A 115343-nucleotide genomic window follows, 5' to 3' on the forward strand; every position below is an offset into this window, starting at 1 on the left:
CCAAAGTATGAGTGTAATCCGGTATCGAAGAACAATTCATTACTCTGAACCAGTGGCAAAGTTAAACATTTATTTTCTTCTTTTCGCAGAGGTCGCTTTACTTTTCCTTTCTGGGAACACGAAAACCGTGTTATAGTCCCCGTCAAAGGCGACTACGGCATCAAAACTCTTGCCCTGCTTGCTCTTGAATCCTTTGAGCAGTTTCGTGTGTCCGTCGGTGAGCAGGTTTTTGATTTCATCATCAGAGAGGGTGCGGTTTGCTTTCAGGCGGAACACGGGCAGACCGCACTCCGCGTTGTCGCAGCGGACGACCTTGCCGTAAAACTGCATCGTCCCCGCTCCGCACTTGGGACACTTGCAGCCGGAATCCCTGCGGGCGAACAGCTTGTCGCACGACAGCAGTTCGGAGGTAATTTCCCGTGTATATGCCTCAATCTTCCTGCGGAAGTCATCGGCGGGCAGTTCCCCACGCTCGATGCGTGCCAATTCCTTTTCCCATTCGCCCGTCATGGCGACATCGGCAATACGCATCGCCTTCACGACCGAGTAGAGGGCAAGCCCTTTTTCGGTGGGGACAAGCGACTTCTTGCAGCGTTCCATATAGCCGCGCTTGAAAAGCGTTTCGATGATGGACGCACGGGTGGCGGGCGTGCCGATGCCGCAATCCTTCATAGCCTGCCGCAATGCGTCGTCCTCTATCTCCTTGCCAGTCGTTTCCATCGCGGACAGCAGGGTGGCTTCGGTATGCAGCGGCTTGGGTTTGGTCTTTCCCTCCGTGATGGAGGCGGCTTTCAGTGCCAGCGTGTCGCCTTCCTGCCAACAGGGAATGGCGGCGGTTTCCTCTTGGCTGTTGTTCTCTTCTCCATTCTCCTTGCCATAGACGGCACGCCATCCGGCTTGCCTGATGATGCTGCCTTTTGCCACGAACTCCACTCCGGCACACTCTGCCGTGACGGTGGCAGTGTCCTTGACGCATTTTTCGGAGAAAGCCTCAAGCATGCGCCCGGCTATCATGTGATAGACGGTGCTGTCCTCTTTGGAGAGGAACAGCGGCTTCTCGCCCGTGACGAGCAGGGCATGGTGGTCTGTCACCTTGCCGCCGTCCAGGCTGCGGCGTGTCGGCACGGCTTTCGGCTGCAACTTGCCCTTCCATTCGGGCAGGCTGCCGATGAAGGCAAGCAGCTTGGGGATTTCCGCGAACACGTCTTCGGGAATGTAGCGGCTTCCGGTTCGCGGATAGGTGATGAGCTTCTTCTCGTAGAGCTTCTGCGCGATTTCAAGCGTCTGTTCCGCCGTGAAGCCATGCTTGGCGTTGGCTTCCTTCTGGAGCGTGGTCAGGTCGTACAGGAGCGGTGTTTCCTCCGTCTTCTCCTTGCGTTCGGCTTTCGTGACGGTGGCTGTGCCTGCCGACTTCACCTTATTATACAGTTCCGTCGCGGACTCTTTCTCTTTCCATTTTTCGGAAGAGGAAAACTTCACCGTTCCTTCATCGCAGCCGTCCGTTGCGATATGGAGCTGCCAGAAGGCTTCGGGGGTAAAGCGGCGGTTCTCCCAATAGCGTGCGCACACCATCGCCAACGTGGGTGTCTGCACCCGCCCGACGGAATACGTGCCGTGTCCGGCGGCGATGGAGAGAGCCTGCGTGCCATTGATGCCCACGAGCCAGTCGGATTCGCTCCGCGCTTTGGCGGCGAGGTAGAGGTTGTCATACTTGCTCCCCGCTTCGAGGTTGCGCAGTCCATCGCGGATGGCCTTGTCGGTAAGCGAGCTTATCCAGAGGCGCACGAAAGGGGTGGCGCATCCTATGTAATGGTAGAGGTATCGGAAGATAAGTTCGCCCTCGCGACCGGCATCGGTCGCCACGATGATTTGCTCACTGTCATTGAACAGGCGGGTTATGGTTTTTATTTGTGCCACTACGCCGCTGTCGGGTTTGTAGCCCTTCTCAGCCTTTACCTGACGGGGTATGAGCGTGAAGGAGTCGGGGATGACGGGCAGGTTGTCACGGACAAAGCCGCGTATGCCGTAACCGTCGGGCATGGCAAGCTGGACGAGGTGCCCGAATGCCCATGTCACGGCGTAGCCGCCTCCCTCGAAATATCCTTCCTCTCTCTTTGTCGCGCCCACGATACGGGCGATCTCACGTGCCACAGACGGCTTTTCTGCAATGATTGTCTTCATATTTTTCTGTCGTTTTGAATTTTACAAATGTTACTTCGGATTTAGTGGCGGACACCGGATTACATCTTCATGCCCTTATTGTTTTTCTTTTGCGGCTTCTCCTGCTGCTGTTGCTGTGCGGTGTCCTTCGGGGCGGTCTGTCCCTTCCGCAACGGCTCCTTCAGGTTCTTGGTAGCCTCGTTGGTCTTGCCCTCGCTGTTCACCGCCACCTGCGTGCGGCTCTCGTTGGAAGGCGCGATCTTCTGCGCGTTGTCGGGGTTGGTGTCGTAGCGGTACGGGCGTCCCTTCTCCGGGTTGAACCTGATGTACATCGTGGCGTGGAAGCCCTGCTTGTCGGTCACGTTCTCCAGTTTCACGGCTTTGCCAGCCACGTAGTCGGCTTTCTGCTGCTCGGTGAAGTCCACGCCGCTCCATTTGCTGATGGGGCGGATGCTGCCGTCGGCGTTCGTCCACGTGTTGCGGCGTTGCTCCTTGTTCGTGTTGGCTGTATTTTCCGTACCCTGCGCCTGTCCCTGTGCGGGGTTGTTCTTGGCTTCCTGTGCTTGTGCGGCACGTGGCGACCTGCCGGTTCCCGGCACGAACTCCACGCCGCGCTGCTCCACGTTCACTTGCAGGGTGGTGACGAACTTCCTGCCGTCCTTGCGTTCGATGAGTTTGTCGCGCACAGGCAGCCCGGCACGCAGCATGTCCTGCTCCTGCTTGGTGATTTCCGTCTTGCCGATGCGCTCCGGTATGCGCACCTTGTTTGCCGGGACATCCGTGATTTCGTTCGTCTTGCGGTCGATGCTGACGAACGAGGGGATGATCTCGCCCGTTTCCCTGTCCACGAGGTCCACAACCCTGCCGAGGTTGCCCGTTTCGCGCAGGTTCTTCCGGTCGTCGTCGGAGAACTTGTGTTCCTTGTACTCGTCGAGTTTCTGCTCCTTGCGGATGAAGTGCGGCACAAGGCTGACGTTGCCCTCGCCGTCCTTCTTGAAGGAGAGGCGGGCATCCAGCTCGAAAGCTTCTCCGCCGAAATTGGGCGACACCCTCACCAAGTCGGACTTGCCGTAGTTGAGCATCCTGTCAAGGTTGCCCGACTTTTCAAGGTCGTCGCGCTTCACGCCCCATTTCTCCTCCAACTCCTTCCAGTTGATCTTGCTCTCGTCGATGGGTTGGTAGCCCCGGTTGCTCTGCGCCTGCTGCGGGTTTTCCTGATTCTGTTCGTTTTTCTGTTCCATTTCTTCCTGTTTTTTAGGTTCGTCATCTTGTTTCTGTCCCGGTTGTTCCTGCTTTTCGGCGGACTGCTCCTCCTGTACTTTCTTTTCGTAGCCGGAGGTGTCCACCTTGTGGGGCGCAAGCATCTCCTTGTTGCCCTCGGGGTCTTTCAGCAAGTCCTTGATAACTTCCAGCAGCTTGTCGGCTTGGTCCGCCGCGACACGGTAGAAACCGAAGCGGCTGGGTTCCTTGCACTGCCGGAAGAAGTTTTTAAAGAAGTTGTCCAGCACGTCTCCGTGCCTGTCGAATTGCAGGAAACTCTGCGCGTTCTCCGCCTTTGCGGGGGTACGCTTGGGTGAGCCGTCGGCGTTAAGCCCGGCTACCACGCTAATCTCGCCCGTCTTCTCGTCGCGGACTATCAGCACGTCTTTTTCTGTTGTTTTCTTTGCCATTTGAAAAATGTTTTAATGGGTTATTTATTAAAGAAATTATGGATACGCGCCTTGTAGAAGGCTATATCTTCCTTGCGGAAATCCTTTACGTGTTCGGAGAGGAATGTCAGTACGTCCTCCTCGCTGTAATAGGTCTTTTTGCCGAGCGTCTTGTACGGCAATGCACCGATGCTGCGGTAGCGCTGCAGGGTACGCTTGCTTATCTGGAGCAGCATGCAGAGGTCTTGGTTGTCGAACATCCTGATACTTTCCATCGGGTTTGGGGCTTTGCCGGACGGTCGCAGGGAGAGCAGCAGCTCGTCCTGACGGTCGAGCCGTTCCATCAGCTTCTGCATCCAGTCCTCAAAATTGTTTCGTGTAAGCAGTTCCATATCTTATGTCCTCCTTCCTTTGGGTTTGCCGCCGCCCGTGCGCAGCGTGTGGTTGCGTTTCAGTTCCGTCAGTGTCGCTGCATCTTCTGCCACGGTGCAGTCTGCGAGCAGGCGGTCTATTTCCGACCGGCGGTAGCGGCATTTGCCGCGCAGCACGATATAGCCGATGCGCTGTTCGCTGCGCATACGTTGGAGGGTACGGGTACTCACGTTCAGCAGGTGCGCCGCCTCGCGGGTGGTGAGCAGCATGTCGGAAGACTCTCCCTTCCTCTCACCGGAAACGGCACGCACATAGACCGCTATCTCGGCTATCTGTTCCGTCAGGGCGGTGAAGGCGGAACTTTCAATCGTTATCACTTTCATATTTTGTCCTTTCTTTTGTTTCTCTGCGGCAAAATTCGGCAATAAACAAAAGGGGCTTTAACAACTCATTACGTGACTCACGTAAGATTTTCTTTGAAAGTGACTCCGTAACCCGGACAACCGGCGCAACAAGCTGCCGTATAGCGGAAAACGGCACGCATTCAAGGCGGCTGCGTTACCTTTGCGGTAAATCATTAAATGTTTTGGTATATGGAAATCGTATCTATCGAGAAAAAGACCTTCGAGATGATGCTGGCGTCATTCAACGCCCTCTCGGAGAAAGTCGCCGCCCTCAGGCGCAAAAGCGACGGCGGGCGGCTGGAAAGGTGGCTCACGGGCGAGGAGGTCTGCGGGCAGTTGAGAATCAGCCCGCGCACGTTGCAGTCATTGCGTGACAGGCGGCTTATCGGCTACTCGCAGATGAACCGCAGGTTCTATTACAGGCCGGAGGAGGTCAGGCGGCTTATTCCGCTTATCGGCACGATCTATCCCGATGGAAAATGACTCTGTTTTTATTAACCACTTAATCCGATGTTATGATGAACGAGAACAACGAGGTTTTCTCAATGGAGGACGAGCCGGTTGCCACCGCGATACAGAATATGCTCAAAGGCTCCAAATGGCTCTCCGCATTTTTGGAAAGTTACCGTCCGCCACTGGACGGGGAACATTACCTGACGGACAGGGAGGTGGCGGAAATGCTCCGGGTAAGCCGCCGCACCTTGCAGGAGTATCGCAACAACAGGATGCTGCCCTTTATCCTTCTGGCAGGTAAGGTGCTTTATCCCGAATCGGGACTGCGTGAACTGTTGGAGGCGAATTACCTCAAGCCGCTGGAATAAGGCGGTTGCATGAAAAAAAAGGAAACGGACAGCACCCGATGGTGTTGTCCGTTTCCTTTTTCGTTGTCTGTATGCGTGTTCAGCAATATCCGGTTTTCCCGTTCTGTATGAACATCACGTATGCCTGCCTCTTTTCCTTTGAGAGTGCCTTCTCCACCAGCCACATGCGGAACACGTGTGTATAGTAGGTGTTCAGCCGGAAGGCTACTGGAATGATGATTTCAAGCGAGTAAACATCCGCGTACAGGCCGTTTTCAAGCTGTATGTAGCGGCATACCTCGTAGTCGTTCAGCACGTCCGACTTGCGGACGGCTTTGATGGCGGCGTTCACTGCCGGGACGGTGGCATGGAACTCTTCGGCGATTTCCCCGGCGGTCATCCATACCTCGTTACCGGTTACGCTGACCGTCTTGTCCTCTATAATGATTATGTCACGTTTCATGGCGTCTCTGTTTTAGATGGTACATCCTGCAAATTCCTCGATTTGGTTCAATCTTGCGGCAAGGTTCTCCATGTCTTGGTTGAGCTTCTCTTTGGTTATCTTCGCGTATATCTGCGTTGTCTTTATACTCTTGTGTCCCAGCATGGAACTGACTGTTTCGATGGGTACACCGTTGGAGAGGAACACCGTCGTGGCTGCCGTATGGCGGCTCTGATGCCACGTGATATGCTTGGTGATGCCGCAACGCTTGGCGACGGCACGGATCCCGGCGAGGCACGTGTTGTAGTGGGGAACAGGGAAAATCCTGCCGTTTTCGCACAGCCCGCGGTATTTGTCGATGATTTGTTTCGCAATGTCAAGCAGGCGGATGTTAGACACCACGCCCGTCTTCTGGCGGTTGATGTTTATCCACTCGTGTTCATCGAAGTAGGTGCGGATGTTCTCTTCCGTCAAATTGCGCATATCGGCGAATGACAAGCCCGTGAAGGCGCAGAACAGGTAGAGGTCGCGGTATAGTTCCTGTTTGGCGTTCTTCAGTTTACCTTCCATCAGCAGGCGGATTTCGTCTTTGGTCAGGAAACTGCGTGTCGTTTCCTCCTTCTTGATTTCATACTCCCTGAACGGGTCGCGTGTGAGCCATTCGTTGTTGATGGCGATGAACACCATCGTCCGAAGTGGGCATACATACAGCCACACGGTATTGGTGCAGCAGTGTTTGTCCGTGCGCAGAAACATCTCGAAGTCGGAAATGAAAGCGGGGGTAAGCTCTTTCAACGCGATGTCCTTCACGTGGTAACGGATGTTGAGAAACTCTTGCAGGTGCTTGTAAACGGTCTTGTACTTCAAGAGTGTGCCTTTGGCTTTCATGCCTGCTTCCACCTGCTTGGCATAGTCCTCGTTGTGTTGCTGGAACACCTGCATCAGCGTGTGATAGCGGTGTTCCAGTCCGAGAAAGGCGTTCTTCACCTTCTCTGCCGTGACGAAGTTGTCACGCTCCATGATTTCCTGATAGTGCTTGTTGATGCGCACCCGCATCTTGTCAAGCATGCGGTTCGTTTCGAGTGCCGCCGTGCTTCTGCCCGTGACACGTCCCCCTTTGGTGTCCCACAACTTGGGATCGATGGTCAGTTTGCAACTGAATTGCGTCTGGCTGCCGTCCACCGTGATGCGTCCCATGACGGGAACCGTCCCGTCTTTTTTCACTACCTGACGTTTGAGGTAGTAAATAACTGAAAATGTACTCTTCATCGTCCTTAATTTTTTTTGTTCAAAATTAGTTGGTGAAGAGCCCTCCTCTGATACGCAAATCGCGGAAGAACGGCGCAATCTTTTTTTGTTACCGGATTTTTTGCGTGAGTTGTCAGTAACTCACTAATCCTTAAGGCCTTGTTTCGTTATTCGTGTCCATTTCGTCACCTATTGGGCGTGGTTACGAACAAGTAACGTAGCTCCGTCTTGATTTGGCTTCGGCGTGGATTGTAATGGCTCTCAGAATAATTGGCAGCGTTAATGAAACCCCTGTAAATCAAATCCATTACCATATTCTTCCGCATTTCACTTTTTTGTAGTAACTTTGCAGAAAACAATCTACAAGTAATGACCAGTTATATTTTCCTTGACACGCTTCGCTTCTTCGCCCATCACGGCGTGGGCGAACAAGAAACCGTGGTAGGCAATGAGTTTACCGTCAGCCTGCGCCTGCAAGTTGATATCCGGCGTGCGGCAGAAACGGACGACGTAGCCGACACCGTGAGCTATGCCGATGTACATACAGCTGTGAAGGCAGAGATGGACATTCCTTCCAAACTATTGGAACATGTATGCGGGCGAATTATAAACCGATTGTTCCACGACTTCCCACAGATAGAAGAAATAACCCTCAAGCTGGCAAAGCGCAATCCACCGATGGGCGCGGATATAGAGGCTGCAGGAGTGGAAATATGCCAACGCCGCGGAGAATGACAGATTGCCGAATCACCCCATTCACTATTGATACACAGACACTTCCCACTGCAAAGACACTGCATGCTTTTTGCAGTGGCGCTGCAAACGGTTTGCAGTAACACTGCACATATATTTGCAGTAGTACTGCAACAGCTTTGCAGTAACGCTGCAACAGATATGCAGTAGCACTGCAAAATGTATACAGAAGTTCTGCAGTGAGCATGCAGCAACTTTTCTGCCGTAGAATACAACCATTGATACCAATATTCCGTACCTTTGCCCCATCAGCAACAAAAAGTCAATGAGAAACGCTATACAACGACTGGCATTACTCCCCATCGTCACTTTCTTCCTGCTACCGGCCGCTTGCTATCAAATACAGCTCCGAGTTTCATTGGAGAAATGCCCTCTACCTGCCCACCCCTTACGACTTTACAAACCCATACAACTATGCAGACTTCAGAAGGAATGAACTATTGAAAATAAACCTCACAGAGTTCCGCTTCCCCTACCAATACCTCAACGACATAGAATGGGCAGATTCACCAACACCATTATTGTGCAACTCTATGACTTCAAACGGCAAGGGTGGGCTATCGCACCAGTGTGGGCTGTCCATGAACGAAGGGTAGCGATAGATTAAGAATGCCCAGTAGAACCGAGTTTCATCCTTATTTTTGCCGTTTCCGCTTCTTTGCCGATTCCACCGCTTCGGCCACCACCGGCTTATTTGCAAACCGCTTGGTGTAGTTGCTGTAATCGGGAACAGTGCGTTCATACGTCGGGTCGACAAACAACGGGCTGGAAATGATATGGTCTGCCGTACTGCGGTTGCAGCAGAACACGATGTTCTCCACACCGGCAAGGCGGGTCAACGCCTTCACATCCGTATCGTGCGGCTGAAGGGTCATCGGGTCGGTGAAAAAGAAAAGATAGTCAATCTCTCCGTCCACAATGCGCGAGCCCATCTGCTGGTCACCGCCCAAAGGACCGGATTTAAGGATAGTGAAATCCCACTCCACATCAGGATGTTTCTCCCGGAGGGCTTCGAGGATAAGGGTACCCGTGGTGCCCGTACAATAGAATTTATGCCCCATCAGCAATTCCGAGTTCCACAGTACCCACTCGATGAGGTCTTTCTTCATGGCGTCGTGTGCCACTAATCCGATTTTTCTAACTAGTTTTTCCATAATTCAAAACCTTTAATAGATTGAACAATTATAAAAGGCAACAGTTCCTACAATTGGGAAAAGAATTTCTTTCCATGCAGATAAAACTGCGCCAATATACTGTTTTTTGTCCGTTCCGGTATTACGGCAAGCGTAGTTTTTTTCAGATTCTCTTTGCGGGACGCTGCTAATGAAGTGCGGAGGGAGTGGTAGGCACGGCGCGCACGGAATACGGCCAAAGCATTGGGTAACTGGCCTTTCAGCATGAAACTGAACGCAGCCACATAATCGAGCACCGCACGTACACGCATCACGGACGCCAAGTCCTCCTGCGGCAGATTCTTATAAAGCATGACAAGGTTATTACGAAAATTGAGGAAGGTCTTGCGCGGATTCTCCTTCTTCAAAGTGGCCCCTCCCACATGAAATACCACACTCTGCGGTATACATGCCAACTGTCTGCCACGGGCACGAAGCCGCCAACATAAATCTATCTCCTCCATGTGGGCAAAAAAACGTCCGTCCAGCCCACCCGCTTCCCGGTAGTCTGCCAGACGGATGAACAGAGCCGCCCCCGTAGCCCAGAAAATGGGTATCACCGTGTCGTATTGCCCCTTGTCCTCTTCTACCACGCCCATAATACGGCCGCGGCAGAAGGGATAGCCATAGCGGTCGATGAAACCTCCCGCAGCTCCGGCATACTCAAACTGCCCCTTGTTACGCCAACTGCGTATCTTCGGCTGGCAAGCGGCCGTCTCCGGATAGGCATCCATATACTCTGCCAACGGGACAAGCCAGTGCTCGGTGACCTCTACATCGGAATTGAGCAGCACTACATATTCTGCCTCCACTTGCTTCAATGCTAGATTGTATCCGTCGGCAAAACCGTGGTTCTCTTCCAGCAGAATCAAGTGCACAGAAGGAAACTCGCGACGGAGCATTGCCACAGAAGCATCCGTAGAGCCATTGTCCGCCACATACACCACAGCACCATCCGCCTCCGAAAAACGCACAACAGAGGGAAGGAAGGAACGGAGCATATCACATCCGTTCCAATTCAATATGACAACAGCAATCTTATCCATGTTGCACAGCTTCTTTTCGTTTCTTTTTCCAGCGTTTATGAGACCAGAACCAATAAGCCGGTTCGCGCCGGATGGTCTGCTCCAGACGACGGGCGAAGCACTCGGTTATCTCGCCATCCGCCGTCTGCTTGGGAGTTTCGGTAACCAAGTCGAAGAGCACTTTGCAATATCCTCTGGATGTCCGTTCCAATTCACAATAAAAGACGGGGAAGTCCATCAGCTTGGCAATGCGCTCGGCGCCATCCATGAACACGGTGTCCTGATTCAAGAAAGTGGTCCAATAATGGGCCTCGCTGCGGTTGGGCGACTGGTCCGTAATCAGGCCGATGGCTATCCGCCTGCCTTCACGGCGAAGCTTTATCACTTCGCGTGCCGTGGAATGTTTCGCCACATTGTATCCTCCGAACCGGGCACGGATATGCTTAAACATCTCGTCCAGATACTTATTGCTTAGCGGTTTGTACACCTGCACCGGGATGTCGCCCGGATGCATGATGGCCCCCATGCCTATAATCCACTCAAAATTGGCATAATGGGGAATCAACAGTACAATGCCTCCATGCTTCTCTATCATGGCAAGGTATTCTTCCTTATTATCATACTTCATCCGGCGGCAGAGCTCCTCGAAAGACATGCGCAGCATCTTCACCTCTTCCAGCATATAGTCGCAGATATAATGGTAGAACTTGCGCTCTATCTCCATCAATTCGGTTTCCGACTTCTCCGGAAAGGAATTGCGAAGGTTGCGGCGAACGACTTTCTTCCGATAATGCACGACGTGGCGCATCAGAAAGTACAGCCCGTCGGACAACGCATAAAGCGCCCGGAAAGGCAGAAGTGCCACAAGCCACATGCCCGCATAAGTCAGCCAATAGACAATTTTTGATTTCACTTCGTCAGTTATGAGTTATAAGTTATGAGTTATTTGTTGCAAAGGCGGCATTCCTCATTCCATTACTCCCAAGAGTGCGGTGCCGTCGGCATTGAAATCGCCCAGGCGCACAGACACGAGCTGGTTGTCCAAGGCAGCATCATGAGGGACTTCCACACGGATATAATTGGGAGTGAAGCCGTGCATCGGCAGTCCGGGTTTGGGACGTTCCAGCAACACCGGCATCGTCTGCCCGATATGGCGCGCATAAAAAGCACGGGTCTTTTCGTCCGAAAGCTCCAGCAATTGCTGGCTCCTGCGGTGCTTTTCTTCGGGTGCCACCACGTGGTCTATCTTCAAGGCTTGCGTGCCGGGACGCTCCGAATAGCTGAAGACATGGAGCTGCGTCACGTCCAGGCTCTTGATAAACTCATAAGCCTGCCCGAAATACTCCTCCGTCTCTCCACGGGTACCCACAATCACGTCTACCCCTATAAAGGAATCGGGCATCACTTCCTTTATCTTCTTTATCTTCGAGGCAAACAAGGCGGTATCGTAACGGCGTCGCATCAGCTTCAGCACCTCGTCACTGCCCGACTGCAGCGGTATATGGAAATGAGGCATGAAACGCCGGGAACGGGACACGTATTCTATGATTTCATCTGTCAGCAGATTCGGCTCGATGGAGGATATGCGGTAACGCTCAATGCCTTCCACCTCGTCCAGCGCCTTCACCAAGTCGAAGAAAGTCTCACCGGTAGACTTGCCGAAGTCTCCGATATTGACGCCGGTCAATACAATTTCCTTTCCACCTTCGGCAGCCGCCTGGCTGGCCTGCTCCACCATAGAAGCAATGCTGCCGTTACGGCTACGTCCGCGGGCAAAGGGAATGGTGCAATAGGAACAATAATAATCGCAGCCGTCCTGCACTTTCAGGAAGAAGCGTGTCCGGTCGCCACGCGAACAAGACGGGGCAAACGAACGTATATCCTTCAAAGCGGAAGTGTAGGCCTCGCCGGTCTCGTGCTTCTGCAGATTGCCCAGGTAGTGGAGCAGGTCCTTCTTCTGCTCGGCTCCCAGCACGACGTCCACACCTTCTATCTTTGCCACCGTCTCCGGTTTCAGCTGGGCATAGCAACCGGTCACCACGACAAATGCACCCGGATGTTGCTTCACCAGTTTGTGGATGGCCTGGCGGCACTTCTTGTCTGCCACTTCCGTCACCGAGCAGGTATTCACTACACAAATATCCGCTTTCTCACCCTTGCGCGCCGTACGTACGCCCGCTTCCCGCAAAATTTTACCGATAGTAGAGGTCTCCGAGAAGTTCAGTTTGCACCCCAACGTATAGTAAACCGCCGTCTTATCTTGAAATATATTGGTATCTATCATGAGCTTATAAACACATTTATGCTGCAAATATATACATTATTAATCTATTTTTCCTACTTTTGCACACTCAACTAAAATTTGTGCAATGATACAAGAGAACTTTATCAAACTATACGAGCATAGTTTCCGCGAGAATTGGGACCTCCCCTGCTATACCAACTATGGAGAAAACGAGAGCTATACTTATGGCGAAGTGGCACAAGAAATAGCCAGACTGCATCTTATTTTCAAGTACTGCCAACTGCGCCGCGGCGACAAGATAGCCGTCATCGGCAAGAACAATGCCCGCTGGTGCATCGCCTATATGGCCACCATCACCTACGGTGGTATCGTAGTCCCCATTCTGCAAGACTTCAACCCCAATGATGTCCATCATATCGTAAACCACTCCGAATCAACGTTCCTCTTCACCAGCGATGCCATTTGGGAACATCTGGAAGAAGAACGGCTTACTGGACTTCGCGGTGTGTTCTCGCTGAGCGACTTCCGCTGTCTGTATCAGCGGGACGGCGAAACCATCCAGCGTTTCCTCAAGCATCTGGGCGATGAGATGGAAGCGACCTACCCGAACGGGTTCCGTAAGGAAGACATCGTTTACACGGACCTTTCCAACGACAAGGTCATGCTGCTGAATTATACCTCGGGCACCACCGGATTCAGTAAGGGCGTCATGCTGACGGGAAACAACCTGGCCGGCAACGTCACCTTCGGCATACGTACCGAGCTGCTGAAGAAAGGGGACAAAGTGCTCTCTTTCCTGCCTTTGGCACATGCATACGGCTGCGCATTCGATTTCCTTACCGCCACGGCCGTCGGCACACACGTCACACTGTTGGGAAAAGTGCCTTCCCCAAAGATTCTGATGAAAGCTTTCGAGGAAGTGAAACCCAACCTGATTATCACCGTCCCCCTTGTCATTGAAAAGATATACAAGAATGTCATACAGCCCATCATCAACAAAAAGACCATGAAATGGGCGCTCAGCATTCCCTTGCTCGACGGACAGATATACGGGCAAATCCGCAAGAAACTGATTGACGCACTGGGCGGACGTTTCAAGGAAGTCATCATAGGAGGCGCAGCCATGAACCCGGAAGTGGAAGAATTCTTCCACCGCATCAAGTTCCCCTTCACCATCGGCTACGGCATGACCGAATGTGCCCCTCTCATCAGCTATGCTCCCTGGAATGAATTCGTCCCGACTTCCTCCGGACGGGTACTCGACATCATGGAAGCCCGTATCTGCAAGGAAAACCCGGACGACAAACTCGGCGAAATACAAGTACGTGGCGAGAACGTGATGACGGGTTATTACAAAAACCCCGAAGCCACCAAAGAAGTCTTCACCGAAGACGGATGGCTTCGCACCGGCGACTTGGGTACACTGGACGACGACAACAACCTATACATACGCGGACGCAGCAAGACCATGATTCTCAGTTCCAGTGGACAGAATATCTTCCCCGAAGAGATAGAAGCACGGCTCAACAACATGCCTTTCGTCCTGGAAAGTCTTGTCATCGAACGGAATAAAAGACTGGTAGCACTGGTTTATGCCGACTATGAAGCCCTGGATTCCTTGGGACTAAACCAGCCGGATAACCTTAAAACCATCATGGATGAGAATCTCAAAAATCTGAATAACAGCGTGGCAGCCTACGAAAAAGTAAGCCAAATCCAACTTTATCCGACTGAATTTGAGAAAACGCCCAAAAGAAGTATCAAGAGATACTTATACAACAGCATTGCCGAAGATTAATATGTTGTAAAACATATAGATAGGGATAAAAACAGCCGAAGCTCCAAAAAAAATATAAAAAAAGTTGGGGTTTCGAGAACAACATATTCAAAAAGTACATACCTTTGCAACGTTTTAATAAAGCAATTGATTGTATTACGTTTTAAAAGTAAAGAAAATGAAAAAATTAGTTTTGATGGCTGCAGCTATCGTAGCAGTATCTTTCGCATCTTGTGGCAACAAAGCAGCTAACGCTGAACAAGCAACTGCAGATTCTATCCGTATCGCTGACTCAATCGCAGCTGTAGAAGCAGCAGCAGCTGAAGCCGCAGCAGCAGCCGCAGCAGCTGACACTGTAGCAGTAGATAGCGCAGCTGTTGTAGCTGAATAATTTCAGTACAACACTCGAGAGAATTGAAAGTCTGACGTGCATACAAGCACACCAGACTTTTTTTATGTCTTATCCTCTCCTTCTGTTCCCTTCCAATTGTTAAGTCTTGGTCTTATTTCACAAAAAAGGGTATTATATGGCAGATAAATGATAAAGTATAGTGCATATACCAAATAAAAGCCGTTACTTTGCATCAACAAAACAATAAGAGGTTTATTACGATCTACGTTTCACTATGTTTCTCCTCGATTAGCCACATTGAGAATTTTCATTTCTGACTACAACTTCCTAAGACTCCTTTATTGAATTATTAATTTTTTATTTTTGTATTTTATGAATATGTACATTGGAAACCTTAGCTACAACGTTAGGGAATCAGATTTGAGACAAGTAATGGAAGAGTATGGAACAGTAGAATCAGTAAAACTGATTATGGACCGTAATACAAACAGATCAAAAGGTTTTGCCTTCGTAGAGATGCCCGAAGCTGCTGAAGCCCAACAAGCAATCAACAAACTGAATGGAGCAGAATATGTAGGCCGCCAAATGGTAGTGAAAGAAGCATTGCCAAGAAACTAAAAGAATTATTGGCTGACAATAAGGCAAAGAGCATACCCCTGAGTGGATATGCTCTTTTTTTTGCATTAGTAACCTCGTAAAGAGACACAAGAGTATTCTTGCCAAACCTCTATACCGCGCGCGTAAACCTCTACTTCAGATTCGTAAACCTCTATAACCGCAGCTTTACGTATCCCTCAATAAGCTCACACACATACGCTCCGAACATAGAAAAGCCCGGTCCTTTATCAGAACCGGGCTTCCTTATCATTATGAAGTCTTTTCTTATGCTTCTTCAGCAACTACTTCGAAAGGAATTTCTACAGAAACTTCCTTGTGCAGCTTAACGATAGCCTTGTAGTTACCAACTTCTTTCACTGCGTCCTTAACAACGATAATCTTACGATCGATGTTGTGACCCAATTTAGCCAACTCTTCAGCAATCTGGATGTTACCAACAGAACCGAAGATAGTACCAGTAGAGCTAACCTTAGTAGCAATCTTCAATGATACGCCTTCCAGCTTAGCAGCCAGTTCTTCAGCATCCTTTTTGATTTTCTCCAGCTTGTGAGCACGTTGTTTCAGCTCTTCAGCCAACATTTTCTTTGCAGCCGGTGAAGCGATGACAGCTTTACCAGTCGGGATGAGGTAGTTACGACCGTAACCAGACTTTACTGTTACGATGTCGTTCTTATAACCCAAGTTTACAATGTCTTCTTTCAATATAATTTCCATACTTTCCTCCTCCTATTATTTCATCATGTCAGTTACATAGGGCAGCAACGCCAAGTGACGTGCTCTCTTCACAGCTTGAGCTACACGACGTTGGAACTTCAAAGAAGTACCGGTAATACGACGCGGAAGGATTTTACCTTGCTCATTCAAGAATTTCTTCAAGAATTCGGGATCTTTGTAGTCGATGTACTTAATACCGCTCTTTTTGAAACGGCAGTATTTTTTCTTCTTAACGTCTACTGAGGGCGGAGTTAAATATCTGATTTCTGATTGAACTTGTTGTGCCATGATTAATCCTCCTTTTTAGTTGATTTAACACTTCTTCTCTTCGCAGCATATTCAGCAGCGTACTTGTCTTGCTTGAAAGTCAAGAAACGGATAACGCGCTCGTCACGACGGAAGTTTATTTCCAGTTTCTCAATGACAGTAGGTTCTGCATTGAACTCAATCAGCTGATAGAAACCGGTTGACTTCTTCTGGATAGGATATGCCAGCTTCTTCAGTCCCCAGTTTTCTTCATTTACAATCTCAGCACCTTCAGCAGTAAGGATGCCTTTGAATTTTTCTACCGCTTCCTTCATCTGAACATCAGACAAAACGGGAGTCAAAATGAAAACGGTTTCGTATTGATTCATACTCGTTTAATTAAATAAATAAATTATTCGTTTTAAAAATGCGGTGCAAAGGTAGACATTTTATTTTGAACTACAAACATTTAATGTTTTTTTGTGTAGGGATATAGGAATTGTCTTCGGCTTGCACTATCTTTGCAAAGTTGTTTAAACAATAATTTCATGATAGAGCAATTCAACTTTGATATCCGCCTTATCTTTGCCATACTGAACGGTAAAGTGTCGGCTGCCATTAACCGAAAGCTGTCCCGCAACTTCCGCCAGAACGGTTTGGAGATTACTCCGGAACAGTGGACCGTCCTCATCTTCTTATGGGAAAAGGACGGGGTGACGCAACAAGAGTTGTGTAATGCAACTTTCAAAGACAAGCCCAGCATGACGCGCTTGATAGACAATATGGAGCGTCAGCATCTCGTCGTGCGCATATCGGACAAGAAAGACCGCCGAACCAATCTGATACATCTGACCAAGGACGGCAAGGAGCTGGAAGAACGCGCGCGCGTCATTGCCAACCAGACCCTCAAAGAAGCCTTGAAAGGCATCACCATTGAAGAGCTCAGTGTGAGCCAGGAGGTACTGAGGAAGATTTTCTTCAATACGAAGGACTAAGATATAGGGATTAGGGGTTAAGGATTAGAGATTAAGGGAGGAGAAAACAAGGGGATGAAGCGTCATTTTTCATTCCTCATCTTCCATTCTTTATTAAAATATGGATTTTTTGCAAAAATAATTTCGCTTGTTAAAGAATTATGCTTTTCTTTGTGACAAGAATACGAAAGAATATAATAATCTAATTAAAATACACACACATGAAAGGCTTATTAAAAAATCTGGGATTGATATTAGTCGTAATAGGAGCTGTAATCCTGGTTGCATGTTCTTTTACCGGCAATGTTAACAACAATGCCATCTTGGGCAGTTCTGCCGTTTTGGTTGTAGTGGGATTGATTTCCTACATTGTCATCAACAAGAGAATTGTCGACTAATATCAAAAGAAAAGAAATAAAGAAGGCGGTTAGCATATACATGCAGACCGCCTTTTTTATTTTCTCTCCCCCAGAGGAGCCGAGTCTCATCAAGACTCAGCTTCCGGAGTAATCAGTTTATATCCTTTTCCGTGAATGTTGATGATTTCAATCGAATCATCTTCTTTCAGGTGCTTACGAAGCTTTGTGATATATACATCCATACTACGTGCATTGAAATAGTTGTCATCAATCCAAATAGTCTTCAACGCAAAGTCACGCTGCAGAATTTCGTTGGCATGTGCACAAAGCAAGCCCAGCAGTTCGGATTCTTTGGTGGTCAGTTTAGTCTGCTTCTCGGCAGTCGCCAGAATCTGTTTCTGCGTGTCGAATGTAAACTTACCAATCTTATAGATGTTGCTCTCCTTGTTCTTCTTTCCGCGAACACGTCTCAGGATAGCTTCAATTCTGAAAGTCAGCTCTTCCATACTGAAGGGCTTGGTGATGTAGTCATCGGCACCAATCTTGAAACCTTCCAGAATATCTTCCTTCAATGTTTTTGCCGTCAAGAAGATAATAGGTATTTCGGCATTGGCCGCACGCACTTCTTGTGCCAGTGTGAATCCGTCTTTCTTCGGCATCATCACATCAAACACACACAAGTCATATTTATTCTTCAGGAAAGCCTTGTATCCTGCTTCTCCATCGGGATATAACTCGGCAGCGTAACCTTTTGCCTGTAAATATTCTCTTAAAAGCATGCCAAGATTTTCATCATCTTCGCACAATAAAATACGCAGTTTCTCGTCCATATCAATCAATTTTTTAATAAAGGTAATGCAATAATAAATTTAGTTCCTACGTTCAGTTCACTTTCTGCCCGGATAGTTCCCTTATGATCCATGATAATCTTCTTCACATAAGCCAGTCCCAAGCCGAAGCCTTTCACATCGTGCAGATTACCTGTATGCACGCGATAGAACTTCTCGAATATCTTTTTCAAATTCTCCTTCTTGATGCCGATGCCGTTATCTTGGATGGAAATCATCAGTTTGCCAGGCTCATTCCAAGTCTTCACCGTCAGTTGCAGATCCGCATCCGGACGTTTATACTTCACTGCATTATCCATGAGATTGAAAATCACATTGGTGATATGCATCTCATCGGCAAAAATGGCAGAGTTGGTAGCTTTAAGCTCCGATTCAATCTTTCCATTATAACGCTCCACTTTCAGTGTAAACGTGTTGATAACACCCGCTATCAGCTCGTTGGCATCCAGTTCCTTATTCTTCAAAGTAGCCTTCTGACGGTCAAACATCGACATCTGAAGCACTTTTTCTACCTGGAACCTCAAGCGCTTCGTTTCATCGTTGATGACACCCGATATATGCTGGAACATAGTCGGAGACTTGCCCACAGCCGGGTCTTTCAACATCTGTGCCGCCAGAGAAATCGTCGATATCGGCGTCTTGAACTCGTGCGTCATATTGTTGATGAAATCATTCTTCATCTCCGTCAGCTTCTTCTGGCGGAATACGATGTAAATCGTAAAGATGAACGTCACCAGCAGTACAAAAGTAAATATCATCGACGGTATCATAAACCTGACCGAATCGAAGATATAATCCTTCTTTCCCGGAAAATGTATCTTGACGATACTCATACGGGCTGGTGGGTCATTCAAAAACAATGGCTGCGAATAAGAGCTTTCACTCCCTGCATCGCTATAATCCGCACAACGGTATACCTCCCGACCTTCCCGGTCTATCACCTTGAAGTGATAATCCATATCACCGAGACCATTCTCTATCAGACCTGCTTTTAGATACTGGTCCAGACTTTTGAAATTAACACGCTCCTCAATCGGCTTGTCGCTGGCATTGTATACCATCTGCAACACCACCTCGTCTACCAATGCACGCTGGTAAAGATAGCGGTTTTTAAGCATCTCTATCTGCGAGCGTGAAGTCTGAGGAATGGTTTTTGCTCCGTGTTTGCGTGAAATCATTGCTCTTGGCAATTCAGAAGGCTCGTTACTGAAAGTTTTCAATTCCACCGAAGAACGGACACTGCCATCCGGAGCTGTCATCACAAACCGCTGGGTACGCATCACTCCGCTACTGCTTTGCGATTGTTCCCACGCCTTCTTTTCTGCCTCGGAGATATCCTCATTCAGCCAACGCACAACCTCTGCGGACTCTGCCTCTTTCGAAGCAGCCATCAACGCACGCTTCACCGATTCATCAAATTGTCCGTTACGCATCTTCACCATTTCCTCAATATAGCTTATCTGCAGATACAGCAAACTAAGGAAGGAAAGCCCCATAACAACACCTAATATCCATATAGTTGACTTTTTCATAGTCACAAAATTAACACTCCCTAATTAACACTCCTAACCAATTAACCTGATTTAACCGGACGTTCTCGTAAATTAACCGAAGACCATTTTTTAGGTTGTATTATGAGCATTATAACAAAAACACAAGCCTTTGGTTTGCAAATTTAATAAAAAATTAATCATTCAATTCACAATTCTGCATGTTCTTAATCTACGTTAATGAAAAAAGCCGTTATTACTTGCCATGAAGTAACAACGGCTTTAACAATTGTTATATTAGCAGCCGGTAGTTACAACAGCCAAACTACCAACCCCTGAAAATCATTCTTCAGCTTGCTTTGCCTCAAATTCCTTAATCAGTTTATCCTGCACATCACTCGGAACGAGTTCATAGCTGGCAAACTTCATGATGAACGAAGCACGTCCACCGGTCAGTGAGCTAAGTGCCGTAGAGTAGGATGACATTTCCTTCAAAGGCACCTTAGCACTCAGTTTTTCGTAACCGGCCTCGCTGCTCATACCCATAATCATGGCACGGCGTCCCTGCAAGTCCCCCATCACATCACCCATCTTGTCCGACGGAACAAATACTTCCACGTCATAAATGGGTTCTAGAATCTTCGGGCCTGCATTCTTGAACGCTTCGCTGAACGCATTCCGTCCCGCCAGCATAAAGGAGATTTCATTGGAGTCAACCGGATGCATTTTTCCGTCATATACGATGACACGTACATCGCGAGCATACGAACCAGTCAACGGTCCCTGCTCCATACGTGACATGATACCCTTCAAGATGGCCGGCATGAAACGTGCATCAATGGAACCACCCACAATACTATTGACGAATACCAGCTTGCCACCCCATTCCAATGGAACTTCTTCGGTACCCTTGACGTTCATCTTGAACTCCTGACCATTGAATTTATAGGTTTCGGGCAACGGCATGCCTTCGTAGTAAGGCTCAACAATCAGATGAACTTCACCGAACTGGCCTGCACCACCCGACTGCTTCTTATGGCGATAATCCGCACGGGCAGCTTTGGTAATCGTTTCGCGATACGGTATTCTCGGTTCTTCAAACTTGATTTGCAGTTTTTCATTGTTTTCCAGACGCCACTTCAAGGTACGCAAATGGAATTCACCTTGTCCGTGTACAATAGTCTGACGCAATTCTTTAGACTGGTCTATCACCCACGTCGGGTCTTCCTCTCGCATACGGTTCAAAGCAACCATCATCTTTTCTGTATCCGACTCGTTCAACGGCTTGATAGCACGTGAGTATTTGGAGTTCGGATATTTAATGAAGTTGAAACGGTTTTCAGAGCCCTTACCGTTCAATGTATTGCCGGTATGTACATCCTTCAGTTTCACTGTACAGCCGATGTCACCGGCTACCATTTCCTCTACCTTGATACGGTTGGCACCGGCACAAGCATAAATCTGCGCGATGCGTTCCTTGGAACCGCGGTCTGCATTGGTAAAATCATCACCTTCGTGCACTTTACCACTCATAACCTTGAAGTATTGAACATCACCGATATGCGGCTCAACGGCAGTCTTGAAGAAATACAAGGAAGTCGGTCCGTTAGAATCCGGCTTCACCACCTCACCGCGTGTATTGTGCACCGGTGGCATTTCGTCCACAAACGGCACCACATTACCCAGGAACTCCATCAGACGGCGTACACCCATATCCTTGCCGGCACAGACGCAGAATACCGGGAACATACCTCGTGAAGCCAGTCCCTTGCGGATACCTTCGCGCATTTCGTCTTCTGTCAAAGAGTCCTGCTCAAAGAATTTTTCCATCAGGCCTTCGTCATGTTCGGCTGCAGCTTCTACCAAAGCCTTGTGCAGTTCTGTAGCCTTTTCCATTTCTTCGGCCGGAATCTCTTCAATAATGGGAGCGCCACCTTCGGGTCCCCACGAATATTTTTTCATCAAAAGTACATCGATCAACGAATTGAAGTTCGGTCCGGTAGCCAGCGGATATTGCACGGGCACCACCTTCGGACCGTATATGGTTTGCAACTGCTCAAGCACCATATCATAATCGCACTTTTCATTATCGAGCTGGTTTACCAGGAAAATAACCGGTTTGCCCAGTTTCTCGGTGTAGCGGAAATGGTTCTGCGTACCTACCTCGGGACCGTATTGCCCGTTCAGCAGCAGAATGGCAGTATCTGTAACGTTGAGCGCCGTCATGGCAGCCCCTACAAAGTCATCACTACCCGGGCAGTCAATGATATTCAGTTTCTTGCCGTTCCACTCCACATGGAAAACGGTGGAAAACACAGAATAGCCGTATTCCTGCTCCACCGGGAAGTAATCGCTGACTGTATTCTTGGCAGTAATCCTGCCGCGACGTTTTATAATACCACTCTCAAAGAGCAGCGCTTCCGTGAGAGTGGTTTTACCCGAGCCGTCATTGCCAAGGAGGGCAATGTTCTTAATTTCATTCGTCTGATATACTTTCATGATATATTAAGATTTTAAGTGAATAACCTGACATACGATGATGCCGTTAACTTTTTGTGAGGCGCAAATTAGGCATTAATTCAAAGAAAAGCAACATCGGGAAGCATGTTATATAACACACTTCCTCCGCCAACAAAGAATATAATGTTCTTCTGCCAATAAACTGCCCGAATTCACAAGTCATCCAACTTCTTGGACGGCTTAAATATTTCTTATAACTTTGCAGGAAAAAGAATCCCCCCCGAAAACCATGAACAAACTACTGTTAACAACACTGCTCGTTCTATGTCCATATTTGGCAATGGGACAGTCCAACCAAAAAACAACCAGGAAAGCCCCTCTCATCGGCATTTCCTGCTCACATCCGGGCCGAAGCTCATCCACACAGATGACGTATACCGAGTCTGTAATCCAGGCAGGTGGAACACCTATACTGATTTCCATCACTACCGATAGCCTTGTCTTGACAGACATTGCCAACCGGCTGGACGGTATCATTCTGATAGGAGGAGGAGACATCCACCCTTCCTATTTCAATGAATCGCCCATCGAACAGCTGGGAGAGGTGGACTCCCTGCGTGATGTATACGACATGGCACTCATCCGCCTGGCTACCCGGCGTAACATTCCGATGTTTGGCATCTGCCGGGGAGAACAGTTAATCAATGTAGCTTTCGGCGGAACCCTTTATCAGGATATCCCTACCCAGCATCCCGACACCACTGTCTGCCACCAGCAGCAGGAACCGAGCAGTATACCAACTCATACCGTCCACCTCACTCCCGGTTCTGCCATGGCATCCATAACCGGACAGACACAACTTTTCACCAATACTCACCATCACCAGGCGGTCAAGCAAGTTGCCCCGGGATTCAGCGTAACGGGTTGGTCGTCAGACAGTATTCCCGAAGCTATAGAGTCTTCCCACGAATATCCGATATGGGGTGTGCAATTCCATCCCGAAGCTCTGGCTACGGCAGGCGACAGCATCTCTGCCAGATTCTTCTATTTTCTGGTTCAAAAGGCAGCTACCTACCGGCATGCCAAAGAGATTCACCGCCGCATCCTCTCCCTCGACACGCATACAGACACCCCACTTGATTTTGACGTTTCCTATAATATAGGTACGCGCGAAAAAACGCAGGTTTGCCTGCCCAAGATGCGAGAAGGAAAATTGGATGGACAATACCTGGCATGCTGGGTGCGCCAAGGCCTGTGCGATGAAGAGAACAGTCTGAAAGCCATTGACCGAGTGGATGAGTTGATACGCCACATCTACCGACAAGTGGAGATGAACGGGGAGCAATGTGCCATAGCCCGCACGCCCGATGATTTGTCCAGGCTCAAGACCGAAGGAAAGAAAGCTTTTTATATTGGCATCGAAAACGGATACGGCATCGGCAAGGATTTGAAGAATATCACCCGTTTCCATGATGCAGGCGTTACCTACATCACCCTTTGCCACACCCGCAACAATGACATCTGCGACAGTTCTTCGGACACGACTGCCCGTTGGAACGGCTTAAGTCCTTACGGTAGAAAAGTGGTGAAAGAAATGAACCGGCTGGGAATAATGATAGACCTTTCCCATGCAGCCGAAAGCACCTTCTGGGATGTACTGAAATATTCAAAAGCACCGGTCATAGTCTCCCACTCCTCTGCAAGCGCCATCTACAGACACGACCGCAATCTGACCGACGAACAGCTACGCGCCCTTGCCGCACATGGCGGTGTGGCTCAAGCCTGCCTGGTAGACGAGTTCCTGAACCCGGATGCCAAGAAAACCAACCTTACGGACTTCATGAAACACCTGCTGCACATGGTTGAAGTGGCAGGCATAGACCACGTGGGCATTGGCTCGGACTTCGACGGTGGAGGCGGGGTCAAAGGATGCAATGGGGACAATGATTTCATCAATATCACCGTCCGTCTGCTGGAACATGGATTTACAGAAACAGACATCGCCAAGATATGGGGTGGAAATTTCCTCCGGGTGATGAAACAAGTACAAACCAAATAGAAAAGACCGAAAAACATCACAAAAAGGAGAGATTAGAGCTATAATCTCTCCTTTTTGACACATTTACATACCCTCCATTTCTCAACTTTCGCATATCTTTGCCCAAAACATAAACGATTTATTAATTATCTAATACCGAATTCTTAAATGAAAAGGAAAATTATTTGGAGTTTTGCATTGCTGGCCTGCCTTTGCTGCCTGCCATCTGCAAAAACAAAAGCACAAACGAAAAATGCCGCAATCATACCCGGGGAAGTATGGAAAGACACCGACGGCAATCCCATCAACGCCCATGGCGGCGGCCTTCTTTACCACGAAGGGACCTACTATTGGTATGGCGAATACAAAAAAGGGGAAACCATCCTGCCCGAATGGGCTACGTGGGAATGCTACCGCACCGACGTAACCGGTGTCAGCTGCTACTCTTCAAAAGACCTGCTGAACTGGAAGTTCGAGGGTATTGTACTTCCTGCCGTGAAAGATGACGAGAAACACGACCTGCACCCCAGCAAGGTGTTGGAACGTCCCAAAGTGATTTACAACGAAAAGACAAAGAAATTCGTCATGTGGGCGCATGTGGAAAGCGCCGACTACAGTAAGGCATGTGCCGGCGTAGCGGTCAGCGATTCTCCTACCGGGACATTCACCTATGTAGGCAGCTTCCGTCCCAACGGTGCGATGAGCCGCGACCAAACAGTGTTCGTTGATGATAACGGCAAGGCATATCAGTTCTACTCGTCGGAAAACAACGCTACCTTATATATAAGCGAACTAACGGATGACTACCTGAAGCCCACTGGTCGCTATACACGCAATTTCGTGAAGCAAAGCCGCGAAGCACCCGCCGTATTCAAGTATAACGGCAAGTACTATATGCTCTCTTCCGGTTGTACCGGCTGGGATCCCAATGTTGCCGAACTGGCTGTGGCCGACTCCATCATGGGGCAATGGACTACCATCGGCAATCCGTGTACCGGTCCTGATGCAGATAAGACCTTCTATGCACAAAGCACTTACGTGCAGCAAGTATACGGAAAAGGAAATGCCTACATTGCCATGTTCGACCGCTGGAAAAAGAAAAACCTTGAGGACTCACGCTACGTATGGCTCCCGCTTGAATTCGGCAAGGACGGCACAATCACGATACCCTGGCGCGACAGCTGGGACCTGCGTACCCAATGGGAAGGACAAGGCGACTTCTCTGCCGGCAAAGGAACATTCCTATTGAATGGCAAGCCGTTTGTCATCAAAGCCGCAGAGCTGCACTATCCACGTATCCCCAAAGCCTATTGGGACCAACGCATCAAGCTATGCAAGGCACTGGGCATGAACACCATCTGCCTTTATGTATTCTGGAACTCCCACGAGTCTCAGCCGGGAGTGTTCGACTTCACCGGACAGAATGACCTGGCGGAATTCTGCCGCCTATGCCAGCAGAATGACATGTATGTCATCCTGCGCCCGGGACCGTATGTCTGTGCCGAATGGGAAATGGGCGGACTGCCCTGGTGGTTACTCAAGAAAAAAGATATCCGCCTGCGCGAATCCGACCCCTACTTTATGGAGCGTGTAGGTATCTTCGAAAAAGCCGTTGCCGAGCAGGTAGCTGGTATGACCATACAGAACGGAGGTCCCATCATCATGGTACAAGTAGAGAACGAATACGGCTCCTACGGGGAAGACAAAGGCTACGTATCGCAAATCCGCGACATCGTACGCGCCAACTACCCCGGCGTAGCACTGTTCCAATGCGACTGGGCGTCCAACTTCACCAAGAACGGACTCCACGACCTGGTATGGACCATGAACTTCGGTACAGGAGCCAACATCGACCAACAGTTTGCACCGCTGAAGAAACTCCGTCCTGATAGCCCGCTGATGTGCTCCGAATTCTGGAGCGGCTGGTTCGACAAGTGGGGAGCCAACCACGAAACCCGTCCGGCTGCCGACATGATTGCCGGCATTGACGAGATGTTGTCCAAAGGCATCTCCTTCAGCCTCTACATGACCCACGGAGGGACCAACTGGGGACACTGGGCAGGAGCCAACTCACCCGGATTCGCCCCTGACGTAACCTCTTACGACTACGACGCCCCCATCAGCGAATCGGGACAGACCACTCCCAAATACTGGGAATTGCGAAAAGCATTGTCCAAATACATGAACGGCGAGAAGCAGGCTAAAGTTCCCGCTTTAATCAAGCCCATCCGTATTCCGTCTTTCCAATTTACAGAGATGGCTCCTTTGTTCGACAATCTTCCTGCTGCCAAGAAAGACCGCAATATCCGTACCATGGAGGAATATAACCAGGGATTCGGAAGTATTCTCTACCGCACCACACTGCCCGAGATGAAAACCCCGTCCCTGCTCACTGTGAACGATGCGCACGATTATGCCCAAGTTTTCCTGGATGGCAAATACATCGGCAAACTGGACCGCCGCAACGGTGAAAAGCAACTGGAATTCCCCGCCTGCCCCAAAGGTGCACGCCTCGACATTCTGGTAGAAGCCATGGGCCGCATCAACTTTGGACGTGCCATCAAGGACTTCAAGGGTATCACCCAAAGCGTAGAACTTACCGTAGACATCGACGGCCGTCCTTTCACCTGCAACCTGAAGGATTGGGAAGTCTATAATCTCGAAGATACATACGATTTCTATAAGAACATGAAGTTCCAGCCCATCGGCTCACTGAAAGATGAGTTAGGACAACGCATTCCGGGTTGCTACCGTGCCACCTTTAAGGTGAACAAGCCCAGCGACACATTCCTAAACTTCGAGACTTGGGGCAAGGGACTTGTCTACGTCAACGGGCACGCCATGGGACGCATTTGGGAAATCGGCCCGCAACAGACCCTCTACATCCCGGGATGCTGGTTGAAGAAAGGTGAGAATGAAGTGATTGTCTTCGACATCATCGGTCCCAAAGAAGTTAAGTCCGAAGGACTGAGCGAGCCATTACTGGACCAGTTGCTCGTCACCAAACCGCTGACGCACCGCAATGAGGGTGAAAATCTCGACTTGTCCGGTGAGCAGCCCGTCCTCTCCGGCAGCTTCAATCCCGGCAACGGTTGGCAGGAACGCAAATTCGACCAACCCGTCACCGGACGTTATGTCTGCCTGGAAGCCTTGAGTGCACAAGATGGAAAAGACCTGGCTTGCATTGCCGAAATGTATCTGCTGGATGAGAATGGGGAACGTCTGTCACGCGAACCCTGGATTGTCAATTATGCCGACAGCGAAGACGTATCCCACGTCAACTGTTCTGCGGACAAAATCTTCGACCTCCAGGAATCAACCTATTGGAGCACAACAAAAGACACTCCATACCCGCATTCTGTCGTGATTGACTTGGGTAGTACCCGCACCCTGACCGGCATACAATATCTACCCAGAATGGAAAGCGAGGTACCGGGTGGAATCAAAGACTTCAAGGTTTACGTAAAATCCAAGGCTTTCAACTATTAGGCCGGATTTACAACACTAATAGATTCTTTAGACACGGATTACATGAAAAATCATGGATAATAAATGAAGAATATCCATGATTTTTCGCGTAATCCATGCCTAACTTAAAATCAATCAAACAGATTTTCCGTACAATTCATCGTCTACCACAGCCAGCATTCCCTCCACTTGAGCCAATGCCAGCATACGGCCATGAAAAGAATAACCTGCATTGTACCCTTTATCCTCGTCGCCCAACATCATGCGACCGTGGTCCACACGCATCGGCAATCCCGGATTTTCTTTCTCAAAGATACGAATCAAATCAATGAGGTGTCCCCTTCCCTCCAGATGGGAACTTTCGATAAAGTTTCCACCCGGTATTGCCTTCGTACTGCGCAAATGCACAAAGTGGGTACGCCTGGCAAACTTCCTTGCCAGTTCACGGGTATCATTCTGTTCACCCGCACTCAATGAACCGGCGCAAAAAGTCAGGCCATTATGGGGATTGTCCACTGCACTCAGTATCCAGGCAATATCTGCCTCGTCTGTCACAATGCGCGGCAACCCCAATACCTGAAAAGGAGGGTCATCGGGGTGTACACACATATTCACCCCATATTCCTCGCATACCGGCATGATGGCAGACAAGAAATAACGCATATTCTCGCGCAGAGCCTCTCGGTCTATCCCTTTGTATAGCGCCAGCAAACGTTTGAACAGGGTTACCGGCTCCTTGTCACCTTCCTTGATGTTGCCATTTACGAATCCTTGTGTCTTTACGATAATCGTATCTACCAGCTCTGCCTTTTCAGACTCCGTAATCACCTTATCCAGTTCTGCCACCTTGTCCAGCTCTTCCGGAGAATAATCGGCTTCCGCATTCTCCCGTTCCAATATCTTCAGGTCGAAGTAGGCAAAACGGATTCTGTCGAAATAAAGAGAAGATGTCCCGTCTTCCCAGGGATGTTGTAAGTCCGTGCGAATCCAGTCAATCACCGGCATGAAGTTGTAGCATACCGTCCGGATGCCTGCCTTGCCGAGATTGGCAAGGCTTATCTTGTAGTTCTCTATCAATCGGTCACGCTCACTCCCCGCATATTTGACAGCCTCGCACACCGGCAGACTTTCTACTACAGACCAGCGCAATCCGAAGGATTCAATATAATCCCTCAAATCTTCAATGGCTTCCAACGTCCATATTTCACCGTTGGGAACTTCATGCAAGGCAGTGACAACGCCTTCCACTCCTATCTGTTGCAACATGGCAAGGGTTATCTTGTCTTTCTTGCCAAACCATCTCCAAGTCTTTTCCATTCTTTATTATTAATTTTCTTGTTTTTCAGGCGTTCAAACCACCCGTTACCTTTTTGCAAAAGTAAGAAAGAATATGAGAACTGTCCATTCTGAATGGATAGATTTGTTTGTTCGCAATGAAAACAATATCTTAGCACTTCATTACATATATTAATTACGCTTATGCAAGACTTTATAAACGGACGTTGCGGCTGGTGCGGAACCGACGAGCTGTATGTGAAATACCACGATGAAGAGTGGGGAAAAACGGTAACAGACGACAAGACACTATTCGAGTTTCTTGTATTGGAAAGTGCCCAGGCGGGACTGAGCTGGATAACCATCCTCAAAAAGCGGGAAGGCTACCGCAAAGCCTTTTGCAATTTCGATGCCGCGCAAGTGGCGCAAATGACCGACGAAGACGTGGAACGGCTGATGCACTTTGACGGCATCGTGAAAAACCGTCTGAAAATCAAATCGACCATCACCAATGCAAGGCAGTTTCTTGCCATACAGAAAGAATTCGGCAGCTTTTACAACTATACGCTATCCTTCTTCCCCGACCGGAACCCCATTATCAATCATTTTCAGTCATTGAGTGAGATTCCGGTATCATCTCCCGAATCAGATGCCATGAGCAAAGACATGAAAAAACGGGGATTCAAGTTCTTCGGCTCTACCATTTGCTATGCCCATCTGCAAGCTTCCGGGTTTATCAACGACCATCTGACAGATTGCATTTGCCGGAAAGGGTAAGATAAGGCATCCCCTCTTCATCAAACCGGACCGGAATCCAAAGATATTCCGAATACATCAGGCTCTTGGGCCGCCAAATATCGGCCATGAAAAGGTAGCGGTTACCGGGAAGCTGCAATACGTAAGTGCTTTGACCGCCGAAAGTCTTATCACTTCCCTCACCCCGACAAGGGTTGGGATGCTGTGTCCACGGTCCCCAGATGAAAGGAGCCGAGAACAGACGCGCCGCATTGGGTGCCCAACCGGTACATCCGGAGGTTATCATCCAGTAAGTGCCGTCTTTCTTGAAGATGGCCGGTGCCTCATTGTGTCCCCCCGGAAAGAGACGGACATATTTTCCGGAATGTCCTTGATAGTCATCTGTCAGTTCGGCTATTTGCAAGGTCAGATTCTCTTCCGAAGAGTAGATATGATAAGCTATCCCATCATCGTCAACATACAATGTCATGTCACGGGACATCTGTCCGCCCTCCAAGTCACGCTTCACGAACAACCCCTTATTTACAGCCTCTCTCCACTCGGGTGTCCACCATTCTTCAAACTGTTCCATATTCCACTGCATGTCCCGTTCTTCCTCCGTCATATTCAGCGGAAATATTCCAGGGCAGACACGACTCGAAGAAACAAAACAATAAGGTCCCGTCGGAGAATCACTGACAGCCACTCCCGCACGGGCAGCCTCATAGCCTTTACCCTTCAGCTCCAAATGAAACCACATGACAAATTTCTTCGTCCTTTTGTTGTAAATCACCTTGGGACGTTCCATAATACAGCCTTTCTCTATTTCATTGCCCGCTTCTTCCGATACAGACAAGGCCACCCCCTCGTATCTCCAGTTACATAAATCGGTAGAAGAGTAGCAAGTTACTCCCACTTCCGTAGAGAATCCCTTTGCCGGACGGTGTTCACCGAACCAATAATATTTACTGCCAAATAACAGTATACCACCACCGTGTGCATTAATATACTCCCCGTTTACATCGTTCCACACTCCGGCCGGAACCATTTCGTCCTTTCCCTTTAAGGTGGAATCATTTTGTGCCTGCAGACCGGTGATTGACGCTACGATAACCAACCATGCCCCTAAAAACTTGAAATTAAAATTAGTCATACTCTGTCTTGTTTCTATTTATAAAGAAGGGAGCAGGACGCCTTCTCACCGGAAAGTGTATCCTACCCCCTAAATCAAATACCTATTGAAAAATGCCTTTATTTCTCAGCCGGCTGGTCAGCTACCACCGGCCAATAAGGATTCTGGTAAAGAATGGAAGTCGATACATCCGCTCCCGAAGTGGCTGTCAACTGGAACTGCTTGATCATGATAGGATTCAAATAGTGTGCCATCTTCCAAGTACAGCCGTTATAGGCAGACTGGTTGCTGCTTCTCTCGAACGGACGGAGATACTCACTCTTGTCTTTCGATGAGACATTAGCTTTGTCTGTCCCGTCAGCAACCAAAATGGATTTTCCATTATCATCCAAATACCAGTCCTCCATCGGAGTATTCCACAAATGCATACCTTCCAGATGGCTGGGAGCAGTCATCAGTTGGTCCATAGAACGCCAACGGCACAAGTCCATGTAGCGAAGACCTTCAGCCAGGAACTCGCAACGACGTTCACGACGGATATTATACAGAGTCTTGTCAGAGATGACACTTCCACCCGTATAGGCTCCCCAATCATTTTCAGCCTCCTTGCTCATGTCCGTTGCAGCGATAGTCTTGTCAAAATCAGTACTGATGCCGGCACGTTGACGAAGTACAGTCCAATATTCACGAGCCGTAGCATCCAGCGTTCCATTGAGCAGATAACTTGCTTCCATATAATTCAGCAGAGCCTCAGCTGCACGGAAACATACAGCTGCCGTATAACCACCGCCATTGGCATAATACTTACGGTTGAATGAACCACCCTTGCGCAATGCATAGCCGGTAGCATAGCCACGCTCACCGTCACCACTCGTAATGGCCGGATAGGGCTCTTCCATCACAACCTCCGTACCTTCATTATTATCAACTTCAAAAAGGATGTTCTTCTGTCCCGGTTCTTTCAGGAAGATACTGAGACGCGGGTCACGGTTTACACGTACATCAGCAACCGTCTTGTCGCCCATATAATAGCCGTCACCATCCGCATAAGAACCGTGAGCATAAACCGGAGTACCATCCTTCATCAGGAAATTCTGTACGAATCCACGGGTCAGACCGATACGGTAATTACCACGTCCGGCAGCGGCATTGATGTTATGAGTAGAGAGTCCGCGGGCATACTGGCGCCACAACAGTACTTCCTTCACATCCGAAAGGTCTTCTTGTGCAAACATATCAAAGTAAGGATTTGACGGGTCATCAGCTGATTGTTGCAACACACCGGTATTCTCCGTCAAATTCCCTTTGTATTTATCTGCTACAAGTTTGGAAGCTTCTACGGCCTGTTCCAAGAAGTACTTCACTTCATTATCAAGGTTTCCGCTCGGATACTGGTAATTGTTGTGAAGAGATGCCCCCGGCCAGCCTTCTCCACCAGGTACGAATGCCGTACCCTTGAAATTCTGCAACCAAGTAGCCTCGAACAGTGCCACACGTGACTTAACCAGCATCGCAGCATCCTTATTGATACGGGTCGTCGCCATATCGACATCACTCATATAGGCATAAGCCTTGTCAAGATCGGAAATGATGAAACGTGCCACTTCATTACGCGGAAAACGTTTGCTGGCTTCACGGAGAGCTTCCATCTCATCGGCAAGCGGTTGGTTGATAATCGGGAAGTCGCCGAACAACTGAAGCTTCTTAAAGTACTCGTAAGCACGCAGGAAGTACATTTCTCCGATATAGTGCTTGATGGTGGCTACACTCCCGGAAATTGTATTTTGTGAACCGCTCATGTCCTCACCGAATTTGGGAAGTGCTTCAGACAAAAAGAAATTAATACGATAGATGCGTTCGAACTTCCAATTGTCACTTTCGCTATGAGGTACTTTCCAGCGATCCTGGGTATAGCGGTCATTGGCATTCACCTCTATCTGGTTATCGGTTCCTTTGTCTTCACCGAAGATGCCATAAGTCCACTGGCCGAATGACGGAAGGACATTGGGATATTCATCATTCAGATTGGCTTCCAACTGGGCCGCAGTGGAGTAATAGGTTTCGGGAGAAATGCTTGACATCGGCTCTCTGTCCAGAAAATCATCGCAGGAAGTCGTTCCGGCAATCACTGCCATTGCCATGAACGCTTTTACAATATATCTATAATTCGATTTCATAATATTCTTCATTATTTATGGGATTAAAGTGATACGCTAAGTCCAAAAGACCAAGTTCTTGAAAGCGGGTATGCATTACCGGCACTCTTGATAGGTGCAGAAGCATTGCTGTCCGTGTTACCACCGCTGATGGTTTCGGGATCGAACAACTTGCTCAGTTTGGTTCCCGTCCACAGATTCTCGCCCGATACGAAGATGCGGCAGTTGGTGATACCGATTTTGCGAATCATGGAAGCAGGCAATGTGTAGCCAAGCTGGAAGTTCTTCAAACGGATATAAGACGCATCCTGCAGATAGCGGGTTTGGGTTTCCTGGTTCTGGGTACTGTCAAATCTCGGACGCGCATAGTATGAATTGACATTGGCGGCAATCTCATGACCGGCCAGCCCGACGGGTTCATCACGGAAGTAATCTTCGTGTTCCTTCAAACCGGTTGACCACCACATACCCCATTGGCCAACGCCCCAGAAGATATTGGAACCCTGCCAGTAGTCACGCTTCATCACTCCCTGGAAGAAGAGGCGAACATCAAATCCCTTGTAATTGGCATTCAAGTCAAGACCGAAATGATAACGGGGAGTATTGTTGCCTATCACCTTCAAGTCACCGTGGTCCTCCAAAGTCTGTGCACCTTTGGTGATGCCCGGTTTGCCATCCTGGTCGGCATACATGATGTCACCGGCAGTCCAAACGCCGGAACCGATGGCACTTTGTCCGCCCACTTTATTCAGATGCGCCTGCATCTCATCATCTGTCTTGGCAATTCCCACGGTTTCAAAGCCCCAGATTTCACCAATCTCGCGGCCTGCGATATAAGTATTGATTGAGTTTGTCGGGTTACCCGGGTATCTGTCTATATAAGTACGTGCATCAGAAACATTGAACTTAATGCCATAGCCCATACCGAAGTTGGTGCGGTCCTGCCATCCGATGGTAAGTTCCCAACCCTTCGTCTTCAAGTCACAGTTATTGGTCTTGGGAGTCGCAATACCCAATGTAGCGGGCAACTCTACAGACGGACCTACCATATTGTCCGTATAACGGATATAAGCATCGAATGACCCGGTCAGACGGTTGTTGAACAGCCCCCAGTCAAGACCGATATTCCAGGTACGCACTTTCTCCCAAGTCAAGGCTGTACTGATAAGGTCGCCTACATAAGCAGTGTTTGGTTTCAGTCCATTCTGCAGCCAGCTTCCGTTTGCCTGCTTCAATGTCATGGCACGATAAGTAGGATACCAGCCGTTTGTATTCATATTCCCCAGTTCACCATAAGAGAAACGGAACTTCAACTGATTGCAAACATCCGCAAAATCTTCCCAGAAGTTTTCCTGGGCAATGTTCCAACCCAAAGAGAAGGAGGGAGACAACTGCCAACGATTGCCACGGCGGAAGCGGGAGGTACCATCATAGCGCAGATTGGCCTCTGCCAGATAACGACCTTTATAATCATAGTTCAAGCGGCCAAAGAAACCCGCTGTGGCCCACTCATTACGATAGCCACCCACCTCGGGCACCTTATCCTTACCGGCGCCGTCAATATTCGAAATCAAGTCCAGTTCCGGAAGGTCTTCCACCTGCAAGCCATATCCTTTGGCACTAAAAAACTTCTGGCGCATTTCTTCGGACTGAAAACCACCCATTACCTTAAAATTATGATCATCATTGATAGCAAGAGAATAAGTGGAGTAAATATTCCAGTTCATGTAGCTCTCTTTCTTGTAGTCTTGATAGAGACTTGAGGTTCCTTGCGTATCCACAATATTTCCACTCACATCGTGGTTATAGTAAGGAAGTCCGGTTTCACGTGTATCTATAGAATTGGTACTATAGTTGAACTCAACATTGGTAATCCAATTCTTCACGGGTTCGAATACCAAGCTTGCCTGATGATAAACCTTATCTGTCTGCACATCGCGCTCACCACCCAATGCAAGTGACATCGCCGGCGTATCGGCATTACCATTAAAATAATAGCCGTTTTCATCATAAACCGGAAGATTAGGCCAAGTCTGACGGCCAATTCTCTCATACAAACCGCCACCAAAATTGGTAGGACGGCCAAGGTCTTGACGGACATAACGCAAGCTGTAATTGAACTTCAACCATTTGGTCAGCTCGGCACCAAATTTGGCAGTAGCATTATAGCGCTTCAAGTCATCGGAACCATGACGGAGCAAACCATTCTGATCCAGATAGCCCAATGAAGCATAATAATTGAACTTGTCACCACCACCGCTTACACTGAAATTATGTTCTTGCGAGAAGGAAGAACCCTTGTAGATTTCGGAAAACCAGTCAGTATTGGCATACGCCGTAGTAAACGGGTCGCCTGCCGGTTTACCCCATACATTGCCATCAGTAGGCAAACCGCCACGATTAGTACCTCCCGCAGCCTGGAAGTCAAGCATCTGCTGCATCACTGTATCAGAGAACTGGGCATTGTCCTGACCGTTGCGTGCAGCCTCATTGAAGTAGTTGGCAAAGGTATAGGAGTCCATCATCTCCGGCAGATTCACCGGACTGTTGAAGCGGAAGCTGTTGTTGTAGTTGATAGTCGGCTTGCCCGATTTGCCTTTCTTGGTAATCACCAAGATAACACCGAACGGTGCACGCGACCCATAAATAGAGGAAGCGGCAGCATCCTTCAATACAGAAATATTCTCGATGTCCTGCGGATTCACCGTATTGATGTCACCTTCCATACCGTCAATCAAAATCAGCGGACTTCCGCTTGAGCCGTCACCGATGGTACCGTTGCCACGGATATTGATGGACATGTTCTTGTCCAGTTCACCGGTATTGGTCGTAATCTGCAAGCCCGGTACCAAGCCCTGCAATGCCTGCGTGGCATTCGCTACCGGACGTGCTTCAATTTCCTTCGCCGTAGCCAGCCCCACAGAACCTGTCAGGTTCACCTTCTTCTGCGTGCCGAAACCTACCACTACCACCTCGTCCAGTATTTCGCTGTCTTCTTTCAGAGTCACAGTAAAGGATGTTTTTCCAGCCACCGGCAGCTCTACCGTCTTATAACCGATAAAGCTGATTGTCAAAGTGGCATCCGAAGGGACTTTCAAGGAGAAATTACCGTCAATGTCGGTAATTGTTCCATTCGTCGCATTCCCTTTCTCCACTACACTGGCACCAATCACCGGTCCCATCGCATCATTAACCACACCTTTTACATTGATTGTCGAACTCTGTGCGTTCAAGAACTGAACATTCAACAGAAGGGCCATGCAAATGGCCAAAGTGACATACACTTTCAGCCCGAGTCCTTCAAAGAATCTCTGTCTTTTCATTGTATAAACTTTAAGATTAAACATTAATTGTTTCACTTTCACTCTTCATTTTAACCGTGAAAACAATGGCAAATGTAGGCGAATGCTGATAGGAAGACCTCCAATAATGCTTCTACGAGGTAGAATTTTAGTTATTCGACCTAATTGAAGCATAATTTGACTTGATCTATGACTGTATGAAGCGTTCCTGATATTCCGTTGGCAACATGCCGAATTCCTTTTTGAAACAAGAGCTAAAATATTTTGGGTCATTAAAACCGACGGCATACGCCAGATCGGAAATACGCACGGAACTCCCCTTCTCCTCCATAATGCGGCAGGCCGCTTTCAGACGGATGTTACGGATAAAGGCAGAAGTATTCAGTCCCGTCAGGGATTTCAGTTTCTTGTAAAGGGTGGACTTGCTGGTGCCCATCTCCTCCACAAACTGGGGCTGGTCGAAATCTGAATCTTCCAGATGGCGGTTTACGCAGTCAATGGCACGCTGCATGAAGTCCTCATCAATGCTGGTATAGTCCAGTTCCTTGATTTCGAACACCAGTTGGTTCTTAAAGTCATGCGCCTTGCGTTCTTTGTATTTCAGCAGATTGCGGATGCGTGCATGCAGCACGGCCAGGTTGAACGGTTTACTGATAAAGGCATCCGCCCCCACTTCATAAGCTTCGGCACGGTCTTCCTCCTTGTTCTTGGCTGTCAGAAGAATCACGGGAATATGACTGAGTTCCAACTTGTTCTTCACACACCTGCAAAACTCGATGCCGTCCATTACGGGCATCATCACGTCCGAAACAATCAGGTCAATATCCTCATTGTCAAGCACAGTCACAGCCTCCTGACCGTTTTCGGCCGTATGGACATTGTATTCACGTTTCAGCAGCCGGACCATTAACTGCAAAAGCTCCTCATTGTCCTCCACCACCAGTATGGTATGAGCTTTGGGCTTTTCAGCAACCACATTCTCCGCATTCTCCTCTTCAAGATAGGTAACGGTTTTCTGTACCGGAAGTACAGCTTCCTCATCAATCTGTTCTTCCTTAAAGTAAGAGCGGTCTACGGGCAAGGTCACGATGAATTCCGTTCCCCGGCCTTCCTCGCTCTCCACTTCAATGCTTCCTCCATGCAGCTCCACCAAGTCCTTTACCAAAGAAAGGCCGATGCCCGTACCAATGGTGTTGAACTTCCGGTAATCCCCCTCGTAGAACCGCTTGAAGAGGCTCTTCTGCTTGTCCTTTGAAATGCCACTGCCATTATCCTTTACATGCAACCGGACGAAGTCCCTGTCTTCGGCATACATCAGCGTGACTTGTATATAGCCACCCTCCTTATTATATTTGGCGGCATTGGAAAGCAGGTTGTAGAGAATCTTGTCCAGCTTGTCCGTATCAAAATAACCGATAATCGACTCCGGATTACAGAGTACGGAGAAATGTATCTTGCGCTTTTTGACAAGCGGCAGGAAAGATTCGGCTTCATTTTTCACAAACGCCGCCACATCTCCTGGAGAGACACGCAACTTCAGATTGCCGGTTTCTGCTTTACGAAATTCAAGAATCTGCTGCAACAGACGGATGAGCCTGCTGATATTGCTACCCATTACCGTATAAAGGTCGTCATGCCCGGGAAACCGCATCTTCAACTCATCGACGGTAGCCGAGATAATGGTCAGCGGAGTCAGCAGTTCATGCGTGATATTTGTAAAGAACTGCAATTTGGCATGATTCAGTTCTTCCAGTTTGGACTTCTCCATCTCCCGAAGATGCAGCTCATTACGCAGCTGCATCCTGTTCTTTGCTGTCCGGAGAATGAAGCAGACAATAGCTGCCCCTATCAGTGCATAAATGATATAAGCCCACCATGTAGCCCAGAACGGTGGTAATACCACCACCTCAAGTTCACGGATTTCCTGACTCCAAATGCCATTTTCATTGGTGGCTTTCAGACGGAACCGATAAGTGCCGCTCTTCAAATTATTATAATAGGCAAAACGGCGGTTGGCATCCGTATATTGCCAATCCTTGTCAAAACCTACAAGCTGATAGGCATACCGATTTAAACCGGGATTCTTATAAGTAAGGGATGCGAATTCAATACTGAAATTATTATATCCGTAAGGCAGATCTAACTTCCGTGTAAACGAAGGCATGACAGAAGAAATCCGTTCTCTGACCTCCGGTTCCAATACCGCAAAAGAACGGTTGAAGATTTTTATATCCGTAATCAGATAAGGCACGGCTTCATTGTCTTTCTCCAGAGATGCAGGAAAGAAACTGTTATAACCCTTATTTCCTCCAAAGAATAACTCGCCCTCCCTACTACAAGAAGACTGTGATATGAAGAAGTTATCCTGCAGACCGTCTGCTGTCGTATAGACACGGACCGTAGCCAAATCCTCGTCCATCGGTACAAAAAGCTGTACCAGCCCCATATTGGTCCCCATCCATAGACACCCTTGCCTGTCTTCCTCTATAGACCCTATCATGTCAGCGGACAGCTGATATTCCTGATTCTTTTCCGTAAATACATTTTCCTTATAATCATATAGATACAACCCTCCTCCCTCAGTTCCGGCCCATAGCCTTCCCGATTTATCCACATGCAAACACAACACCGAGTTCGTTGCCAGCTGGCCGTTGTTATAACTATAGTTACTATATTTCAGCGTTTCGGGATGCTGCACATCCCCCATAATATGTATAATTCCATAGTTGGCTGTCGCAATCCAGAAGCTGCCATCCGCATCCTCCACAATGTCCTTCACATGATACCAATCTGCCAACCCGCCTCCGGCAAAAGAAAGTGTTCCGAACCTATAATGCCCTCCATCGGCCAAACTGATTCCCATACCGCCGCGACAGCCTACCCAACAATTCCCCTTACTGTCCTCACACAAGGCCGAAACGCAATCCGAATAGAGATAAGGCGTGTCGGATTCAGTCAGCACCTTCACTTTCTCTCCTTTCTCATAAATCAAGATACCACCGTCATAGGTAGCGAACCATACTTCTCCATTCTTACGCTGAATAATGTAATTGACCGTGGGTACACTGGGAATATCCGAGAATTCCGGGATATGGGAAAAGAACGACAACACACCGGTTTCATAATCCTTGCGTGCCAGCCCATAACTTCCGGTACCCAGCCAAAGGTCTTTATCTGCATCGGCAAACAAAGCGCGGACGGCAGTAGTAGGCACGTCATCCTCTGCCAGATTCAAAGAATAGAAAGTAAATGGAGATTGTTTCGTGTCTATCATCAGGACACCGCCGCCAATGGAACCCAGCCAGATATTATTGAAGCGGTCGCGCAACAGTGAATTTATTTCATCACAAGGTATATGATATGCCGAATGCAACGACTTGTAATTAATGAATGTACCGGGATTCTCCTGCTTCATAATGCTCAGCCCCACCCGGGTCCCTATCCACAAGGTATGGGTGTGTACATCCTCCACAATATCATAAACAATATTGTCCGACAAGCTGGCATCATCCCCTATCCGATGCGAATAATGTGTATAAAACACGTTTGCCATATCCTTGGGATGATTCAAGAGAAATAATCCGCAATCCCAACCACCGACCCACATTTTCCGGTTGGAATCCTGATAGATAACATGTGCCGAGTTCCGTTCATTGATTTTGGGATATGCATAGAATTTATCCTCCTTCCGGGAATAACGAAAAAGACCACTGGACCAGGTACCGACCCACAAATCCCCATCCGAGTCCTCGAACAACGATTTGATGGAAGCTGCGGGAAATATACCATCGGTGGACTTGCCGTCATACATCACGAAGGAGTCCTTCTCTGCCACATACCGGCATAAGCCGGAATCCGTACCAATCCATACCTCATTTTCCCGGGTGACCAACAGGCATGAGACCGCATTGTTTGGAATGGCAGGCGCAGTATATTGACGGATTTCTCCGGTTTTCTTATTGAGTGTGTTCAACCCCTCTTGTGTACCAATCCACAAGAAGCCGTCATTGTCATCGGCAAAACAATAAATGTTGTTACTGGTCAACAAACCGGGAGTATTCAAGCTCGATTTATAGACAGTAATCTGGTAACCGTCGTATTTACAGAAACCATACCGGGTAGCAAACCACAAAAACCCTTCCTTATCCTGATATATTTTCTGGACCTCATCCGTCGGTAATCCGTCTAATGTAGAAATCTGCTTGAACTTCAAACGGGAAATAACATCCCCATCAGCCGCATGCCCCAAGGCAGGATACATTGTCCAAAAGCTGAACAGGAGAAGACACGTATGCAGACAAAAAAAACTTACTCTATTTTTCATATACCAGATATTAGGAATTATGACAAATATAGCAAGTTCAGCTCACTTTAAAGAAGAATTATACTCTTTTTTTGTCTGCAAATACTTCAAACGAGGCTTTATTCCTTACCTTTACAGCCGTGTTCTACACCCTAACCGTAGACAAGCAAACAACATATGGAAAATAAATTCGACTACCAGTCTGTGCCTTATGGCTTTGCACATTGCTTCAACAGCCAGTGCGTCCATAAGGAAGAATGCCTGCACCACTTGGCTGCTACCAATTGCACCTCGCAATGTCCTACTTTAAGCATCATCAATCCGAACTGTATCCCTGCCGATACCACCAACTGCCCTCATTTCCGGAAAGCCCTGAAGTGCCGGGTTGCATGGGGCATCCGGCACCTGCTGGACAACGTACCCCACAAATGTGCAGCCCCGATGAGGAACCAGCTTGTAGGACACTTTGGCAAGACCACCTATTATCGCTTTTACCGCCAGGAACAAGGCTTGTTTCCAAAGGCACAAGCATATATCCGTCAGGTTTTCAAACAATACGGAATTGCCGAAGAACCGAAATTCGAGAGATACAGCGAAGAATACAGCTACAACGATTGAAGCATCCGGACAGCTCAGCTTCTACAAAGTTTATTTTTGAAAAACATCTGTCATGCTATCACGCAGAGGGGGATATCCTTTTGATTATAAACCGATTAAAGCGTGAAAGATACCCGTGATAGATAAAAATCTTCACAACCATCCATCACGCCATAACAAAAGCAGTATCCGATACTTACTTCATTCACCACAGAATAGTGATATATGCTTAGTTCTCAGTATGAAACTTTTAGTTTCTTAAACAAATACCAAAAGTTTCAACAACAAATACCATTGGTTTAAACCTTCTAAAATAAAAGTTTCAACAAGAGAAACTGAGAGTTTTCCTTAGGAAAACTATTGATTTCAACAAGCAAAACCTTTTGTTTCAACAAGCAAAAACCAGCGTGGAAGTCTGCACAAAGCATCCCAAATCACCTGCTTTTTCGACTCAAAACATCAGATTTTCCACAGAAAAACGCTGGAATAGACCTAAAAAAGCATGGAATCACTTGCAAAAAGAGCCTGATTGTCGTACCTTAGTACACTGTAAGCAAACCATTTTGCCTGCATGTGACAAAACAAAAAATAGAAATGAAAATCACCCAACTGAGAGAAAAAGACGGGAATCTGACACTGAGCACGACAGACTTAGACACCTTCCTACAGAAAATCAAAACGGAGACCAAAACCCAGCCCGTATCCACTTTCCGCCAGCAACTGCGATACTGCTTGCCCGGCAAGCGCTGCAACGAGGCAGACCGACTGCCCAAAGTACTCCCGGCAGCCGAATTCCGCAAGACGAACGGTGTCTGCCAGATGAAAACCTACAACGGCATCGTGGAACTGACCGTAGGCCCGCTTTCCGGCAAGTCCGAAATAGCCCTTGTGAAACGTCTTGCCTGGGAACAGCCCCAGACGCGGCTCGTATTCACCGGTTCCAGCGGACGGACTGTAAAGATTTGGACTACCTTCACCCGTCCGAACAATTCGCTGCCGGGCAAACGGGAAGAAGCCGAAGTATTCCACGCCCATGCCTACCGCCTTGCCGTGAAATGCTACCAGCCCCAACTGCCTTTCGACATTCTGCTGAAAGAGCCCAAGCTGGAACAGTACTCCCGCCTCTCCTTCGACCCCGAAGCCATGTACCGCCCGGACTCCATACAGTTCTATCTTGCACAGCCCGCCTCCATGCCCGACGAAACCACCTATCGGGAAGCCCTGCAAGACGAGAAGTCACCCCTGACGCGCGCCGTGCCGGGATATGAAGCCGAAGAAGCCATCATCATGCTGTTTGAAGCCGCCTTGCAGAAGACTTTCGCCGAAGCGACGGGTGCCGGTGCCGACAACAGCCTGCACTCCCTGACCGTACGCCTTGCCGAGAACTGTTTCCGTTCGGGCATCCCCGAAGAAGAGACCGTGAAGCGTACCTATTTCCATTATTATCTGCGCCAAAAAGAGACTGTCATCCGGCAGATTGTAAGAAGCGTTTACCAAGAGAACAAAGGCTTCAATACCCAAAGCAGCCTCAGCAAAGAGCAAAGACTTGCCATACAGACGGACGAGTTCATGAAACGCCGCTACGACTTCCGCTACAACACCCAAGTGGGTGAGGTGGAATACCGTGAACGCCACTCGTTCCGTTTCCGCTTCTCCCCCATCGACAAGCGCACGCTGAACAGCATTGCCCTCGACGCACAGAGCGAAGGCATTCCCCTGTGGGATAGGGACATCAGCCGATATATCTACTCCAACCGCATCCCGGTATTCAATCCGCTGGAAGATTATCTGTACGACCTTCCGCACTGGGACGGGAAAGACCGTATCCTGGCACTCGCCCAGACAGTACCCTGCAACAACCCGTACTGGGCCGAACTGTTCCACCGCTGGTTTCTCAACATGGTGGCACACTGGCGCGGCAATACCGACAAGAAATATGCCAACAGCGTCTCCCCCTTATTGGTAGGTGCACAAGGCACCCGCAAAAGCACCTTTTGCCGAAGCATCGTCCCGCCCGAGCTGCGTGCCTATTATACGGACAGCATCGACTTCTCGCGCAAGCGCGACGCCGAACTTTACCTCAACCGTTTTGCGCTCATCAACATCGATGAATTCGACCAAATAAGCAGCACCCAGCAAGGATTCCTGAAACATATCCTCCAGAAGCCGGTGGTCAACGTGCGCAAGCCATACGCCAATGCCGTGCTCGAGATGCGCCGATACGCCTCGTTCATCGCCACCAGCAACCAGAAGGACTTGCTGACCGACCCCAGCGGCAGTCGCCGGTTCATCTGCATAGAAGTGACGGAAGCAATAGACACCAACCGCCCGATAGACTACAACCAGCTTTATACCCAGGCCATGCACGAACTGGACCACGGCGAACGCTATTGGTTCGACCAGTCGGACGAACGGATTATGACGGAAAACAACCACGATTTCGAACAGATACCGCCCGAAGAGCAACTGTTCTACCACTATTTCCGCGTTGCCGGAAATGACGAGGAGGGAGAATGGCTGTCGTCTGCCGAAATACTGAACCGCCTGCGCCGGTACAGCGCCATCCCGCTGTCCACCAAGAGAGTGAATGTATTCGGAAGGATACTGCAGAAACATGAAGTGCCATCCCGCAGAACACGGTTCGGCACGCTGTATCATGTGGTGGAGTGCAAGAGACAAGAAGATTAGTCTTTAAAATATTCAGACACCGGCAATGCTTCTATCGTTTTATCTCCTACGGAAAATTTGTCATGTTGGTTATAAGTGAGTATCAGTCCATGCCCCATCTTGAAGAAAGACAAGGCATCCAGTAAGCCATCTACTTCCCTTTTCCGGTTTTCTGCGGTCAAGGCATAGCATACCTGGATGGCAAGCTGGGGCACAGAATTGCGTACAACTATAAAGTCGCATTCCTTCCGGTTCTCATTATAATAGAATATCTCAGAATAACGGCGACGCAATTCCGCAAAAACCATGTTCTCCAGCCTCCGACCCTCATCACGGGTGAAAGATGGAGAGGTGACAAATACAACACCATTGTCCACACAATACACTTTCTTCGGGTTCAACAGTTGCGCTTTATATGAATATGAAAATTTCGGAACAAAGTTTATCAAGTAAGTCTGTTCGAAATAAGAGAAATAATCAGACACAGTAGAAGTACTTTTCATTCCCAGTATCTGTTTCAGTTTTGTAGCAGACACCAGATTGCCCACATTCCCCATCAAATAGGCCAAGAGACTTTTCAAAGAGTGGTCATCACGTATATTATATCTCACGGCAATATCACGATATACTATATCATTGACTAAATCCGTCAGAACATCCTGATCATCCAGTTGCAAGTATTGAGGGAAGCCACCCTGATGCAGATAGTCGTACAAGGAACTGTCACCGATAGTCTTACCCGTAAAACCGCAATATTCAGCATACGAAAAAGGGAACAGTTCTTTCGTAATATGTCTTCCTGTCAACTTCGTGCCCAATTCACGACTCAACATCGAAGCATTGGAGCCGGTGATTCCCACATAAAACCCTTCATCCAACTTGCCCCGAATATACACCTCCCAACCATCAACAATCTGTATTTCGTCAAAAAGAAGAGCGATACACCCTTCATGTTCCTTAATAACTTCATCCACTATACGGAAATCACTGAATTCAAATCCATACAGTAAAGGGGTATCAAAATTCAAGGAGAGCACCTCTTCCGGCTTGTATCTATCCACCGATAATTGTGCCAGCAATGTACTCTTACCACAACGGCGAATACCAGATATAATCAGTGCATAGTCTGCTACCAAGGGAGGTAAAGACAACAATAGGTCACGTCGGAAACTTTGAAATTTCCTCAACCGTTCACGTTGCACACGTATGGCTTCTACTATATCCGATTTGCTTATCATAGGGCTATGTCATTTATATTCAGATACAAATATAAACATTCCATTCTGAATAAACAAATCTATCCATTTAGAATAGATAGATTTGTTTATTCGGAATGAAAGCACTACCTTAGCACCTCATTACAAAAATAACGCTTATGCAAGACATTATAAACGGACGTTGCGGCTGGTGCGGAACCGACGAGCTGTATGTGAAATACCACGATGAAGAGTGGGGAAAAACGGTAACAGACGACAAGACACTATTCGAGTTTCTTGTATTGGAAAGTGCCCAGGCGGGACTGAGCTGGATAACCATCCTCAAAAAGCGGGAAGGCTACCGCAAAGCCTTTTGCAATTTCGATGCCGCGCAAGTGGCGCAAATGACCGACGAAGACGTGGAACGGCTGATGCACTTTGACGGCATCGTGAAAAACCGTCTGAAAATCAAGTCGACCATCACCAATGCAAAGCAGTTTCTTGTCATACAGAAAGAATTCGGCAGCTTTTACAACTATACGCTATCCTTCTTCCCCGACCGGAACCCCATTATCAATCATTTTCAGTCATTGAGTGAGATTCCGGTATCATCTCCCGAATCAGATGCCATGAGCAAAGACATGAAAAAACGGGGATTCAAGTTCTTCGGCTCTACCATTTGCTATGCCCATCTGCAAGCTTCGGGGTTTATCAACGACCATCTGACGGATTGCATTTGCCGAAATCAGAAACAATAAAACAAAGAAATATACAGAAGCAAGCAAAACATCAACACAAAGCGGTCACCCTCCCCCATCGGAAAGGCGACCGCTTCAGTGTTATAAAATCTGTTTCTCAGTATGTAATACACTGAGAAGAAATGTTATTCTATTCCGATACTATGGCATACGGGAAAAAGGATGAACGTAAACTCATAATCAGCGTATGGCACCAGGTATTCCGGACGGGCTATACGTCCCCAACTGTCTTCGCAACCCAGACCGGCTTGCACCTTGTCGATACAGAGATTAGTCAAATCAGCTTCATCCACCTCTTGCGAGTGTCCTTGCTCTTTGCTCCAGCCTTCATCTAAAGACTCGATGGTATAGTGCAAGGCAGATGCGGAGAAGGGAGCGGCTGCCACAATCTTGATGCCATTACCAGACTGATCCAACATCTTCCACCAACGAATATCGGTCTTTGTTCCATTTTCCTGCGGACGGATGTAGGGATAGAACTGCTCGGCCACACTTTGGCGATAAATGCCTAAGTCGGCGCAATGATTACGGTCAATATAGTTTTCAACCGGACCGCGTCCATAGTATTCAACGGTTTCAAAGCTGCGCGGCATAGGCATCTGCAGACCGAAACGGAACATGTTCGATACTTTGGCATTCTTGTCGGCAGTCAGCTTCTGGGTCACCTTGACGGCACCGGCATTGTTGATGACATAAACAAGGTTCAGCTTAGCTGAAACACCCGGCATGTCGTAAGCAGATTCTACAATCACCAGATTGTTCTCCGTGCGCTGTTTGAAAGAGGTCAGTTTGATTTCCGGATTCTTCCAAGCGATATATTTGCGTTGCAGATTGGCACCGTAGTCGTTGTCAACAGGCGCACGCCAGAAGTTTGGTTTTAAAGCCTCGCCGTCTTTAATCATATCCCGGCCATTCACTTCGTACTTGGTCAGATAACCGTTGTGCTTGTTGATTTCTACACGGAAAGCATCACCGGAGACGATGAGGTAGTTCCAATCGTTATCCTGTACTTGGGGAGCCGTCATCTCGATATTGCTCTGTTCGCAGTTCTTCAATTCCATGGAAGGAGCTTGGTAAGGATTGAGCGTCAACTGGTCTTTTGCCACTACATGTCCGGCGGAAAGCAATCCTTCACGGTTCTTCAGCTTATAGGAAACATTCAGCAACCACTCGGTGCATTGGCAAGTCTTGCCCAAGTCCAACTTGATTTTGGCTGTCTGTTGGGGAGCTACATTCAGATTATCCACACGACCGGTCCGTATCACCTTACCGCCTTTCAGTACCTCCCACTCCATATAATAGGCAGAAAGATCACGGAAGAAGTATTCATTGAACACATTGATTTCGCCGTTCTTCAAGTCGGCCGGAGTAGTCCAGATGTCCTGATAGATACGGCCTACCTCATACATGTGGGGATTGGGCACACGGTCGGGGCTGATAAGACCGTTATCGCAGAAGTTACCGTCGCTGGCATCAAAACGGTTAAAGTCACCGCCGTAGGCATAAATCATCTTACCGTTTTTTCCTGTCCAACGTACAGACTGATCAACAAAATCCCAAATAAAGCCACCTTGGAATTTGGAATATTTACGCACCAAATCCCAATATTCTTTAAAACCTCCTTGCGAGTTTCCCATCGCATGAGCATATTCGCACTGAATCAGGGGCTTTGTCATAGAATCATCCTCACTGTATTTCTTACATCCGTCATAGCCATAATACATCGGGCAATAGATGTCTGTCTTGCCTGTTTTACCGGCTTGTTCATATTGTACGGCACGGCTCGGGTCTTCAGCCTTTATCCAATCGTAGGCAGCTTCGAAATTAGCGCCATAGCCGGCTTCGTTGCCCAAAGACCAGAAAATGACGCTGGGATGATTGAAGCTACGCTGCACATTGCGCTGGTTACGCTCCATATGTGCTTTCCTATAGTCCTCACGTTTGGCAAGTGTCTCTTCCCCATAACCCATTCCGTGGGATTCGATATTGGCTTCGGCCACTACGTAAATACCATATTGGTCGCAGAGGTCGTACCAGAGATTATTGTCGGGATAGTGGCAGGTGCGCACGGCATTCAGGTTGAACTGCTTCATCACCTGAATATCCTGAATCATGCGTTCGCGAGAAATGACGTAACCACCGTCCGGATCCATCTCGTGGCGGTTGGCTCCCTTGAAGAGAACGGGCTGGCCGTTGACAAGTATCTGACTTCCTTTCAGCTCTATCTTTCGGAAGCCCACCTTTACGGGAATCACTTCACTGCTGCCTTGCAAAGTGGCACGCAGGGTATACAAGTAAGGCGTTTCCGCCGTCCACTTATGAGGATTCTCCACATTTATCAAGGCAGTAGCGCTACCTTTGGCGACAGCTGTAGCCACCTGTTTTCCGGCAGCGTCCAGCAGTTCAAGACTGACATTGCCGCCACCCTTCACATCAAGCTGTACTTTCAGGGAACCGTTCTTATAAGCAGTATCCAAATCGGGAGTGACACGGATGTCCTGAATGCGCTTCTTGTCACGGGCATACAAGTAGCAATCGCGCCCTACACCGCTATAACGGAAGAAGTCCTGGTCTTCCAGATACGTCCCGTCACACCAGCGGAATACCTGAAAGGCTATCAGATTCTTTTGTCCCGGCTTCAAGTAGGGTGTCAGGTTGAATTCAGCCTCCAGTTTGCTGTCCTCACTATAACCTACGTACTTGCCGTTTACCCACAAATACATATTGGAAGTCACGGAACCGAAATGAGCAATGATGTCCTTACTCTTCCAGTCGGCAGGTATTACAATCTCACGACGGTAGGAACCTACATTGTTATTCTCCGTTGGCACCTGCGGTGGATTGTTCTTGAACTGATTGCGCCAGGCATATCCGGTATTCACGTAGATAGGGTCGCCGAAACCGTTCAGTTCCCACATACCGGGAACGGCCATATCGCTCCATCCCTTGTCGTTGAACCCCACTTTCCAGAAATCCGTGGGACGGGCATCGGCATTCTTCACCCAGAAGAATTTCCAGATACCGTTCAGAGTCATGTAATTGGAAGAATGTTCTTTTGCTCCACGAGCCGCAGCATCTGCCGACTCATAGGCAAAATAGTTGGTGTGCATCGGAGCACGGTTCACGGCATTTACTTCAGGGTTTTGCCATTCAGTGAAGGACTGTGCGCTTGCGGCAATGGCAAAAGTCGCAAGCAGTCCGGTAATGAAATGTTTCTTCATGGTAAATAGTTTATAAAAATTAGCAACGGCATACAAGCAGAACCGGTATGCCGTCACAAAGATACGCCTATCCTATAATTAAAAGGAAGAATAATCGTTCAAAAAAGGCTGAATTTAATTCTTTAAATAAGTGTTCATAACTAGTTCACATAATTAAATAGGTGACTAAATGGGAATTTATTTTGATTGAGTACTTATCCGCAAACGATAGACTCCGAACGAACGGGGCTGAAGCTCCAGGCTCAGAGAACGGGAAGCCACCTCCACCGGACGAATACGTGGAACAATAGCCTCCTGCTCCAGTGTATTCTTGGCTTTCCAGTCATCACTTTGCAAATAGGTGCAGGAACCCGAGACAAGCTGCCGCTTCTTCAATCCGCTGAACTCTATCTGTACCTTCTCCGATCTGCTGCCCGCATTGACAAGCTTCAGAATTACTTCTCCCGTAGGAGCATCCAGCACTGCCGATGCATAAAGGCTGTCCTGCCCCGTCACGGGTTTTCCGTCCATTTGCAGGTTCAGCACATCTGTTCCGGCATTCATACCGTACATCTGCTGTACGTAATAGTTGGGAGTCCGCATCATACGGAGATTGTCGAACCAAATCAAATCGGGATTCCACTGCCAGGCATCCACATGGGCAAACAACGGAGCATAGGTAGCCAGGCGCACCACATCGGCATTACGTTCCAGTCCCGTCATAAAAGCTGCTTCGGACAGTGCCGCCAAGAAATTATTGGCTTTCCCGGTGGGGTGGTCATGCGATGCATATTCACCGGCAAAGACTTTCGGTCCTTTACGGTCATAGTCATCATAGCGGGCAGCATTGGCAAAGAACCAGTCGGGAGCCATATAATAATGCTCGTCCACCAAATCCACCCCGATGCGTTTCATTTCGGGCCAGAGGTAATCGAACTTGTCCCCATCTGCACTCGGACCGGAAGAACCTACAATCTGCATATCGGGATATTCCGCACGGATGGCTTTCGTGAACACTTCCAGACGCTCGGGATAGACTTCCCCCCACTGTTCATTGCCGATGGCAATCATTTTCAGACCGAACGGTTCGGGATGTCCCATATCGGCACGCACCTTTCCCCACTTGGAGGTTGCAGCACCGTTGGCAAACTCGATGAGGTCGAGGGCATCCTGCACGTACGGGCCGAGTTCTCCAAGGGGAACCACTTCGTTGCTTTCGTATTGGCAGGACAGCCCGCAGCTCAGTACCGGCAGAGGCTCTGCACCGAGGTCTTCACTCAGCAGGAAATATTCGTAAAAGCCAAGTCCGTAACTCTGGAAATAATCCGGGAAAGCTTTATGCTTGAATGTATAGTTCCAGCGATTTTCGTTCAAAGGACGGTTCTCTACCGGACCCACGGAATTCTTCCATTGATAACGGGTGGCAAGGCTGTTGCCTTCGATGATGCAGCCACCGGGAAAACGGAATACTCCGGGATTGAGGTCATAGAGGGCTTGTACCAAGTCGGCACGCAATCCATTCTCACGCTTCTTCCAAGTGTTCACCGGGAAGAGAGAGATGTGGTCCATATCTACCGTACCCTCCGTCTGCAACACAACACGCAGACGCGAGCGAACATCGGTAAAAGGAGCTTTCAGCACAGCCGTCAGCTTCTGCCATTCACTGCCTTTCACTTCCAGTTCCTTCTTCAGGAGATTCTCTCCGTTGGAATTCACCAGTTCGACGGAAAGCTTCATTGGTTTGGTATCCGGCGTACGGACATAGGCGGAGAAACGGTAATCTTCTCCTTTTTTCAGGCCGATGCCACGATAACCTTCATTATCCAGTCCGGCACGCAAAAGACAGCCGTCATTGGTAATGCGCACATAATGCGGATTGCGGTCGAAGCAGGGCCGCTCGTCCTGTACCGTCACCTCGCCGAAAGGTATCCACCCCACCAGCGGCTGCGGGAACTCAAAAGAGCGGTTCTTTACCAGTTCGGCATACAAACCACCGTCCGCACCGAAATTAATGTCTTCGAAGAAGATTCCATACATGGCAGGATTTATCCGAGCCGTCGGTTTTGATACATCAACAGTCATCACATGCTGTTGCGCCTGCATGCCAAGAACAACGAACAATGTCAATAGAAATAAAAGTCTTTTCATGGTTTTAATCTGTTTATAACGATAGCATAAGCTAAATTATGACGACATACTTACCTATTCTACATCAATCCTATTTACCGGCAACCATACATCCATCTTGCCCTCACCCCGGTGTGCCCATGCATAATAAGGTATCAGGGTCAGCGTCACATCTCTGGTTGCCAACTTTCCGGCAGCATCAAAACCAAGAGCCTGCACTTCTGTGGTAATTTCGTTGATGCCATACAGCAGTTCGGGCTTCTCCGTCACCTGGAATTTCGGATGACGGTTCAGGATGATATTCTGTATATTAAAATCATTATCGGCCCACTCGGCACAATAAACGATAGGACCACGCTCAACGGCCACCCGTCCACGGTCGGCAACCACTTTTTCATTGGCTTTCACCACACGGGGGTGCATGTCGAAATGCACCTCTACCACATCCCCTTTCTTCCACTTCCGGTCTATCCGGAGATAGCCTTTACGAAGTTCACCGGTCACCTCCTCGCCATTCACCAATACACGATAGCCCAACTTCAGGTCGTCGGCATACGAATAAAGGTCACTCGGAAGTACACTGCCGCGCACCCAACCCGGAATACGGATATTCATCGTAAACGGCAGGTTGCCCTGAGCCACCTTCACACGAATATCTCCGTTCCAGGGGTATCCGGTTTCCTGCTCCAGCACCACTTTCTTTTCATTCAACTTCAGCTCGGCACGGTTGGACAAGAAAAGGTTGACGTACACCTGATTGTCTTTCACGGCATACACATATCCCGGCAAAGAAGGAATGAACCGGCTGATGTTGCTAGGACAGCAGGCACAACCAAACCACGGCTGGCGTGTAATCGTATGGTCGGCATTAAAGTGATACTTACCATCGCAAGACAACGGATTGGGATAGAAGAACTTGCCTCCGTCCAATGAAACGCCGGAGATTAATCCGTTGTAAAGCGTACGTTCCAGCACGTCGAAATACTTGGAATCGCCATGCAGCAGAAAGAGGCGGTAATTCATGTAAACATTGCCGATGGCGGCACAGGTCTCATTGTAGGCAGTCAGATTCGGCAATTCATAGTTATCACCGAAAGCTTCGCCCGTGTGACGCGCACCGATACCGCCGGTAATATATATCTTCTTGCCGACGATATTCTCCCATATCTTGTCGATAGCCTTGATGTAGGAGCTGTCACCCGTAATGGCAGCCACATCAGCCATACCGGAATACATGTAACCGGCACGTACGGCATGTCCCACTGCCTCTTCCTGCTCCAGTACAGGCTTGTGCGACTGCAAATAGATGTCCTTGCGTGCCGTAGTGCCGCGCGCGTCGAGGAAGAACTTGGCCTGGTCGAGATATTTCTTATCTCCTGTCACGGTATAGAGGCGTACCAATGCCATTTCGGCAATCTGATGTCCGGGAATCACACGCTTCTGTCCGGGGCCTTCACCGATATTCTTGCATACGCAGTCGGCATAACGGATAGCTATATCCAGGAAGTTCCGCTTGCCTGTAGCTTGATAATAAGCCACAGCCCCTTCCACCATGTGACCCAGATTATAGAACTCGTGGCTCAAATTCTCCACCTCCGACCAGCGTTCCGGCCCCGACCAATCGTGCGGATGCTTGGGGTTCATGGTACGTGCGGTGTAAAGATACCCGTCCGGTTCTTGGGCGGCGGCCACTATGACCAATACGCTGTCGATATATTCTTCCAGTTTCTTGTCCGGGTAAGTCTGCAAGGAGTAACTTGCACCTTCAATCGTCTTATAGACATCCGTATCGTCAAAGGAGAAGCCTCCCACCTTATACTCATCACTGGGATGAGTAGCTTTCACAAAGTTTTCATAACGTCCCGTTTCCTCACACTTACTGAAAGCCAACGGGATGGTTACCTCGCGGCTTGCCTTCAAGCGTTGTCCCCAGAAACTGTCCGTCACCTTCACTGAAGTGAAAGGAACCGGGTCGATGGGATAACCGGAATGCAAAGTCTGTTGCTTTTGTGCCGACACACTGCCGGTCATGGCTGCAACAAGTGCCAAAGTCAATAATCGTATCATATCTTTTAAGTTTTTAAGTTCTTAAGTTCCCACGCACGGAATTACACGGATTTATCCTTATTTCCCCTTATTCTCATGGATACGTATCACCGTAAACGAATAGGCAGGCAAGGTATAAGGAAACTCCGTACCGCCGATGTCGACGAAGGCGGAAGTCACGGAACGTGCCTGCTTGTCTTTCGGGTCACCCGTCAGGAGCGTCTTCACTGCCGAGGGATTCTGCAAGTCGATGCCCTTCAGCTTCACTGTAGAGGAAACCTCCACCGGAAGCAGGTTCACCAGCTTTACGATATGGTCACCCGTGGCCTCATCCTTTACCACCGAAACGCCGACGCGCTTGCGGACAGCCTCTTGCCCATTACTCAGTGTGATGTGCGAGGTGATGTACTGCGTACCCGCATTCTGTCCGTACATCTGCTGTGTGTAGTAGCCCACGGTAGGCTTCACCTCCGTGTTATTGAAATAAATCAAGTCGGGATTCCACTGCGTATGCCCTTCCTTTGCCAGCAACGGAGCGTATGAGGTCATTTCCACCACATCGGCATTACGTTCCACAGAAGTCAGATAGAGGGCTTCTGCCAACGCTGTCTCTATGTTGTTGGGACGTCCGGGCAGGTGGGCGGCATATTCGCCCAGATAGACCTTGGACTTGGTACGGTCATAACGGTCGTAGTAGTCCTGGTTGTGAATCATCCAGCCCGGATCCACGTAATAGTGTTCGTCCACCATGGGCACGCCCATTTCCGTGGCAAGGCGCCAGCCCTCCGCATAGTCCGTGCCTTCGTAGAAGGGACCTACGGTGCCGACAACCGTAATCTCGGGATGCTTCTCCCTGACAGCCTTGTATATCATGGCAAAGCGCTCCTCAAACACTTCGGTAATCATATCCTCGTTGCCGATGCCGATATACTTCAGATTGAAAGGCTTGGGATGGCCTGCCTCAGCACGCTTCCTGCCCCACACGGTGCGGCGTGCATCGCCGTTGGCATACTCTATCAGGTCGAGCACATCCTGGATATAGGCAGGCATCTCTTCCATCGGGATGCCACCCTGCTGGCCGTAGCGCATCAGTTCCTTGTTGGCCCCCTGCGGACAGTTGTCGGCATAGTGCGAGTGTGTGCCCGAGTTCTGGCACGGCACGCCCGCTGCCAATACCGGCAGAGGTTCGGCACCTATATCTTCGCAGAAGCGGAAGTACTCGAAGTAGCCCAGTCCGCGTGTCTGATGATACCCCCACAGATTGCGCAACGGCTTACGCGCTTCAAGCGGTCCGATAGAGCCTTTCCAGTCATAGATATTATCAATGCCGTCGCCATGAGCCACGCAGCCGCCGGGGAAGCGGACGAAGCGTGGATGCAGGTCGGCAAGCGTCTGCGCCAGGTCGGCACGCAAGCCGTTCTTATGGCCCTTGAATGTATTTTGCGGAAAAAGGGAAATCATATCGAGATGCAGTGTCCCCACCGTCTGCGGCTGGAGCGAGAGGACGGCGGCACGCACGTCGGCATTCGCCGTCAGCACCGTCTGCTGTTTCTTCCACTCTTTGGAGGACACATTGACGGAAGAGCGGGCAATCTCACGGCCCGTCTGGTCGAGCAGGCAAACAACCACCTTGCCTCCCTTGCTGCCCGGTGCCACGCGGGCGAAGAGAGAGAAATCGTACTTCTCCCCTTTCTTCAAGCTGATGCCGTCGAAACCGTCGTTCTGCAATGTCACTCCGGGACGCGCCTCCAATACGGCATAATGAGGGTTATTGGGATGAATGGGGTCGGCAGCGGCAATGGTAACGGCAGCCGAAGTATTCCCCTCTTTCACCGCCCAGGCATATGTGCCGTCCCAACCTTGGTGTGAACCGTCCTTAGACGAATACTCGAAGTCGCGGTTCTGTACCAGCTCGGCATACAGTCCTCCATCCGCAGCATAGTTGATGTCTTCGAAGAAAATACCTATCAGATGCTTGCTGATGGTTTTTGCACATTCCGTCTCCACTTCGATAGTCGCCTCCACCGGTTTCAGTCCGGCAAAACGTACGGGGTCTTGCTCGGTACGTTCGGCATGGAGTGCCTGGCGGTACTTCTTATGCTCTGCAAAGGAGATGACACGCTGCACCGTGGCATACGGTACACGCTGCATCCAACCCTGCTGTACGGTACCGTTCAGCAGAACCTCCTTCCGCACGTTAGGATAGACCTCCGCCGGCCGGTATTCGGCAAGGCGAGAACGGTCAAAGTATTTCTGCGCTTTCCATTGCAGCAAGTCGGGAGACTCGACGTATGCAAGGGAGTTTCCGCTTTCCGTCAGTTCCCAGATACAGTGCCAACGGTCGTCGGCACGGGTCTGCATCAAGTGCGGTTTCAGCATCCGCTTCATTTGCCCCCAGGGGCCGAAGTCCGAGTTGACAAAGGAGCTGCCCTCTGCCACGCTGAACCATCGGTTGCCATTGGGACTCCAGGCTAGTTTCAGACCGCCACTGCCGTCGGCATGGGAGTAGGAAAAGAGATAGACTGAATCGGGTTCATTCGCCACTCCATTCGTTATAGCCTGCAAAGGAACGGTCAGTGTCAAGAACAGACACAAGGACAATAATTTCAAGAATCTATTCATGGTATTAAGTCGGTATTAATCATTCACATTTAGTTCGATAGTCACAATCAGCCGTATTCTGAATGCCATTCAGTCGTATAGTGAATAGGGTTCAGTCGTATAGTGAATGCCATTCAGTATACGACTGAATCAGGACAATTATAAACCTCTGATAATCAAAGATTTGCAAAAGGAGTAATCCGTTATGATATATCATTACAAAACAAGGGTTGCTCCATGCCTTCTTTATTCCACGATTACCGCCCCTCCCTGCGGCTGAACCGTGAGTTGCAGAGAGCCGTCAGTCTTTATCTTCTGCAGCTTTAATTGAGGCTGCATCTTCTTGTCATCACTATACAGAGACACCTCTTGTCCTGCCAGCACAGGAAGGTCAAGCTTCAGTTTCAATGGTTCCGCCGTTGCATTGACAGCGGCTATGTACCACGTGTTGCCATGACGACGGGCAAGAACAATATATCTCCCCGGATAGCCGTCAATGAAACGGGTCTCGTCCCAAGTAGTGGGCACTTGTTTCATAAAGTCGAGGCAGATTTGCGGAGCATCCGTCAAGTTATTAGGTGCCAAGGCGAAGTTCTGGATAGGATTTTGGAACAGCACTGCCGTTGCCAGCTGAAAGATGTCCGTGGTGCGGCGAATAGTTCCGCCATCGTTGCTGCGGTTCAAACGCTTGTTCAGGAACACACCGCCAAACTCCATGCATCCCACAGCATTGCGGATGAAAGGGTGCAGCGTGGCATTGAACGCCTCGTTATCACAGAAATGCTGGCTAAATACCAGATTCTCGGAAGCCAGCACCGCCTCGCTGCCTACGTAATTGGGATACATCCGTTCCCAGCCGCGAGGCAAGGTACAGCCGTGGAAGATAACCATCAGACCGTGGTCGTCGGCATCGCTCAGAATCTCCTCGTACAAACGCAGGGTCTCCTGCTTGTCACCGCCGAAGAAGTCTACTTTGATACCCTTCACACCCAGACTTTGCAACCAGCGCATCTCTTGCTTGCGGGCAATGGAGTTATCCATCCGGTTGACGGGACTCTGCTCTATATCGTTCCAGTAACCACTGGAGCTATACCACAAGAATACCTCCACACCCTTGCTACGGGCATACTTGATAAACTGTTCCATGCGGTCGCGACCGATGTTGTTGTCCCACCAGTTGTCAATCAATACATATTCGTATCCCATGGCGGCTGCCAAGTCAACATAGCGCACCTGGTCGTCGTAGTTGATGCTGCCGTCCTGCCAGAGAATCCAGCTCCATGTGCCACGGCCCGGCTTGTAATCATGGGTGGTGGTATAGCGTGGTTCCACTACATCCCAGGGGACGGTGGTTTCCACAATCGGCTTCAAGGTTTCCCCCACCGTCACAGTACGCCACGGCGTGGAGCCCGGCAGGGAAAAGGCAGGTGACACCGTTCCGTTGCCGTTGTTCTCTTCCGGCATGGGGAAAGCAATGCGATACACGCCGTTATCCCAATCACTCAAACGCGAGCCACAATAACGGCTGTCCACTCCGGTTTCACTGAGCAGTACCCAGCCGTCATCCCCCACCTTGAACAAGCAGGGAAATGTATATCCATGTCCATAACCCGAACGTTCGTTCATCGGGGCATCTGCCTTATATTCTTCTTCGTAACTGGGTTTGGTACGCTTCCACCCTATCATGGCGTCGCTCTGCGGACAAAGGAAAGTGGTGGTCTGCGACGGGAAGCGGAAGCCGGTCCGTTCGCTGTTCACCGTGACGCTTCCTTTTCCCTGCTCCCTCGGCAGGGTGTAACGGAAAGCCACGTCATTGTTGCTGACGCGGAAAGTTATCTGCACATTCTTCCCCTCACCGTTGACGAATGAACAAAGCAATTCGTTTGCCCAGTAATGGATGCGCGAAGCTTTGATCCGGGATTGTTCATAAACCGTATCGAGAGCTGTGACTTTATGTTCCTTCAACTGCAATCCTCTATAGAAATCACCCACATTTGTCTCCATCCCCAAGGGAGAAGATTCCAGCATTTGCTTTCCATTGTAGGTGACGGCGTAAGACACTTCGCCGTTGGCTGACGGGCAGGATACCGTAAGCTGCAATTTTCCATCCGGACCATTGACAGATACACTCTGTGCTGCCAGCGGACCTGAGAGGGCAAACAGCCAAACCAGTAATTTCAATCTATTCTTCATGGTATTAAATTATTATGTTACATCATTAAATCAAAGGGTAGGCACCACCGGCTTGATGGTTCCGTCTTCATTGAACTCCATCCGGTCTATGCAGACTTCACGATGAACGCCGGGACCATCTTTCAAGTACCATTTATTGATACGGTGGTAAACGATTCTCCACTCATCTGTACCGGGAATCTGCAATACAGCGTTGTGTGCCGGACCGTAAATCTCCTTTTCCGGATTCTGAATCAGTACAACGGGTTGCTTGGCAACTTCGATAGGACCGAGCGGCGACTTGGACGTACCGTATGCCACATGGTAATTGGGCGAACCGGTATCGTCTACCGACCACATGAAATAGTAGAGCCCGTTGCGATAAAAGACATAGGCTGCTTCGCGGAAAGCATAGTCCTGCAAGGTGCCTCCCTCCGGCGTCATCACCGTAACGGTATTTTCCTTGATGGACACCATATCGTCGTTCAGCTCGGCACCTGCCATGTAGCCGTTGCCCCAGTAAAGATAGGATTTGCCCGAAACAGGGTCTGTAAACACATCCACATCAATCTGTTGCCCGCCACCGACGGGTGAAGCAGTAACGACAGGGCGTCCCAAATCGGTGAAAGGGCCGGCCGGAGAATCGCTCGTAGCCACTCCAATCTGCTTGCCGCCGCCATTCTTGGGGTTTCCACTGTAATAGAAGAAGTATTTATACTTACCGTCCACTTTTTTCTCTTCAATGCAAGGCGCCCAAGCATTGCCATCTGCCCAGGGCACTTGCTCCGACTTCAAGTCCAGCATGACGCCTTCATCCTGCCAGGTCTTCAAATCCGTGGAGGAGAATACGGTGAAATACCAGCCTCCCCAACCCGGCTGTCCGTCCGTAGTAGAATAGATGTAATACTTTTGGGTCTGATGGGAATAAAGGATTTCCGGGTCGGCATGGAAACCCGGCAATACGGGATTGTTGGGCAATGCGCCCAGTTCTGTCGGCTTGCCCCATTCATCGGTAATGCGCAACAGCTCATGGCGGGTAATGGGGATAATGGTCCCATGACGGGGATGGAAGTTCATCTTCACCTCGCTGTCTATCACCTTAAAATTCTTCAAGTCAGTGGTTTCCGTAAACTGATAGCTTCCTTTCATATAGACGTCGTACATCAGGATATACTTATCCTGCCCTATCAGTTTGAAAGTGCCCGCACCCTCTACGGCTTCCTTAGTCTGTTGCTTGTAATCGGGCTCTTCCGTCCATGCCCCGGAGGTCAGGGAACGGGTGGTGGCCACCTTTATGCCGTTTCCATGCCCTTCCGTCTTATAGAAAAGGTGGAAAACACCATCCTTATAGACAATGTCTCCATCGATGCACGATTTCCCGTTCTCCGGCAGAAACAATGGCTTGGGCTCTCCCTCCAAATCCGTAAACTCCGCATTGGCATAAGCATAATATATGACATCGGCTCCATCGCCATGCAGCATAGACCAATACACCATGTACTTTCCCACCTCCGGGTCGTAGATAGTCTGCGGAGCCCATACACGCTTCAAATCCTCCTGACCTGAATAGCGCTTCTGTATATTGATAACGGAGTGAGACCAGTTGACCAAGTCGGTAGATTTCAGCAAAACCATGGCACGGTTGGAACTCCATCCATTGGCTGAAACCATATCTGTCACTACCATATAGAAAGTCTTGCCATCCTCGCAACGAAGGATATGCGGGTCGCGGACTCCCCCGGTGGAGCTGATGACTTTCGAGTCGATTACCGGTTCATTATCATTCAATGCCCAGTAGGTATAACCGTCCATGCTTACAGCATAGCGCACAGCTTCTTCATCGCCACTATTCCCAGTGAAATAAGTGAACAAATAAGCTACATAATCTTTTTCGGGAAAGGATTTTTGCCAGGAATATCCCGGAAGTGCAAACAACGACAATAACATTGCCGCCAAAAGCATCCGGAAAGTGTTTTTCATCCGTACAATCATAATCTTTTTATATTAAACCTTTTAACGGGTGTAAAATTAACACTATATACATTATAATACAAAGAAAGTGTATATGTTGTGTAACATATACACTTATTTAATCTCTCCAATCAGTCGGCATTCAAAAAACGCACCATCTCACAAGCTGCCAGCAGAAATGCCCCTACCCCAAAGTTAGCAGTAGAGTTGGCATCAACCACTTGTCCGGGAATGGCTTTCTCGCCAATCGGCTGTACATACCCTATGCGGCCATCGGGCTGCAAGGCTACAGTAGTCAGATAATTCCACGCCTTCATCACTACGGGTTGATAAGTAGCCTTGTCCAGCAAGCCGTTGTTCATCCCCCATAACAGACCATAGGTAAAGAAAGCCGTACCGCTGGTTTCAGGACCGGGAGCATGCTCAGGGTCGAGCATACTGCGTGTCCAGTAGCCTTCCGGCTGCTGGCAGGCAGCCACGGATTTGGCCATCGTCTGGAAGCGGTCTATGTACTCCTGGCGGTATTGGTCTGTTTCGGGCAGGTCTTTCAGTACCTTTGCCAAGGCAGCCAGCACCCAACCGTCGCCACGCGCCCAGAAGTCTTTCTTACCATTCACACTTTTATGTTTTGGATAAATATATTTGCCGTCGCGATAGTATAGGCCTTCCTCCGCATCGTACATGATGCTGTTGGCATAGGTCCAGTATTCATGCAGTTTCTCCAGATATAACGGATTGCCGGTCAGCTTGTACATCTTTGTCATAACGGGCATTACCATGTAAAGTCCGTCTGCCCACCACCAATAATCGTTCTTGTCCGTACTCATCTGGTATTCCATCACTTCGCGCGCACGGGCTATCTTCCCGGAATCCGGCTTCACGGTATACAAATCCGCATAAGTCTGGAAACAAATCTGATAATCACCGAAAAGCACATAATCATCACTCTCCCCATAGCTGTACTTCCACTCTTCCTTGTTGTCACTCTTCGCGCCTTTCCATTCATTATGTTCTGCCCACGCCTCGGAATAGGCATAGCATTCCGGATTACCGGTCAGGAAGAACACCTCCATGTTTCCCGTATGATAGGCGGCATTGTCCCAGAAAGAGCGCCCATGTTGCGGATGGGTCTCCTGCCAATAGTTGTTCACCCGATTGATAATCTCAATCACTTCTTCCGGTTTCGGCTGCTGAGCGGTGCATGAGAACAGTCCCCAGCAAAAAGCCAAACCCAATAAAAATAAGCATGTCGTTTTCATATACTAATACTGTTCTTTTATCTTATTACTTCCAATACATATACCGATTGCGGTGCAAACTCCACAACCCGCTCTCCGTCTCCTTGCTTGGCATGCTGCACAAATAGATGCAGCCGCTTCCTGCTCTTCCACAATTCCGTGTCATGAGACGGTTCCCAGGCACCGACAGTGAAGTCGGTCAAATCGCTGATGCTCCACTTACTGTTTGCCACATCCGTAGCGTGCGCCAAAGAGACTTTGCTCCCCCGTTCTTCATCCCTGAATACATAAAATATCTCCCCGCCATCTACTACGATGCGCGGACGGGCCATCGGAATCATCTTCGTGCCTCCACCTTTCAGGGAAAACGGAGTGGTACGCCCGGAGACCTGGCGGCTGTGCCACATCTGCCCGTCATGCCAGACAATCCGGTATTGCGGGACGTCGCTGTCCGGGTCGCGCCAATAGGAAGCAATGTACGGATTGCCGCCTGCATCGGCACTCATGCTGGTCTGGTTTATCAGTTCCGAATTCTGAGGAATGCGGCAGGCATACTCTGCATTACCCAGACGGATGGGCAAATCATATTTCTTGCCATTTGCCTTATACCATGTTACGCCATTGTCAAAGGAACGGGCGTAGCATAGGTCATGGTTGGTTTCCACATGCCAAGTCTCGCGCCAGACCCACGACAGATGGATGGTTCCAAGCTCATCTACATATAGCTGCCAGTAAGCATTGCGCTTGTTCTCGCCATCAATCAGTACATCCTGCACACGGCTCCATTTCTTCTCCTTCAAGGAATAGCGGTTCATCACCAGGTTGCCCCGGCCGGAAGAACCGGAACGGTATGCAAACAGCAGGTCGCCTCCGGACAGCAGATAAAACTCCGGATAGGTTACATTGCCTTCATCCACGCCCGTCATGGGCTCCTTCTCACCCAATTCCAGCGAATGGGGTGCAATGCTGCGACAGTAGTTCAAGGGCTGTCCGTGATGGTCGAAGGCTACATGAATATACCCGTCACCGTCCAGCATCATGCTGATGACGTTATGGGCATCCTTCACATTCCCTTTATACTGTGTGCGGTGCAGTGTCCACTGTCCGGCATGGAGGTTCCGTTTTCCAAGAGTCAGGAACCCTTCCGCATCATAGTAACTGATGTATTGCTCGTCACCTTGCGTCACCAGCGAATTATTACGGAATACGGCAGTGTTGACGGAAGTCTGGCTGTATCCTTTCCCCACTTCCACCAGATGCGTTTCGGGAAGGACACCGGCAGCACCCTGTGCACAGAGTGCCACCGGAAATCCACCAATCCCCCAAACAATTAATATAAATACTATAAAAAATGAATCAGTCTTACTCATAATAGGCATGGTCTTTGGGGAATTCTTCACCACCCCACGCCTTTTTCGAGGTCCATGCCTGCGGAGCATCTGTCCAGAACGGATGGTCGGCGGGCAAGCCCAGGGGCAAGAATGCCAGGGAAGCCATGTAAAGGCTGCCGTTGTTAGTATACCAGTCGGAGATATGAGGCTGGGAACCATTGAATCCCAATGTCAGAAAACCTTTCTCGTTGAAGTTCCGGTTGTCACCGAACATACGGTTGATGACAGCTGTCATGGCAGCACGTACCTGTCCGTTCGACAATTCCTTGGGCAACCATCCACGCCATGCCAACAAAGCCAATGGTTGGAGGGTACCGGTGCGGTAGGTAATGGAACGCCCGAATACGGGGAAGGCCCCTTCGGGAGAGATGAAACGTTCCAGAATCATGCCGAAACGCTGCATGCGCTTCTGGGCACGCTGGAAATTGCAATCCGGCGCATTCCATATCTTATTTTTTCCACTGTTCGTAAAGACTTCCAGACACTCCACATACATGGGATGGAGTACGAAGCTGTTGTAATAGTCAAAGGCAAATCCCGGTCCGTCGCTATAGAAGCCGTCACCTACATACCACTCTTCCACCTTGCGCAGAGCGGAGACAATACGGTAAGCATCACTCTTGGCACCAGCCTTGCGCAGGAAACATTCTACCGTAGACGAGAACAGCAGCCAGTTGGTATAAGGAGGGTCCACACGGCGCAACTGGGTAAACTCTTCAATGTAACGCCGTTTAGTCAAACTATCCAGAGGCACCCACAAAGCATCGTATCCTCGCAGGAAGCTTTCAGCAACATAAGCGGCATCGACCAGCGGCTGCCCCTCTTTCCGCCAAAGTAGGTAATCCTGACTTTCTGGGTCTACCGCCTGCGCATAACTTTTCAATGCCCACTCGCGGAGCTGCCTGCGCTGCTTGCCTTCGGCAGTGTCATCGTCCGGCAAAGAGAGCCAGGGCGCCAACCCCGCCATCAGACGTCCGAAACATTCCATATAGGTCACCCGTTTGTCGCGTCCATCCCAAGTGGGGCTAAGCTCTACCTGCATATTTTCCTGGAGCTTCCCTTCACTCATATTGCTCAGTACCGGAGCAGCCATTTGATACAACACCCCGGCCCAAAGTTCGCGGTCTGTCACTTCCTTCTCTTTTTTCTTCTTGGCAGCCATTTCCTGAGCGGGCAGCAATAAAACTGCCACCAGCAGCAGCCATAAGTAGTTACTTTTTCTCATGATATTATTTAAGTTTGTTTTTCAATACTGCAAAATTACCCCATTCCCGGTAATTTCGGGGGCACTATTGTTTCAAAAAGGGGTAAATATCGGTCATTAGTACCCCAAAAGCTCAGAAATCACAAGAAAAAGCCTAAGATTAAACCGTGCTACGACGGAAGTGAATAAAGTATTTGCCGCTATATTTGTTTCTTCATGAACTGCACCAGTACGAGGGCAATGCAATAAGCTATAATCTGTTCAAACCAAAAGTCAAGTCCTTCAAACATATTACTCATTATTTTAATAGACACCCATTCCTTTTTCTGATAACAAAGGAAAGGAGTTTATTCGGAATAATGAATTTCCATACGACTCAAAAAATGTTCTATTTTTCCGGATTACAGACAAAACTGAGAATATCCACCAAGACACTGACTACTTCCATATTACATTAAATGTCCCGAAAACCGATATATTCTCCTGCCAAAAGACTATTTTTGCAACAAATATCCATAAGCATACCATGGCAGGCATCTATATTCATATACCTTTTTGCAAGACACGCTGTATCTATTGCGATTTTTATTCCACCACTCGCAGCGAATTGAAGCAGCAGTACATCCGTGCCTTGTGCACTGAACTGAAAACCCGCAAGGGTTATCTGAAGGAAGAACCGATAGAGACCATCTACTTTGGCGGAGGAACTCCCTCACAGCTCGCTCACGAAGATTTCGAGCAGATATTCCGGACTATCAAAGAGGTGTATGGAACAGAACATGCCGAAGAAATTACCCTCGAGGCCAATCCCGACGACCTGACGGAAGAATATGTGTCCATGCTGCGCACCCTCCCCTTCAACCGCATAAGCATGGGGATACAGACATTCGACGCCCCCACCCTGAAACTGTTGAACCGCCGGCACAATGCCGCGCAAGCCATCGTAGCCGTACACCGCCTCCGCCAAGCCGGCTTCCGGAATATCAGCATCGACCTCATCTATGGGCTACCGGATGAAACAGACCAACGGTGGGAACGTGACCTGCAACAAGCCGTCGGTCTTGATGTGGAGCATATCTCCGCTTATCATCTGACTTACGAAAAAGGCACCCGCATCTACGAAATGCTGCAGAGCCATCGTATCAGCGAAGTAGATGAAGAGAGTAGCGTGCGCTTCTTCTCGGCGCTCATGGACACCCTGGGAGCCGCGGGGTATGAGCATTACGAAATATCCAACTTCTGCAAGCCCGGCATGTACTCACGCCACAACACTGCTTACTGGAAAGGCATTCCGTATTTGGGCTGCGGCCCTTCAGCCCACTCCTTCAATGCGGAGACAAGGGAATGGAACACAGCTTCTCTGGAAGGATACATAAAGTCCATTGAAGAGGGACACCGTTCCTCCGAAACAGAAATTCTGGATAAAGTGACCCGTTACAATGAATACATCATGACTTCCCTGCGTACCATGTGGGGAATCTCCCTGACATATACGGAAGAAGCCTTCGGCACAGAGTTGTGCCAATATTGCACGAAAATGGCAGCCCCCTACCTCCAAAGCCACAAACTGGAGATGCAGGCAGACCGCCTGCGCCTGACCCGGGAAGGCATCTTTGTTTCGGACGGCATAATAAGCGACCTGATGTTCATTGATTAACAGCAAAACCGGGAGACTGCATGACCGAACAAGAAGTCAGACGCTACTTACGCCAAATGAAGGAAGAAAACTCGGAACGGGCTTTTCACAGTTTCTACAATCTGTGCTACGACCGCTTGTTCCGTATTGCCTGCTATTTCGTGAAGCACGAAGAATGGGCGCAAGAAATTGTGCTCGACGTCTTCATGAAGCTTTGGGAACAACGCGCCCGGCTGCCGGAAGTGAACAACATAGAGGATTACTGCTTTATCCTTACCAAAAATGCCTCCCTCAATTACCTGGAAAAAGAGAACCGGCACCCTACACTCTCGTCCGAACAGCTTCCCGAAGTTTCCGGCCAGGCCGATTCCCCCGAAGACACTCTTATCAGCGAAGAACTGTTTGCCCGATATGTCAAGGCGCTCGACCGCCTGCCGGAGCGTTGCCGTGAAGTATTCATCCGCCTGCGCGAAGAGAAACAAAGCTATGCACAAGTGGCGGAGGAGCTGAACATCAGCACAAAGACAGTAGACGCGCAACTGCAAAAAGCACTCACAAGACTCAAGGAAGCATTGCTGACGGAGTGAACTCTGCTTCATCTTCCTTGCAAGAAGCCGCGTATGCATGTATGAGATGTACATCTCGAGCTGCATGAGATACACATCTCGCACAACATGAGATGCACATCTCGAGCACACCTTCCCTATTGATTGAAACAGAGAAACAAGGAAGTCATACGTAGGCAGGACGGACTTTCACGGACAAAGAGCTTTAGATTAACATTATTTCAGGATATAGGCATAGGGAATTCCTGAAAAGGAGCTGTCTTTACATGCAGAAAAGGAGTCATAGGCTCTTAATAAATTGCCAAAAATGAAAGTGAATAACGAGAATTTCGACAAGGTACTGAACAAACTGGTTGCTTCTACCCGTTCCCCACGAGGACGCTTTACGGCAGAGAACAGCTGGAGGCTGCTGGAAAGCCGTTTGCTAAAGCGCCGCAGCATGAAGCGGTTCTGGATGCGTACAGCCAGTGCCGCAGCCGTAGTCCTGCTCTGTGTAACGAGCTGGGCAGCCTATCAGTTCTTATACGTAGCACCACAACGGGAAGCCATTCCCACAGAAGCCATACATACTACCGAGGAAACCCAAGTAATCCATAGCGTACTGACATTCGATCAGCAACCCTTGCAGGAAATCGTCCGTCAACTTTCCGAAACGTTCCGTACCGATATACGTATCGAAGGAGACAGCCTGAAGAACTATCATATGACAGCTACCTTCCGCGAAGGGGAGAGTCTTACAGAAATCCTCGACCTACTGAAGGACGCCGGCAACTTTACCTATAAAAAAGAAAACAACACTATTATCCTTACTACTAAACTTAACTGACAATGACCAGCTCTACTATCTGTTCGCACCACCGCATCAGAACCGTACTTCTGATGTGTGTGGTTCTTTTAAGCGTCTCACTCCATGCACAGGCACAAAACAAGGAAACACGTATAAACCTGAATATCCGTAACGCAACTTTAGAGAGTTTCGTGAAGCAACTGGAAAATGCAACCGGATTCTCCTTCATCTATGGGGAAGAAGTAAAGCTCACGCACCGCATCACACTGGAGATGAAACAAAAGAACATCAGTGAGATATTGCAACGTGCCTTTGAAAACGAACCCATCACGTTCGAAATATCCGGAAAGCACATTCTACTCCATAAGCGGCCCGTGCCGCAGAAACCCGTTAGCCGTAAGTTCACCATCAGCGGATACGTGACTGACGGAGCGTCTTCCGAGACGCTGATTGGTGCCAATATCCTTGAGAGTCGTCGTTCCACAGGTACTGCCACCAATCCTTTCGGTTTCTATTCCCTCACCCTGCCGGAAGGGGAAACGGAACTGGTTTTCTCCTACCTGGGCTACGAAAGCCGGCATAGCCGGTTCGAACTGACGAAAGACACCTTACTCAACGTCAGGCTGGACAGCAATAACCAGCTGGCAGAGGTCGTGGTGCTCTCGGACAAGCGGGAGGCCGGCATAGAAAGCACAGCCATGGGAGCGCATGAGATACCGATGACACAAATCAGGCATACCCCGTCCATATTGGGAGAAGCCGACCTGCTGAAGACCATTCAGCTGATGCCGGGTGTGCAAGCCGGTATGGAAGGTTTTGCAGGCATGTATGTGCGAGGGGGAGGTCCCGACCAAAACCTGGTTATGCTGGACGGAATTCCAGTTTACAACGCAGACCACCTGCTGGGAGTATTCTCCATCTTTACGCCCGAAGCGGTAAAGAACACCACACTCTTCAAAAGTTCTTTTCCTGCCCGCTACGGCGGGCGTCTTTCGTCTATAGTAGATGTACGGACCAACGACGGAGACATGCATAAATACCACGGCGCATTCAGCATAGGCCTGTTGACGGACAAACTGCATATCGAAGGCCCTATCTGGAAAGAACGGACCTCCTTCAGTTTCAGCGCACGAGCCATCCCCACCCTATTCTTCAAAAATCTCATTGTAGACAAAGACGACACCTATTCCGACAAATACAACTACTATTTTTACGACGTCAATGCAAAGGTCAATCATAAGTTCAGCGACCGTAGCCGCATCTTCCTCAGTTTCTACAAGGGGAAAGACCACTATCATTATGACAGTGACTACCACGGTGACAATTACGACAACAGCATTAAGAATTATTCCAAGGACAACAGCCATCTGAATTGGGGAAACACCATCGCCTACGGCCGCTGGAACTATGTATTCAACAGCAAGCTGTTTTGCAACACCACCGTCTCATACAACAAATATGAGATGGGGCTGGACGGAAACATAGAAGATACCTATACTGTCGCCAATAAAGTACAAGACAGATACTATTACTCCTCCAAGTTCAACTCCGGTATCCGTGACTGGAGTGCGCGTATGGACTTTGACTACACCCCCATGCCGCAGCACCACATCAAGTTCGGTGCAGAGTACATCCACCATACGTTCCGTCCGGGAATAGCTACCTCGAAAATACAAGATATAGATAATGGCGCCCTCCAGGAAGATACGGTTTACAATACCAGCAACAGCCATGCCATGCGCGGACAAGAAATCTCCCTTTACGCCGAAGACAATTTCAATGTAAACGCCAGGCTCAGTCTGAATGCAGGTGTACGCACATCGCTGTTCCACACACAAGGGAAAAGCTACTATTCGCTGCAGCCCCGCCTTTCCGCCCGCTATGACCTCGGACAAGGATATTCTGCCAAAGCATCCTATACGTGCATGGCACAGTATGTGCATCTGCTGTCCTCTACTCCGCTGTCTATGCCTACCGACCTCTGGGTACCCATTACCAAAGACATCAGTCCGATGTATGCCAACCAGTTCTCCATAGGAGGCTACTATTCCGGACTGCCGGGTTGGGAGTTCTCCGTCGAGGGATATTATAAACAGATGAAACACATACTTGAATATCAAGACGGTGTATCCTTCTTCGGCACCTCTACCAACTGGGAAGAAAAAGTGGAAATGGGCGAAGGCCGCTCCTTCGGTCTGGAACTGATGGTACAGAAAACATTGGGCAAGACTACCGGCTGGCTGGCATATACCCTATCCAAGACCGATCACCGTTTTAAGAACGGTACCATCAACCAAGGCCGATGGTTCCCCTACAAATATGACCGCCGCCACAGCATCAGCCTCAATCTCAGCCATAAGTTCAGTGACCGCATTGATGCAGGAGCTTCCTGGATATTCAATACCGGTGGATGTATCACTATCCCCGAAAAGGCAACAATCATCATCCGGCCCGATGGCTCTATTGAGGAAACCGGTTACATCTCCCGGCGTAACAATTACCGCCTTCCCGCCAGCCATCGTTTGAATCTCGGCGTCAACTTCAACAAGAAGACCAAACATGGTATGCGTACCTGGAATATCAGTATCTACAATGCATACAATGCCATGAATCCGAACATCGTTTACAGCAAATACAAAAATGGATACAACGTATACTACGATGATTTCTACGAAAGTATTTATCATGGAAATACCGGGCAGAAGAAAGCTCAAACTGTCATCAAGAAAATAACAATACTGCCTTGTATTCCTTCTGTTACCTATACTTATAGATTTTAAAAACAAATCCGGCATATGAAAACAAAAATGAAATTACACCTTATTATATACATAACTATTGTAGGCTTCCTAACAGCCTGCGAAAACGAGATTCCTTACAATCCCGGACAACAAGATCCGCAAATCATCATGAACGCCTTGCTCGAAACCGGACAAGCTGAGAATGATGTCTATCTCCATTTAGGCGAGGGCTATAGTATTGAACATTTGAACGAAGCAACTCTTTTCCTCTACATCAATGGCAAAATAGCAGAAACTCCGAAAGCGGTTTCCCCGGAAGAAATTTATGGGCATCTGGAAGGAGAACTTGATAAGGACATTTATGAATCATTACTGAAAAGTATACGTTTCAAGAAATATCGTCTGACCAGCACACTGCATCCCGGCGACAACATACGTCTGGAAGCCACTGCCGAAAACGGGAAATACCATGCCAGTGCCGAGGTCACCGTGCCACAACCGATAGAGAGCCTGCACGTGGACACTTGCTTGGCCTACCTGCGCGAGTACAGCGGACAAACCCTTTACCGCCAATACAAAATTACATTGCAAGACCGCCCCAACGAGAAGAACTACTACCGGCTGGACATTTGGAATGACCGTAGTTACTATTGCAAATGGAAAGAATACCTGGAAGATGAAAACGGCAGCCTCATCAAAGTGGAAGACGAGGACGGCTCTTGGCATTGGGCCTCCATACCCAGAGACACTACCATCCTTGCTCCCCGACAGAACGAAATCATCAACCGGGAAGATGTTATACTGACTGACGGCCACCCTGGCAACTATGATGATGAAGAAAATGAATTGTTTCCCACCATAAATAACAAATACAACATATTCAATGATAACACTTTCCGTAACTCTTATGCCACATTGAAAGTATACACCCCTCTCTACCAAGATTATTATCCGATAGAGGGACACTACTACGACCATATATCCCGCAAACAAACCATCACCGTACGGTTGCTTAGCATCACTGAAGCCGAATACCGCTATCTAAAAGCCTTAAACTGCCTGGATGATGGGGATTACGACGATGCTTTAATGGAACCTATCAGTCTGCCTTGCAACGTCATAGGCGGATTAGGCTTTGTGGGAGTCTGCTCTGAAAGCAGAGTAATCATAGAATTACCCGAAACTATTTGGCAATAACATTTTGACTAATAAAAATCCTTTTATCCATTACTACAAATATAAATTCAGTTAGTCCACATTACATTCGTATTACAAAAAGCATCTAAACAAAGCATTTTCACACTATAAAATTGATTTAAGTCAAGAAATGAAGGTATAAACTACACTTTTTCCCTTATTCATTTTTGTGTTATAAAACATATACCTACATTTGCATAGGTAAAAGAAAAAGCTAAGCGCTTAGAGAGTTTTCAATAGGTATTAGATTGAAATTAGTTTTTAGGAATAACAATTAAAAAGTAGGTATTATGAAACGTTTAGGATTAACATTAGTGGCAGCAGTCTGCCTGACTGCTACAACATTTGCAGCAGGAAACCAACCTACAACTGCAAAATGGGAAGGTAACATCAACATAACAAAGTTGAGCAAGTATTTGAATCTGGATTCCAACCAGCATGAAGAAGTGGCAAACATCTGCGAATATTTTACAGAACAGATGGAACGCGCTACAAATTCCAAGAAGAATCAGGAGAAGTTACTCCGTAATGCAGTTTATGGTAATCTGAAGTTGATGAAAAAGACTCTGAATGAAAAGCAGTATGCTGATTATGCCAGAGTATTGAACGTCACACTGCAGAACAAAGGTATCGAAGTGAAATAAACTTCGCTTCTGATAAATACGAAAATAGTATTTGATAAATAAAAAGGCATTGGACTTTAGAGGTTCAATGCCTTTTCTTTACGTCAACGCCACCAAAACCTGCGGCGTCAACTCCCTAACCAAATAATTCTTATCACTTTACAAGCAGAATCTGTCTTGCAGCTCTTTCTTATACTTTCTGGAAACCAGCAGTTCCGTCACTTTGTCAAATGGTGGATAAAGCATGCATTTGCTATCCTTTATAATCATCAGATAATCAATATTGATAATATACGATTGATGTATCTGCACGAAACTGGATGAATATTGAGTAATCTGCTCAGCAGTCATTCCGCGACGCAACACCAACGGCGGCTGGTTGTTTAGTATCACCTCCCATTGTTTACGCTCGGAACAATAGCGAAAAAAGCCGATTTCAGCCGGACGCAACGCACGCATATCATTAGTTGGCGTAAATACGATAAATGTCTGTCCGGTATGCAACGGTGCACCAATGGGATATGACATTCTCTGCCCAGCCTCTGCCTGCTCTACAAAACGCGCAAGAATATCCCGCAACTCCTGCTCTTCAAAAGGTTTCAGCAGATAGTCGAACGCAGCCTCCCGGATAGCCTGAATCATGTACTTATCATAAGCCGTATAGAAAACAATCCGCATATTCCACGAAACACTGTCACGTATTTCCTGCAGTAATTCCATTCCAGTCATGTCCGGCAGTTCCACATCCAAGAACAACAAATCCGGCTGTACCTTGGCAATGAGTTTTTTCCCTTGTTTACCATTACGGGCAGTTCCTTTCAAAAAGAAGCGTGCATCCTTTCCCAATTCAAAACTCAGATTCTCAAGAGCCACCTCATCGTCGTCAACTATTGCAACCTTATATTTATCCATGTTCCTTTTATGTTTTTCTTCTCGCGAATATATACATAATCCTACTCCCATACAAAGCAATAGAAGGTCATTTACGGACTATTTGTCTGTAAATATGCCTATCCTTGCAAAAAATAAGATTAAACGGTTCTTTTAAATTCTGTAATCGTAGTTGTCAGGCAGCCAGAAAGTCACCTCACAGCCCATCTCACCACTCTGTAGAGAGACATTGTGCACCAAAACATCAATGGCCTCCTTGTTCTTATTGTTGAGAATCCGAATGGTCTGCATAATGACTTTCATTCCCGTCCCCGTGCCCCGGTTCCGACTGTCCGGACGATAACCGCCACCATTATCCGTTATCTTTATACAGATACCATTTCCCCGGCGGCAGACCGAAACCCAAAGATTACGTTCACCTTCCTTCTCGCGCAACGCATGCTTCACTGCATTTTCAACCGGAATTTGAATCATCATAGACGGAATCCTTATTTGCTCCGGCTGCACATCCTTTTCTATCTTCAGTTCCGAATGAAAATCCGGACCTAAAGAACGGCGTTCCAGATTAATATATGTTTTCACAAAATCCAGCTCCTCTGCCAAGGTTACACACAGTTGTTCCGCCAATTCCAGATTGCGACGCATCAGTTTTACCAGCGACGAAAGCTCTTGCTTTTCTTCCACATTCCGCTCCGCCATCTCCCGGTTCAGCATATTGAAGATGAAATGAGGGGACAAGCGGTTACGGATATTCTCCAGACGAAGTGTAGAGACTGTGCGATGATTCCGTGCAAGCAACAAAGCACGTTTCTTTTTGCTGTACAGATAAAGGAAAACCGCCGTCAATATAGATACAACAGCTACAGCAAACACGACAAACTGTGTCTGCCTCAGCACCAGCACCTTGTTTTTCTGCTCCTGAAGCAAAACCCGATGTGCTATCAAGGTAGAATCCTGCTGATAACGCAAAGTCAAGTCTGCCGTACGCATCCGGACACGCTCATTCCTGATAGAATCATCAAGCTGGTTGTTCCTCTGCAGATAGTGATAAGCCCTCTTGTAGTTGCCGGTTTCCTCGTAAAACTGCTGAAGGTATTTATTACGGATATGTACCATATCAGGGTCGATGCCCGGAGGGACTACACTCTCGGACAATAAACGACGTGCCTCTTGAAAGTCTTTCTGAAGCAGAGCCAATTCTATTTTCTGCGTATCGATATAATATAGTGCAGTACTCACCCCCATTTCCTCAAAAAAAAGTTGGCATTCATTTATATATTTAACAGCCAAATCAACCATATTCAGTTGAAGATAACAGTCTCCTAAATTCAACCTCCCCAGATTAAGTTCAAAACTCATATCAGCATATCCTTCGACTAAATCAATAACCTTTTGGAAATATTTTATCGCTGTCTGGTAATCCTCCCTATAATAGTAAGAAGTCCCTCTATTATTCAAATAAATATATTTTTCATAAGGTAGCATACTGTCATAGCTTTCTCCTGCCAGATTATAATAGTAATCACACTGTTCAAAATCACGCATGGTAACATATACTTGTGCCAAACCATAATAAATGGGAGGTTTCTTGGTAGAAGCTATATGCAAAGAGTCGCACATCAACAAAGCTCTCCTATACCAAGCTGCCCCTATATCCAATTTTCCTAAACGGTTATTCGCATCTGCAAGATTCATCAAAATATCCGGCACCACTTCAATCCTAGTCCCTCTCATCCGTAATTCATAAGCCTTCCGGAAACAAATTTCGGCAGAATCCATATTCCCAACACGTGCAAAGATATTTCCCTTCATATTGAAACATTCAGACTCCAAATCTGCCATTTGAGAAGAACTATGCTGCCTTTCTATAAAGTCATGTATCTGCTGGATTACGATTTGTGCCGAATCAAGCTGTGAAGTAATCAAATATGTTTTCAGTGTCATTGCCAGATAATTATACTTGACCAAGCTATCCTTTGCCTCTTCCATCTTTTGAAAAGCCTTCAACCTTACCTTTCGGGGCACAATGGCCACAGAATCTCCATTTATATGGGAAAAATCCTCAAAAGCTCTCATTTCTGTGTATACGTCCTCTTTATCTCCGGGCGCACAAGCTCCTAGAAGCACAAACCCTAATATCCAATAAATATAAAATCGAATTCGCTTATCCATCCTCTCTCCCATGTTTCTCGTAATTAGATTATTTATTCAATACATCTGCAAACTTAAAATATTTTTGCGAAATACCGTCAAGCATAAGGCGTATTTCTCAACCACAAAAGAGCATACGCTACCGCTTTATTAAAACGAAACAAAAAAATCACATCATAGTACAATATTTAGCTACATAAGCCATTAAAACAACATTTTAGTACATTTCAAACTTTTTCTCATTTTCTTATTTACATTTTTATTAATTACTTTGTGGATAAAGAATTGCGAATATACTCAATCAAACAAAATAATACAATCACACAAAGAAAGGCTGTTTCCAAAAGAAAACAGTTCTTTTACATAATTTATAAGTTCTATGTTAGACAGTGGACAAATCATAGCAGATAGATACGAGCTACTCAAACAACTAGGAAGAGGAGGATTTTCTGAAGTTTGGCTGGCACAAGACAAACTTACGGATGTTAAGGTCGCCATAAAAATATATGCTCCGGGGATGGGGCTTGACGATGCGGGGATATCCCTTTTCACACAAGAGTTCTCCCTCGTATTTGATATGAATCATACCAATTTACTGCATCCTACTTATTATGACTGCTGGGAACGGATGCCATACCTGATTTTGCCTTTTTGCAAAAACGGTTCGGCCTTCCAATACCTTACTGACAACAACCGGATAACAGAAACGGAAAGCTGGCATTTGCTCCATGATGTTGCAGAGGGACTGGCTTATCTTCATGCAAAAACTCCCCCGGTTATCCATCAGGATATAAAACCCGATAATATTCTGATTAATGATGAGAATAGGTATATGATTACGGATTTCGGAATCAGCGCACGGATTAGAAGTACATTACGCAGGAACCAAGGCCAAGAATCCAGTGGAGGAACTTTGGCCTATATGGGACCAGAACGTTTTGGTCCATCTCCCGCCCCTATTATGGCTAGTGACATTTGGTCATTGGGAGCAACAATGTATGAGCTTCTAACCGGTATGCCGCCCTATGGCGATCATGGAGGCGTATTGCAAAAAAACGGTGCAGACATTCCACTTATCAACGAAGACTTTTCTCAAGAATTAAAAGATATCATTTACAAGTGCCTTGCCTTAAATCCATGGGACAGACCCACAGCCAGACAAATTGCAGACTACACTTCCCAACATATCAATGGAAGTCCCGTCCCCTTTAGTCTGTCAAACAACAGCCATGATACTTTGCAAGAGGAAGAGGACAAAACCCATGAGGATTCCATTAGCGCACACTCTTCTGACATAAATAAGATGTCACCCTATCAAGACAAAGGGAAACGCAAAAAAGTTATAGTCGTAGCAGCAATCACAGCTATATTCGCAACAATTGTCATCATCTTTTCGCTAATAAGCGGCAAAGAACCAGTAGTGGAATCCATACCGGAACCGACTCCAACGATTGATTACGACCAAATGTGTCTGTCAATCATTCAAGAAGGCGAAAACTCTAAAATACAAGGAGATGTTTTCCGATTTGACATTGACACTTTAAAGCAAAACAATGATTCCGTATTTGAGGATTTTTACATAAATGCCATTGGCAAATACCGCCAAATAAATTACTACAAAGATTCCATCTCCGCGAAAATATACTTAAATGCAACAGAACTGAAACAGCAAGTAGAGGCCATACTGGATTCTGCCTATCATGTTTTTAAAGAAAAGGCAAATATCATGAAAGACCTTGACCAAGCCGTAGCAGCCCAGGCTTTTGAAGACCGTGCAAAAAAAATAGAACCATATATAAACATAGACAACAATGAAAATGAATAAACTTATCAGACTGATTGTTTTAGCGTTCGCTCTCTCTATGCCAATAAGTATATGGGGGCAATGCGCCTCCATCTATCAAAAGGGAGAGACATACATGAAAAGAGGAAGATACAGAGACGCTATTAAAAGTTTTAAAGCAGCCATGAAATGCGACAGCAATCTGGAGCAAGCATGCAAAAATAAAATCAAAGAGTGTGAGGAAAAAATAAATCCCGCTCCCAAGCCAGCGCCTCCTGCCGAAATCACCAGACTTACCATAGACAGAAAAAGCCTGGAATTTGGGTGTGAGACAAAGACTGCAGAAAGTATAAAAATAGAAAGTCTTCCAGAACAATGGACTGCAATATCAGATGCAGACTGGTGTCAAGTGACTCCCGGTGAGAAGAAACTCTCCATAAGCTGCCAGACCAATTGGCTGACTACCGAACGTAAAGCCACCATTACAATCAGTAATGAAAAGATGAAAGCTACGGTCAGTGTTACCCAAGGTGGCCAAGAAGAATTCATTAATATCGCATTAGATAAATTGGAATTCGGCTCCAAAGGAGAAATTAAGGAACTGCAAGTAGACTCCAATGCCGAATGGGAAGTTGCAGATATTCCTGAATGGTGTGAAGCTATAGCAAAAGACCGTGGCAAACTCATTCTAAAAGTGGGAAAAACCAAGAAGGCCAGAGAAGGAACTCTCATAGTTAAAAGCAAAGGAGGAAAAATATCTTCAATTATTCTCTCCCAGAAAAAGGGAGGTCTATTCTAAATTCATGGTAAACCGACAATGGTGAGAAACTCTGATTTATACAAAGTAATTCCATTATTAAAGTAAAATCTTATGAGATGTATGAATTGCGGTTGGGACAACCATTCCAACACAACAGTATGCCTGAAATGCGGGCAACCTTTGCGAATGCCGGAGAATTATGCCAACAGTCAGGACATTTTTATTTCAAAAGAAGGTCATGGAGAAGCTATACCCAAACCGACAGTATTGAATGTCAGCTCTAATGAAGAAAAATGCAGAAAAACTGTGGTGTTTTCCACAACAAATGAAGAAGAGAATCATTCTACTGTTGTACAGCCAATTATAGAATGTCCCAATTGCAATTACCCGGTAGTAGGAGATTTCACAAGTTGCCCCTGCTGCGGAACTCCATTGAAAAGAGCAAACATATCAACAAACAATGAATACAAAACAATAAGAGTAGAAGAGGAAGCACCTTCCGTTTCTGAAGAGAAAATGCTCTGTCATGAATGTGGAAGTAAGATAGCAATAACCTGCTCTTTTTGCCCGAACTGCGGTGTCCGCGTACATCGGCCAACCATACGCCGACAAATAAAGAACATCACAGAGACAGAACCGGAAACCAAACCTCACTGTTCATTAACAATTATACCGGAAGAAGAAGAGAACATTCTTCCGAAAAGATTTGAATATGAAGGGAACTCCATCATCTTGAACCGGGAAAATACAGAAATGTCTAATCGTACAATCACCTCAAAGGAACAAGCTGAAATAGTTTTCGATGATGGTCATTGGTATCTGCTTGACCGAAGTATGCTCCAAACGACCTATATCCAGGTAAACAGAAAAATAGAAATCATACCGGATGATATCATTGTACTAGGCGACCGAAGATTCAAGTTTGAATGTGACTAAATATAACTCTTGTGAATAACCGGACTGTCGACAGATGTGATTATAATGTAGGGGAATATATCAATAACCGTTATAGGGTTTCCCAAACATTAGGCGAAGGTTCATTCGGTAAAGTATATCGGGTTACGGACAGCGCAAGCAAAGATTATGCGCTTAAACTACTGAGATTATGGGAAGTTCCTCCTGAAATACGTAAACCATTAATGGAACGTTTCGAGATGGAATTCAAAACTGGGCAAATTGATTGTGACTATTTAGTGCGTTCATTGGACTACGGTACAGTTGGAGGCAACCCTTATATTGTAATGGAATACTGTTCCGGAGGAGATTTAACACCTTATTTAGGTTCTGGAAGCAGTAAGATTCCTCTAATTTGCCAACAAATTCTAATAGGTTTACATGCTTTGCATACCAGAGGCAAGGTTCACCGTGACCTAAAGCCGGAGAATGTCCTTTTCAAGAGTAACGGAATTGCTGCGTTGACAGATTTCGGTATAGCAGGGGATAGAAACAAACGTATGACTGAACGCAATATTTTTGGTAAACCCAACCAAATCTTCGGGACTTATGCATATATGCCGCCAGAACAAGTGAACCGCATGCGAGGTGAGGCCACTGTCCTACCCACTACGGACATTTTTTCTTTTGGAGTATTAGCCTTTCAATTATTAACTGGCAGTTTGCCCTTTGGCGAATTGAGCAGTCATAATGAATTGGCACTATACCAGAAACGTGGGAAAAATGGAGATTGGAACCGGCAGAAATTGACACAGTTGAAACATAGAGAGCAGTGGCAGCAACTCTTTGCAGGATGTCTTAATCCAGATTTCAAAAAACGTTTCCAGTCTGTGCAAGAGGTATTGGAACACCTGCCAGCAATAAGCCAAGTCCCTATGGAAAGAGGATATTGTCCACCACAAACAGTCAATGGTTTCTGTATACGTATTATGCAAGGTGAAGAGTACGGAAAAATATATCAATTAAGTGAACTTATAAAATATGGCAATAGAATCCTTACTATCGGGAGAGAACGCGACAATCTGCTACATATAACAGAACAGCAAAGTGCCTATATATCACGCCATCATTGCACAATAGAAACAAATCCCGCCACTGATAAATGGATTATTCGGGACGGGCAATGGCAGAAGGAGTTAAAGTTGTGGCAGGAGTCCAGTAATGGGACTTATGTCAATTCCACCCAAGTCACCAAACAAGGGCATATACTGAAAATTGGAGATATCATCTCCATTGGGGATGTAAAAATGAGATTTGAAAACTATTAATTATATATCAAGTAGTATGGATACACAAAATTACAAACGTACCTTAGCCGGCTCAGTAGGGGCTGGTATGGGGGCATTAATGGGTGCTTCCGGTAGAACTTACTTTATTTTGGAGCACAAGACCTCTTCAAAGTATCATCAAGCGGGAGAATCCCAAAAAATCATTGTCGACCAAGTAGAATTAGGTAGAGACGCTTCCTGCCAAGTACGCTTTGATGAAAGTTTCGAAACAGTTAGCCGCAAACATGCTGCAATTGTACGCGACGGTGAAAACTGGAAACTTATCCACCTTTCACACTCCAATCCGACATTGGTCAACGGACATCCTATAAATGGGTCCTACTATTTACAAACAGGAGATGAAATACAATTATCCGTTGGCGGACCACGCTTGGGATTCATTGTTCCACAAGGTCGCCAAGCATTAACTTCCAGCATTGGATTGACTGAGAGAATGAGCCTTTTCCGCAAACAAGCCTTACGCCCCTACAAGACCGCATTAACAATCATGGGAATTGTTTTCGTACTGGCGGTGGCAGGATTGGCTGCCTGGAACTACAGTTTAGGTGTAAAAAATGATTTGTTGGCACAGAAGACAGAAGAACAAGAACTTCAACTGAAAGGATACCAAAACCAATTGGATTCACTGGGGACCGAAAGAGCATCTCTAGAAGCACAGCAACGGGAGTTAGAGACCAAATTACGAAACAGTGACGGTAATGCAGAGGCCTTAAAAACACAGTTGGACAACGTTAATAGTCAATTAAAGAATGTCAATGCAAGTTTCTATAAGGTCAAATCAGACTTGGACAATCTCTCAAACAGCATAAGCACTAAAAGCATTGAGAATTCAAGCAATGCCATTAACGCAAATATACAAGAAGGCACCAGACTCTCCAAAGACCAATATTATGAAGACCCTGATATAGCAGATGAACAAGACAGTAATGCTTCAGGAGATTTGAAAGATTATTATGATTATATCTATACAATTAAAGTCGACCGTATTGAAATCGAATATAATGGAACAAAGTTTGATCCGGGCATACAAGTTTCAGATATAATCTGCGGAACTGGCTTCATGCTATCAAACGGAATGTTTGTAACAGACAGGCAGAATGTCGAGCCATGGATATACTCCAACACAGAGTGGAAAGACCCATGGCGTAAACTATTGGCTGTATACAAAGGAGCAGGATGTAATATCATTATCCATTACCGTGCATACAGTACCAAAGGAACTGGAAAGCCTCTGACATTTACCAGTAGCGATTTTGCCAAAGACGGACGAAATGATGTACAAGTGACCGAAATAGAAGTAGATAAATCCATCAGGGTACAACTAAGGGAACATGGGATAAAATTGACCTATACACGTAGGAAATATATCAGTGTCAGCATTGTTACCCCTGCTGCCAACAGTTGGGCATACATTAGAGGAAAAGGCGTTTATGGTGAGGGATTGCCTTACGACATTACCGCCGCAGACAACATGAGTGGAGGTACAGAAGTTCAAATGGTGGGCTATGCAGGTTATGCTGATATTCATAATCTTACTCCGGCTCATTTCAATGACCATACCAATATAGCCGACACAAAATATGAGACTACCATATTACAGAATCGTGTGGCAGAGCCCGGTTATTATGGTTCTCCAGCATTCCTTCTAGAAAATGGTTCTTACAAAGTAGTGGGTTTCATGGTAGGAAGCATAGAGGGTAAGGATCGTTTAGTACCTATCAGAAATTTAATACATTAAAATTAAACATGTCCGAGATAAGCATTAAATTAGCGGCAGGTACCAATGTTGGTTTAGTCAGGAAAAACAACGAAGACAATTTTGTTGTCAATCGTGATTTATGCCAATCAGAGTGGATTATCCCCCAATCGATAGAACCCATTTCTTTAGGACGGTATGGCAGCATATTGGTAGTGGCCGACGGAATGGGCGGCACCAATGCCGGAGAAGTTGCTTCTGCCATAGCCATTGAGACGGTGCAAAATGCATTCACCCCCGAGAATTTAGGAGATATCGTTACGCAGGAAGGCATTGTTACCTCAGAAGAAGCCGTTGAAGAATTTCTGAGCAGAACTGTCAAAACCGCTGATTTAAATATTGTCAATGCAAGTAAAGAAGATAGTAGTACCCAGGGAATGGGTACTACTATTGTCATTGCTTGGATATTGAACGATAAAGCCTATATCTCTTGGTGTGGCGACAGTCGTTGTTATGTATTCAATGGCAATTCTGGTTTTTGCCGTTTATCTAAAGACCATTCCTATGTACAAGATTTAGTAGATCAGGGAAAACTAGATCCTGAAAATGCGTTTGACCATCCTTACAGTAATATCATTACCCGCTGTTTGGGAGACCCGACCAATCGTTCCAATCCCGATTTCCGTTCCTATAATTTAAAGGATGGCGATACTCTCCTACTGTGTAGTGATGGGTTATGTGGTTTATGCCACGACGAAGAGATAATGCAAATTATAGAAGAGAACCAGGATGATTTAATGACATGCAAGGATAGGTTGATAGAAGCTGCTCTTGAAGCAGGTGGATATGACAATATTACGATTGTGTTATGCCACATCATGCTACAGGATACCGAGCCCAAAGTAAAGTTGAATAATACAGTGTTCAGCAAACCCAACCACCACAAAATCCGGAAAATTCTTCTGTTACTCCTGGTACTGGCTTTAGCGGCAGGCTTCTATTTATATAGAAATCCACAGCAATATGCAAAATGGAAAACGATACTATATCAGGCAGATACGGTTCTAGTTACAGAGACAGACACTACTAACACTACCCTAACAGATTGATTACTATTGTGAAACTATGCAACTGAAAAATGGTGATATATTTGCTGAACACTATCAGCTGAAGAAACTATTAGGAGTCGGAAGCTTTGGTGAAGTCTGGCTTGCCCGAAATATATTAGCAGATGTAGACGTTGCCATAAAGTTGTACGGACTGTTGGATGACAACGGCATAAAAGATTTCCGGGAAGAATTCAAACTTGCCTACAAATTACACCATCCCAATCTACTGCACCTTAATCATTTTGATGTTTTTGGACAGTGCCCTTTTTTGGTAATGCCTTACTGTCCCAAAGGGTCCTCAGCGAGCTTGAAAGGCAAAATCTCTGAAAAGCAAATCTGGCGCTTCATACGCGATGTATCATGCGGATTGATGTTTCTTCATAATCAGAATCCTCCTATCATTCATCAAGATATAAAACCCGATAATATTTTGATAGGGGATGATGACAAATTCATCATCTCAGATTTTGGCATCAGCCGTAAACTGGAGCATACTTTTCGTAAAAGTATCAACAAAGTAGAAAGTTCCGGAACACTTGCCTATATGGGACCAGAACGTTTTGCAGAGAAACCACTGATTGTGGCTACCAGCGATATATGGTCTTTAGGGATGAGTGTTTATGAATTATCCACTGGTCTTGTATTATGGGAAGGTATGGGAGGTTGTGTCCAACTGAATGGTGCACATATTCCAGCATTAGATGAGAAATATTCTTCCCAATTGTCCCAGTTTGTTCACGCATGCCTTGCCCTCAACACTTGGGACCGCCCCACAGCCCAACAAGCCTATGAGCTTGCTTGCTCCATACTAAAACAAACAAAGACAGACTCTCCTTCAGTACAGCTGAAGCCTATTGCTCCACTTTTTCCTAAAACAACATCACCACGCCTTAAAGAAAAGTTCTGTCCTTCGAACATGCATAAACGCATAGCAGGATGGACCGGCCTTGGTATAGTATTGATTCTATTGCTTGTCAAAGGAGGTTCCATATACTTTAGACACCTTGAAGAAGAGCGCAAGTACGCTGCATGCCGTACAGAAGAAGACTACAGAGATTTTCTAAAAGAATACCCCTCCTCATCTCATGCAAACTTTATAAAACAATTTTTGGGAAACAAGGTAAATCCAATCTCCCCAATAAATAGAGAAGAAAACATCGTTATGGACTCGGTAAAAACGGATACTGCAAAACTTGAACAGTTCCAAGAGGAACCTAAAAAACAGATTGTCCACCCACATCCACAACCTTCTTCACAGCCAGTTCTTCCCATTACTGATATAAGAGAAGTCAGAAGAGAAAATGAAGAACGCCTCTTCTATAGTTGCCAGTCGGTAGCAGATTACGAAGAATATTTGCGAAAATATCCCAAAGGCAGGTTTGTACACAAAGCCAAAAGAGCAATCCAGCAAATAGAATCAGAAATGATGCAGTCCAATCCTTCCACTCAAGAAATACACATAAGAAAAAATACAAGAGTCAATGTCAGACTATAAATAATGAATAGGGCATTCCAACGTTTGAACTACCCTATTCACTATTCAAATACTTGATTTTATTTAATCGTCACCATCGTCGCCCCAAATCCATACTCCTGGAACGAAGCATCCTGATGGCGGCAGTCAGGATATTTACGTTTCAGCTCGTCCAGCAAGGCTTTACGCAGCACTCCATCTCCCTTGCCGTGAATAAAGACGATGCGTTGTTCGCGCCTTTTTTTGTATTGTTCCATCACTTCACGAAACTTATCCAGCTGGTAATTCAATATTTCGCTGTTGCTCATACCGCAGGTGTCATCCAGCAACTCGCCGATATGCAGGTCAATCTCGACAATCCCATTCTTGCCGCCACGCTTGATGACCGTCTGCGGTTTGGACGGAGTATCTGCCGTTTTTTTCTGTATCAAAGCCTCCTTCAGTTCCTCTGCCGAAACATACACCTGCTTGACAGGCTGGTCATTCCGGACAATATCATACACCAAGGCCGGTGTTTCAAAGAAAACCGTCTGCTGGAATGTATGCAGTTTATAGAATTTTACCATATCTATGCGGACTTCCACACTGACAGCCGGTTTCATTGTGAACGCACGGTTATCTTTGAATGCCACCAGCTGTACCATCACACGTTCACGGTCGTTCAACTCGGACTTTTCGAACTCCTCCAGCAGAAGTTTCGTATTCGGCTCTATCAAACCATGCGAACGGGCTGTCCAGGACTTTCCTTCGGCACTCGAATAGGTATAATACATATAATAATTACTATCGTTCACCAAATATGTCTCGAAAGGTGTAGTGCTGACAGCCTTGATATCCTCCGGAACAAAAGCCAGAAAAACATTCAGGATATCTCCGCCTTTCATCTCGGGCTGACGATAAACAGATATCTGCGGTTTCTCCAAACGGACCGATTGAGGCTCCGAAACCTGAGACTCCATAGCAGACGGCCTTGCCGCAGTAGCGGCCGTGCGCAATTGTTGCTCTTCTTCCCGCTTCTTCTTGGCAGCCGCTTTGGCTGCCGGAGTGGGGATATTATAATCATCGGTCTCTATCACCACACATTCGTTTATGGGCATCGGTATGTCAAAACCGTCGGCATCTTCCACCAACACGATGTTTTTCCCTTGAAATCCTGTCACAACACCGCCCCCAACTTCGCTGAGGAAACGAACTTTATCTCCTATCTTCATAGTAACTTATCTTTTAGTTTGTCTTTTCCTACTTTCTTCCTGCAAAGTTAGGAATTATTTCCCTTATTCTTCAAATCTTCCCAAATATCCGTACCTTTGCAGCCGATATAATAAAGAGAAAGCCATCATGAAAGAAGACCCCAGACATATCAGAATCAGCGAATTCAACTACCCGTTGCCGGACGAACGCATTGCAAAGTTCCCATTGTCCGTACGTGACCAGTCCAAACTGTTATTGTATCGCCACGGAGAAGTTTCAGAAGACAGATTCACTTCACTGCCGGAGTATCTGCCATCGGGAAGCCTGATGATATTCAACAATACCAAAGTCATCCAAGCACGCCTGCATTTCCGGAAAGAAACGGGAGCACTGATTGAAGTATTCTGCCTGGAACCCATACAGCCGAACGACTACGCCCTCAACTTCCAGCAAACCGAGCATGCCGCCTGGCTCTGCATGGTCGGCAACCTGAAAAAATGGAAGGAAGGCATGCTGAGACGTGAGATGACCGTGAAAGGCAAGTCACTCACCCTGACCGCCGAACGGGGTGAATGCCACGGAACCAGCCATTGGATAAACTTCCGCTGGAATAATCCGGAAGTGACTTTTGCCGACATTCTCGAGGTCTTCGGTGAATTGCCCATCCCCCCCTACTTGAACCGGGAGACCCAGGAAAGTGACAAGGAGACTTACCAGACTGTCTACTCCAAAATCAAAGGTTCGGTGGCTGCCCCTACAGCGGGACTGCATTTCACCCCACGCGTATTGGACGCATTGCGCAATAAAGGAGTAGAATTGGAAGAGCTGACACTCCATGTGGGAGCCGGAACCTTCAAACCGGTGAAAAGTGAAGAAATAGAAGGGCACGAAATGCATACGGAATACATCTCTGTCTCGCGCAACACATTGGAAAAACTCATAGTACACGGCGGCAAGGCAGTGGCCGTAGGAACAACTTCAGTGCGCACATTGGAAAGCCTTTATCACATCGGAGTCACTTTACTGAATAATCCAGAAGCCACAGAGGAAGACTTGCACGTCCACCAATGGCAACCTTATGAAATGTCTGCCAAGGCCACCGCCACCTCTGCAGTAGAAGCCCTGCAAGCCATTGCTGCCTACCTGGACAGACATAGCATGGAGGCTCTGCATACCAGCACTCAAATCATTATCGCTCCGGGATATGAATACAAAATCGTGAAGGCTATGGTGACTAATTTCCACCAACCGCAAAGTACCTTGCTGCTGCTCGTATCAGCTTTCGTACACGGTGATTGGCCGAAGATTTACAACTATGCACTGGCACATGATTTCCGCTTCCTGAGCTATGGAGATTCATCATTATTAATACCCTAAGCACAATGAACCACGATAACAATCAAGAGATGTTCCCCCTTGTCGACGAACAAGGCAACATCACAGGTGCCGCCACCCGTGGCGAATGCCATAACGGTAGCAAACTGCTTCATCCGGTAATCCATCTTCATGTATTCAATTCCAAAGGTGAGTTGTATCTACAGAAACGTCCCGAATGGAAAGACATACAACCGGGGAAGTGGGACACCTCCGTAGGCGGACACGTCGATTTAGGTGAAAGTGTAGAGATGGCGCTAAAACGCGAAGTACGCGAAGAGCTCGGCATTACCGACTTTATTCCCGAAACCGTCATGCATTACGTCTTCGAGTCTGCCCGCGAAAAGGAACTGGTCTTCGTACACAAAACTGTCTACGACGGTGAAATACATCCCAGTGACGAGCTGGACGGAGGACGTTTTTGGAGCCCCGATGAAATCAAGGCAAATATCGGCAAAGGTGTATTCACCCCGAATTTTGAAGGAGAGATAGGAAAGGTCATCAACTTGTAGTGGAAGCTGCTTTCTATCAGTTCGCAAAATATTCCTTCATCTTTCTCCTGACCCGTGGAGCAAGTAACAGCAGTGACGTCATCGTAGGCAATGCCATCAAGGCAAAAGCCAAATCCATGATGGCAACCACTGCTCCCAACGGAATCATGGCAGCCACAACAATCATCACCAAATAGAAGTAGTTATAATACTTGGCATTCTCCGCACCAAACAAGAAGTTGGTGCACTTCAGTCCATAATACGAATAAGAGAACATGGTAGAAAAGGCAAAGAAAAAGACCATCACCATCAACAGATAATGCCCATAGCCGGGAAGGAGCTGCTCAAAAGAATTCAAAGCAATATAAAGGCCTTTTATGCCTCCTTCCGACGCATAGTTTCCAGCTATAAGAATAGGGAAGGCCGTCAATGTACAAACAAGCCCCGAGTCGATGGCCGGTCCAATCATGGCTACCAGCCCCTCACGAATGGGATTGTCATTACGGGAGGCGCCATGCATCATAGAGGCCGTACCTACACCTGCTTCATTGACGTAGGCAGCACGGCGGGCACCAGTCAGTGCAGTTCCCAAAATTCCACCGATACCGGCTTCCAGGCTGAAGGCAGACTGGAAAATGGAAGCCAACACTCCCGGCAACTTATCAAAATTCAAACAAAGAATAACGAAGACAAGCAGCATATAGCAAGTAACCATCACCGGCACTATTTTAGCCGAGATAACCGAAATGCGCCGGATGCCACCGATAATGACCGCCCCTACCACCAGGCTAATGACAATACCCATCACAAAACGCAGACCGAGTGTATTCTCTATTCCTGCCGGAGTAGTAAATACCGTAGTGACAGACTCGACCAACTGATTGGCTTGCATTACACACAACGTACCTATCAACCCCACCACCGCAAAGAAATAAGCAAACGGTTTCCAGCGTTCGCCCAACCCATGAAGAATGATATACATCGTCCCCCCTTGCGGTTCTCCGGCAGAATCGTGTCCTTTGTACATAATGGCAAGAGCCCCTTCAAAGAATTTGGTGGACATACCCACAACGGCACTTACCCACATCCAGAAAATGGCTCCGGGACCTCCTACTGTAATAGCGATAGCCACCCCCGCAATATTCCCCATACCCACTGTTGACGCTATGGCGCTCATCAAGGCCTGGAAAGAACTGATTTGTCCTTCGCCCGCCACTTCCGATTTATAGCGCAAGGCCTTTATCGAATATCCGATGCGGCAGAGGGACACAGCTCCGGAATAAAAGAACAAGAAAAGTCCTCCCCCTATCAGAAGGATAAATAAGGGATACCCGCAGACAAAGTCACTGACAGTGGTTATTGCTGAGCCTATAGAATCTAAAATACCATTCATAGTAGTAGTTTGATGGAGGAGTTCATGGGAAGGTTTAAAAAAAGTCCCACTTCTCTTTCACGGGAAAGTGGGACATTCATTATAACATTTCGTTCGGCCTTATTTAGCCAGGTCTTCAATCACCTTCATAATCTGCTGGCCGATTTCCTCGGCAGCCTCCGGTGTGGCAGCCTCACTATAGACACGGATAATCGGTTCCGTATTGCTCTTACGCAGATGAACCCATTTGTCGGGGAAGTCAATCTTCACACCGTCTATATCATTGATTTCTTCATTCTTATACAGCTCCTTCACCTTGGCAAGAATAGCATCTACATCTGTTTCAGGAGTCAAGTCTACACGATTCTTTGCCATGAAGTATGCAGGATAGGATGCACGGAGTTCGCTCACCTTCTTACCTTCGTGTGCCAGATGGCTCAAGAACAAGGCAATACCTACCAAGGCATCACGTCCATAGTGGCTGGCCGGATAAATTACCCCACCGTTTCCTTCGCCACCGATAACGGCACCTACTTCCTTCATTTTGGTAGTTACATTCACTTCACCTACGGCAGAAGCGTAATATTCTTGCCCATACTTGCGAGTTACATCGCGCAAGGCACGGGTCGAACTCAAATTGGATACCGTATTGCCCGGAGTATGTTTCAATACGTAGTCGGCAACAGTAACCAGTGTATATTCTTCACCGTACATCTTGCCGTCTTCGCAAATCATTGCCAGGCGGTCTACATCAGGGTCTACAACAAATGCAACATCTGCCTTCCCCCCTTTCATCAGGTTCATGATGTCACCCAAGTTCTTTTCCAAAGGCTCGGGATTATGCTGGAAGTTACCGGTCGGTTCGCAATAGAGCTTCTCTACGTGCTGAACGCCAAGTTGTTCAAGTAGTTGCGGCAGAATAATACCACCTACAGAGTTTACACAATCGATGGCTACACGGAAGTTTGCCTTTCGGATAGCTGCCACATCTACGAGGTCAAGTGCCAATACGCTGTCGATGTGTTTCTGGTTGTAGCTTAAATCCTGACGGTACGAGCCAAGTTGGTCCACTTCGGCATAGTCGAATTCTTCGGCGGCGGCAATGCGGAGTACTTCCTGGCCTTCGGCAGCGTTCAGAAATTCACCCTTTTCATTCAGCAGTTTCAACGCATTCCACTGCTTGGGATTATGTGAGGCAGTCAGAATAATACCTCCACTGGCACCTTCCATGGTTACAGCCAGCTCGGTAGTCGGAGTAGAAGCCAAATCAATATCCACTACATCCCAGCCCATACCCATCAAGGTACCGACTACTACGTTCTTGACCATCTCGCCAGAGATGCGGGCATCACGCCCTACCACGATTTTGTTACTTTTTACAGTACACGTCTTACGAATCAGGGTAGCATAAGCTGAAGTGAACTTCACAATGTCGAGCGGATTCAATCCCTCGCCAGCACTACCGCCAATTGTTCCGCGGATTCCAGAAATAGATTTGATTAGAGTCATAGGTTAATGATTTAAAATTTATCGGTTAGTTCCAAATTTGGAGTTTATGTAAATCGTAATAATAAGGATGAACGTCCCGCATAGCATCCGACTGTCCCATCTTGGAAGGAACAATCAGCTTCACATGTGCTCCGTTACGAATATAATTCAACGCAACCAGCCAGCCAGCAGGTACAGACGAACCATGATATATAAGCATATAGCCTTGAGTGAAAAGTCCGGCAATAGACGAAGAAGTAACAGAATATCTAAACTCATCCACAACAGTCGGACTATTCATATTGGTTATATACGATTTCACCCCTCCAACAGCTATCAACCCTTGTTCTTCAAAGCGCACCAAAATCAAATCATTCGGTTTAACTGTATCTGCAGGATTCGTCGAACCTTTATCCACAATCTGCATATACACCCCGCTTGCCAGCTGCACATACTCATTCCTGCTTACATCCGTTGTCGAATCTTGCGCATAGAATTCACTTTGAGAAATAACGACAATGCTACTATCTTTGATAAATGCTTTGATGGCATCTTTTTCTTCCTCAAGCATTTCGGCATAAGTTTTAGAATTATCGCATGCCTGGAAGGCTAAACAAACTGCAAGTAAGGCAAAAAAGAATAAAGTAAGTTTCTTCATTTCTGTTATTTAGTAATTTCGTACAAAAGTATCTGATTTCCTTGAAAGTTGAAAGCTGCGGATAGAAAGTTCGTAACTTTTAACCTTTACAACTGAACTTTTTTTATCCTTTGGCATTCAGCAGCGGTTTGTATTTCTCCAAAGCCTGCTCAAAGACCTTGCGGGCCTCATCCATCGTTCCATAAAATTCACCGCCGGAAGCATTCAAATGACCGCCGCCGCCAAAGAACTCGGCAGCCAGCTGATTGCAGGGGAATGTACCGACCGAACGTAAAGAAATCTTTATCATCGGCTTCTCCGTATCTTCACGCAGGAAGCAAGAGAAAATCACCCCTTTGATGCTTAAAGGAATGTTCACAAACCCCTCACTATCTCCACGCACATAGTCGAACTGGCTTTGTTCGGCTTTAGTCAGAGAAATTAAGGCTGCATGATAGTCCGGATAGACCTTCATTTGTGACAAGACATATCCCATTAGGCGCAAACGGCTTTCTGAATAAGTATTGAACACCTTGCGGTAAATCTCGTCCTTGTCAATACCTTTCGACAACAGTTCGCTGATGATGAAATAGATTTCCCGGTTATTGGAATTATAGGTGAACCCGCCGGTATCCGTCATCATACCCGTATAGATGCACTCCGCTCCTTCCCTTGAAATGTCACTGAAATAGCCCATACGGCAAATCAGGCGGAAAACCAGTTCCGAAGTGGAAGATATCTCCGGATGGGAAATGATAATCTTGCAGAAATCCTCCGGATGGAGATGATGGTCTATCAGTATTTTTCTTGCCGGGGATGCAAGAACAGCGTCACCCATGGCATCTATACGATGGATAGCATTAAAGTCCAGACAACAAATGACATCCGCCTCGGCAATCAGCTTGTCAGCGAACTCCTTGTAGCGGTCGTACAGAAGGACGTCCTTGCTCCCGGGCATCCATTTCAAGAAGTCGGGAAAGGCGTTCGGCACAATAACATTCGCCGTCTTTCCCTGCGAGCTGAAGAAGTGCCACAAGCCCAGAGAAGAGCCGATGGCGTCCCCGTCGGGACCCACATGCGAAACGATTACTATCTTGTCTGCACGGTCAAACCATTTGGTGAAATGGTCTATCTTGGATTGTTCTATTACTTTGGTCAACATATTTTTATTTACTATTTGACGATTGACTATTTACTATTTGGCGTTTATAACAAATTGAAGGGGCAAAAGTACGAAAAGTTTGTGATTTATAACAATATGCGGTAAGAACCTTTTTGAGAAAGAAGAAGATAGGGAATACCTAAGCGAACGCAATCATTGGCAATCTTATTCTGATAATAGTCTGAAAGAGAAGCGTCAAGCACCACCATGCCCATGGAAAAGAGCGAAGTAAGTTCCTCTATCCCACCTTGATACCCCTTGGAGACATACAGATAATCAACTGAAAGGGGATGGGAAGAGCTCTTGTTTCTCCAACGGTTGTCGGAAAGAAGACAGATGCGCTTACCGGCGTAAGAGACAATCTGGTTGCGCATGGATAAGCCGGAAGTGGTATAATCTCCGGCAACCAGTCGGGGAGTCTCCAGACGCAGGCGGTTCCAATGCGGAGAAAGGGCACGGCACAAACACGGCATATCCGGCAAGCTATCGGCACATGCCAACCAAGAATGACGGTTGTCTGCCATACAATGGACAACGGGACAGCCTCTCACGCTATAAAAAGCAATCCCCTGCCGGGAAGCATTGGACATGATGGAAAGGGAATGCCAGGAAACCACTGCCAACAATGCCAGCAACGCAAAGCAGACTCTACGTACCGTAAGGCGTAGAAAGCCATAATATGCCATCCCCAAGAACAGATAGACGAGCAGAACACCCCATATATCCAACCAAATATCATCGACAGCAGCGCCGGGAAGACGCTCTATCCAGCGGAGCACTTCATTCTGGACATGTACCAATGCCTCTACTACCCTTGCAAACAGATGTTGTACAAAAGGCAGCGGCGTAAGCATCAACAGAAAGACAGCAGAATACAGAACGAGCGACACCATGGGAATTACCCAAAGATTAGTCAACAGAAAATGAGTGGAAAAACGGGAGAAATAGAAAATGACCAAAGGGGCCGTACCCAGCTGAGCCGCCACAGACACTGTCATAAGTCCCCACAAATATCGCAGGAAACGATTGTCAACCTTCCAAAGGGCATATAACTTAGGCTGTACAAGTACAATAGCTGCAACCGCCGAGAATGACAACTGAAAACCGACATCAAACAACCAGACCGGCTTGCACAGCAGCATCAGGAAAGCAGTTGCCGCCAGCGTATTCAGAGTCAGCGGCTTTTCCGGCTGCAAACCGGCAAACGCCAACAAAGAGAACATGATGACCGACCGCACCACCGAGGAAGACAATCCCGTGAAAAAAGCAAAACTCACCAAGAAAAGGACCAGAAGCAAAAGCAACAAAGGTTTCAACCGCCGCCATCGCCTCCACAAAGGACGAAGCACAAACAAGAGCAAAGCATACAGAAACCCTATATGCAATCCCGAAAGTGCCAGTACATGGCTGGCTCCCGAGACGGAGTAGGTCTCCACAATATCATCACTCAGTTCCTCTTTATCCCCCACTGTCAACGCAGCAAGTACCGCCAATTCATCAGTTTCAAAACCCAAACTCCGGTATAAGCCAATCACTTTCTCCCTATAATCCAGTGCCACCTGGCTGACAGTGCGGGAGGCATCATGCCCCGTCTTCCGCCAATGTCCGTCAGCCACGTAGGCCGTGCCGCTATAACCTTTCCGCCTCAGGTAGCGAGCATAGTCAAACTCGTCGGGATTACCATTGTTCGCCGGAGGAGCAAGCCGGGTAGATACCAGCAACTCATCACCACGGCACAAAGTGACCGTAGCAGAATCTTTCGGGAAATAAGCCAGAAAAAGATGATTCCGGGGACAACCCGTAACTGTATCCTGCTCCACCTCTCCCAGCAGGGCAACCCTGCACAATATGCTGCGCTCCCTCTCTTCTGGATGCTCACGGATACAAACCCTATAAACAGCAGGTTTGCCCGAAAAGGGAAATACCGTCTTTCCCTGCTGCCAACTCATCAAGCAGAACCCCGTACCACCCAAGAAAAGGTATACCGCCGCTCCATACACCCATCCGGTATGCTTGTATCTACCTATAATAAAAAGAAAAAGCAGAAAACCTGCCACATACTCCCATGCAGAAAGCACATGTGGAAACGCATCTCCACACAAAATACCAACTACCAACGGCATCAACAGTCGAAGGAAAGGATGCCGTTGCCAGCTGTCGATTATCAATCCAGAAGACGGATTACAGATTCCTTAATGCACGGATGGCCTCTTTCGGGTCGGGAGCCGAGAAAACGGCATTGCCTGCCACCAGTACATCTGCTCCAGCCTCTACCAGACGCGAACCGGTTTCCAAGTTTACGCCACCGTCCACTTCTATCAAGGCCTGCGAACCGGTAACCGTAATCAATTCACGCAATTCGCGCACTTTATCAAGAGAATGCTCTATGAACTTTTGTCCGCCGAAGCCGGGATTTACGCTCATTATCAGCACCATGTATACATCATTAATAATATCCTTCAACAAGGACACGGGAGTTGCCGGATTAATCGTTACTGCCGGCTGCATCCCTGCTTCGCGAATTTGCTGCACCACGCGGTGCAGATGCGGACAAGCCTCGTAATGCACATTCATGACATGTGCTCCCAGAGCCTTCACCTCCGGAATAAACTTCTCCGGCTGTACAATCATCAGATGCACATCCAAAGGCTTCTGCGACAGTTTTGCCACATACTTCAGTACCGGGAATCCGAAAGAAATATTAGGGACAAACACACCGTCCATGATGTCGATATGTACCCACTCCGCCTCACTTTCGTTAATCATTTCAATGTCTCGTGCCAGATAACCAAAATCGGCAGAGAGAATAGAAGGGGATATGATTGGTTTCATAATGTTATGTTCTAAAGTTTACGAACTTTGTTATGTACAAATATAGAGAAAAGATTTAATTCAGCCTAACATTGGAAGTCAAAACTCTCACTGCAAACTTACTGCATACCTTTTGCAGCGTCACTGCAAACGTGTTGCAGTGCTACTGCAAAGCAGTTGCAGTCACACTGCATATTAGTTGCAGCAACACTGCAAAGTGGTTTGCAGTGACGCTGCAAAACGAGTGCAGTAGTTTTGCAGTAGGAAGTCACTGAATGACAATCAGTTATTTCATCACGTATCCTTCCGTCAACCGGAAGCCGCGCAACAGTTCATCCGTTTTCAGTCTCTTCTTGCCCGGAAGCTGGAGGGAGCAGATGCCGACAAAGCCATCTTCGGCAGCAACGCGGATATAGGTCTTCCCGTCTGTCTGCAAGGTTCCGGGAGTCAGTTGATGGGATTCCCCTATTTTCTCCGTCTCGAAGATTTTTACCACAACAGATTCTCCACCGGGTTGGACCAGCTCCGTCCAAGCGGCAGGATAGGGAGAAAGACCGCGTATAAAATCGTAAATACGCTTCACCGGGCGGTTCCAGTCAATACGACAAGTATCTTTGAAGATTTTCGGTGCCGGACGCAGTTCACCCACGACGGCCATTTCTTCTTGAGGAATACTTTTCACTGTACCGGCAAGAATGGCATCTACGGTTTCTACCACCAGGCGACCGCCCAACAGCATCAGTTTGTCGTGGACGATACCCACGTTGTCCGTATCGGCAATGGGTACCCGTACCTGCTGGATAACCTCACCGGTGTCAATCTCATGTTTCAGGAAGAAAGTGGTGATGCCCGTTTCCGTATCACCATTAATCACCGCCCAGTTGATGGGGGCTGCGCCGCGATACTGCGGAAGCAGGGAAGCATGCAGGTTGAAGGTGCCCAATCGCGGCATGTTCCATACCACCTCCGGCAACATGCGGAAAGCAACGACTATCTGCAAATCGGCCTTCCATGCACGCAACGCCTCCACAAAAGCCTCATCCTTCAGCTTCTCCGGCTGAAGAAGCGGAAGATTATGTTCCAGTGCATACTGCTTCACCGGAGAAAACTGGAGTTTATGTCCCCGTCCGGCAGGCTTGTCGGGCATCGTAATGACACCCACCACATTGTAGCCTCCTTCTACCAGGCAACGAAGAGCCTCCACCGCAAAGTCGGGAGTACCCATATATACAATCCTCAAATTCTTCTTTTCCACCATTTCATTTACAGTTTACCATTTACAATGTACCATTTGCGAGGCAGCTCATTTGCCCATTTACAATTTACCATTTACAATGTACGAAGCATCTTCTTTGCGATTTACAATGCCCCATCACCCCGAACGGCAAATAGTAACTTGTAAATAGTAAAATAGTAAATACCAAAAAGTCCTCAGTCTTCCGAAAAATGTACCAATACTTCACGGTACGAGTTGAATATCTTCGACTTGGACACGAAGCCCAAGTATTTGTTTTCCGCATCCACCACCGGCAGATTCCACGCCTTCGTATCATCAAAGGTACGCATCACCCGCTCCATACTGTCCGTATCATACAGACGTGCCGGAGCCGAAGTCATCAGTTTTCCCACCGTAAAGCGATGATATAACTCCTGGCGGAACATAATGTTCCGGATATCGTCCAACAAGACAATGCCAATCAGCACCCCTTCCTTATCCGTCACGGGAAAGACATTGCGATGCGAGGCAGAAATGGCCTTTACCAGTTCGCCCAAATCCATTTCGGGATGCACGGTCACAAAATCCTTTTCCACCACATTCTCCATCTTCATCAGGGTAAGGATGGCCTTGTCCTTATGGTGCGTCAACAGTTCTCCTTTCTTGGCCAAACGCATGGAATAGATACTATGAGGCTCGAACATGATGATGGTAAGATAAGAACTGACGGAAACAATCATCAGTGGCAGAAACAGGTCGTATCCTCCCGTAAGCTCGGCTATGAGGAACACGCCGGTCAGCGGAGCGTGCATGACCCCACTCATGACCCCCGCCATTCCCATCAAGGCAAAGTTCTTCTCGGGCAGATAAGCCGTCATCTCTATTTCATTGCTGAAATGTGAAAAGACAAAACCGGCAATACAACCCAGATACAACGAAGGTGCGAAGATACCGCCGCAACCGCCCCCGCCATTCGTGGCACTCGAGGCAAAGACCTTGAACAGAATAATCAGTATGAGGTATATCAGCAACAGATTGCCGTGCCCGTAGAAGAAGGAATTATTCATCACCGTGTCCCATTCGGCATTGCTCATCCCATTCAGCAACAATTCTATCGTATCGTAACCTTCGCCATACAACGGTGGGAAAAGGAATATCAGGATACTCAGCATGGCACCGCCCATTATCAGTTTCTTATAGGGAGTTCTCAACCTTCCGAACACGCCTTCCACAGAGTTCATGGCCCGGGTAAAATAAAGGGAAACCAATCCGCAGAAGATACCCAGCATAATGACATACGGAATACGCTCCAGTTCGAAAGCTTGGTCCAGATGGAATTTGAACATGGCATCCGTACCCGTCACGATATAGGAAACAGTTGCAGCCGTCACCGCAGATATCAGCAACGGCAACAAGGAGGACATTGTCAAATCTATCATCAGTACCTCCAGCGTAAATACCAGACCGGCAATCGGCGCCTTGAAAATGCCTGCAACCGCACCGGCAGCACCACATCCCACCAATAGCATCAGCGTACGATGCTCCATCTTGAAGATGGTTCCCAGATTGGAACCGATAGCCGAACCCGTCAGCACAATAGGCGCCTCCGCCCCGACCGAACCACCGAAACCGATGGTAATGGAACTGGCTATGATGGACGACCAAGTGTTATGCCGTTTGATGCGTCCCTGCCGCCGCGAGATGGCGTATAGGATTTTGGTAACACCATGACTGATGTCGTCCTTCACCACGTAGCGGACAAACAATCCGGTCAGGAAGATACCCACTACCGGATAGACCAGATAAAGGTAGTTGGCTTCCGTCGCATTGAAATTATCCGTCAGGAAGTTCTGTATCCAGTGTATGATGACTTTCAGTATCAGTGCGGCGAATGCCGTAAAGATACCTACAAGAAAACTGAGAATCAGTATGAACCGCTTTTCCTTGATATTCTTTTCGCGCCATATGATGAAGCGCTGCAACAAACTCCTCTTGTCCTCTGCCATTTTTCCTTTTATTCGCGAATAATCTTAATGACTCCGCCCTTGCCCAACTTGATGATACTGGACGGTTTCGGGCGTCCCGTTTCCTCCTGGCGGTATCCTACTATATAATCCACCGCAGACTTGATGTCTTCACTTATTTCACTGAAGTTACCGGGAGACGGTTGCCCGCTGACATTGGCAGAAGTAGAGACTATCGCCTTGCGGAACTGCTGACAAAGCCGTTTTGAAAATGCCTCACTGGTGACACGGATACCTACACTACCATCTTCGGCAAGCAAGTTAGGAGCCAGATTACGCGCTCCGGAATAAATTATGGTAAGGGGCTTGTCAGCCAGTTCTATCAAATCCCAGGCAACCTCCGGAACATCCTGCACATAGAAATCCACCTTTACCGGAGAATCTACCAATACCAGCATCGCCTTACTGTCAGAGCGTTGCTTGATTTCATATACACGGCGCACCGCTTCTTCATTGGTAGCGTCACAACCTATACCCCAAATCGTATCTGTCGGATACAGAATTACCCCGCCCTCGCTCATTACCTGGCAGGCTTTTTTGATGTCTTCTATCATTTCTTGATATATAAGTTCACGGATTAACACGCAAAAATAGTATTTTTGCAGCGATTATAAACAAAGTTTAAGAGAAAACAATGGAAGAAATTCAATTTAACCACACCCTGCCCATACAACTACGCTTCAATGACGTCGACAAATTCGGCCATGTAAACAACACTGTTTACTTCTCTTTTTATGATTTAGGAAAAACGGAATATTTCGCTTCCGTATGCCCGGATGTAGATTGGGAAAAGGATGGTATCGTTGTCGTCCATATTGAAGCAAACTTCCTCGCACAGATTTATGGTTCGGACCATATCGCCGTGCAAACTGCCGTCACTGAGATAGGAACCAAAAGCTTCCACCTCGCCCAACGGGTCATTGATACGGAAACCCAAGAAGTAAAATGCGTATGTACCTCCGTCATGGTAGCCTTCGACCTCGCCAAACACGAGTCCAAGCCACTGGAAGAAAAATGGATTGAAGCAATCTGCAAATATGAGGGAAAAGATTTGAAGAAAAAGAAATAAAATCCTATATTTGTCAATTAAGCTAACATTTGTATAAGTAACAATCAGTTACATTTAGTCAACTGCTATGATTCGATTGATATTATTGACCGATTTTACAGAGTCCTTTTCGTACAATCTGCTAAAGGGGGTATTGGCCTATTCCAAAAGCCATGAGCCATGGGTAGTATGCCGTATGCCACCCTCCTACAAAAACAGTCATGGTATAGAAGGAGTCTTGAAATGGGCAAAGACATGGCATGCAGATGCAATCATCGGCAGATTTGACAATGATGACAACGTGGAGCTATTCCGTGAAAACGGAATTATCGCATTGGCCCAGGATTATAAATCAAGGTTCAGCAATATTCCAAACATCACCGGCGATTACCGCAAGACCGGCAGAATGGCAGCAGAGTTTTTTCTGAGTAAAGGCTTTCAGAACTTCGCATTCTATGGTTATCGCGATACGGTATGGTCACAAGAACGTTGCGAGGGTTTCTATGAATGTATAGCAGCCCAAGGGTTTGGAAACAATTTCTATTCTTATCAGGACCAATCCCTTGATGACTTATGGTTTTATGAAGCACCGCCCCTGCTCAACTGGTTAAAGTCATTGCCACAACCTACGGCACTCATGGCTTGCGATGACAATCAAGGTAACCGCATTACGGAAATCTGTAAAGTCAACAACATCAGAGTGCCCGACAAGATAGCAATATTAGGAGTCGACAATGATGAGATTATATGCAATCTTTCAGACCCTCCCCTATCCAGTATCAGCCAAAACATTGTAAGAGGCGGATTTGAGGCAGCTGCCCTCATAGAACATCTATTGAATGATGAGGAGGCCACTTATCAGGACGTAGTGCTCCAACCAGTTAATATAATCAACCGGCTTTCGACCGACTTCTATTCTACCACCGATGCCCATATCCAAACCGCTCTGAAATATATCCATCAGAATATAGCAGCTGATATCACTGTATCGGATATAGTGAAACAAGTACCATTATCACGCCGTTTATTGGAGATTCGCTTCAAGCAAGTCACCCAGCAATCCATCCACAAATACATCTTCAACCTTAGGATGGAACGCTTTGCCCAATTGCTGTTGGCCAGTGATGCTCCGATTGCAGATGTGGCGGAACAAGTCGGAATAAACAATCTGAAGAACTTGTCCCGCCAATTCAAAGCTTTGAAGAAAGTCTCTCCCAATGAATATCGGAAAGAGTACCAGACAAAGAGTTACCAGCGCTGATTTAATCCGGTACAAACAACATGGTATCAGGTAACACGGTTTCCAGAACATTCCGTCCCGAATACCCGACTTCCAATTCCTGGCCCATGTAATCTTCGAAATACAGCAGATGCAACTCGTGGTACCCTGCTTCGAGAGCGACTTTCCCTTCGGCACGGCGTCCGCTGTGTCCACCGTCGTTATCAACAATCAATTTACCGTCTATGTATAGTTTAGAACCATCATCGGAAAAAGTATAGAAACGGTATACTCCCCTTTCTGGAATTTTCACCAACGTACGGAAATCATAAGCAAAATGATCAGGGACGGCTACTTCTTCAATCGAGAAGTTCTTCATCACCCCTTCCTTCACTTTATTGCAGGCGGCAATATCGGCAACACGTTTACATTTGCCTTCATAATAGGTATATGCCACGCCCTGCTTCTTGGGAGAAGTTCCCGTAGCCGGCAAATAAGCCATACTCTGCTCCTCATCCGAATTCAGACCTGAAGGGTAATAGTAGGCAGCCTCCCTTCCCGAAGGAGTGGAAATCCATGTGTCAAATTTGAATTGGTCTTCGTACAGTTCAATGATACGGGCTCCTCTCGTCAACTCTCCATACGCATCCGCACCGGTCACCCGTCCGTATCCCAATGCAATACCTTTATCTATTCCTATAAAATCGTTATCATGGTCATGTCCTACAAATACTCCCATTACATCCCTCATGTCAAGGAAGGAAGCAAACATACCAGAATTGATATTAGCAGAGGCAACTCCACCTTCTTTGTCATTGCCATAAGTTTTCCCGTCACCTCTGATTTCGTTGTATTCAATCAGCGGAATATGGAAAAAGGCCAAAGCAGGAACGGGATTACCACCGTTCTTCTCTGCAAAGTGTTTACTTTGCTTTCTGTACCATTCTATTTGGTCGAAATGAATCCAGTCGTAAGCACCATAGATTTTATTAGGCTGATAGTCGTTGGAATCCATGCAATAGAGCAATGCCTCTACCTGGTCCTTCTTCTCCGGACTATAAATAGAAATCACACAATTACCACATCCCATAATATCTTCAGGGCCTTTTGCCCCCACATAGTAGGGAGACTTCAAGAGGAAATCATAGATTTCATTGCGCGTCAAGTATTCTGCATCATGGTTTCCCATCATCACCACAAAAGGCATCTTGGCTTCATTGAAAATATCCACTACACTTTTCCATCCATCCATAGCAGGGTCATCGGTCACCACATCCCCACTCAGTATAGCAATGTCCGGATGTTCGGCTGCCAGGACAGCACGGATAGTAGCTGCCGTTTCGGCACACTTTGCAGAACCCGGCATCCAGTGCAAATCTGTAAACTGTGCTACTACAAACCTGCCATCCTTAAAAAAGAATTGCTTCTGCGCAAAAGCCGTTACCGGCATACAGCCCAACAGTACAACTAAAAGAACAACTATTTTCTTCATAATTTCTTGAGATTAATATATTTCTATTTCATCTATTGCCAACTCACTCTGCAACCCTTCATGAAAATATCCTTTCGGGCACAAGCCACCACTCAATAATTCCAAGCGGACAAATGTAGCTTCCGTTTCGGCAAATGAAAGAGATGCCGGAAAACGGGTGCCTTCCGTCAAGCTAAAATCATAAGTCAGCCGTTTAGTGCCCACCGGAATAAAAGTCTGACCATCCATTGAAACAGAAACACTCATCGCCCTTGCCGGCCATATCTCATTTACCGGCCGCCATAAAGAAGAAAAGGCCACTTCCTTGACTTTTTGAGGTTTCTTCAGTTCCACTACAATCTGTACAGTATCCTGGTAGAAGCTAATCCAGCGACGCATGTCGCGGGCATAGCCACGTCGTCCATCAGTCAGCCCGAAGCCTTCATTCAGGTGTTCCCATCCTGCTGCAGGATTACAAGTATAGTCACATCCGGTTGCCTTGTTTACAGCAAAGCTCTTGCGGGTCACTTTCCCCAACGGCTTACCGTCTCTGTAAACTGCCGAATAAACAGTTGCATCCTCGTCCAACGGTATCGGAGTCTTATAAAGGGAAGATGAAGTGTTGACCGTTGAATCATTTACCGCATAGTAAATATCGGCATCCGGACAGAAGGTGTTCAAAGTCACCTCATAAGTCTGCTGCGACTTGTTCCACGCACCAGCCTGATTGACTTCATAGAAGTTGCGGCAAGCATTCACTCCGCAATAATCCAATCGTTCAAACTCCTTATCCAGCCTACGGGCAAACGACTCGAAGTCCTTATGTTCCGGCTGTGTCCATTGCACCTCTGACATAGCCAGCAAACGAGGGAAAGCCATATATTCAAAATACTCGGGAGTCTGTATGTACTCTCCCCAGATATTGGCTTGTACACCTATTATATAAGCTTGTTCTTCCGGAGTCAGTTCAGCAGGAAGCGGGTTATAATTGTACACCGTATCCAACGGAAGAAAACCGCCGATAGCCAACGGGGCAAATTCCGGACTTTCCTGGTAGTAATCCAAATAACACTTTTTGCCGGGTGTCATAATGACTTTATGCCGTTGGTGAGCCGCTTCGATACCTCCTTTTTCGCCACGCCATGACATGACGGTAGCATTAGGAGCAAGCCCTCCTTCCAGAATCTCATCCCACCCGATGATGTCACGCCCTTTACTGTTCACAAATTGCTCAATCCGATGGATAAACCAACTTTGCAGAGCTTCTTCGTTGGGCAGACCTTCCCACTTCATCAAATGCTGGCAATGGGCACACTTCTTCCATGCTTTCTTGGGACACTCATCTCCACCAATGTGGATATAATGGCTGGGGAAGAGTTCCATAACTTCGGTCAGCACATTTTGTAAGAATTCAAATGTATGCTCTTTGGGACAATAGACCTCATCAAAAACATCAAAATAATCACGCACCACATAAGTCTTTCCCAGTCCGCAAGAAAGTTCCGGATAGGAAGCCAGTGCTGCGGATGCATGTCCCGGCATTTCAATTTCGGGAATGACCGTAATGAAACGGTCGGATGCATACTTCACAATTTCCTTTATTTCTTCCTGCGTATAATAGCCTCTCTTTTCTTTTCCATCGTAACGCCGTGGAAAATAATAATCAGAGTGTCCTATCTGAGTCTGTTTACGATAAGAACCTATTTCAGTCAGTTTCGGGTATTTCTTTATTTCTACTCTCCATCCTTGGTCATCTGTCAGATGAAAATGGAATTTATTCAATTTATAGAATGCCATCAAATCAAGAAACTTCAGCACTTCCTCTTTTGGCAGAAAATTACGCCCTACATCCATCATAGCCCCACGATGAGGGAAACGGGGAGCATCCGTAATGCTGACAGCAGGAATCCTAATCTTTCCTTCGTATTTCCGGTCACCATCATAAATGGCTGCCGGCATGAGCTGCAGCAAAGACTGGACACCATAAAAAAATCCGACGGCAGTTTCATTGGAAGATATATTTATCCTATCGGAAGAAACCTCCAATGTATAGGCCTCATCGGGCAAGGAATTATCTATAGATAAGCAAATATCGGCCTTTCCCGTTTCCGAAATACCCTTCAGCGTTACAGAAGTGTTTTTCAACGCATCCTCCAAATAATGAAAAACTTTCATCGCGGCTTCCCCGGAAGGGACAGCCACTGTTTTTTCCCCTTGCAGGACATACACTCCCTGCATTGGAGCAAGTTCATTCGGCATGGGTATAATACCATAGTTTGCCGCTACATCATCAGCCACTCTCCCACAAGAGAGAAAAATGAATGACATAGCCAGTAACCAATATCTTATCTTCATAGTATTTGGGATAATAAGTTGGGATATTCCTTGATTGTATTCAGTATCAGTTCACCGAACAAAGTATTTGTCCAGGCAAACCAGGAACGAGTAAAGTCCGCGGCATCCTCCGAATGGAAAGACTCATGCATAAAGCCCGTCCCTCCATCCGTATCACGAAGTTGCTTCAGACAAGCACGTATTTCTTCGGAATCATCCGTTGTAAAAGCCTTCATAATGATGCTCATCGGCCAGATATAATTCAATCCCACATGAGGGCCTCCTACCCCTTCACCGGCTTTTCCTTTAAAGAAATAAGGATTATTGCCGCTCCATATCATTTTACGGGTATTCTGATAAATCGCATCTTTAAAAGAACAATAACCCAGATAAGGCGCAGCCAGCAAACTGGGTACATTGGCATCGTCCATACAAAGCGCGTTACCAAAACCGTCGACCTCAAAGGCATAAATACGTCCACAAACCGGATGATTGAAAGTACCATACCTACGGATAGCTGCATCCACTTCATCTGCCAATGTTATACATTCTCCGGAGAAGTCCTTGTTTCCATAAACTTTATCCTCTATCTCAGCCAATTGGCGCAATGACACAACCGCAAACATATTAGCAGGAATCAGAAAACCGTATTGTGTAGCATCATCTGACGGACGGAAAGAAGAAACGATTAAGCCGACCGGCTTTACCGGTGCTCCCCATCCGTTGTTAATCTGCGAATCTGTAGGGCGGTCGCAATCGCGCGTAAAGCTATAAGGTCCTAAGCCTTGTTTCCTCTGTTGCTCTTTAAAGGTCTTGACCACCAGCAGCATAGCTTTATGCCAATTTTCATCGAACACAGACGTGTCTTCCGTGTATTGCCAATAATGATAAGCCAGACGAATGGGATAGCACAAAGAATCTATCTCCCATTTGCGTTCATGCAGTTCCTTAACCATATGTTGTGTATGGTCGGTTTCCCAATAGCTGCCCAACGGCCCGTCGTTGAAGGCATTGGCATACGGGTCTATCAAGATACATTCAGTCTGTCTGTTGACAAGTCCTGCCACCATCAACTGCAAGTCCTTATCTTTCTTCATCAACGGCAGATAGGGCCATACTTGCGCTGAAGAGTCGCGCAGCCACATGGCATCTATATCACCTGTAATGACGAAAGTATCTGGTCTGCCATTCTTCACTCTATATCTGACAGTAGTGTCAAGCGTATTGGGAAAACAGTTCTCGAACATCCAACGCAACTTCTCGTCCTTTATTTTAGGCTTTGCTTCTTCAATAGCAGCATCTACTGCCTTCGAAATGAAGCTCCTTTTGCTTGCAGAAGGACGCAACGAAACATATCTCTGGTTGAAAGTCCCGGATGAAGATAATACGGAAGCGGGCTGAAAGGTCATTGCAGCCAAGGCAAGCCCGCCAGTCTTCAGAAATTGGCGTCTTGACATATTGTTTTTCATGATTGATTTCTTCTTTAATAGGTATGCTTACCGGATGTCACATTTATCTTTTTCTCTTTTCCACCATAGAGTACACACAGTTCAAAATCAATATTAGAATCTACTGTGATACGGGGTTCATCACTTGCAGAACGGCGTGCTTCAGCTTTTAAGGAGATAAGCCCTTCGGGACCAAAAGGATAGCGTTCTATGCCGTTAATCTCCGTCAAATTCATATCCCAGATAATCTGCTTTTTGGCATAATCTCCCCGAATACCGATAATAAATTCTATCAATTCAGCAATAGGAGGAAGTCCTGCCCAACCCACAAAATTATCCCTTGCCATAAATCCCGGCTCAGCACTTTCCGGAGCATAATATTCCCAAAAAGTTCCAGTCTTCTTATAGACCTCAAACACCTGGGCATAATGATTCAAACAAATCTCCCGTGCCAGTTTACCATAACCTTTCTGCACAAGGCCCTGCATCACCATGTAATTAGTTCCCGGCCATACGCCACCCTGCCAATAACGGCCATTCTCCTTGTACTTGGGATTATCGGCAGACAAAGAAGGAATACGGTGTTTCCGGTTGAATGTGGCAGGATTATCCAATTCCTTCACCATACGGTCCAACTGTACAGAATCCAATACATCAGTAAACAGAGCCCAATAGGCACCTATTCCCTTAGTTGTACAGAGCGTACCGTCAGCATACTGGTCATAAAGGAAACCGGTCTTTTCATCCCAAAGATTGTCATGGATATATTTTCCCAGCATTTTGGCTTCGTCTTCAAACTCTTCTATCTCTTGCCAACGTTCCAGATAAAAGCCCATCTCAAGTAGTAAATTGGCAGTAAATAATTGCTGTAGGTTTGTATCTAACCAAATCATATGCCCGTGACTGTAGATAGGGCTGTATTCCGACGGAACACGGGGCATATTATCCATGCCGGTCCCCCATCCGCTTGACCAGTAGGTTCCATTTCTCCAAGTATGGTTCAATTTCAACCACTTATAATAAGCACAAAGTACCGGAAATATCTTGTGCAGGCGTTCCGTATCACCAAACTGATGGAAATAGACCATCTCACACCAAGGCATCAAATTCGGTCCGGTACTCACCGGATCATAGCGTTCAAAGCAATCGGCACCATCCGCCTTTATTTCACGGCAAATGAAACCGTCGGGATGCTGCTTGGCGTAAAAGTTGTTCAGCGTATTCTGGAAAGGAAAGAAACGGGTACCATAGCGGGCAAACATCAGAATGAAAGAGGAATCCCACATAAAGATATTACCATTATAAGCTGTATCCAAATAGCTTGAGACAAAACCCGAGCCTGCTTGAGGAGCACGAATATTGCCGATAGCTATTTCCCATGCCTTCCAATACATTTCAAGTTCCTTGTCATGTCCACCCCAAATGGGATTGGGAAGAATCTGCCGAGCTTCTTCGAAGCTTTTCGGCACAATCGTCTCAGGTTTTGCCACACGATACTCATTTTCAGTGACCAGCGGTTCCTTTACATATGTATTTTTATAAGGCAAATGATACTTTTCATCATTGCCACAGCTCTGAGCTTTCAGCAAAGGGAGAGTGGAAAAAGAAAGCAAGCTTACCAATAAAATGTGTTTCAACATAGGAAATAGTTATTTTTTAAATTACAAATTGAGCAGTTTTTTTATCTTGTCAAAGATAGCAGTATTTTCAAAAATCCCTGTAAACTCCTCTGCACCGGGACCAAAAGCATACACTGGTACCATTACACCGCTATGACCACCGGTAGAGAACTTACATACGATTCTGCCTTCTGCCAAATCTCCATCAATCAACGTAAGTCCACCAGTCTCATGGTCTGCAGTAACTACTACCAATGTTTCTCCATCCTTGGCAGCCCATTCATAAATGGCACCGATAGTACGGTCAAAGTCATGTGTTTCCTGCATCAGCAAATCAATGTCATTGAAGTGTCCGTAGTCATCCAGCTGCGAACCTTCTATCATCATAAAGAAACCGTTTTTATTTTGGTCCAGCAATTCGATACCTTTCAATGAAGCACGTGCCAAAAGGTCGCCACGTTCAGCAGGAAGAGGAGTATCGACGGGATAAGGTACGGCAAATACCTTACCACTCTTTATGCCAGCCAATTCATCCCAACTGCGAGGAGTCTGAAATCCTTTATCGCGTAGTTCCTTAAACAAGTCACGTCCATCTTCACGGTTTTCGAAAAGCTTGGCACCTCCACCGAATACATAATCGGCACTGCAATTAACGTAATCTGCTACGATTTCAGCTTCCGCATCCCTATCCTTGTTATGGCAACAAAAATCAGCAGGAGTGGCATCCCACAGACGGCAAGTCACCGCTATACCGGTCGATTTACCTTTAGCAGCAGCCAGGTCTACCAATGATTTCAAAGGACGTCCTTCGGTATCTACACCCACAGAATGATAGTTTGTCTTCTGCCCCGTAGCTATGGCTGTTCCACCCGCTCCCGAGTCTGTAATCAGCTTGTTGGCACAATAGGTTTTAGACAAACCCACTACCTGGCAGTTATCCAAAAACAACTTGCCTCGATTGGCTGTCCAGGCAGAATATACGTGCATAAGACTCATGCCATCACCAATCATCAAGATGACATTCTTTATCTTCTTGCCCTGGGGAGGGGTAATCTTTGTCACCTCATAAGGTTGGTCCAAAACATAGGTCTGTTCTTTATCACGGCGGCTTTGTGCCGATAACTCTACCGGCAGTAGCAAGACTGCCAAGAGCATAACGATACATATTCTTAATATCTTAGTCATAATTATTGTTTTATTATTCAACCGTTACTAAAATAGGGGCATGGTCGGAGAGGAAAGCATTATTCTCTGTTTCAGCCAATACACCATACCTCAAAACTTTCAGTCCATTACGTACAAAAACGTAATCAATCAGCGGACGTTTATCGTAAGGAATCTTTCCGAAATCATGGAAACTCCATGCCGGACCATAAACAATTGCCGATGCCTGGCGTGCATCTGTCAAGTGTTCCGGATTGGAAGGGTCAGTCACGTGTTTGATGACATCCGATTCCGGACTAGCATTAAAGTCGCCCGTTACTACTACGGGTAAGTTACCACTCAACTCATTTACTTTATCCAGCATAAGGCTTATACCTTCACGACGTGCAGCAACACCTACATGATCCAAGTGGGTATTCAATGCGAAGAACTCCTTGCCACTTACTTTATCTTGCAGTTTTGCCCATGAAGCGATACGCTCACAAGCTCCATCCCAGCCCTTGGAACCGGCAACTTCAGGAGTCTCGCTCAACCAGAAATAGCCAGAATCCAGCAAGTTGAAACGATCTTTCTTATACCAGAGTGCACTATATTCACCCTTTTCCTTTCCATCTTCACGACCTACACCGATGACTCCGTATTCCGGCAATCGTTGTTTAAGGTCTTCCAACTGATTATGAAGTACTTCTTGCGTACCCAATATATCCACATCATAAAAACGGATGGCATTTGCCGCGCGGTCTTTACGGTATTGCCAGTTGTCCAAGCTATCTTCCGGATTGTCATAGCGAATATTGAAACTCATGACATTAACGGGCTCTGGTGCAGGCGCCTGCTGCTTCACCTGTCCGCATGATGCAGCGAACAAAGGTAAAAATAACAAAAATAACTTTCTCATAGCATATATATTAAACTATTATTTCACAAATAAAGCCGATGCAGGGATGGGTGCCAACTTCTCGGCAGAAGGCAGTTTCCAAGCCCAGCTCAAATACTCACCTTCATAATCTTCAAAGTAATAGAGCTTGTAAGGATGAAAACCTTTCTTCAGCGCGACCATTCCGGTAGCAGGAATTGCAGCATGGGAAGCATCATTATTGACTACCTGCTCATCGTGAATGTACAAGACACTGCCATCGTCCGAACGGGTCTGGAAAGTATAGACCCCATCTTCGGGAACATTTATCAATCCAGAAAAGATATAACCGAAATGATCCTCCTGCTTAGCACCCTTAATAGAAGGTTCGGGCATGACACCAGACTCCAGCAACGGTGACTTTTCTACATCAGCCACTTTCTGGTAAGTGCCTTCAAAGTACTTATAAGATGTACCATTCTGAGTAGGATTTACAGAAAGAGCAGCCTTTAATTCAGCTTTCGTTGCCGATATGGATAATGTTCTGCTTGAGCGGAGACCTTCCTTGAATCCTTTGGCTTTTATTAAAGTGGTCTTGTCCAGTTCAAAAGGCTGCTCGTACAATGCCGACTGCTCTGTGGGCTCGCTGCCATCCAATGTATATCTGATTTCGGCATCCTTGGTTGTTGTGGCCAATGCAACCGTTACCTTATCCATAAACAAGTTCAAATCCTTATCCACATAGGGAATGGAAACGACTTCATCTTTAGTATAGGAATAAGGGGATGCTTCAGAGGAAACACCTCTCTCCATATTCGGCTTATCGGACAAAGTAAAACGAAGTTCTCCACCTTCCATCAACTGTGCATAAGTAATAAAATTTACATCTATCGGTTGTCCGTTCAATTCTACTTTTGTGATATAGACATTCTTCTTCGGATTGTTGGCAAGGATGGTCAAAGTCTTTCTATTTGCCAGGTTGACAACCGCTTTCTCAAATAGAGGAGTAGTCAGTGCAAATTCATTGCTTCCCGGACAAACTGAATAAATACCCAAGCTGGATAATATATACCAACCGGACATCTGTCCACAATCTTCATTACCAATGATTCCTTCAGGCGTAGGAGCGTACATTTCATGGAGCAGACGGCGTGTCATTTCCTGCGTCTTCCAAGGCTGTCCGACGTAATCGTACAGATAGGCGATATGATGGCTCGGCTCATTGCCATGAACATATTGACCTATCAGTCCGGTAATATCCACTAAATCGCCATGTACATCCGACTCTACTGTAAAGATAGAATCGAGTGCGGTAATAAACTCTTTCTTACCACCAAACAGTTGTGCCATACCGCTTACATCGTGAGGTACAAAGAAACGATACTGCCAGGCTGTGGCTTCCGTATAGGCACGACCTATCTCAATAGGATTGAAGGGAGTTTCCCAGTTCCCATCCATCCGCTTGGGGCGGAAGAATTTTGTATTACCATCAAAAACATTGATATAGTTCTGGGAACGTTGAATATACTTTTGATAAATATCATCCTTACCCATTTCCTGAGCCATACGTGCAATACACCAGTCATCATAGGCAAACTCCAGCAAACAAGAGATGGACTCTTTCTTTATATTAGAAGGAATAAAGCCATTCTGAATATAGTAATCAGCTCCCTTTTTGTTCTTTTCAGAAGAAACTACCATAGCTTCCAACGCCTTTTCCGCGTCAAATCCTCTAATACCCTTCATATAAGCATCTGCTATAACGGACACTGCATGATAACCAATCATAGTTCCCGTCTCTCCGGCAGAAAGCGGCCAGATAGGAAGTTCACCCGAAGATTCGTAAATGTCCAGAAAGGAATTTATCATATTATTGACCAAAGTTGTATCAATCAAAGTCATCAACGGATTCCATGCACGGAAAGTATCCCAAAGCGAAAATGTAGAATATTGCACTTTGCCTTTTGGCAATTGCCCAATTTCCATATTATGACGGCGGTACTCACCATTGACATCACTCACGACATTGGGTACAACCATAGAATGATACATGGCTGTATAGAAATTCTTCAAGTCGTCCGTATTGCCGCCTTTTACCGTAATAGCAGAGAGAGCTTGTTCCCAAGCGGAACGGGCAGCACTACGCACGGCATCAAAATCGAAACCTATCACCTCGGTTTCCAAATTCTCACGTGCATTCTTTTCACTGACAATGGATAATCCAACTTTGGCTATAACCGGCTCTCCATTACTATTATCGAAGGACAAGCAAGCCTGCAAATCGGTACCGTTCAACTTAACTCCTGCAGAAACCATCTTTTTATTCTGTATAAAGTCTATGGCCTGAAAAGGTTTCGAGAACTGGGCTACAAAATAAACGTACTGATTGTCCGTCCATCCCCTGGTTCTGCGCATACCTGTTATTTCGTTGGCGGCAGTCTGTTCAAGTTCAGCCTCATAAATATATTCGTTATCAAGCAAATGAGTCAAATCTATAATAATAGATGCTTCTTTGCCGGAAGAAAACGTATAGCGGTGCATACCGGCGTGTGCCGTTACCGTCAATTCAGCTTTTATTCCTTCTTCTTTCAGAACAACCGAATAATATCCGGCAGAAGCATCTTCGTCTTTATGGGAAAAAGCCGCTGGCTGGTAAATGCTTTCCGTAGTCAAATCCGGTTTCAGCGTAGTAGGACGAAACAGTATATCCCCAAGATCAATGCATCCGGTCCCACTTAAATGTGTGTGTGAAAAACCTTTTAGAGTCGTATCATTATAATGATACCCCGAACAAGCATCCCAGTTTCCGGCACGCGTGTCAGGACTTAACTGTACCGCCCCGAACGGAACGGTTGCCCCCGGATAAGTATGCCCATGAAAGCCGGTACCTATAAAAGGGTCTACATAGTCTACGGGAGATAGTTCACCGGATGTACAAGAGCAGCAAGCCCAAAAGGCAGTAGTTGCACATATAAGAGTTTTTAATTTCATCAGACTGTATATTTGAAGAGCGCTGCAGACTGTCGGGAATGCCGTCTCTCCGTATATTAAAATGATTTTATGAATAGCCTTTGCAAATGAAAGAAAAAGAAGAAATATCTGCAAGGATCAATACCCGAAAATACCAACCCCTGCAGATTAGACCAATGGCAATGAGGTCTTTTTTTATATTTTATCTCTTTCAGAGAAAATATCAATCATAATGAGGATTCTGTTTTAATTTACCATCAGATTTGGTAATCTGAACCGAAGGATAAGGGAATACGATCATGTAATCCTGATAAGCAATCTTATCCGTATAATCCTCATACTCACCTACAACGAATGTGGAAGCAGGGTCCTGGCGGTTGGCATAATGACGTACGCGCGGACGGGCATTCAATTCGGCAGCAGCCAAAGCCTTTATTTCAGTATTGCCTGAGCGATACCAGCGTTTCAAATCATATAAATGGTCTGTAAACTCAAATGCCAATTCACAACGGCGTTCATGATATAGGTCAGCCATAGTAGCAGTGCCCGTCAATAATGCAACATTGGCACGTTTACGAATGCGATTCAAATCAGCCGTAGCCAAGTCCGCTTTATTAGTCATCAAATAAGCTTCCGCACGGAAAAGTAACATTTCTGCAAAACGGATAACCGGAAAATTAATACGTACCGTCGGCCAGTCTCCGTTTGTATTGATATACCCCTTATTGGCTGCATCTTCATACTTAAAGGGATCCATGTATTTATTAATCATAAAACCGGATTCAATATCCGAGCTTGAATAAAAAGCACGGGATTCACCCAAGAATTGAAATTCCTGACCATACTCTAAAACCGTACGAACCAAACGGTCATTACCAGCTCCGTCTTTCAACATCTCTTCGTAAATATCATAAGACGGCTTGTTCTGTCCCCAGCCATTATATTGTCCCCAGCCTTTGTTCTCAAGGACAACTCCCGGAAACTCCGAACCGCCACCTTGAGAGCCACCATTTCCAGGAATAGTCCAAATATACTCTTTATTCCACCATTTAGAGAAATCAGAAGAGAACAACTCTTCATAAGTACCGGCTAAATCACGTCCGTAAGCAGTTTCCAGTTCATTGACCATACTGATTACATTTCCCCATTGTGTAGCATCCCAAGTTGCCCAATAAGCATAAACTTTAGCTTTAAAAGCTACTGCAGCCGCATCGTGCGCGCGTCCTCTATCATTATCTCCATACTCTTCAAAACGGGGCAAATACTCTATTGCCTTGTCCATATCCGAGATAATCAATTTATAATTATCGATGACCGAAGCTTGCTGAGGAGGAATAGAATTGTCATAGCCACCTTCAAAATCTTCATAACGGACAAAAGGTACCCCTTGTGTATCAAGACCGTAACGATAAGCAATCAAGAAATGAGCCCATCCACGAGTGAAGTAAGCTTCACCGAGACTTCTCTTTTCAATATCACTCAAAGTGGTGCTTTTCCCTTTCTTAAGCAACTCTTGTATTACCCAGTTGGAACGTGCCATCACTTTGTACATAGTATCAAAAATAGTACGCAAAGGGGATTCGTCTCCTGTATATTTCAATGTAGCAAGTGTTGGAAAATCACGGGTCTTTCCCCACACAACGTCGCACGCGGCACCTTGTTCCCAAAACAGTTCGCGTCCATATACAGCTTCCTGATGAAATCTTTCATACAATGCATCTACAGCATCAATAGCCTGCAGGTCATTGGTAAAATAAGTCGTTGTAGTAGCATCTCCCTCTGGTTGCACATCAAGGAAGTCACTGCAAGAACTCATAAGCAATGTGGCAGACATCGCAAAAAATAATATATTTTTTTTCATAATCATTCTTCTCTATTAATTATTAGTAAGTCAATTTTACACCAACAGATAATACGCGAGATACCGGATATTTCAAAGCATCCCAGCCACCACATTCAGGATCCATACCAGAATATCCAGTGATAGTAGCAAGATTTTCACCACTGAAGTACACAGACAAACGGCTGTTACGGTCATTCAAATGAGACCACTTGCGGAATACATCGCTTAAATCATAAGAAAGGGTTACATTCTTCAAACGCAGATAAGAAGCATTCTCCAAATACCAATCAGATGCAGTCGTAAAGTTTCCATTCGGGTCATTCTTTGACAAACGAGGAATATCAGAACCGGTATTTGTAGGACTCCAAGCATTCAATATCCCGCTGGAACGGTTAAAGTTTCCTTCTACATCACTCAACAGCATGTACTTTCCTACATATAAAGCTTTTGCTCCACCTACTCCCTGGAACATGGCACTGAAAGAAAGTTTTTTCCACGTCATTCCCAATGTAAAGGCAAAAGTCGTCTTCGGAGTCGCACTACCCATATACTGACGGTCTGCATCCGTAATTTTACCATCGCCATTATGATCCACAAACTTCAAGTCACCAGCCTTGGCATTCGGCTGAATACCTACCCACTCTTTTTCACCATTATCATTGGTCACATATGTTCCATGTTTAGCATTCCACTCGGCAACTTCTGCATCACTTTGGAACAAACCATCTGTCTTAATCAAGTAGAAGGAATTCAGAGGTTCCCCTTCCGTACTCTGCATCATATAAGGGATGCTACGGAACCTTTTATCATTAGGCCACAAACCCGGATTGCCATCCGCATCCTTCACACCTATATCTGATACCCAGTTCTTTAAATACGAGAAGTTACCCGATACGAAATAAGAAAGGTTTTTGTTAATCTTATCGCTCCAATTAGCTTGAATCTCAAAGCCACGGTTACGCACTTCACCTTGATTGATTAACATGGCATCGAGTCCCATAGTAGAAGGCCACCCCATTGATTGTGTCTGAATCAAATTGAAAGTACGTTTATCAAAATAGTCTAATGATACCGACAAACGGTTTTTAAACATCTCAACATCCAAGCCCAAGTCAGTCTGTTCTGAAGTTTCCCAGGTCAAATCAGGATTTAACGCAGAGCCGTTGTAAATCAAAGTATTCCAGATATTATTTGCCTCAGGACCATATTGTGCTTGTTCTGTCCACGAGCTTTTCTTCAACAAAGCAGACTTATAATTAAGCCCTATAGAGCTCAAATTACCTACACGCCCCCAAGAAGCACGCAATTTCAGCAAACTGATAAAATCACTCTTCTTAAAGAATTTTTCATTAGATATTTTCCATCCAAGGGTCACTGCAGGGAAATCACCATAGTTATTTTCCTTAGGCAAACGTCCAGCATAATCACGACGCCAAGATGCAGTAGCAAAATAACGGTCATTATAAGAATAAGCCAAACGGGCAATCAACGACACATTGGCATCAGGTCCAGTCAAATAGTCAGATGCTGTCACTGATCCTGCATACGCCATGTATTGTAAAAATTCCGATTCATCCGCAAAATCCTTACCCGTCACTTCCAGTCCACGCGTTTCAGAATGATCTGCCGTAGTCGAGAACAAGGCACCAACCGTATGTTCACCGAATGTCTTATCATAAGTCAGGGTATTTTCCGTCTTCCAAGCATCTCTACGGTAAGTAGTTTCTTGAAGATTATTCGACAAAGCCGGTTTACCTACTTCATCACGAATAGGATTGAACTTCTTGTAATGATTAGTCTTCATATTATAAGTAAAACGACTCGTAAACTTCAATCCAGGAAGTACATTAGCTATCTCCAAGCTGGTAGTGCTCCATATGTCACTTATCTTGTCATACAAATTCTCTGCTTCCAATAGACGTACCGGATTTACAGCATCCCCGTGGATATCAGAGAAATTCGAACCATATTTTTCAATATAGGCAGGATCTTCCGTAGTCACACCACCATAACTTCCGTCCAACGGATTATAGACAGTGGCACTTGCCGGCATGTAGATAGCCGAAAGGATAGGTCCTGTATAAGCATCGTTATCCGTAGCTTTGGAACGTTGGGTAGTGTTCTGCCATACAAAATCCTCACTGACGCTCACCCACTTGTTCAGCTGCATTTTACCATTATAACGTAATGTAAGATTCTTCTTGAAAGTATTAATCAAAACACCTTCATCATTATCGTAAGCAAAAGATATACGATTTGAAAA

At 47.0% G+C, this 115343-nt stretch carries 83 protein-coding genes (1 of these 83 only partly in view); 31 read left to right on the forward strand and 52 right to left on the reverse strand.

Annotation, left to right across the window (positions count from 1 at the left end):
- Positions 1 to 69: 69 nt before the first annotated feature.
- From topB to NQ510_RS00300, 4 genes are read right to left on the reverse strand one after another with little or no spacing between them, the layout of a single operon-like run.
- A complete protein-coding gene (gene topB, locus NQ510_RS00285) occupies positions 70 to 2181 on the reverse strand; it encodes a type IA DNA topoisomerase (protein ID WP_004308419.1) in 2112 nt (703 codons plus the stop codon).
- A 59-nt stretch (positions 2182 to 2240) separates the two neighbouring features.
- Positions 2241 to 3830: a DUF3945 domain-containing protein gene (locus tag NQ510_RS00290; RefSeq protein ID WP_004308421.1), complete on the reverse strand. Its 1590-nt coding sequence runs from the start codon at positions 3828 to 3830 to the stop codon at positions 2241 to 2243.
- A gap of 20 nt (positions 3831 to 3850) precedes the next feature.
- Positions 3851 to 4201 carry a helix-turn-helix domain-containing protein gene (locus NQ510_RS00295; RefSeq protein WP_004308425.1) on the reverse strand — a complete coding sequence of 117 codons (351 nt, stop codon included), beginning with the start codon at positions 4199 to 4201 and terminating at the stop codon, positions 3851 to 3853.
- Between the two features lie 3 nt (positions 4202 to 4204).
- Positions 4205 to 4564 carry a helix-turn-helix domain-containing protein gene (locus NQ510_RS00300; RefSeq protein WP_005830221.1) on the reverse strand — a complete coding sequence of 120 codons (360 nt, stop codon included), beginning with the start codon at positions 4562 to 4564 and terminating at the stop codon, positions 4205 to 4207.
- A 210-nt stretch (positions 4565 to 4774) separates the two neighbouring features.
- Between NQ510_RS00300 and NQ510_RS00305 the strand changes: the two genes are divergently transcribed.
- Both NQ510_RS00305 and NQ510_RS00310 read left to right on the forward strand, forming a co-directional pair.
- The gene (locus tag NQ510_RS00305) at positions 4775 to 5068 is read left to right on the forward strand and encodes a helix-turn-helix domain-containing protein (RefSeq protein ID WP_008645715.1); all 294 of its coding nucleotides are present in this window, start codon (positions 4775 to 4777) and stop codon (positions 5066 to 5068) included.
- Positions 5069 to 5100: 32 nt separating this feature from the next.
- A complete protein-coding gene (locus NQ510_RS00310; RefSeq protein WP_004308430.1) occupies positions 5101 to 5406 on the forward strand; it encodes a helix-turn-helix domain-containing protein in 306 nt (101 codons plus the stop codon).
- 79 nt (positions 5407 to 5485) lie between these two features.
- Here the strand turns inward: NQ510_RS00310 and NQ510_RS00315 are convergent, their stop codons facing one another.
- Positions 5486 to 5848, reverse strand: a complete 363-nt coding sequence (locus NQ510_RS00315; RefSeq protein WP_004308431.1) for a hypothetical protein — start codon at positions 5846 to 5848, stop codon at positions 5486 to 5488.
- A 12-nt stretch (positions 5849 to 5860) separates the two neighbouring features.
- Entirely contained in the window at positions 5861 to 7096 is a 1236-nt protein-coding gene (locus NQ510_RS00320; protein ID WP_004308432.1) for a site-specific integrase, read from the reverse strand.
- Between the two features lie 348 nt (positions 7097 to 7444).
- On the opposite strand from NQ510_RS00320, the gene folB reads away from it, so the two are divergent.
- Positions 7445 to 7810: a dihydroneopterin aldolase gene (gene folB, locus NQ510_RS00325; RefSeq protein ID WP_005830212.1), complete on the forward strand. Its 366-nt coding sequence runs from the start codon at positions 7445 to 7447 to the stop codon at positions 7808 to 7810.
- A 653-nt stretch (positions 7811 to 8463) separates the two neighbouring features.
- Here folB and NQ510_RS00330 read toward each other — a convergent pair.
- The 4 genes from NQ510_RS00330 to mtaB are packed head-to-tail and all read right to left on the reverse strand — an operon-like array spanning position 8464 to position 12309.
- Positions 8464 to 8982, reverse strand: coding sequence for a methylglyoxal synthase (locus NQ510_RS00330; protein WP_005830204.1), 519 nt, complete (start codon positions 8980 to 8982; stop codon positions 8464 to 8466).
- Positions 8983 to 9029: 47 nt separating this feature from the next.
- Positions 9030 to 10046 (reverse strand): glycosyltransferase family 2 protein, encoded by a 1017-nt coding sequence (locus tag NQ510_RS00335; protein WP_005830203.1) that lies wholly within the window; start codon positions 10044 to 10046, stop codon positions 9030 to 9032.
- Positions 10039 to 10938, reverse strand: coding sequence for a lysophospholipid acyltransferase family protein (locus NQ510_RS00340; protein ID WP_008664096.1), 900 nt, complete (start codon positions 10936 to 10938; stop codon positions 10039 to 10041). The genes NQ510_RS00335 and NQ510_RS00340 overlap by 8 nt, the downstream gene beginning before the upstream one ends.
- 54 nt (positions 10939 to 10992) lie before the next feature.
- On the reverse strand, positions 10993 to 12309 hold the full coding sequence (mtaB, locus tag NQ510_RS00345) for a tRNA (N(6)-L-threonylcarbamoyladenosine(37)-C(2))-methylthiotransferase MtaB (RefSeq protein WP_005830199.1): 1317 nt from the start codon (positions 12307 to 12309) through the stop codon (positions 10993 to 10995).
- 85 nt (positions 12310 to 12394) lie between these two features.
- On the opposite strand from mtaB, the gene NQ510_RS00350 reads away from it, so the two are divergent.
- From NQ510_RS00350 to NQ510_RS00360, 3 genes are all read left to right on the forward strand, one after another.
- On the forward strand, positions 12395 to 14068 hold the full coding sequence (locus NQ510_RS00350; RefSeq protein WP_008664099.1) for a long-chain fatty acid--CoA ligase: 1674 nt from the start codon (positions 12395 to 12397) through the stop codon (positions 14066 to 14068).
- 157 nt (positions 14069 to 14225) lie between these two features.
- A complete protein-coding gene (locus NQ510_RS00355; protein ID WP_005833237.1) occupies positions 14226 to 14438 on the forward strand; it encodes a hypothetical protein in 213 nt (70 codons plus the stop codon).
- Between the two features lie 333 nt (positions 14439 to 14771).
- A complete protein-coding gene (locus NQ510_RS00360) occupies positions 14772 to 15017 on the forward strand; it encodes an RNA recognition motif domain-containing protein (RefSeq protein ID WP_005830186.1) in 246 nt (81 codons plus the stop codon).
- Positions 15018 to 15281: 264 nt separating this feature from the next.
- Here NQ510_RS00360 and rplI read toward each other — a convergent pair whose 3' ends face one another.
- Genes rplI through rpsF form a run of 3 tightly spaced genes read right to left on the reverse strand, consistent with a single transcriptional unit; the run spans position 15282 to position 16366 of the window.
- Positions 15282 to 15731, reverse strand: coding sequence for a 50S ribosomal protein L9 (rplI, locus tag NQ510_RS00365; RefSeq protein ID WP_005830185.1), 450 nt, complete (start codon positions 15729 to 15731; stop codon positions 15282 to 15284).
- Positions 15732 to 15746: 15 nt separating this feature from the next.
- Complete coding sequence (gene rpsR / locus NQ510_RS00370; protein ID WP_004288442.1) at positions 15747 to 16019, reverse strand: 30S ribosomal protein S18; 273 nt, start codon at positions 16017 to 16019, stop codon at positions 15747 to 15749.
- A 2-nt stretch (positions 16020 to 16021) separates the two neighbouring features.
- Positions 16022 to 16366: a 30S ribosomal protein S6 gene (rpsF, locus tag NQ510_RS00375; RefSeq protein WP_005657357.1), complete on the reverse strand. Its 345-nt coding sequence runs from the start codon at positions 16364 to 16366 to the stop codon at positions 16022 to 16024.
- A gap of 159 nt (positions 16367 to 16525) precedes the next feature.
- Here rpsF and NQ510_RS00380 point away from each other — a divergent pair, with 159 nt between their 5' ends.
- The gene (locus NQ510_RS00380; RefSeq protein WP_005830183.1) at positions 16526 to 16972 is read left to right on the forward strand and encodes a MarR family winged helix-turn-helix transcriptional regulator; all 447 of its coding nucleotides are present in this window, start codon (positions 16526 to 16528) and stop codon (positions 16970 to 16972) included.
- A 200-nt stretch (positions 16973 to 17172) separates the two neighbouring features.
- Complete coding sequence (locus NQ510_RS00385; protein WP_005830181.1) at positions 17173 to 17349, forward strand: hypothetical protein; 177 nt, start codon at positions 17173 to 17175, stop codon at positions 17347 to 17349.
- An 89-nt stretch (positions 17350 to 17438) separates the two neighbouring features.
- Here the strand turns inward: NQ510_RS00385 and rprY are convergent, their stop codons facing one another.
- From rprY to NQ510_RS00400, 3 genes are all read right to left on the reverse strand, one after another.
- Positions 17439 to 18140, reverse strand: a complete 702-nt coding sequence (rprY, locus tag NQ510_RS00390; RefSeq protein WP_005830176.1) for a response regulator transcription factor RprY — start codon at positions 18138 to 18140, stop codon at positions 17439 to 17441.
- A 5-nt stretch (positions 18141 to 18145) separates the two neighbouring features.
- Positions 18146 to 19690, reverse strand: coding sequence for a sensor histidine kinase (locus NQ510_RS00395; protein ID WP_005830174.1), 1545 nt, complete (start codon positions 19688 to 19690; stop codon positions 18146 to 18148).
- 300 nt (positions 19691 to 19990) lie between these two features.
- Entirely contained in the window at positions 19991 to 22147 is a 2157-nt protein-coding gene (locus NQ510_RS00400; protein ID WP_005830172.1) for an elongation factor G, read from the reverse strand.
- Positions 22148 to 22397: 250 nt separating this feature from the next.
- On the opposite strand from NQ510_RS00400, the gene NQ510_RS00405 reads away from it, so the two are divergent.
- Both NQ510_RS00405 and NQ510_RS00410 read left to right on the forward strand, forming a co-directional pair.
- Positions 22398 to 24167 carry a gamma-glutamyl-gamma-aminobutyrate hydrolase family protein gene (locus tag NQ510_RS00405; RefSeq protein WP_034525865.1) on the forward strand — a complete coding sequence of 590 codons (1770 nt, stop codon included), beginning with the start codon at positions 22398 to 22400 and terminating at the stop codon, positions 24165 to 24167.
- A 147-nt stretch (positions 24168 to 24314) separates the two neighbouring features.
- Positions 24315 to 27635: a beta-galactosidase gene (locus NQ510_RS00410; protein ID WP_005830169.1), complete on the forward strand. Its 3321-nt coding sequence runs from the start codon at positions 24315 to 24317 to the stop codon at positions 27633 to 27635.
- Between the two features lie 114 nt (positions 27636 to 27749).
- On the opposite strand, the gene uxuA is transcribed toward NQ510_RS00410, so the two are convergent.
- Positions 27750 to 28931 carry a mannonate dehydratase gene (gene uxuA, locus NQ510_RS00415; protein ID WP_005830167.1) on the reverse strand — a complete coding sequence of 394 codons (1182 nt, stop codon included), beginning with the start codon at positions 28929 to 28931 and terminating at the stop codon, positions 27750 to 27752.
- A gap of 162 nt (positions 28932 to 29093) precedes the next feature.
- Here uxuA and NQ510_RS00420 point away from each other — a divergent pair, with 162 nt between their 5' ends.
- Entirely contained in the window at positions 29094 to 29666 is a 573-nt protein-coding gene (locus NQ510_RS00420) for a DNA-3-methyladenine glycosylase I (protein ID WP_005830166.1), read from the forward strand.
- Here the strand turns inward: NQ510_RS00420 and NQ510_RS00425 are convergent.
- The 4 genes from NQ510_RS00425 to NQ510_RS00440 all read right to left on the reverse strand — a co-directional run bounded on the left by NQ510_RS00425 (position 29626) and on the right by NQ510_RS00440 (position 40538).
- Positions 29626 to 30777: a glycoside hydrolase family 43 protein gene (locus tag NQ510_RS00425; RefSeq protein WP_005830164.1), complete on the reverse strand. Its 1152-nt coding sequence runs from the start codon at positions 30775 to 30777 to the stop codon at positions 29626 to 29628. The genes NQ510_RS00420 and NQ510_RS00425 overlap by 41 nt on opposite strands.
- Before the next feature lie 98 nt (positions 30778 to 30875).
- The gene (locus NQ510_RS00430; protein ID WP_034525882.1) at positions 30876 to 32933 is read right to left on the reverse strand and encodes a RagB/SusD family nutrient uptake outer membrane protein; all 2058 of its coding nucleotides are present in this window, start codon (positions 32931 to 32933) and stop codon (positions 30876 to 30878) included.
- Between the two features lie 23 nt (positions 32934 to 32956).
- Positions 32957 to 36235, reverse strand: a complete 3279-nt coding sequence (locus tag NQ510_RS00435) for a SusC/RagA family TonB-linked outer membrane protein (RefSeq protein ID WP_175522707.1) — start codon at positions 36233 to 36235, stop codon at positions 32957 to 32959.
- 166 nt (positions 36236 to 36401) lie between these two features.
- Positions 36402 to 40538: a hybrid sensor histidine kinase/response regulator transcription factor gene (locus tag NQ510_RS00440; RefSeq protein WP_074668620.1), complete on the reverse strand. Its 4137-nt coding sequence runs from the start codon at positions 40536 to 40538 to the stop codon at positions 36402 to 36404.
- Between the two features lie 156 nt (positions 40539 to 40694).
- On the opposite strand from NQ510_RS00440, the gene NQ510_RS00445 reads away from it, so the two are divergent.
- Positions 40695 to 41135 (forward strand): DUF6078 family protein, encoded by a 441-nt coding sequence (locus tag NQ510_RS00445; RefSeq protein WP_005830148.1) that lies wholly within the window; start codon positions 40695 to 40697, stop codon positions 41133 to 41135.
- Between the two features lie 573 nt (positions 41136 to 41708).
- Positions 41709 to 43802 (forward strand): BT4734/BF3469 family protein, encoded by a 2094-nt coding sequence (locus tag NQ510_RS00450; RefSeq protein ID WP_005830140.1) that lies wholly within the window; start codon positions 41709 to 41711, stop codon positions 43800 to 43802.
- On the opposite strand, the gene NQ510_RS00455 is transcribed toward NQ510_RS00450, so the two are convergent.
- Positions 43799 to 45019, reverse strand: a complete 1221-nt coding sequence (locus NQ510_RS00455; protein ID WP_005830138.1) for an ATP-binding protein — start codon at positions 45017 to 45019, stop codon at positions 43799 to 43801. The two genes, NQ510_RS00450 and NQ510_RS00455, sit on opposite strands and share 4 nt — an antisense overlap.
- A 137-nt stretch (positions 45020 to 45156) precedes the next feature.
- Between NQ510_RS00455 and NQ510_RS00460 the strand changes: the two genes are divergently transcribed.
- Positions 45157 to 45735 carry a DNA-3-methyladenine glycosylase I gene (locus NQ510_RS00460; RefSeq protein WP_005830137.1) on the forward strand — a complete coding sequence of 193 codons (579 nt, stop codon included), beginning with the start codon at positions 45157 to 45159 and terminating at the stop codon, positions 45733 to 45735.
- 125 nt (positions 45736 to 45860) lie between these two features.
- On the opposite strand, the gene NQ510_RS00465 is transcribed toward NQ510_RS00460, so the two are convergent.
- The 9 genes from NQ510_RS00465 to NQ510_RS00505 all read right to left on the reverse strand — a co-directional run bounded on the left by NQ510_RS00465 (position 45861) and on the right by NQ510_RS00505 (position 63706).
- Entirely contained in the window at positions 45861 to 48956 is a 3096-nt protein-coding gene (locus NQ510_RS00465) for a glycoside hydrolase family 2 TIM barrel-domain containing protein (RefSeq protein WP_005830133.1), read from the reverse strand.
- Between the two features lie 177 nt (positions 48957 to 49133).
- Entirely contained in the window at positions 49134 to 51083 is a 1950-nt protein-coding gene (locus tag NQ510_RS00470) for an alpha-L-arabinofuranosidase C-terminal domain-containing protein (protein ID WP_005830131.1), read from the reverse strand.
- 54 nt (positions 51084 to 51137) lie between these two features.
- The gene (locus tag NQ510_RS00475) at positions 51138 to 53129 is read right to left on the reverse strand and encodes a glycoside hydrolase family 127 protein (RefSeq protein WP_005830129.1); all 1992 of its coding nucleotides are present in this window, start codon (positions 53127 to 53129) and stop codon (positions 51138 to 51140) included.
- 57 nt (positions 53130 to 53186) lie between these two features.
- Positions 53187 to 55730: an alpha-L-arabinofuranosidase C-terminal domain-containing protein gene (locus NQ510_RS00480; RefSeq protein ID WP_005830127.1), complete on the reverse strand. Its 2544-nt coding sequence runs from the start codon at positions 55728 to 55730 to the stop codon at positions 53187 to 53189.
- A gap of 225 nt (positions 55731 to 55955) precedes the next feature.
- Positions 55956 to 57902, reverse strand: coding sequence for a glycoside hydrolase family 97 protein (locus NQ510_RS00485; RefSeq protein ID WP_005830125.1), 1947 nt, complete (start codon positions 57900 to 57902; stop codon positions 55956 to 55958).
- 30 nt (positions 57903 to 57932) lie between these two features.
- A complete protein-coding gene (locus NQ510_RS00490) occupies positions 57933 to 59843 on the reverse strand; it encodes a family 43 glycosylhydrolase (protein WP_374937462.1) in 1911 nt (636 codons plus the stop codon).
- A gap of 140 nt (positions 59844 to 59983) precedes the next feature.
- Positions 59984 to 61111: a glycoside hydrolase family 88/105 protein gene (locus NQ510_RS00495; RefSeq protein ID WP_005830120.1), complete on the reverse strand. Its 1128-nt coding sequence runs from the start codon at positions 61109 to 61111 to the stop codon at positions 59984 to 59986.
- 17 nt (positions 61112 to 61128) lie between these two features.
- Positions 61129 to 62460: an alpha-l-rhamnosidase gene (locus NQ510_RS00500; protein WP_016273056.1), complete on the reverse strand. Its 1332-nt coding sequence runs from the start codon at positions 62458 to 62460 to the stop codon at positions 61129 to 61131.
- Positions 62453 to 63706, reverse strand: a complete 1254-nt coding sequence (locus NQ510_RS00505; RefSeq protein ID WP_005830116.1) for a DUF2264 domain-containing protein — start codon at positions 63704 to 63706, stop codon at positions 62453 to 62455. Before NQ510_RS00505 ends, NQ510_RS00500 begins: the two co-directional genes overlap by 8 nt.
- A gap of 505 nt (positions 63707 to 64211) precedes the next feature.
- On the opposite strand from NQ510_RS00505, the gene hemW reads away from it, so the two are divergent.
- The 6 genes from hemW to NQ510_RS00535 all read left to right on the forward strand — a co-directional run bounded on the left by hemW (position 64212) and on the right by NQ510_RS00535 (position 71256).
- Positions 64212 to 65342, forward strand: a complete 1131-nt coding sequence (hemW, locus tag NQ510_RS00510) for a radical SAM family heme chaperone HemW (protein WP_005830109.1) — start codon at positions 64212 to 64214, stop codon at positions 65340 to 65342.
- 20 nt (positions 65343 to 65362) lie between these two features.
- Positions 65363 to 65908, forward strand: coding sequence for an RNA polymerase sigma-70 factor (locus NQ510_RS00515; RefSeq protein ID WP_005830107.1), 546 nt, complete (start codon positions 65363 to 65365; stop codon positions 65906 to 65908).
- A 286-nt stretch (positions 65909 to 66194) separates the two neighbouring features.
- Positions 66195 to 66713 (forward strand): DUF4974 domain-containing protein, encoded by a 519-nt coding sequence (locus NQ510_RS00520; protein ID WP_005830106.1) that lies wholly within the window; start codon positions 66195 to 66197, stop codon positions 66711 to 66713.
- A gap of 2 nt (positions 66714 to 66715) precedes the next feature.
- Complete coding sequence (locus NQ510_RS00525; RefSeq protein WP_034525862.1) at positions 66716 to 69454, forward strand: TonB-dependent receptor domain-containing protein; 2739 nt, start codon at positions 66716 to 66718, stop codon at positions 69452 to 69454.
- Positions 69455 to 69469: 15 nt separating this feature from the next.
- Positions 69470 to 70612, forward strand: coding sequence for a DUF4249 domain-containing protein (locus tag NQ510_RS00530; protein ID WP_005830104.1), 1143 nt, complete (start codon positions 69470 to 69472; stop codon positions 70610 to 70612).
- A 290-nt stretch (positions 70613 to 70902) separates the two neighbouring features.
- The gene (locus NQ510_RS00535; protein WP_005830102.1) at positions 70903 to 71256 is read left to right on the forward strand and encodes a hypothetical protein; all 354 of its coding nucleotides are present in this window, start codon (positions 70903 to 70905) and stop codon (positions 71254 to 71256) included.
- Positions 71257 to 71394: 138 nt separating this feature from the next.
- Here the strand turns inward: NQ510_RS00535 and NQ510_RS00540 are convergent, their stop codons facing one another.
- Together NQ510_RS00540 and NQ510_RS00545 are read right to left on the reverse strand one after the other, a co-directional pair.
- Entirely contained in the window at positions 71395 to 72147 is a 753-nt protein-coding gene (locus tag NQ510_RS00540; protein ID WP_005833286.1) for a LytR/AlgR family response regulator transcription factor, read from the reverse strand.
- 132 nt (positions 72148 to 72279) lie between these two features.
- Positions 72280 to 74310, reverse strand: a complete 2031-nt coding sequence (locus tag NQ510_RS00545) for a tetratricopeptide repeat-containing sensor histidine kinase (RefSeq protein WP_005830098.1) — start codon at positions 74308 to 74310, stop codon at positions 72280 to 72282.
- Positions 74311 to 74656: 346 nt separating this feature from the next.
- Here NQ510_RS00545 and NQ510_RS00550 point away from each other — a divergent pair, with 346 nt between their 5' ends.
- From NQ510_RS00550 to NQ510_RS00580, 7 genes are all read left to right on the forward strand, one after another.
- Positions 74657 to 76102 (forward strand): serine/threonine protein kinase, encoded by a 1446-nt coding sequence (locus NQ510_RS00550; protein ID WP_005830096.1) that lies wholly within the window; start codon positions 74657 to 74659, stop codon positions 76100 to 76102.
- Positions 76089 to 76859, forward strand: a complete 771-nt coding sequence (locus tag NQ510_RS00555; RefSeq protein WP_005830094.1) for a BACON domain-containing protein — start codon at positions 76089 to 76091, stop codon at positions 76857 to 76859. The genes NQ510_RS00550 and NQ510_RS00555 overlap by 14 nt, the downstream gene beginning before the upstream one ends.
- A gap of 72 nt (positions 76860 to 76931) precedes the next feature.
- Entirely contained in the window at positions 76932 to 77756 is an 825-nt protein-coding gene (locus NQ510_RS00560) for a double zinc ribbon domain-containing protein (RefSeq protein ID WP_034525861.1), read from the forward strand.
- Between the two features lie 11 nt (positions 77757 to 77767).
- Complete coding sequence (locus tag NQ510_RS00565; RefSeq protein WP_005830090.1) at positions 77768 to 79042, forward strand: FHA domain-containing serine/threonine-protein kinase; 1275 nt, start codon at positions 77768 to 77770, stop codon at positions 79040 to 79042.
- A 16-nt stretch (positions 79043 to 79058) separates the two neighbouring features.
- On the forward strand, positions 79059 to 80801 hold the full coding sequence (locus tag NQ510_RS00570) for an FHA domain-containing protein (RefSeq protein ID WP_005830088.1): 1743 nt from the start codon (positions 79059 to 79061) through the stop codon (positions 80799 to 80801).
- An 8-nt stretch (positions 80802 to 80809) separates the two neighbouring features.
- A complete protein-coding gene (locus NQ510_RS00575; protein WP_005830086.1) occupies positions 80810 to 81868 on the forward strand; it encodes a PP2C family protein-serine/threonine phosphatase in 1059 nt (352 codons plus the stop codon).
- A 16-nt stretch (positions 81869 to 81884) separates the two neighbouring features.
- The gene (locus NQ510_RS00580) at positions 81885 to 83363 is read left to right on the forward strand and encodes a serine/threonine-protein kinase (protein ID WP_005830084.1); all 1479 of its coding nucleotides are present in this window, start codon (positions 81885 to 81887) and stop codon (positions 83361 to 83363) included.
- A gap of 59 nt (positions 83364 to 83422) precedes the next feature.
- Here NQ510_RS00580 and NQ510_RS00585 read toward each other — a convergent pair whose 3' ends face one another.
- On the reverse strand, positions 83423 to 84553 hold the full coding sequence (locus tag NQ510_RS00585) for a DUF2027 domain-containing protein (RefSeq protein WP_005830082.1): 1131 nt from the start codon (positions 84551 to 84553) through the stop codon (positions 83423 to 83425).
- 127 nt (positions 84554 to 84680) lie between these two features.
- Between NQ510_RS00585 and NQ510_RS00590 the strand changes: the two genes are divergently transcribed.
- Both NQ510_RS00590 and NQ510_RS00595 read left to right on the forward strand, forming a co-directional pair.
- Entirely contained in the window at positions 84681 to 85910 is a 1230-nt protein-coding gene (locus NQ510_RS00590; protein ID WP_005830078.1) for an S-adenosylmethionine:tRNA ribosyltransferase-isomerase, read from the forward strand.
- 5 nt (positions 85911 to 85915) lie between these two features.
- A complete protein-coding gene (locus tag NQ510_RS00595) occupies positions 85916 to 86419 on the forward strand; it encodes an NUDIX hydrolase (protein ID WP_005830075.1) in 504 nt (167 codons plus the stop codon).
- A 16-nt stretch (positions 86420 to 86435) separates the two neighbouring features.
- Here NQ510_RS00595 and NQ510_RS00600 read toward each other — a convergent pair whose 3' ends face one another.
- The 9 genes from NQ510_RS00600 to NQ510_RS00640 form a co-directional block, all read right to left on the reverse strand.
- Positions 86436 to 87791 carry an alanine/glycine:cation symporter family protein gene (locus NQ510_RS00600; protein WP_005830073.1) on the reverse strand — a complete coding sequence of 452 codons (1356 nt, stop codon included), beginning with the start codon at positions 87789 to 87791 and terminating at the stop codon, positions 86436 to 86438.
- Positions 87792 to 87890: 99 nt separating this feature from the next.
- Complete coding sequence (gene glmM / locus NQ510_RS00605; RefSeq protein ID WP_005830071.1) at positions 87891 to 89279, reverse strand: phosphoglucosamine mutase; 1389 nt, start codon at positions 89277 to 89279, stop codon at positions 87891 to 87893.
- A gap of 25 nt (positions 89280 to 89304) precedes the next feature.
- A complete protein-coding gene (locus NQ510_RS00610; RefSeq protein WP_005830068.1) occupies positions 89305 to 89916 on the reverse strand; it encodes a DUF4827 domain-containing protein in 612 nt (203 codons plus the stop codon).
- 103 nt (positions 89917 to 90019) lie between these two features.
- The gene (locus NQ510_RS00615) at positions 90020 to 91057 is read right to left on the reverse strand and encodes a DHH family phosphoesterase (protein ID WP_005830066.1); all 1038 of its coding nucleotides are present in this window, start codon (positions 91055 to 91057) and stop codon (positions 90020 to 90022) included.
- Positions 91058 to 91143: 86 nt separating this feature from the next.
- On the reverse strand, positions 91144 to 93180 hold the full coding sequence (locus tag NQ510_RS00620) for a ComEC/Rec2 family competence protein (RefSeq protein WP_005830062.1): 2037 nt from the start codon (positions 93178 to 93180) through the stop codon (positions 91144 to 91146).
- A 58-nt stretch (positions 93181 to 93238) separates the two neighbouring features.
- Positions 93239 to 93889 (reverse strand): ribulose-phosphate 3-epimerase, encoded by a 651-nt coding sequence (gene rpe / locus NQ510_RS00625; protein ID WP_005830060.1) that lies wholly within the window; start codon positions 93887 to 93889, stop codon positions 93239 to 93241.
- Between the two features lie 265 nt (positions 93890 to 94154).
- A complete protein-coding gene (gene fmt, locus NQ510_RS00630; RefSeq protein WP_005830056.1) occupies positions 94155 to 95126 on the reverse strand; it encodes a methionyl-tRNA formyltransferase in 972 nt (323 codons plus the stop codon).
- A 173-nt stretch (positions 95127 to 95299) separates the two neighbouring features.
- Positions 95300 to 97090 carry a chloride channel protein gene (locus tag NQ510_RS00635; protein ID WP_005830052.1) on the reverse strand — a complete coding sequence of 597 codons (1791 nt, stop codon included), beginning with the start codon at positions 97088 to 97090 and terminating at the stop codon, positions 95300 to 95302.
- 8 nt (positions 97091 to 97098) lie between these two features.
- Positions 97099 to 97662, reverse strand: coding sequence for an L-threonylcarbamoyladenylate synthase (locus NQ510_RS00640; RefSeq protein WP_005830050.1), 564 nt, complete (start codon positions 97660 to 97662; stop codon positions 97099 to 97101).
- Between the two features lie 80 nt (positions 97663 to 97742).
- Here NQ510_RS00640 and NQ510_RS00645 point away from each other — a divergent pair, with 80 nt between their 5' ends.
- Positions 97743 to 98177 (forward strand): acyl-CoA thioesterase, encoded by a 435-nt coding sequence (locus NQ510_RS00645; protein WP_005830048.1) that lies wholly within the window; start codon positions 97743 to 97745, stop codon positions 98175 to 98177.
- A 67-nt stretch (positions 98178 to 98244) separates the two neighbouring features.
- The gene (locus NQ510_RS00650) at positions 98245 to 99417 is read left to right on the forward strand and encodes an AraC family transcriptional regulator (protein WP_005830046.1); all 1173 of its coding nucleotides are present in this window, start codon (positions 98245 to 98247) and stop codon (positions 99415 to 99417) included.
- Position 99418: 1 nt separating this feature from the next.
- Here the strand turns inward: NQ510_RS00650 and NQ510_RS00655 are convergent, their stop codons facing one another.
- The 9 genes from NQ510_RS00655 to NQ510_RS00695 form a co-directional block, all read right to left on the reverse strand.
- Positions 99419 to 100867 carry a PA14 domain-containing protein gene (locus tag NQ510_RS00655; protein WP_005830044.1) on the reverse strand — a complete coding sequence of 483 codons (1449 nt, stop codon included), beginning with the start codon at positions 100865 to 100867 and terminating at the stop codon, positions 99419 to 99421.
- 12 nt (positions 100868 to 100879) lie between these two features.
- Entirely contained in the window at positions 100880 to 103201 is a 2322-nt protein-coding gene (locus NQ510_RS00660) for a glycoside hydrolase family 20 protein (protein WP_005830042.1), read from the reverse strand.
- On the reverse strand, positions 103198 to 104649 hold the full coding sequence (locus NQ510_RS00665) for a glycoside hydrolase family 125 protein (protein ID WP_005830040.1): 1452 nt from the start codon (positions 104647 to 104649) through the stop codon (positions 103198 to 103200). Before NQ510_RS00665 ends, NQ510_RS00660 begins: the two co-directional genes overlap by 4 nt.
- A 14-nt stretch (positions 104650 to 104663) precedes the next feature.
- Positions 104664 to 106268, reverse strand: a complete 1605-nt coding sequence (locus NQ510_RS00670; RefSeq protein WP_005830037.1) for an MGH1-like glycoside hydrolase domain-containing protein — start codon at positions 106266 to 106268, stop codon at positions 104664 to 104666.
- A gap of 21 nt (positions 106269 to 106289) precedes the next feature.
- A complete protein-coding gene (locus NQ510_RS00675; protein ID WP_005830034.1) occupies positions 106290 to 107432 on the reverse strand; it encodes an alkaline phosphatase in 1143 nt (380 codons plus the stop codon).
- 13 nt (positions 107433 to 107445) lie between these two features.
- Entirely contained in the window at positions 107446 to 108309 is an 864-nt protein-coding gene (locus NQ510_RS00680; RefSeq protein ID WP_005830032.1) for an endonuclease/exonuclease/phosphatase family protein, read from the reverse strand.
- 18 nt (positions 108310 to 108327) lie between these two features.
- Positions 108328 to 111258, reverse strand: coding sequence for a GH92 family glycosyl hydrolase (locus NQ510_RS00685; protein WP_008664181.1), 2931 nt, complete (start codon positions 111256 to 111258; stop codon positions 108328 to 108330).
- Positions 111259 to 111460: 202 nt separating this feature from the next.
- A complete protein-coding gene (locus tag NQ510_RS00690; RefSeq protein WP_005833325.1) occupies positions 111461 to 113098 on the reverse strand; it encodes a RagB/SusD family nutrient uptake outer membrane protein in 1638 nt (545 codons plus the stop codon).
- Positions 113099 to 113120: 22 nt separating this feature from the next.
- Positions 113121 to 115343 carry the 3' portion of a SusC/RagA family TonB-linked outer membrane protein gene (locus NQ510_RS00695; RefSeq protein ID WP_005830023.1) on the reverse strand. Its footprint extends 960 nt past the window's final position, so 2223 of the gene's 3183 nt are visible here — the last part of the coding sequence; its start codon lies off the right edge, out of view; the stop codon is at positions 113121 to 113123.

Origin of the sequence: Bacteroides uniformis, from assembly GCF_025147485.1 — a bacterium.
Classification (GTDB): Bacteria; Bacteroidota; Bacteroidia; order Bacteroidales; family Bacteroidaceae; genus Bacteroides; species Bacteroides uniformis.

Bases quoted from the DNA above. Each gene is read 5' to 3' on its own strand.
- topB (WP_004308419.1), bottom strand. From the start codon at position 2,181: ATGAAGACAATCATTGCAGAAAAGCCGTCTGTGGCACGTGAGATCGCC.
- NQ510_RS00560 (WP_034525861.1), top strand. From the start codon at position 76,932: ATGAGATGTATGAATTGCGGTTGGGACAACCATTCCAACACAACAGTA.
- NQ510_RS00405 (WP_034525865.1), top strand. From the start codon at position 22,398: ATGAACAAACTACTGTTAACAACACTGCTCGTTCTATGTCCATATTTG.
- NQ510_RS00540 (WP_005833286.1), bottom strand. From the start codon at position 72,147: ATGGATAAATATAAGGTTGCAATAGTTGACGACGATGAGGTGGCTCTT.
- NQ510_RS00435 (WP_175522707.1), bottom strand. From the start codon at position 36,235: ATGAAAAGACAGAGATTCTTTGAAGGACTCGGGCTGAAAGTGTATGTC.
- NQ510_RS00335 (WP_005830203.1), bottom strand. From the start codon at position 10,046: ATGGATAAGATTGCTGTTGTCATATTGAATTGGAACGGATGTGATATG.
- NQ510_RS00615 (WP_005830066.1), bottom strand. From the start codon at position 91,057: ATGTTGACCAAAGTAATAGAACAATCCAAGATAGACCATTTCACCAAA.
- NQ510_RS00470 (WP_005830131.1), bottom strand. From the start codon at position 51,083: ATGAAAAGACTTTTATTTCTATTGACATTGTTCGTTGTTCTTGGCATG.
- NQ510_RS00300 (WP_005830221.1), bottom strand. From the start codon at position 4,564: ATGAAAGTGATAACGATTGAAAGTTCCGCCTTCACCGCCCTGACGGAA.
- NQ510_RS00555 (WP_005830094.1), top strand. From the start codon at position 76,089: ATGAAAATGAATAAACTTATCAGACTGATTGTTTTAGCGTTCGCTCTC.
- NQ510_RS00500 (WP_016273056.1), bottom strand. From the start codon at position 62,460: ATGAGTAAGACTGATTCATTTTTTATAGTATTTATATTAATTGTTTGG.
- NQ510_RS00580 (WP_005830084.1), top strand. From the start codon at position 81,885: ATGCAACTGAAAAATGGTGATATATTTGCTGAACACTATCAGCTGAAG.
- NQ510_RS00450 (WP_005830140.1), top strand. From the start codon at position 41,709: ATGAAAATCACCCAACTGAGAGAAAAAGACGGGAATCTGACACTGAGC.
- NQ510_RS00525 (WP_034525862.1), top strand. From the start codon at position 66,716: ATGACCAGCTCTACTATCTGTTCGCACCACCGCATCAGAACCGTACTT.
- NQ510_RS00485 (WP_005830125.1), bottom strand. From the start codon at position 57,902: ATGAAGAATAGATTGAAATTACTGGTTTGGCTGTTTGCCCTCTCAGGT.
- NQ510_RS00570 (WP_005830088.1), top strand. From the start codon at position 79,059: ATGGATACACAAAATTACAAACGTACCTTAGCCGGCTCAGTAGGGGCT.
- NQ510_RS00545 (WP_005830098.1), bottom strand. From the start codon at position 74,310: ATGGGAGAGAGGATGGATAAGCGAATTCGATTTTATATTTATTGGATA.
- NQ510_RS00645 (WP_005830048.1), top strand. From the start codon at position 97,743: ATGGAAGAAATTCAATTTAACCACACCCTGCCCATACAACTACGCTTC.
- NQ510_RS00460 (WP_005830137.1), top strand. From the start codon at position 45,157: ATGCAAGACATTATAAACGGACGTTGCGGCTGGTGCGGAACCGACGAG.
- rprY (WP_005830176.1), bottom strand. From the start codon at position 18,140: ATGGACGAGAAACTGCGTATTTTATTGTGCGAAGATGATGAAAATCTT.
- NQ510_RS00675 (WP_005830034.1), bottom strand. From the start codon at position 107,432: ATGACTAAGATATTAAGAATATGTATCGTTATGCTCTTGGCAGTCTTG.
- folB (WP_005830212.1), top strand. From the start codon at position 7,445: ATGACCAGTTATATTTTCCTTGACACGCTTCGCTTCTTCGCCCATCAC.
- NQ510_RS00595 (WP_005830075.1), top strand. From the start codon at position 85,916: ATGAACCACGATAACAATCAAGAGATGTTCCCCCTTGTCGACGAACAA.
- NQ510_RS00420 (WP_005830166.1), top strand. From the start codon at position 29,094: ATGCAAGACTTTATAAACGGACGTTGCGGCTGGTGCGGAACCGACGAG.
- NQ510_RS00600 (WP_005830073.1), bottom strand. From the start codon at position 87,791: ATGAATGGTATTTTAGATTCTATAGGCTCAGCAATAACCACTGTCAGT.
- NQ510_RS00355 (WP_005833237.1), top strand. From the start codon at position 14,226: ATGAAAAAATTAGTTTTGATGGCTGCAGCTATCGTAGCAGTATCTTTC.
- NQ510_RS00515 (WP_005830107.1), top strand. From the start codon at position 65,363: ATGACCGAACAAGAAGTCAGACGCTACTTACGCCAAATGAAGGAAGAA.
- NQ510_RS00550 (WP_005830096.1), top strand. From the start codon at position 74,657: ATGTTAGACAGTGGACAAATCATAGCAGATAGATACGAGCTACTCAAA.
- NQ510_RS00430 (WP_034525882.1), bottom strand. From the start codon at position 32,933: ATGAAATCGAATTATAGATATATTGTAAAAGCGTTCATGGCAATGGCA.
- NQ510_RS00505 (WP_005830116.1), bottom strand. From the start codon at position 63,706: ATGAGAAAAAGTAACTACTTATGGCTGCTGCTGGTGGCAGTTTTATTG.
- uxuA (WP_005830167.1), bottom strand. From the start codon at position 28,931: ATGGAAAAGACTTGGAGATGGTTTGGCAAGAAAGACAAGATAACCCTT.
- NQ510_RS00350 (WP_008664099.1), top strand. From the start codon at position 12,395: ATGATACAAGAGAACTTTATCAAACTATACGAGCATAGTTTCCGCGAG.
- NQ510_RS00655 (WP_005830044.1), bottom strand. From the start codon at position 100,867: ATGAAGAAAATAGTTGTTCTTTTAGTTGTACTGTTGGGCTGTATGCCG.
- NQ510_RS00690 (WP_005833325.1), bottom strand. From the start codon at position 113,098: ATGAAAAAAAATATATTATTTTTTGCGATGTCTGCCACATTGCTTATG.
- NQ510_RS00585 (WP_005830082.1), bottom strand. From the start codon at position 84,553: ATGAAGATAGGAGATAAAGTTCGTTTCCTCAGCGAAGTTGGGGGCGGT.
- NQ510_RS00320 (WP_004308432.1), bottom strand. From the start codon at position 7,096: ATGAAGAGTACATTTTCAGTTATTTACTACCTCAAACGTCAGGTAGTG.
- NQ510_RS00665 (WP_005830040.1), bottom strand. From the start codon at position 104,649: ATGAAAAACAATATGTCAAGACGCCAATTTCTGAAGACTGGCGGGCTT.
- NQ510_RS00380 (WP_005830183.1), top strand. From the start codon at position 16,526: ATGATAGAGCAATTCAACTTTGATATCCGCCTTATCTTTGCCATACTG.
- NQ510_RS00410 (WP_005830169.1), top strand. From the start codon at position 24,315: ATGAAAAGGAAAATTATTTGGAGTTTTGCATTGCTGGCCTGCCTTTGC.
- NQ510_RS00480 (WP_005830127.1), bottom strand. From the start codon at position 55,730: ATGAATAGATTCTTGAAATTATTGTCCTTGTGTCTGTTCTTGACACTG.
- NQ510_RS00520 (WP_005830106.1), top strand. From the start codon at position 66,195: ATGAAAGTGAATAACGAGAATTTCGACAAGGTACTGAACAAACTGGTT.
- rpsF (WP_005657357.1), bottom strand. From the start codon at position 16,366: ATGAATCAATACGAAACCGTTTTCATTTTGACTCCCGTTTTGTCTGAT.
- NQ510_RS00400 (WP_005830172.1), bottom strand. From the start codon at position 22,147: ATGAAAGTATATCAGACGAATGAAATTAAGAACATTGCCCTCCTTGGC.
- NQ510_RS00620 (WP_005830062.1), bottom strand. From the start codon at position 93,180: ATGCCGTTGGTAGTTGGTATTTTGTGTGGAGATGCGTTTCCACATGTG.
- NQ510_RS00640 (WP_005830050.1), bottom strand. From the start codon at position 97,662: ATGATAGAAGACATCAAAAAAGCCTGCCAGGTAATGAGCGAGGGCGGG.
- mtaB (WP_005830199.1), bottom strand. From the start codon at position 12,309: ATGATAGATACCAATATATTTCAAGATAAGACGGCGGTTTACTATACG.
- NQ510_RS00290 (WP_004308421.1), bottom strand. From the start codon at position 3,830: ATGGCAAAGAAAACAACAGAAAAAGACGTGCTGATAGTCCGCGACGAG.
- NQ510_RS00495 (WP_005830120.1), bottom strand. From the start codon at position 61,111: ATGAAAACGACATGCTTATTTTTATTGGGTTTGGCTTTTTGCTGGGGA.
- NQ510_RS00440 (WP_074668620.1), bottom strand. From the start codon at position 40,538: ATGAAAAATAGAGTAAGTTTTTTTTGTCTGCATACGTGTCTTCTCCTG.
- NQ510_RS00455 (WP_005830138.1), bottom strand. From the start codon at position 45,019: ATGATAAGCAAATCGGATATAGTAGAAGCCATACGTGTGCAACGTGAA.
- NQ510_RS00635 (WP_005830052.1), bottom strand. From the start codon at position 97,090: ATGGCAGAGGACAAGAGGAGTTTGTTGCAGCGCTTCATCATATGGCGC.
- NQ510_RS00310 (WP_004308430.1), top strand. From the start codon at position 5,101: ATGATGAACGAGAACAACGAGGTTTTCTCAATGGAGGACGAGCCGGTT.
- NQ510_RS00425 (WP_005830164.1), bottom strand. From the start codon at position 30,777: ATGACTAATTTTAATTTCAAGTTTTTAGGGGCATGGTTGGTTATCGTA.
- NQ510_RS00660 (WP_005830042.1), bottom strand. From the start codon at position 103,201: ATGAAGATAAGATATTGGTTACTGGCTATGTCATTCATTTTTCTCTCT.
- NQ510_RS00590 (WP_005830078.1), top strand. From the start codon at position 84,681: ATGAAAGAAGACCCCAGACATATCAGAATCAGCGAATTCAACTACCCG.
- NQ510_RS00360 (WP_005830186.1), top strand. From the start codon at position 14,772: ATGAATATGTACATTGGAAACCTTAGCTACAACGTTAGGGAATCAGAT.
- NQ510_RS00680 (WP_005830032.1), bottom strand. From the start codon at position 108,309: ATGAGAAAGTTATTTTTGTTATTTTTACCTTTGTTCGCTGCATCATGC.
- NQ510_RS00650 (WP_005830046.1), top strand. From the start codon at position 98,245: ATGATTCGATTGATATTATTGACCGATTTTACAGAGTCCTTTTCGTAC.
- NQ510_RS00575 (WP_005830086.1), top strand. From the start codon at position 80,810: ATGTCCGAGATAAGCATTAAATTAGCGGCAGGTACCAATGTTGGTTTA.
- rplI (WP_005830185.1), bottom strand. From the start codon at position 15,731: ATGGAAATTATATTGAAAGAAGACATTGTAAACTTGGGTTATAAGAAC.
- NQ510_RS00610 (WP_005830068.1), bottom strand. From the start codon at position 89,916: ATGAAGAAACTTACTTTATTCTTTTTTGCCTTACTTGCAGTTTGTTTA.
- NQ510_RS00490 (WP_374937462.1), bottom strand. From the start codon at position 59,843: ATGCTTTTGGCGGCAATGTTATTGTCGTTGTTTGCACTTCCGGGATAT.
- NQ510_RS00305 (WP_008645715.1), top strand. From the start codon at position 4,775: ATGGAAATCGTATCTATCGAGAAAAAGACCTTCGAGATGATGCTGGCG.
- fmt (WP_005830056.1), bottom strand. From the start codon at position 95,126: ATGGTGGAAAAGAAGAATTTGAGGATTGTATATATGGGTACTCCCGAC.
- hemW (WP_005830109.1), top strand. From the start codon at position 64,212: ATGGCAGGCATCTATATTCATATACCTTTTTGCAAGACACGCTGTATC.
- NQ510_RS00685 (WP_008664181.1), bottom strand. From the start codon at position 111,258: ATGAAATTAAAAACTCTTATATGTGCAACTACTGCCTTTTGGGCTTGC.
- NQ510_RS00385 (WP_005830181.1), top strand. From the start codon at position 17,173: ATGAAAGGCTTATTAAAAAATCTGGGATTGATATTAGTCGTAATAGGA.
- NQ510_RS00330 (WP_005830204.1), bottom strand. From the start codon at position 8,982: ATGGAAAAACTAGTTAGAAAAATCGGATTAGTGGCACACGACGCCATG.
- rpe (WP_005830060.1), bottom strand. From the start codon at position 93,889: ATGAAACCAATCATATCCCCTTCTATTCTCTCTGCCGATTTTGGTTAT.
- NQ510_RS00445 (WP_005830148.1), top strand. From the start codon at position 40,695: ATGGAAAATAAATTCGACTACCAGTCTGTGCCTTATGGCTTTGCACAT.
- NQ510_RS00670 (WP_005830037.1), bottom strand. From the start codon at position 106,268: ATGTTGAAACACATTTTATTGGTAAGCTTGCTTTCTTTTTCCACTCTC.
- NQ510_RS00475 (WP_005830129.1), bottom strand. From the start codon at position 53,129: ATGATACGATTATTGACTTTGGCACTTGTTGCAGCCATGACCGGCAGT.
- NQ510_RS00295 (WP_004308425.1), bottom strand. From the start codon at position 4,201: ATGGAACTGCTTACACGAAACAATTTTGAGGACTGGATGCAGAAGCTG.
- glmM (WP_005830071.1), bottom strand. From the start codon at position 89,279: ATGACTCTAATCAAATCTATTTCTGGAATCCGCGGAACAATTGGCGGT.
- NQ510_RS00535 (WP_005830102.1), top strand. From the start codon at position 70,903: ATGAAACGTTTAGGATTAACATTAGTGGCAGCAGTCTGCCTGACTGCT.
- rpsR (WP_004288442.1), bottom strand. From the start codon at position 16,019: ATGGCACAACAAGTTCAATCAGAAATCAGATATTTAACTCCGCCCTCA.
- NQ510_RS00395 (WP_005830174.1), bottom strand. From the start codon at position 19,690: ATGAAAAAGTCAACTATATGGATATTAGGTGTTGTTATGGGGCTTTCC.
- NQ510_RS00465 (WP_005830133.1), bottom strand. From the start codon at position 48,956: ATGAAGAAACATTTCATTACCGGACTGCTTGCGACTTTTGCCATTGCC.
- NQ510_RS00315 (WP_004308431.1), bottom strand. From the start codon at position 5,848: ATGAAACGTGACATAATCATTATAGAGGACAAGACGGTCAGCGTAACC.
- NQ510_RS00530 (WP_005830104.1), top strand. From the start codon at position 69,470: ATGAAAACAAAAATGAAATTACACCTTATTATATACATAACTATTGTA.